97 protein-coding genes and 1 riboswitch (2 of these 98 running past the window's edge) are annotated in these 115,343 nt (G+C 61.4%); of the genes, 53 read left to right on the plus strand and 44 right to left on the minus strand.

What is annotated here, in order from left to right; genetic code table 11:
• Positions 1–1,423, plus strand: the 3' portion of a protein-coding gene (locus JV201_RS07225) for an FAD-dependent oxidoreductase (RefSeq protein ID WP_219406688.1). The gene continues 677 nt to the left of window position 1, outside the view; the window shows 1,423 of its 2,100 coding nt (coding positions 678–2,100); its start codon lies off the left edge, out of view; it ends in the stop codon at positions 1,421–1,423.
• 60 nt (positions 1,424–1,483) lie between these two features.
• Here JV201_RS07225 and JV201_RS07230 read toward each other — a convergent pair whose 3' ends face one another.
• From JV201_RS07230 to speB, 4 genes are all read right to left on the minus strand, one after another.
• Positions 1,484–2,866: a sodium:solute symporter gene (locus tag JV201_RS07230; RefSeq protein ID WP_219406689.1), complete on the minus strand. Its 1,383-nt coding sequence runs from the start codon at positions 2,864–2,866 to the stop codon at positions 1,484–1,486.
• A 111-nt stretch (positions 2,867–2,977) separates the two neighbouring features.
• A complete protein-coding gene (locus JV201_RS07235) occupies positions 2,978–4,483 on the minus strand; it encodes a cytosine permease (protein WP_003210731.1) in 1,506 nt (501 codons plus the stop codon).
• A gap of 21 nt (positions 4,484–4,504) precedes the next feature.
• Positions 4,505–4,930 carry a nuclear transport factor 2 family protein gene (locus JV201_RS07240; protein WP_008438173.1) on the minus strand — a complete coding sequence of 142 codons (426 nt, stop codon included), beginning with the start codon at positions 4,928–4,930 and terminating at the stop codon, positions 4,505–4,507.
• Complete coding sequence (gene speB, locus JV201_RS07245; RefSeq protein ID WP_003210733.1) at positions 4,930–5,880, minus strand: agmatinase; 951 nt, start codon at positions 5,878–5,880, stop codon at positions 4,930–4,932. The genes JV201_RS07240 and speB overlap by 1 nt, the downstream gene beginning before the upstream one ends.
• A gap of 244 nt (positions 5,881–6,124) precedes the next feature.
• Between speB and JV201_RS07250 the strand changes: the two genes are divergently transcribed.
• The 7 genes from JV201_RS07250 to JV201_RS07280 all read left to right on the plus strand — a co-directional run bounded on the left by JV201_RS07250 (position 6,125) and on the right by JV201_RS07280 (position 13,914).
• Entirely contained in the window at positions 6,125–7,018 is an 894-nt protein-coding gene (locus JV201_RS07250) for a LysR family transcriptional regulator (protein WP_003210734.1), read from the plus strand.
• Positions 7,019–7,024: 6 nt separating this feature from the next.
• Positions 7,025–7,621 carry a tRNA-uridine aminocarboxypropyltransferase gene (locus tag JV201_RS07255; protein WP_003210735.1) on the plus strand — a complete coding sequence of 199 codons (597 nt, stop codon included), beginning with the start codon at positions 7,025–7,027 and terminating at the stop codon, positions 7,619–7,621.
• 100 nt (positions 7,622–7,721) lie between these two features.
• Positions 7,722–8,624, plus strand: a complete 903-nt coding sequence (gene cysM / locus JV201_RS07260; RefSeq protein ID WP_219406690.1) for a cysteine synthase CysM — start codon at positions 7,722–7,724, stop codon at positions 8,622–8,624.
• Positions 8,624–9,976 carry a 23S rRNA (uracil(1939)-C(5))-methyltransferase RlmD gene (gene rlmD / locus JV201_RS07265; protein WP_219406691.1) on the plus strand — a complete coding sequence of 451 codons (1,353 nt, stop codon included), beginning with the start codon at positions 8,624–8,626 and terminating at the stop codon, positions 9,974–9,976. Before cysM ends, rlmD begins: the two co-directional genes overlap by 1 nt.
• Positions 9,977–10,112: 136 nt before the next feature.
• Positions 10,113–12,356, plus strand: a complete 2,244-nt coding sequence (gene relA, locus JV201_RS07270) for a GTP diphosphokinase (RefSeq protein ID WP_008438176.1) — start codon at positions 10,113–10,115, stop codon at positions 12,354–12,356.
• A gap of 153 nt (positions 12,357–12,509) precedes the next feature.
• The gene (gene mazG / locus JV201_RS07275; RefSeq protein WP_008438185.1) at positions 12,510–13,343 is read left to right on the plus strand and encodes a nucleoside triphosphate pyrophosphohydrolase; all 834 of its coding nucleotides are present in this window, start codon (positions 12,510–12,512) and stop codon (positions 13,341–13,343) included.
• A 25-nt stretch (positions 13,344–13,368) separates the two neighbouring features.
• Positions 13,369–13,914: a DUF2058 domain-containing protein gene (locus JV201_RS07280; protein WP_003210740.1), complete on the plus strand. Its 546-nt coding sequence runs from the start codon at positions 13,369–13,371 to the stop codon at positions 13,912–13,914.
• Between the two features lie 237 nt (positions 13,915–14,151).
• Here the strand turns inward: JV201_RS07280 and JV201_RS07285 are convergent, their stop codons facing one another.
• From JV201_RS07285 to purM, 4 genes are all read right to left on the minus strand, one after another.
• The gene (locus JV201_RS07285; protein ID WP_008438187.1) at positions 14,152–14,340 is read right to left on the minus strand and encodes a hypothetical protein; all 189 of its coding nucleotides are present in this window, start codon (positions 14,338–14,340) and stop codon (positions 14,152–14,154) included.
• Positions 14,341–14,593: 253 nt separating this feature from the next.
• Positions 14,594–15,307: a DUF3108 domain-containing protein gene (locus JV201_RS07290; protein WP_003210742.1), complete on the minus strand. Its 714-nt coding sequence runs from the start codon at positions 15,305–15,307 to the stop codon at positions 14,594–14,596.
• Positions 15,308–15,315: 8 nt separating this feature from the next.
• Positions 15,316–15,966 carry a phosphoribosylglycinamide formyltransferase gene (gene purN, locus JV201_RS07295; RefSeq protein WP_087694819.1) on the minus strand — a complete coding sequence of 217 codons (651 nt, stop codon included), beginning with the start codon at positions 15,964–15,966 and terminating at the stop codon, positions 15,316–15,318.
• The gene (gene purM, locus JV201_RS07300; RefSeq protein ID WP_003210744.1) at positions 15,966–17,024 is read right to left on the minus strand and encodes a phosphoribosylformylglycinamidine cyclo-ligase; all 1,059 of its coding nucleotides are present in this window, start codon (positions 17,022–17,024) and stop codon (positions 15,966–15,968) included. The genes purN and purM overlap by 1 nt, the downstream gene beginning before the upstream one ends.
• A 359-nt stretch (positions 17,025–17,383) precedes the next feature.
• Here purM and JV201_RS07305 point away from each other — a divergent pair, with 359 nt between their 5' ends.
• The 5 genes from JV201_RS07305 to JV201_RS07325 all read left to right on the plus strand — a co-directional run bounded on the left by JV201_RS07305 (position 17,384) and on the right by JV201_RS07325 (position 22,003).
• Positions 17,384–18,424 carry a DUF2066 domain-containing protein gene (locus JV201_RS07305; RefSeq protein ID WP_003210745.1) on the plus strand — a complete coding sequence of 347 codons (1,041 nt, stop codon included), beginning with the start codon at positions 17,384–17,386 and terminating at the stop codon, positions 18,422–18,424.
• A gap of 53 nt (positions 18,425–18,477) precedes the next feature.
• Positions 18,478–19,551 carry an AI-2E family transporter gene (locus JV201_RS07310; RefSeq protein ID WP_003210746.1) on the plus strand — a complete coding sequence of 358 codons (1,074 nt, stop codon included), beginning with the start codon at positions 18,478–18,480 and terminating at the stop codon, positions 19,549–19,551.
• 217 nt (positions 19,552–19,768) lie between these two features.
• On the plus strand, positions 19,769–20,473 hold the full coding sequence (gene hda / locus JV201_RS07315; protein ID WP_003210747.1) for a DnaA regulatory inactivator Hda: 705 nt from the start codon (positions 19,769–19,771) through the stop codon (positions 20,471–20,473).
• 213 nt (positions 20,474–20,686) lie between these two features.
• Positions 20,687–21,316 (plus strand): C40 family peptidase, encoded by a 630-nt coding sequence (locus tag JV201_RS07320; RefSeq protein ID WP_003210748.1) that lies wholly within the window; start codon positions 20,687–20,689, stop codon positions 21,314–21,316.
• Between the two features lie 144 nt (positions 21,317–21,460).
• Entirely contained in the window at positions 21,461–22,003 is a 543-nt protein-coding gene (locus JV201_RS07325) for a C40 family peptidase (RefSeq protein WP_003210749.1), read from the plus strand.
• 133 nt (positions 22,004–22,136) lie between these two features.
• Here JV201_RS07325 and JV201_RS07330 read toward each other — a convergent pair whose 3' ends face one another.
• On the minus strand, positions 22,137–23,450 hold the full coding sequence (locus tag JV201_RS07330; RefSeq protein WP_177066788.1) for a sorbosone dehydrogenase family protein: 1,314 nt from the start codon (positions 23,448–23,450) through the stop codon (positions 22,137–22,139).
• A gap of 99 nt (positions 23,451–23,549) precedes the next feature.
• Positions 23,550–23,787: riboswitch (cobalamin riboswitch) on the plus strand.
• A gap of 79 nt (positions 23,788–23,866) precedes the next feature.
• On the opposite strand from JV201_RS07330, the gene cobO reads away from it, so the two are divergent.
• The 13 genes from cobO to JV201_RS07395 all read left to right on the plus strand — a co-directional run bounded on the left by cobO (position 23,867) and on the right by JV201_RS07395 (position 35,987).
• A complete protein-coding gene (cobO, locus tag JV201_RS07335) occupies positions 23,867–24,478 on the plus strand; it encodes a cob(I)yrinic acid a,c-diamide adenosyltransferase (protein ID WP_003210751.1) in 612 nt (203 codons plus the stop codon).
• A complete protein-coding gene (locus tag JV201_RS07340) occupies positions 24,475–25,866 on the plus strand; it encodes a cobyrinate a,c-diamide synthase (RefSeq protein ID WP_087694821.1) in 1,392 nt (463 codons plus the stop codon). Before cobO ends, JV201_RS07340 begins: the two co-directional genes overlap by 4 nt.
• Positions 25,863–26,513, plus strand: coding sequence for a 5,6-dimethylbenzimidazole synthase (bluB, locus tag JV201_RS07345; RefSeq protein WP_003210753.1), 651 nt, complete (start codon positions 25,863–25,865; stop codon positions 26,511–26,513). The genes JV201_RS07340 and bluB overlap by 4 nt, the downstream gene beginning before the upstream one ends.
• Positions 26,510–27,418 (plus strand): adenosylcobinamide-phosphate synthase CbiB, encoded by a 909-nt coding sequence (cbiB, locus tag JV201_RS07350; protein ID WP_087694822.1) that lies wholly within the window; start codon positions 26,510–26,512, stop codon positions 27,416–27,418. The genes bluB and cbiB overlap by 4 nt, the downstream gene beginning before the upstream one ends.
• Entirely contained in the window at positions 27,411–28,400 is a 990-nt protein-coding gene (cobD, locus tag JV201_RS07355; RefSeq protein ID WP_219406692.1) for a threonine-phosphate decarboxylase CobD, read from the plus strand. The genes cbiB and cobD overlap by 8 nt, the downstream gene beginning before the upstream one ends.
• A complete protein-coding gene (locus JV201_RS07360) occupies positions 28,397–29,848 on the plus strand; it encodes a cobyric acid synthase (protein ID WP_219406693.1) in 1,452 nt (483 codons plus the stop codon). Before cobD ends, JV201_RS07360 begins: the two co-directional genes overlap by 4 nt.
• 851 nt (positions 29,849–30,699) lie before the next feature.
• Positions 30,700–31,221, plus strand: coding sequence for a bifunctional adenosylcobinamide kinase/adenosylcobinamide-phosphate guanylyltransferase (cobU, locus tag JV201_RS07365; protein ID WP_102368348.1), 522 nt, complete (start codon positions 30,700–30,702; stop codon positions 31,219–31,221).
• On the plus strand, positions 31,218–32,273 hold the full coding sequence (cobT, locus tag JV201_RS07370; RefSeq protein ID WP_177027959.1) for a nicotinate-nucleotide--dimethylbenzimidazole phosphoribosyltransferase: 1,056 nt from the start codon (positions 31,218–31,220) through the stop codon (positions 32,271–32,273). The genes cobU and cobT overlap by 4 nt, the downstream gene beginning before the upstream one ends.
• Positions 32,270–32,845 carry an alpha-ribazole phosphatase family protein gene (gene cobC, locus JV201_RS07375; protein ID WP_102368349.1) on the plus strand — a complete coding sequence of 192 codons (576 nt, stop codon included), beginning with the start codon at positions 32,270–32,272 and terminating at the stop codon, positions 32,843–32,845. The genes cobT and cobC overlap by 4 nt, the downstream gene beginning before the upstream one ends.
• Before the next feature lie 2 nt (positions 32,846–32,847).
• Positions 32,848–33,576, plus strand: a complete 729-nt coding sequence (locus JV201_RS07380; protein ID WP_003214923.1) for an adenosylcobinamide-GDP ribazoletransferase — start codon at positions 32,848–32,850, stop codon at positions 33,574–33,576.
• A 42-nt stretch (positions 33,577–33,618) separates the two neighbouring features.
• Positions 33,619–34,023: a MarR family winged helix-turn-helix transcriptional regulator gene (locus JV201_RS07385; protein WP_003214925.1), complete on the plus strand. Its 405-nt coding sequence runs from the start codon at positions 33,619–33,621 to the stop codon at positions 34,021–34,023.
• A gap of 62 nt (positions 34,024–34,085) precedes the next feature.
• On the plus strand, positions 34,086–35,285 hold the full coding sequence (locus JV201_RS07390; protein WP_177008978.1) for an MFS transporter: 1,200 nt from the start codon (positions 34,086–34,088) through the stop codon (positions 35,283–35,285).
• Positions 35,286–35,435: 150 nt separating this feature from the next.
• Positions 35,436–35,987 carry a glutathione peroxidase gene (locus JV201_RS07395; protein ID WP_177015439.1) on the plus strand — a complete coding sequence of 184 codons (552 nt, stop codon included), beginning with the start codon at positions 35,436–35,438 and terminating at the stop codon, positions 35,985–35,987.
• Between the two features lie 65 nt (positions 35,988–36,052).
• On the opposite strand, the gene JV201_RS07400 is transcribed toward JV201_RS07395, so the two are convergent.
• From JV201_RS07400 to JV201_RS07410, 3 genes are all read right to left on the minus strand, one after another.
• Entirely contained in the window at positions 36,053–37,327 is a 1,275-nt protein-coding gene (locus JV201_RS07400; protein ID WP_026078188.1) for an OmpP1/FadL family transporter, read from the minus strand.
• Positions 37,328–37,473: 146 nt separating this feature from the next.
• The gene (locus JV201_RS07405; protein ID WP_087695206.1) at positions 37,474–37,956 is read right to left on the minus strand and encodes a hypothetical protein; all 483 of its coding nucleotides are present in this window, start codon (positions 37,954–37,956) and stop codon (positions 37,474–37,476) included.
• Between the two features lie 265 nt (positions 37,957–38,221).
• Entirely contained in the window at positions 38,222–38,446 is a 225-nt protein-coding gene (locus JV201_RS07410; RefSeq protein ID WP_003214941.1) for a hypothetical protein, read from the minus strand.
• 846 nt (positions 38,447–39,292) lie between these two features.
• Here JV201_RS07410 and JV201_RS07415 point away from each other — a divergent pair.
• Both JV201_RS07415 and rmuC read left to right on the plus strand, forming a co-directional pair.
• Positions 39,293–39,616 (plus strand): sel1 repeat family protein, encoded by a 324-nt coding sequence (locus JV201_RS07415; RefSeq protein WP_023659092.1) that lies wholly within the window; start codon positions 39,293–39,295, stop codon positions 39,614–39,616.
• Between the two features lie 175 nt (positions 39,617–39,791).
• A complete protein-coding gene (gene rmuC / locus JV201_RS07420) occupies positions 39,792–41,156 on the plus strand; it encodes a DNA recombination protein RmuC (RefSeq protein ID WP_173883039.1) in 1,365 nt (454 codons plus the stop codon).
• A 102-nt stretch (positions 41,157–41,258) separates the two neighbouring features.
• Here the strand turns inward: rmuC and JV201_RS07425 are convergent, their stop codons facing one another.
• Together JV201_RS07425 and JV201_RS07430 are read right to left on the minus strand one after the other, a co-directional pair.
• Entirely contained in the window at positions 41,259–44,729 is a 3,471-nt protein-coding gene (locus tag JV201_RS07425) for a PAS domain-containing hybrid sensor histidine kinase/response regulator (RefSeq protein ID WP_219406694.1), read from the minus strand.
• Between the two features lie 120 nt (positions 44,730–44,849).
• On the minus strand, positions 44,850–45,596 hold the full coding sequence (locus JV201_RS07430) for a 3-oxoacyl-ACP reductase family protein (protein WP_003214950.1): 747 nt from the start codon (positions 45,594–45,596) through the stop codon (positions 44,850–44,852).
• Between the two features lie 114 nt (positions 45,597–45,710).
• Here JV201_RS07430 and JV201_RS07435 point away from each other — a divergent pair, with 114 nt between their 5' ends.
• Complete coding sequence (locus tag JV201_RS07435) at positions 45,711–46,634, plus strand: LysR family transcriptional regulator (protein ID WP_008432691.1); 924 nt, start codon at positions 45,711–45,713, stop codon at positions 46,632–46,634.
• 118 nt (positions 46,635–46,752) lie between these two features.
• On the opposite strand, the gene JV201_RS07440 is transcribed toward JV201_RS07435, so the two are convergent.
• The 3 genes from JV201_RS07440 to JV201_RS07450 all read right to left on the minus strand — a co-directional run bounded on the left by JV201_RS07440 (position 46,753) and on the right by JV201_RS07450 (position 50,111).
• Positions 46,753–47,481, minus strand: a complete 729-nt coding sequence (locus JV201_RS07440; RefSeq protein WP_003214954.1) for an aspartate/glutamate racemase family protein — start codon at positions 47,479–47,481, stop codon at positions 46,753–46,755.
• A gap of 13 nt (positions 47,482–47,494) precedes the next feature.
• The gene (locus JV201_RS07445; protein WP_219406695.1) at positions 47,495–49,024 is read right to left on the minus strand and encodes an NCS1 family nucleobase:cation symporter-1; all 1,530 of its coding nucleotides are present in this window, start codon (positions 49,022–49,024) and stop codon (positions 47,495–47,497) included.
• A 352-nt stretch (positions 49,025–49,376) separates the two neighbouring features.
• On the minus strand, positions 49,377–50,111 hold the full coding sequence (locus tag JV201_RS07450) for a phosphoadenylyl-sulfate reductase (protein WP_003214958.1): 735 nt from the start codon (positions 50,109–50,111) through the stop codon (positions 49,377–49,379).
• A gap of 152 nt (positions 50,112–50,263) precedes the next feature.
• Here JV201_RS07450 and thrH point away from each other — a divergent pair, with 152 nt between their 5' ends.
• A complete protein-coding gene (thrH, locus tag JV201_RS07455; protein WP_008432686.1) occupies positions 50,264–50,881 on the plus strand; it encodes a bifunctional phosphoserine phosphatase/homoserine phosphotransferase ThrH in 618 nt (205 codons plus the stop codon).
• Between the two features lie 330 nt (positions 50,882–51,211).
• Here thrH and pabB read toward each other — a convergent pair whose 3' ends face one another.
• The 4 genes from pabB to JV201_RS07475 are packed head-to-tail and all read right to left on the minus strand — an operon-like array spanning position 51,212 to position 55,615.
• Positions 51,212–52,552 carry an aminodeoxychorismate synthase component I gene (pabB, locus tag JV201_RS07460; RefSeq protein WP_087695202.1) on the minus strand — a complete coding sequence of 447 codons (1,341 nt, stop codon included), beginning with the start codon at positions 52,550–52,552 and terminating at the stop codon, positions 51,212–51,214.
• Between the two features lie 5 nt (positions 52,553–52,557).
• Positions 52,558–53,544, minus strand: coding sequence for an alpha-L-glutamate ligase-like protein (locus JV201_RS07465; RefSeq protein WP_003214969.1), 987 nt, complete (start codon positions 53,542–53,544; stop codon positions 52,558–52,560).
• On the minus strand, positions 53,544–55,076 hold the full coding sequence (locus tag JV201_RS07470) for an inactive transglutaminase family protein (protein ID WP_003214971.1): 1,533 nt from the start codon (positions 55,074–55,076) through the stop codon (positions 53,544–53,546). Before JV201_RS07470 ends, JV201_RS07465 begins: the two co-directional genes overlap by 1 nt.
• A gap of 5 nt (positions 55,077–55,081) precedes the next feature.
• Positions 55,082–55,615 (minus strand): ATP-dependent zinc protease, encoded by a 534-nt coding sequence (locus tag JV201_RS07475; RefSeq protein ID WP_023659091.1) that lies wholly within the window; start codon positions 55,613–55,615, stop codon positions 55,082–55,084.
• 272 nt (positions 55,616–55,887) lie between these two features.
• On the opposite strand from JV201_RS07475, the gene JV201_RS07480 reads away from it, so the two are divergent.
• From JV201_RS07480 to prpD, 6 genes are all read left to right on the plus strand, one after another.
• Positions 55,888–56,601 (plus strand): GntR family transcriptional regulator, encoded by a 714-nt coding sequence (locus tag JV201_RS07480; RefSeq protein ID WP_008432676.1) that lies wholly within the window; start codon positions 55,888–55,890, stop codon positions 56,599–56,601.
• Complete coding sequence (gene prpB, locus JV201_RS07485) at positions 56,598–57,491, plus strand: methylisocitrate lyase (protein ID WP_003214976.1); 894 nt, start codon at positions 56,598–56,600, stop codon at positions 57,489–57,491. The genes JV201_RS07480 and prpB overlap by 4 nt, the downstream gene beginning before the upstream one ends.
• 40 nt (positions 57,492–57,531) lie before the next feature.
• Positions 57,532–58,659 (plus strand): 2-methylcitrate synthase, encoded by a 1,128-nt coding sequence (gene prpC / locus JV201_RS07490; protein ID WP_177008963.1) that lies wholly within the window; start codon positions 57,532–57,534, stop codon positions 58,657–58,659.
• Positions 58,660–58,860: 201 nt separating this feature from the next.
• Complete coding sequence (gene acnD, locus JV201_RS07495) at positions 58,861–61,455, plus strand: Fe/S-dependent 2-methylisocitrate dehydratase AcnD (RefSeq protein WP_219406696.1); 2,595 nt, start codon at positions 58,861–58,863, stop codon at positions 61,453–61,455.
• A 42-nt stretch (positions 61,456–61,497) separates the two neighbouring features.
• Positions 61,498–62,688 (plus strand): 2-methylaconitate cis-trans isomerase PrpF, encoded by a 1,191-nt coding sequence (gene prpF / locus JV201_RS07500; protein WP_219406697.1) that lies wholly within the window; start codon positions 61,498–61,500, stop codon positions 62,686–62,688.
• A gap of 166 nt (positions 62,689–62,854) precedes the next feature.
• Positions 62,855–64,339, plus strand: a complete 1,485-nt coding sequence (prpD, locus tag JV201_RS07505) for a 2-methylcitrate dehydratase (protein WP_219406698.1) — start codon at positions 62,855–62,857, stop codon at positions 64,337–64,339.
• Between the two features lie 113 nt (positions 64,340–64,452).
• Here prpD and JV201_RS07510 read toward each other — a convergent pair whose 3' ends face one another.
• The 7 genes from JV201_RS07510 to JV201_RS07540 all read right to left on the minus strand — a co-directional run bounded on the left by JV201_RS07510 (position 64,453) and on the right by JV201_RS07540 (position 73,202).
• Positions 64,453–65,775: an AAA-associated domain-containing protein gene (locus JV201_RS07510; RefSeq protein ID WP_177023062.1), complete on the minus strand. Its 1,323-nt coding sequence runs from the start codon at positions 65,773–65,775 to the stop codon at positions 64,453–64,455.
• A 14-nt stretch (positions 65,776–65,789) separates the two neighbouring features.
• Positions 65,790–67,535 carry an ABC transporter permease subunit gene (locus JV201_RS07515; protein WP_134325938.1) on the minus strand — a complete coding sequence of 582 codons (1,746 nt, stop codon included), beginning with the start codon at positions 67,533–67,535 and terminating at the stop codon, positions 65,790–65,792.
• Positions 67,536–67,762: 227 nt separating this feature from the next.
• Positions 67,763–68,491 carry an alanyl-tRNA editing protein gene (locus tag JV201_RS07520; RefSeq protein WP_003214990.1) on the minus strand — a complete coding sequence of 243 codons (729 nt, stop codon included), beginning with the start codon at positions 68,489–68,491 and terminating at the stop codon, positions 67,763–67,765.
• A 2-nt stretch (positions 68,492–68,493) separates the two neighbouring features.
• The gene (locus tag JV201_RS07525) at positions 68,494–69,486 is read right to left on the minus strand and encodes a serine O-acetyltransferase (protein WP_003214992.1); all 993 of its coding nucleotides are present in this window, start codon (positions 69,484–69,486) and stop codon (positions 68,494–68,496) included.
• A gap of 22 nt (positions 69,487–69,508) precedes the next feature.
• Positions 69,509–70,423, minus strand: coding sequence for a PLP-dependent cysteine synthase family protein (locus JV201_RS07530; protein WP_043225528.1), 915 nt, complete (start codon positions 70,421–70,423; stop codon positions 69,509–69,511).
• A 24-nt stretch (positions 70,424–70,447) separates the two neighbouring features.
• On the minus strand, positions 70,448–72,307 hold the full coding sequence (moeB, locus tag JV201_RS07535; RefSeq protein WP_134325939.1) for a molybdopterin-synthase adenylyltransferase MoeB: 1,860 nt from the start codon (positions 72,305–72,307) through the stop codon (positions 70,448–70,450).
• 1 nt (position 72,308) lies between these two features.
• Positions 72,309–73,202: a DMT family transporter gene (locus JV201_RS07540; protein WP_166742189.1), complete on the minus strand. Its 894-nt coding sequence runs from the start codon at positions 73,200–73,202 to the stop codon at positions 72,309–72,311.
• A gap of 150 nt (positions 73,203–73,352) precedes the next feature.
• Between JV201_RS07540 and JV201_RS07545 the strand changes: the two genes are divergently transcribed.
• Positions 73,353–74,777 carry a PLP-dependent aminotransferase family protein gene (locus tag JV201_RS07545; RefSeq protein ID WP_032899027.1) on the plus strand — a complete coding sequence of 475 codons (1,425 nt, stop codon included), beginning with the start codon at positions 73,353–73,355 and terminating at the stop codon, positions 74,775–74,777.
• Positions 74,778–74,949: 172 nt separating this feature from the next.
• Here JV201_RS07545 and JV201_RS07550 read toward each other — a convergent pair whose 3' ends face one another.
• Positions 74,950–75,768: a pyruvate, water dikinase regulatory protein gene (locus tag JV201_RS07550; protein ID WP_003215001.1), complete on the minus strand. Its 819-nt coding sequence runs from the start codon at positions 75,766–75,768 to the stop codon at positions 74,950–74,952.
• A 178-nt stretch (positions 75,769–75,946) separates the two neighbouring features.
• On the opposite strand from JV201_RS07550, the gene ppsA reads away from it, so the two are divergent.
• The 8 genes from ppsA to JV201_RS07590 all read left to right on the plus strand — a co-directional run bounded on the left by ppsA (position 75,947) and on the right by JV201_RS07590 (position 84,082).
• Positions 75,947–78,322, plus strand: coding sequence for a phosphoenolpyruvate synthase (ppsA, locus tag JV201_RS07555; RefSeq protein ID WP_003215003.1), 2,376 nt, complete (start codon positions 75,947–75,949; stop codon positions 78,320–78,322).
• Positions 78,323–78,429: 107 nt separating this feature from the next.
• Positions 78,430–79,419 (plus strand): alpha/beta fold hydrolase, encoded by a 990-nt coding sequence (locus tag JV201_RS07560; RefSeq protein ID WP_102368362.1) that lies wholly within the window; start codon positions 78,430–78,432, stop codon positions 79,417–79,419.
• A gap of 222 nt (positions 79,420–79,641) precedes the next feature.
• Positions 79,642–80,133, plus strand: coding sequence for a ribonuclease E activity regulator RraA (rraA, locus tag JV201_RS07565; protein WP_003215007.1), 492 nt, complete (start codon positions 79,642–79,644; stop codon positions 80,131–80,133).
• A gap of 25 nt (positions 80,134–80,158) precedes the next feature.
• Positions 80,159–81,154: a zinc transporter ZntB gene (locus JV201_RS07570; RefSeq protein ID WP_003215009.1), complete on the plus strand. Its 996-nt coding sequence runs from the start codon at positions 80,159–80,161 to the stop codon at positions 81,152–81,154.
• A gap of 86 nt (positions 81,155–81,240) precedes the next feature.
• Positions 81,241–81,486, plus strand: coding sequence for a hypothetical protein (locus JV201_RS07575; RefSeq protein WP_003215011.1), 246 nt, complete (start codon positions 81,241–81,243; stop codon positions 81,484–81,486).
• Positions 81,487–81,488: 2 nt separating this feature from the next.
• Positions 81,489–82,313 (plus strand): mechanosensitive ion channel domain-containing protein, encoded by an 825-nt coding sequence (locus tag JV201_RS07580; protein WP_008432650.1) that lies wholly within the window; start codon positions 81,489–81,491, stop codon positions 82,311–82,313.
• Positions 82,314–82,400: 87 nt separating this feature from the next.
• Positions 82,401–82,991: an RNA polymerase sigma factor SigX gene (gene sigX, locus JV201_RS07585; RefSeq protein WP_008432648.1), complete on the plus strand. Its 591-nt coding sequence runs from the start codon at positions 82,401–82,403 to the stop codon at positions 82,989–82,991.
• A 107-nt stretch (positions 82,992–83,098) separates the two neighbouring features.
• The gene (locus JV201_RS07590; protein ID WP_003215016.1) at positions 83,099–84,082 is read left to right on the plus strand and encodes an OmpA family protein; all 984 of its coding nucleotides are present in this window, start codon (positions 83,099–83,101) and stop codon (positions 84,080–84,082) included.
• Between the two features lie 60 nt (positions 84,083–84,142).
• Here JV201_RS07590 and cobA read toward each other — a convergent pair whose 3' ends face one another.
• From cobA to JV201_RS07630, 8 genes are all read right to left on the minus strand, one after another.
• Entirely contained in the window at positions 84,143–84,886 is a 744-nt protein-coding gene (cobA, locus tag JV201_RS07595; protein ID WP_003215019.1) for a uroporphyrinogen-III C-methyltransferase, read from the minus strand.
• Between the two features lie 9 nt (positions 84,887–84,895).
• Positions 84,896–87,604, minus strand: a complete 2,709-nt coding sequence (locus JV201_RS07600) for a nitrate reductase (RefSeq protein ID WP_219406699.1) — start codon at positions 87,602–87,604, stop codon at positions 84,896–84,898.
• Complete coding sequence (nirD, locus tag JV201_RS07605; protein WP_003215022.1) at positions 87,604–87,921, minus strand: nitrite reductase small subunit NirD; 318 nt, start codon at positions 87,919–87,921, stop codon at positions 87,604–87,606. The genes JV201_RS07600 and nirD overlap by 1 nt, the downstream gene beginning before the upstream one ends.
• The gene (gene nirB / locus JV201_RS07610; protein WP_177008970.1) at positions 87,918–90,371 is read right to left on the minus strand and encodes a nitrite reductase large subunit NirB; all 2,454 of its coding nucleotides are present in this window, start codon (positions 90,369–90,371) and stop codon (positions 87,918–87,920) included. Before nirB ends, nirD begins: the two co-directional genes overlap by 4 nt.
• A gap of 232 nt (positions 90,372–90,603) precedes the next feature.
• The gene (locus JV201_RS07615) at positions 90,604–92,274 is read right to left on the minus strand and encodes a bifunctional protein-serine/threonine kinase/phosphatase (RefSeq protein WP_219406700.1); all 1,671 of its coding nucleotides are present in this window, start codon (positions 92,272–92,274) and stop codon (positions 90,604–90,606) included.
• Positions 92,274–93,485, minus strand: coding sequence for a NarK/NasA family nitrate transporter (locus JV201_RS07620; protein WP_003215029.1), 1,212 nt, complete (start codon positions 93,483–93,485; stop codon positions 92,274–92,276). Before JV201_RS07620 ends, JV201_RS07615 begins: the two co-directional genes overlap by 1 nt.
• Positions 93,486–94,564: 1,079 nt before the next feature.
• Entirely contained in the window at positions 94,565–95,140 is a 576-nt protein-coding gene (locus JV201_RS07625; protein WP_003219125.1) for an ANTAR domain-containing response regulator, read from the minus strand.
• Between the two features lie 12 nt (positions 95,141–95,152).
• The gene (locus JV201_RS07630) at positions 95,153–96,352 is read right to left on the minus strand and encodes a CmpA/NrtA family ABC transporter substrate-binding protein (RefSeq protein ID WP_003219123.1); all 1,200 of its coding nucleotides are present in this window, start codon (positions 96,350–96,352) and stop codon (positions 95,153–95,155) included.
• Positions 96,353–96,588: 236 nt separating this feature from the next.
• Here JV201_RS07630 and sctC point away from each other — a divergent pair, with 236 nt between their 5' ends.
• From sctC to JV201_RS07650, 4 genes are all read left to right on the plus strand, one after another.
• Positions 96,589–98,052 (plus strand): type III secretion system outer membrane ring subunit SctC, encoded by a 1,464-nt coding sequence (gene sctC / locus JV201_RS07635; protein WP_219406701.1) that lies wholly within the window; start codon positions 96,589–96,591, stop codon positions 98,050–98,052.
• 169 nt (positions 98,053–98,221) lie between these two features.
• Positions 98,222–98,599, plus strand: coding sequence for a winged helix-turn-helix domain-containing protein (locus tag JV201_RS07640; RefSeq protein WP_023659087.1), 378 nt, complete (start codon positions 98,222–98,224; stop codon positions 98,597–98,599).
• Positions 98,596–99,063, plus strand: coding sequence for a transglycosylase SLT domain-containing protein (locus tag JV201_RS07645; protein ID WP_003219119.1), 468 nt, complete (start codon positions 98,596–98,598; stop codon positions 99,061–99,063). The genes JV201_RS07640 and JV201_RS07645 overlap by 4 nt, the downstream gene beginning before the upstream one ends.
• An 86-nt stretch (positions 99,064–99,149) precedes the next feature.
• Positions 99,150–100,175, plus strand: a complete 1,026-nt coding sequence (locus tag JV201_RS07650; RefSeq protein WP_003219118.1) for a quinone-dependent dihydroorotate dehydrogenase — start codon at positions 99,150–99,152, stop codon at positions 100,173–100,175.
• Positions 100,176–100,295: 120 nt separating this feature from the next.
• Here the strand turns inward: JV201_RS07650 and rmf are convergent, their stop codons facing one another.
• Positions 100,296–100,511: a ribosome modulation factor gene (gene rmf, locus JV201_RS07655; protein WP_002553055.1), complete on the minus strand. Its 216-nt coding sequence runs from the start codon at positions 100,509–100,511 to the stop codon at positions 100,296–100,298.
• A 531-nt stretch (positions 100,512–101,042) separates the two neighbouring features.
• Here rmf and rlmKL point away from each other — a divergent pair.
• Together rlmKL and JV201_RS07665 are read left to right on the plus strand one after the other, a co-directional pair.
• Positions 101,043–103,307 carry a bifunctional 23S rRNA (guanine(2069)-N(7))-methyltransferase RlmK/23S rRNA (guanine(2445)-N(2))-methyltransferase RlmL gene (gene rlmKL / locus JV201_RS07660; protein WP_003219107.1) on the plus strand — a complete coding sequence of 755 codons (2,265 nt, stop codon included), beginning with the start codon at positions 101,043–101,045 and terminating at the stop codon, positions 103,305–103,307.
• Positions 103,308–103,448: 141 nt separating this feature from the next.
• Positions 103,449–105,848, plus strand: coding sequence for a diguanylate cyclase (locus JV201_RS07665; RefSeq protein WP_219406702.1), 2,400 nt, complete (start codon positions 103,449–103,451; stop codon positions 105,846–105,848).
• A 136-nt stretch (positions 105,849–105,984) separates the two neighbouring features.
• Here JV201_RS07665 and dacB read toward each other — a convergent pair whose 3' ends face one another.
• Positions 105,985–107,445 carry a D-alanyl-D-alanine carboxypeptidase/D-alanyl-D-alanine-endopeptidase gene (gene dacB / locus JV201_RS07670; RefSeq protein WP_003219103.1) on the minus strand — a complete coding sequence of 487 codons (1,461 nt, stop codon included), beginning with the start codon at positions 107,443–107,445 and terminating at the stop codon, positions 105,985–105,987.
• 236 nt (positions 107,446–107,681) lie between these two features.
• Here dacB and JV201_RS07675 point away from each other — a divergent pair, with 236 nt between their 5' ends.
• Positions 107,682–108,026 (plus strand): YggL family protein, encoded by a 345-nt coding sequence (locus tag JV201_RS07675; protein ID WP_003219101.1) that lies wholly within the window; start codon positions 107,682–107,684, stop codon positions 108,024–108,026.
• A gap of 54 nt (positions 108,027–108,080) precedes the next feature.
• Here the strand turns inward: JV201_RS07675 and JV201_RS07680 are convergent, their stop codons facing one another.
• On the minus strand, positions 108,081–109,271 hold the full coding sequence (locus tag JV201_RS07680) for a benzoate/H(+) symporter BenE family transporter (protein ID WP_219406703.1): 1,191 nt from the start codon (positions 109,269–109,271) through the stop codon (positions 108,081–108,083).
• A gap of 329 nt (positions 109,272–109,600) precedes the next feature.
• On the opposite strand from JV201_RS07680, the gene JV201_RS07685 reads away from it, so the two are divergent.
• Positions 109,601–110,365, plus strand: coding sequence for a GntR family transcriptional regulator (locus JV201_RS07685; RefSeq protein ID WP_003219095.1), 765 nt, complete (start codon positions 109,601–109,603; stop codon positions 110,363–110,365).
• Positions 110,366–110,503: 138 nt separating this feature from the next.
• Here the strand turns inward: JV201_RS07685 and guaD are convergent, their stop codons facing one another.
• The 4 genes from guaD to xdhA all read right to left on the minus strand — a co-directional run.
• A complete protein-coding gene (gene guaD, locus JV201_RS07690) occupies positions 110,504–111,808 on the minus strand; it encodes a guanine deaminase (RefSeq protein WP_003219093.1) in 1,305 nt (434 codons plus the stop codon).
• Between the two features lie 7 nt (positions 111,809–111,815).
• Positions 111,816–112,658, minus strand: coding sequence for a xanthine dehydrogenase accessory protein XdhC (xdhC, locus tag JV201_RS07695; RefSeq protein WP_102368368.1), 843 nt, complete (start codon positions 112,656–112,658; stop codon positions 111,816–111,818).
• A gap of 123 nt (positions 112,659–112,781) precedes the next feature.
• Entirely contained in the window at positions 112,782–115,181 is a 2,400-nt protein-coding gene (xdhB, locus tag JV201_RS07700) for a xanthine dehydrogenase molybdopterin binding subunit (RefSeq protein ID WP_003219089.1), read from the minus strand.
• A protein-coding gene (gene xdhA / locus JV201_RS07705) for a xanthine dehydrogenase small subunit (RefSeq protein ID WP_219406704.1) crosses the window boundary here: on the minus strand, positions 115,174–115,343 show its 3' end. The gene runs 1,279 nt beyond the window's last position; the window shows 170 of its 1,449 coding nt (coding positions 1,280–1,449); its start codon lies off the right edge, out of view; the stop codon is at positions 115,174–115,176. The genes xdhB and xdhA overlap by 8 nt, the downstream gene beginning before the upstream one ends.

A 115,343-nucleotide genomic window follows, 5' to 3' on the forward strand; every position in this document is an offset into this window, starting at 1 on the left:
CAGAAAGGCTCGCCTTGTCTGTGTCGCCAAGCCGGATGTCTTTAGCGACGATGCGTTGCAGACCCTGGCAATCTCCGAAGACATCCAGCTCATATTGGACTACGGCCCCAGGACACTGGATGCGTTTCGGGTGCGCACACAAGCGCTCGGCTGCAGTGTCTCCACGTGGTACAAGCCGGCGACACTGACGACACAGGCGGCCACCACCGAAGCCTGCCATTGCGACCTCGACTATGCGGTCTCGGTGCAACTGAGCTTGATGGCCTTGCGCGGCCTTGTCCGGCGCAAGCTTGCACACTCATTGGCGATCCCCTCTCGGCAAGCCGATGCCGGTGCGCCGCGTGTGTCGATCATCGGCAGAGGTATCAACGGGCTGCTCCAAGCCGTGATGTTCCGCCTGGCAAATTATCAGGTCACGGTTTACGGAGGAAATCAGCAGCGCGATGGTGCCAGTCACAAGCAGGTGAACATGCGTCATCTGTCAGCAACGGAGACGACTGCAAAACCGCTGCCTAACGATTACCTGACTCCCGCAAATCAGTACCTGGCCATTGAGTGCAATCGCGCAGGCATCGAGCTGTTTGAAAAATTCCTGGCCGACAACCCATCGCTGGCACGATTTGCACGATCGCGAATTGTACGAGCCTATGTGGACGACTCCAGTGGCACGGAGGCCGCGATCCGCGAGCAATGGGATATTGAAAACAGGCCTTGGCCGAGTGGCAAGCCGGGGCGAGAGCTTGCAGAGATCAGTCAGCTGCAATTCCAGGCAATGTATGGAGTTCCCGAGGTCGGGCGGGCGATTGAGGTGTCGGGCTACGATCTGGAATTTATCCATTTAATGGATGAGATGGTGACGCTTTTGCAGCGCTCAGGGGTTGAGTTCCTGCCACGGCACCTGAGTCCGGTCCAAATTGCCGATCTGAGTAGAGAGCACTTTGTCGTCACGGCCATGGGGGTGGACGAGCCAGAGGTCATCCCGATCATTGGCTGGTTTTTCAAGCTGCGCGCCGTTGATGATGAAGGTGTCGACATGCGCGGACTCAAGCTGCAGTACGACCTGCCAATCGGCGTCATGAATTGCCGCCTGGACGGGAACTGCATCCTTGTCTCCGCCGGGCAGGTGCCGCCCGATTCGACGCCGCAGTACAAGGAACAGATACGGGCGGCGTGCCTGGCTGCCGTTTCTCGACACTTTCCAAAGTCCTGCAGCCGCGCAATCGAACGTGGCGACTTGCAACAAATCGAATGTGCCAGGCCCGGCACCGCAGATGGACTTTCAATCGTGCATTGGTCCGCCTACAACCGCATTGTCGCGGGGGCAACTTATGCCGGGGGCACCACGCAGGGATTGGTATGGGCGTCTTTGGTCCAGGAAGTCATCCAGGCCAGAGCGCCGGGGGTTTCGGCAGTGTGGGAATAAAAAAACGGGTGCGACATCCGACGTCGCACCCGCTGAAGAAAGCTACTTTCAACTATTCGTTCAGATCGCCCGAGCCGCAACAGCCTCCGGACGACGGGACAGCAAACTCACCAGCACAAAACTCACCAGGCCCACACCCAGGCTGTAGTAGATCGGCGTATTGGCGTCCAAACCATCCTTGATCATGAACACCAGCGCGGTCACAAAACCCAGAGTCATGGAGGTGATCGCCCCGGAAGTTGTCGCACGCTTCCAGAAAATCGCCCCGATCAGCGGGATCAACATGCCGCCCACCAACAGGTTGTATGCCAGGGTCAGTGCGCTGATCACATCACTCACCACCAGCGCGATACCCAACACGGCGATACCGGTCAGCAAGGTAAACAGACGGTTGATCTTCAAGCTCGACTGCTTGCCACCACGCAGGCGCGGCAGCAGGTCTTCGGTCAATACGGTGGAAGCGGCGAGCAAGCCGGCGCTGGCGGTGGACATCATCGCGGCCAGTGCAGCGGCGATCACCAGGCCGCGGATACCGTCGGGCAGCGAGGCTTTGACGATGGCGGCGAACGCATTGTTGACGTTGTCCAGGTCCGGGATCAGTACGTGGGCGGCCATGCCGATCAGCGCACAGGCCAGGCCGTAGAGGATGCAGTAGAAACCGGCGAAGGTGCCTGCGTACTGGGCGACCTTTTCGTCGCGGGCGGTGAACACCCGTTGCCAGATGTCCTGGCCGATCAGGATGCCGAAGAAGTAGATCATGAAGTAGGTGATGATGGTGTCCCAGCCGATTTCAGTGAAGCTGAAATTCGACGCGGGCAGCTTGGCCACCAATTCATCCCAACCGCCGACGCGGTACAGACAGATTGGCAGCAGGATAAACATCAGGCCGACCGTCTTGATCACGAACTGCACGATGTCGGTCAGGGTCAGCGACCACATGCCGCCAATTGTCGAGTACACCACCACCACGCCACCGCCTACCAATACCGACATCCAGAAGGGCAGGTCGAACAACACTTGCAGCACGGTGCCGATGGCCAGGATCGAGGTCACGCCGATCATCAGCGCGTAGGCCAGCATGATCACCGCACTGGCCTGGCGGGCCATGGGGTTGTAGCGTTTCTCCAGGACCTGGGTCACGGTGAAGATTTTCAGCTTCAGCAGCGGCTTGGCCAGGAACAGGTTCAGCGCAATGATCCCCGCGCCCAGCGCGGCGCACAGCCAGAAACCGGAAATACCATGTACATAGCCCAGGCGCACGGTGCCGACGGTGGACGCACCGCCCAGCACCGTGGCAGCCATGGTGCCCATGTACAGCGTCGGGCCGAGGTTGCGGCCGGCCACCAGGTAGTCTTCATGGGTCTTGGCGCGGCGCATGCCATAGTAGCCGAGCACCAGCATGCCGGCGGCGTAGATGAGGACGACGAATAGATCTAAGGCCATGACGGCGAGTCTCCGATTATCTTTTTTATGTGGGGCTAAAGGGGGCTGTGTGGCGAGGGAGCGTGCTCCCGCTGGGCTGCATTGCAGCCCCAATCCATTCCACGCAATTCATCAGGCAGCCTCGCGACTGCTGCGCAGTCGAACGGGAGCAGGCTCCCTCGCCACAGTCGGTCCGTAGACGGCAGCCGGTTCAGGGAACACGCGAAGCAGTGTCAGGTACACCAGCGAGGCCAGGCCCAGGGTCACCGGCAAGCTGATGTCGATGCCGTCGGCGAGGTTGCCCAGCGGCCCGACAAACTGCCCCGGCAGGTTGACGAAGCACAGGCCCACCAGCGCACTCGGGATCCAGGCCCCCAGGCCGCGCCAGTTCCAGCCATGGCTGAACCAGTAGCGCCCGCCGGTTTCGCCGCGAGTGAACACCTGCAGGTCATCCGGGCAGTAGTAACCCCGGCGCACGATCAGGCCGATGATCATCATCACCATCCACGGCGTGGTGCAGGTGATGATCAGCACGGCGAAGGTCGACACGCTCTGCACCAGGTTGGCGGCGAAACGTCCGATAAAGATGAAGGCAATCGACATCACCCCGATCAGCAGCGTCGCCTTGACCCGGGACAGCAGGCGCGGGAACACGCTGGACATGTCCAGGCCGGTGCCATACAGCGAGGTGGTGCCGGTGGACATGCCGCCGATCACCGCGATCAGGCACACTGGCAGGAAGAACCAGCTCGGTGCCACCGCCAGCAGGCCGCCGACATAGTTGTTGGCCGCGATATAGTCCGGTGCCTTGACTGCCACGATGGTCGCGGTGGCCAGGCCGAACAGGAACGGGATCAACGTGGCGATCTGCGCAAACACCACCGCCAGCATGATCCGCATCTTCGAGGTTTCCCGCGGGATGTAGCGCGACCAGTCACCGAGGAACGCGCCGAAGGAAATCGGGTTGCTCATGGCCACCAGTGCTGCACCGATAAACGCCGCCCAGAAGCCGGTCTGGCCGAGGGCAACGGTGCCGGCGAAGTGGCTGTCGAAGGCCGGCGCGAAGGCGAAGATCCCCAGCAGGAACAGCAGGCTCGCCGCCCACACTGCGATGCGGTTGACCCACAGCATGAAGCGAAAGCCGTAGATGCACACCGTCAGCACGAGAATGGCGAAGACGCCGTAGGCCAGGCCCAGGGTCAGGTCGGTTTCCGGCAAGCCCACCAGACGTTTCGCACCGCCCACCAGCGCATCGCCTGAACTCCACACCGACAGTGAGAAGAACGCAATAGCGGTCAGCAGCGACAGGAACGAGCCGACAATCCGCCCGTGCACACCAAAGTGCGCACCGGAAGACACGGCGTTGTTGGTGCCATTGATCGGACCGAACAGACCCATGGGGGCGAGGATCACCGCACCCACCAGCACGCCCAGCACAATCGCCCAGACGCCGGCCTGGAACGACAAGCCAAACAGCACCGGAAAGCTCCCCAGCACGGCGGTGGCGAAGGTGTTGGCACCGCCGAAAATCAGGCGAAACAAATCCTTCGGCCCGGCGGTACGTTCGTGGTCCGGGATCTGTTCGACGCCGTTGGTTTCTATGTTGCGAATACTGTTTTCGTTGTTTTTATTATTCATGATCTGCTCCGATCACATTGGCTAATGGGGCGGCAGCCCTTCCGGCATAGCGGACAAATGTTCGTGACAGGCCAGCCACAGGCCTTCTTTTTGTTGTGTGCGAACCCCTTGCCGCTTGAAGACAATGGTCTCGCGTTCCTGGCTAAAGAATTGCTCCCCGTTCATGCGCAGCTCGGTGGCCACGTCATGCACAAATACCGCGACGTCACCGTGCAGGCTGACGAAAGCGTTGCTTGAGGTGCAGGAAAGCACCTCAAATCCCTCGTCCCGGCGCCAGCTGTCCCACAACACCTGGTAGGCATCGCGACTCAGCAGCGGCTGGGGGAGGGTGTAGAACACGAAGCTGGCATCGGCACTGAACGCACCGAAGTAGGCGTCGCGATCATTGCGGGCGAAGGCCGACACCAGGTCGGCCGCGGCTTTTAATACCTCGGCCTGGGCGCTCATCAGCGGTGCGCCACGCCCGGCAATACGCAGAGCATTTCGTACAGCAGGTTGGCGCCCAGCAGCGAGGTGTTGCCGGTGGTGTCGTACGGCGGCGAAACTTCTACCAGGTCGCAACCAATCAGATCCAGGCCTTGGCAGCCGCGGATGATTTCAATCGCCTGGATCGTGGTCAAGCCACCGATTTCCGGGGTGCCGGTGCCGGGCGCCCAGGCTGGGTCGATGCCGTCGATATCGAAGCTCAGGTACACCGGGCCACCGCCGACTTTCTCGCGCACTTCAGCCATCAGGGGCGCCAGCGAGTGATGCCAGCATTCTTCGGCCTGGACCACACGGAAGCCCTGTTTGCGGCTCCAGTTGAAGTCTTCGGCGGTGTAGCCCTGGGCGCGCAGGCCGATTTGCACCACGCGGTCGCAATCCAGCAAGCCTTCTTCCACCGCGCGGCGGAAGGTGGTGCCGTGGGCGATTTTCTCGCCGAACATGTGGTCGTTGACGTCGGCGTGGGCATCGATGTGCACCAGCCCGACCTTGCCGTGTTTCTTGTGGATCGCCCGCAGGATCGGCAGGGTGATGGTGTGGTCACCGCCCAGGGTCATCGGGATCACATTGTGTTCGAGGATCTCGTCGTAGGCTTCTTCGATGATGCGCACGGCGTCCAGCAGGTTGAAGGTGTTGATCGCCACGTCGCCGATGTCGGCAACCGACAGCGAGTCAAACGGCGCGGCGCCGGTGGCCATGTTGTAAGGGCGGATCATCACCGATTCGGCGCGAATTTCCCGCGGCCCGAAACGGGTGCCGGCACGCAGGGAGGTGCCGATGTCCAGGGGCACGCCGACGAAGGCGGCATCCAGGCCCTTGGCCGATTGCAGATGGGGAAGACGCATCATGGTGGCGATGCCGGCGAAGCGCGGCATTTCGTTGCCGCCCAGTGGTTGGTGGAAAATCTTGTCCACGGGATTGCCTCATCGTTTTGTTTATTAGAAGCCGATTCTGCGAAATGCATGGGAAGGGAAGAATCGGCAGGGGCAAATACTTAGTTCAGATTTTTCTAAACTAATGCCTGAGGTAAACTCGGTTCAAATGTGGGAGCGGGCTTGCTCGCGAATACGGTGTGTCAGTCACGGAGGGTTCGATTGATCCACCGCATTCGCGAGCAAGCCCGCTCCCACAGGTTTTATGTTTGCCTCTGGAGAGCCCATGGCCAACGCCTTGCCCGACCTGAAACTCCTGCGCATCTTCGTCAGCGTCGTGCGGCACCAGGGTTTCGCCAATGCCCAGCACGAACTCAACCTGTCGACCTCGGCCATCAGCACTTACATGAGCCAGCTGGAAGCCGCGTTGGGCCTGGTGCTGTGCCATCGCGGGCGGGGCGGGTTCAGCCTCACCAGCAAGGGCGAGTTGTTCCATCAGGAAACCCTGCGCCTGCTGGGCGAGCTGGAAGGCTTCGAGCAATACGCCGCCGCGCTCAAAGGCGAACTGCGCGGCACCCTGAAACTCGGCGTACTCGACTCCACCGTCAGCGACAAGGCCTTGCCGTTTGCCGAAGTGATCGGCGCCTACAGTCAGGAACACCCGGCGGTGCATTTGCACCTGTCGGTGATGAGTCCTTACGAGTTGCAACTCGGCGTCCAGGACAATCGCCTGGACCTGGCCATCGGTGCGTTTTCCAACCGGATGAGCGGGCTGATCTATATGCCGCTGTACCGCGAACAGCACTGGCTGTATTGCAGCACCCGTCACCCATTGTTCAACGAGCGGCGCATTCCCGAACAAGTCATCACCCAGCAACGCATGGTCGGTCGTGGTTACTGGAGCCAGGCCGAACTGGCGCGTCACGGCTTCAAGCACAGCGCCGCCACGGTGGAAAGTATGGAGGCGCAATTGATCCTGGTGCTGTCCGGCGCCTACATCGGCTACCTCCCGGAGCACTACGCCCAGGCCTGGGCCGACAAAGGGGATTTGCGGGTACTGCTGCCGGCAACCTTTGGTTACCAGGCGCCGTTCTCGATGATCATGCGCCGGGGCCGCAGCCGCGAACCCCTGATCCAGACCTTCCGCGATTTACTCAAAGCCCAGCTCAACCAGGCCTGAAAACCCATGTCCAGACCCCAATGCTCCCGCTGCCTGCGGCCCACCACTCACTGCCTGTGCGCGCTGATTCCCCGGCTGGATAGCCGAACCCGGGTGTTGCTGTTGCAGCATCCGAGTGAGGTCAATCACGCCTTGAATACCGCGCGGTTGGCGGCGCTGGGCTTGGTGAATGCGCAGTTGGTGGTGGGGGAGGTGTTTGAGGATTTGCAGGCGTTGTTGAATCCGCCGGGTTATCAGGCGCGTCTGTTGTTTCCGGACGAAAATGCCCAACCCTTGCAGGCCTATACGCCATCCGACGAACCGTTGCTGTTGGTGGTGCCGGACGGTACCTGGCGCAAGGCGCGCAAGTTGCTGCACCTCAATCCTTTATTGGCGGCGCTGCCTCGGGTGACGCTGGCGGAAGGCGCCGTGTCCCGTTATCGGCTGCGCAAGGCACCGGGGCCCGGGGCGTTGTCGACGGTGGAGGCCATCGTGCAGGCGTTGCAGGTGCTTGAAGCGCCCACCTCATTTGAGCCGCTGCTGAAACCGTTCGAGGCATTGATCGAAGGACAGATTGCCGCGATGGGCGATGAAGTGTTCCAGAGAAACCACGGCCCCGCCTGACTTATTCCATTAAGCGATAAGCACCACACTTTGCGTGATATGGCCCGCCAGCCTTTCCCGGTATGATAGTCGCCCCCGCAGTCTGGATTGCGAATACGCCATGACCTTGCAGTACCCCACCATCGCCGATTGCGTCGGCAACACCCCGCTGGTCCGCTTGCAGCGCCTGCCGGGCAACACCAGCAATACCTTGTTGCTCAAGCTCGAAGGGAACAACCCGGCCGGCTCGGTCAAGGACCGCCCGGCGTTGTCGATGATCACCCGCGCCGAGTTGCGTGGGCAGATCAAGCCCGGCGACACCCTGATCGAAGCCACCTCCGGTAACACCGGGATTGCCCTGGCCATGGCCGCGGCGATCAAGGGCTACAAGATGGTCCTGATCATGCCCGACAACGGCAGCGCCGAGCGCAAGGCGGCGATGACCGCCTACGGCGCCGAGTTGATCCTGGTCACCCAGGAAGAAGGCATGGAAGGCGCCCGCGACCTCGCCGAGCGTATGGCTGCCGAAGGCCGTGGCCTGGTGCTGGACCAGTTCGCCAACGGCGACAACCCTGAGGCGCACTACACCACCACTGGCCCGGAAATCTGGCGCCAGACCCAGGGCACCATCACTCACTTCGTGAGTTCGATGGGCACCACCGGCACCATCATGGGCAACTCGCGCTACCTCAAGGAGCAGAATCCCGAGATCCAGATCGTCGGCCTGCAACCGATGGAAGGCGCAGCGATCCCGGGGATCCGTCGTTGGCCCGAAGAGTACTTGCCGAAGATCTACAACGCGGCTCGCGTCGATCGCATCATCGACATGGCTCAGCGTGAAGCCGAAGACACCACCCGCCGCCTGGCCCGTGAAGAAGGCATCTTCTGCGGCGTGTCGTCCGGTGGCGCGGTGGCCGGGATGTTGCGCTTGTCCCATGAGTTGGAAAACGCGGTGATCGTCGCGATCATCTGTGACCGTGGCGACCGTTACCTGTCGACCGGCATTTTCGACGCGCCCAACTGATGGCCAAGCACGAGAGAGGCCTGCGCTTCCAACCGACGGGCGGCAGCCGGGCCCCACAGATTCCTGTAGGCAAGAAGCAGCGCCTGACCATCGAGCGCCTGGCCAACGACGGCCGTGGCATTGTGTTCTTTGAAGGCCGCACCTGGTTTGTCGTGGGTGCGCTGGCCGGTGAAGAGGTGGAAGCGCGGGTGTTGGGCGCCCACGGCAAAGTGGTCGAGGCGCGCACCGAGCGCGTATTTACCGCCAGCGAACTGCGCCGTCCGGCACCCTGTGTGCACGCCGGCCGCTGTGGCGGTTGCAGCCTGCAACACTTGCCCCATGACGAACAACTCGCCCTGAAACAGCGCATGCTCGCCGAGCAATTATCCCGTGTGGCCGGTGTCGAACCCCAGGAGTGGGCCGCGTCTTTGAGCGGGCCGGAATTCGGCTATCGTCGCCGCGCCCGCGTGGCCGTGCGCTGGGATGCCAAGGCGAAGAAACTTGAAGTCGGCTTTCGTGCCGTGGCCAGCCAGGACATCGTCGCCATCGACGATTGCCCGGTGCTGGTACAGGCCTTGCAACCGATCATGCAGCGTTTGCCCAACATGCTGCGGCGCTTGAGCAAGCCTCAGGCATTGGGGCATGTGGAATTATTCAGTGGTTCGTCGATTGCCGTGTTGTTGCGACACATGGCGCCCTTGTCCGAAGCGGACCTGACGATCCTGCAGGAATTTTGCACGTTCCATGAAGCCCAACTGTGGCTGCATGGCGAGGGCCAGCCGCAACCGGTCGAACCAGACCAGGCCTTGGGCTATCGTCTGGAACCGTGGGATTTGCAGTTGGCGTACCGCCCGGGAGACTTTGTGCAGGTCAACGCCGGGGTCAACCAGGCGATGGTCGCCCAGGCGCTGGATTGGCTGGCGCCGAAGCCCGACGAGCGGGTGCTGGATTTGTTTTGTGGCTTGGGCAACTTCGCCTTGCCGCTGGCCCGCCAAGTGCGGGAAGTGGTGGCGGTGGAAGGGGTGCAGGCCATGGTGGACCGGGCGGCACAGAATGCCGTCAGCAATAATTTGCATAATGTTCAGTTTTTTCAGGCCGATTTGTCCCAGCCTTTGACCGACGCGGAATGGGCCAAACAGGGCTTTTCTGCGGTACTCTTGGACCCACCCCGCGATGGTGCCCTGGAGGTTGTGCGCAAGCTCGCTACCCTGGGGGCTGATCGCCTGGTGTATGTGTCCTGCAATCCGGCAACGCTGGCGCGGGACACGGTCGAGTTGGTCAAGCAAGGCTACCGGCTAAAACGTGCCGGGATCCTCGACATGTTTCCCCAGACGGCCCATGTCGAGGCCATGGCGTTATTTGAAGCGGGCTAGGATGCCCGTTTAATCCGACTGGCCTGCATCTCCTGGGCCTGTGACCTGCCAGGGAGCGTGCACAAGCTTTTTTTGTAAAGCAGGTCAGCGATGATTTTGACGCACTAAAAGGTGCGTCGTAGGGAAGGTAAGCAAGATGGTACAGGTGAGAGCACACCAGCCGATCAACACCGACGGCAGTATCAATCTCGAGGCATGGCTGGATCATGCCATCAGTGTCGACCCGGCACTGGACCGTGAAGCCTTGAAAGCAGCCTGCGAGTTCGCTCGTGAGTCTGAACAGCAAGACAATGCGGCGAAGAACCTGTGGGCCGAAGGCACTTCAAGCTTTCGCACCGGGTTGGAAATCGCCGAGATCCTCGCCGATCTCAAGCTCGATCAGGATTCGCTGATCGCGGCGGTGCTGTATCGCGGCGTGCGCGAAGGGCACATTCAGCTGCCCACCATCAGCCAGCGTTTCGGCACCGTGGTGGCCAAGCTGATCGACGGCGTGCTGCGCATGGCGGCGATCAGTGCCAGCCTCAGCCCGCGCCAGTCGATGGTGCTGGGCACCCAGGGCCAGGTGGAAAACCTGCGCAAGATGCTGGTGGCGATGGTCGACGACGTGCGCGTCGCCTTGATCAAGCTGGCCGAGCGTACCTGCGCGATTCGGGCGGTGAAAACCGCCGACGACGAAAAGCGCAACCGCGTCGCCCGCGAGGTGTTCGACATCTACGCGCCGCTCGCCCACCGCCTGGGCATCGGCCATATCAAGTGGGAACTGGAGGACTTGTCCTTCCGTTACCTCGAACCCGATCAATACAAACAGATTGCCACGCTGCTCCATGAGCGGCGGCTGGACCGTGAGCGCTTTATCGCCGACGTGATGAGCCAGTTACGCACGGAATTGCAGGCCACCGGCGTTGAAGCCGACATCAGCGGCCGGGCCAAACACATCTATTCCATCTGGCGCAAAATGCAGCGCAAGGGTCTGGCCTTCAGCCAGATCTACGACGTGCGCGCCGTGCGTGTGCTGGTGCCGGAAATGCGCGACTGCTACACCGCGCTGGGTATCGTGCACACGCTGTGGCGGCACATCCCCAAGGAATTCGACGACTACATCGCCAACCCCAAGGAAAACGGTTACCGCTCATTGCACACGGCAGTGATCGGCCCCGAGGGCAAGGTGCTGGAAGTACAGATCCGCACCCACGCGATGCACGAAGAGGCGGAGCTGGGCGTATGCGCTCACTGGCGCTACAAGGGCACCGACGTCAAGGCCGGGTCGAACCAGTACGAAGAGAAAATCTCCTGGTTGCGCCAGGTGCTGGAGTGGCACGAAGAGCTGGGCGACATCGGCGGTTTGGCCGACCAGCTGCGGGTAGATATCGAACCTGACCGGGTCTACATCTTCACCCCCGACGGTCACGCGATCGACCTGCCCAAGGGCGCCACACCGCTGGATTTTGCGTACCGGGTGCACACCGAGATCGGCCACAACTGCCGTGGCGCCAAGATCAACGGGCGCATCGTGCCGCTCAACTACAGCCTGCAGACCGGTGAACAGGTCGAGATCATTACCAGCAAGCACGGTACGCCGAGCCGCGACTGGCTGAACCCGAACCTGGGCTACATCACCACGTCCAGGGCGCGGGCGAAGATCGTCCACTGGTTCAAATTGCAGGCGCGCGACCAGAACGTCGCCGCCGGCAAGACCTTGCTCGAGCGCGAATTGGCACGCCTGGGCCTGCCGCAGGTGGACTTCGACAAGCTGGCCGAAAAGGCCAACATGAAGATCGCCGAAGACATGTTCGCCGCCCTCGGTGCCGGCGATCTGCGCCTGGCGCAGTTGGTCAACCTGGCCCAGCAACTGGTTGAGCCGGAGCGGGGCAGCGAGCAGCTGGAACTGATTCCACGCAAGGCCACCGGCTACAAGCCGGGCAAGCGCGGCGATATCCAGATCCAGGGCGTCGGCAACCTGATGACGCAAATGGCCGGCTGCTGCCAGCCATTGCCGGGCGACGCCATCGTCGGTTACATCACTCAGGGCCGCGGGGTGAGCATTCACCGCCAGGACTGTGCCTCGGTGTTGCAACTGGGCGGGCGCGAGCCGGAGCGGATCATCCAGGTCAGTTGGGGCCCGGTGCCGGTGTTGACCTATCCGGTGGACATCATCATTCGTGCCTACGACCGTTCCGGGCTGCTGCGTGATGTGTCGCAGGTGCTGCTCAATGAGCGGATCAACGTGCTGGCGGTCAACACCCGCTCGAACAAAGAGGACAACACGGCGCTGATGTCCCTGACCATCGAGATTCCGGGGCTGGACGCGTTGGGTCGGTTGCTGGGGCGTATTTCCCAGTTGCCGAACATCATTGAGACCCGGCGTAATCGCACGCCATGAGTAGCTGGATGAGCGCGGACTGAAATGTGGGAGCGGGCTTGCTCGCGAAGGCGATGTGTCTGTCAAATATCAGGCAACTGACACGACGCCTTCGCGAGCAAGCCCGCTCCCACATTTGATCCTCAGCGTTCCCACTTCTGCGGAAAGAGACTGATGTATTCACTTGAAGACCTGCTGCACCTGATGAACCGCCTGCGCGACCCGCAATACGGTTGCCCGTGGGACATCAAGCAAACCTACGCCACCATCGTCCCCCACACCCTGGAAGAAGCCTACGAAGTCGCCGATGCGATCGAGCGCGGGGATTTTGATCACCTGCAAGGTGAGTTGGGCGACCTGTTGTTCCAGGTGGTGTATTACAGCCAGCTGGCGCGGGAAGAAGGGCGCTTCGAATTCGCCGGAGTGATCGACAGCATTACCCGCAAGTTGATTCGCCGTCACCCGCATGTGTTTCCCACGGGAGACTTGTACGCGCCGCTGGATATTCCGCAGCTGAGCGAAGAGCAGGTCAAGCAGCGTTGGGAAGAAATAAAGGCCGAGGAGCGTGCGGAAAAATCCGACGTCCCACAGCAGTTATCCCTGCTGGATGATGTGCCCACGGCCTTGCCGGCGCTTTCCCGCGCCGCCAAATTGCAAAAGCGTGCCGGGCAGGTGGGTTTCGACTGGCCGGCCGCGTTGCCCGTGGTGGATAACGTGCGCGAAGAGCTGGATGAAGTGCTCGAAGCCATGGCCGATAACGACCCGGCAGCCATCGCCGATGAAGTAGGTGACCTGCTGTTTGCGGCGGTCAACCTGGCCCGTCACCTCCAGGTCGACCCGGAAGCAGCCTTGCGTTTAGCCAACGCTAAATTCGAACGACGTTTCCGATTTATCGAACAGGCATTGCGCGAGACCCACCGTCCCATAGAAGATTGCACCCTCGAAGAGTTGGACGCCCTGTGGGGCGAAGCCAAACGCCAGGAAAAAAATCTGTCCAGCTGCGGCTGAGCCGTTGCCCAAGTGAGTAAGCACCATGAGCATTTCCCTTCGCGACCAGTTGCTCAAAGCAGGTCTGGTCAACCAAAAGCAGGCCAAGCAGGTCGGCAAAGAGAAACAGAAACAGCAGCGCCTGGTGCATAAAGGCCAGGCCGAAGCGGACGACAGCCAGGCGCGCCTGGCCATCCAGGCGCATGCCGAAAAGGTCAAGCGCGACCAGGAGCTGAACCGTCAGCAGCAGGAAAAAGCCGAGGCTAAGGCCCGCGTTGCGCAGGTCAAGCAATTGATCGAAACCTCGCGCCTGCCCAAGCTGACCACCGAGGACTACTACAACTTCGTGGATGACAAGAAGGTCAAGCGCCTGTCGGTCAACACGCTGATGCGTAACAAGCTGAGCAACGGCTCCCTGGCGATCGTGCATCACGGTGGCGGTTACGAGGTGATCCCGCGCGAAGCCGCGCTGAAGATCCAGGAGCGGGCGCCAGAGCGCATCGTCCAGATGAACGTGCTGACCGAAAGCCAGGTGCCGGATGAGGATGATCCGTACGCCGCCTACCAGATCCCTGACGACCTGATGTGGTAATGCGTTAGAAACACACATTGTGGCGAGACGGCTTGTTGTGGCGAGGGAGCTTGYTGTGGCGAGGGAGCTTGCTCCCGCTGGGGCGCGAAGCGCCCCCAAAATCCCAATCCCAATCCCAATCCCAATCCCAATCCCAATCCTAAACCCAAAAAAACACAAACCCCGCTCAAAAGGCGGGGTTTGTGTTTATAGACACTCCAGCTGCGTGGGGCTGGTTATCTACAGGATTTCAGAGTTTCAGGAGCTTTGCGCCTGGCGTTTCATCTCAAGGGTCTCGAGCTCGTTTTTATAATTATGAGCTTCGGTCTCGTCGTGAAACATGCCGACCAGCAGGTCTTGCTGGTGTACATCCCAGATGTGAATCCCGTGGGCTACTGCTTCATGGGACATATGTTCATCGTCGCGTTCAGTTACTTTTACAGTCATCTGCTTGCTCCAATCTCTGGTTGATCTGCGGCAAGGCGTCGCAGGCCTTTGTTATATGATTTGTTAGCTTGCTAAGTAAATAACCAGGAATTGCAACACACCTTTACAGAAACTGGAGTAATCCCGCGAGCCCACGGAAACCGCGACATTGCGTCGCAGGGCGCTGAGTTTTATGACAAAAGTTTCATGTTGGCGTCAGGCGACAGGCGAAAAAAAGCCCCGCGTACGCGAGGCTCTTTCATTGCGCAGAGGATCAGCTGCCTTTGACAGCCTTGCCGTCAACGGTACCGTCTTGCAGCATGATGTTGTATTCCTTGCCGTCAGTCTCGACCTGGCGCAGGGCAACCAGGATGCCGCCCCAGTCCTTGGCAAACCACATTTGGGTAATGCGCTTGCTTTGAGTCGGGTCACGCACGCGCTCGACCTTGATCGCATCGATGGAGCCGGCTTTGGTCTGGACCTTTTCCGGGCCGATCACGCGGAAGTCGTAGGTATCGACATCAGTGCCTTCGACGACGTTGTAGCTCATGCTTTTCTTGCCGGCTGCCACATCGCGCTGCAATGCCAACTGGTAGGTCGACTTGTCGAGCATGCCGCTTTGAAGGGCCACGTTGACCGGGTCCTTGTTTTCAAAGCCGGTGACTTTCTTGGCCGTCTGATCGAAGTCGAGGTTGATCTTCTTCGTCTTGCCCAGGCCACCGCGTTCGAAGGTGTAGCTCACCGGTTGCAGGGCGTCTTTGTCGAAGCGGATCACGCTGGTTTCAGTCAGGCTGGCGATCATCATGGAAGCCTTGAAATTCAAGGTCCAGCTGCCGTTGTCATTCTTGGTCAGGCTGCGTTCTGCCGAACCACTCATGGGCAACTGTTTCCAGTCGGCGGTGTAGCTGGCGGAGAAAGGGTGAAGGTCTGCCGCTTGCACGGCAGGCAAGGCGAACAGCGCAAAAGCGAAGAGCAGGGCGCGACGCATAAAGTCTCCTAGGTTCGAATCAAGTGGCCGCTGGCCGCAAGTAACTGACCGTCCAATAATGCACCGTGGTCGCCAAGAATCAACCGTCCCTCAGCGAACCAGCGAACAGCCAGCGGGTAAATCCTGTGTTCCTGGGCGTGAACCCGTTGCGCAAGCGTCTGCGCAGAGTCGGCAGACTCTACCGGAACTACTGCCTGTACGACCAGAGGCCCGCCATCGAGTTCCTCGGTGACAAAGTGCACGCTGCAGCCGTGCTCGGTGTCGCCGGCCTCCAGGGCACGCTGGTGGGTGTGTAACCCTTTGTATTTTGGCAGCAGGGACGGGTGGATATTCAGCAGACGCCCGTTGTAGTGACGCACGAAGTCAGCGCTGAGAATGCGCATGAAGCCGGCCAGTACCACGAGTTTGGGGTTGAAGGCGTCGATCAGTTCGATCAAGGCGCTGTCGAAGGCCTCGCGGCCTTCGAAAGCCTTGTGATCCAGGGAGCGGGTGTCGATACCTGCGTCCCTGGCGCGTTGCAGGCCGTAGGCGTCGCTGCGGTTGGAAATCACCGCAGCGATGCGCACCGGGCTGTCGCCGGCGCGCGTGCTGTCGATCAGGGCCTGCAAGTTACTGCCGGTGCCGGAGAGCAGCACCACGACATCACAGGTTGCAGGCATCAGTGCGCCTTAAGGTTCTTCAGTTCAACCTGAGCCGCGCCTTCAGGGGCGGTAGCGATCTGGCCGATGACCCAAGGCTGTTCGCCGGCTTCACGCAATACGTTCAGCGCGCTTTCAACGTGCTCTTGAGCCACGCAGATGACCATGCCCACGCCGCAGTTCAGCACGCGGTGCATTTCGGTTTCGTTGACGTTGCCTTTCTCTTGCAGCCAGTCGAAGACTGCCGGGCGCTGCCAGCTGGCCACGTCGACAATCGCCTGGGCGCCTTCAGGCAGTACGCGCGGGATGTTGTCCAGCAGGCCGCCACCGGTGATGTGAGCCATGGCCTTGACCGCGCCGGTGTCCTTGATCAGCTTGAGCAACGGCTTCACGTAGATGCGGGTCGGGGCCATCAGCAGGTCGGTCAAGGGCTTGCCGTCGAGCTGGATGGTTTCGATGTCGGCGCCGGACACTTCGATGATCTTGCGGATCAGCGAGTAGCCGTTGGAGTGCGGGCCGGACGATGGCAGGGCCAGAAGGGCGTCACCGGCAGCCACCTTGGAACCGTCGATGATTTCGGATTTTTCGACAACGCCGACGCAGAAACCGGCCAGGTCGTAGTCTTCGCCTTCGTACATGCCTGGCATTTCAGCGGTTTCGCCGCCGACCAGGGAGCAGCCGGACAGTTCGCAGCCAGCGCCAATGCCGGTGACCACCTGGGTAGCGGTCTCGACGTTGAGCTTGCCGGTGGCGTAGTAGTCAAGGAAGAACAGCGGCTCGGCGCCGCACACCACCAGGTCGTTCACGCACATGGCAACCAGGTCGATGCCGATGCTGTCGTGCTTGTTCAGGTTCAGTGCCAGGCGCAGCTTGGTGCCCACACCGTCGGTGCCGGAGACCAATACAGGCTGCTTGTAGCCGGCCGGGATCTCGCAGAGGGCGCCAAAACCGCCCAGGCCGCCCATGACTTCGGGGCGCGCAGTGCGCTTGGCGACGCTCTTGATGCGTTCGACCAATGCTTCACCGGCGTCGATGTCTACACCGGCGTCCTTGTAGCTCAGGGAGGGTTGCTTGCTCATGATCCAGGCCTTTAGGGGGGATTCAGGGGTAACGACCGAATGCGGCGGGTGTACCGAAACCTGAAGTTTCAGCACGGCCTGCCATTGACGGTCTGCGAAGGCGCGCAATTTTATCAGGCTTGAGGGGCAGCGGCCATCCTCGGGCCGACGGGCAGGGGCAATAGCTGTTAAAAAAATCGCTAATCGAGTCGGTCACAGGCCCTATTAAGGTATAGCCTTTAACTCGCTATCGTTATGACAGTACAAAAACTTGCCGAGACCCTGTGAATGTTTTGCCGGTCGCTGTGGTCACAGCCTTGCTCAACAGTGTTCACGCGGTCTGTTCCAACCGCTTATTTGCCGTTCGGGAATCTTCTTTCATGGGTCTGAGTAAATATTTTTTTGTGGGCTGCTTGTCGTTGGTCAGCCTGGCGAGTCATGCCGAAACCCTCAATGGTCTCTATCAAGTGCTGGAGCCGGTCAGCAGTCAGTCTCCCCAGGAGCGCGACCAGGCGACCCAGCGTGCCCTGCAAACCCTGGTGATCCGCCTGACCGGCGACGCCAAGGCCGCCGATGGCCCGGGCCTGGCGGCGATCCGCAAAGACCCGCAACAAATCATCAGTCAGTATGGCTACGACGCCGGCCCGCCGGAAAGCCTGCAGGTGGATTTCGACCCGGTCAGCACCGACCGCGCGTTGCGTGGCGCGGGCCTGGCGCTGTGGGGCAGCAATCGGCCATCGATCCTCGGTTGGTGGCTGAACGACTCCGTGGAAGGCAGCAGCCTGGTCGGTGATGGCCAGGCTGTCGCCCAGCCGCTGCGCCGCGCGGCCCAGCACCGTGGTTTGCCGCTGCGTCTGCCATTGGGTGACCTGGACGAACAGATCGTCGCCACCGCCCCGAATCTTGAAAGCCCTGACGCCACACCGCTGCGCGCCGCGTCCGAGCGTTATGGTGCCGATGCCTTGCTGGCGGTGCATGCTCGCGAAGACGGCGGCCAATGGTCGGCCAAATGGCGCCTGTGGCTGGGGGATAAAAGCGAGCAGGGCACCGCCACCGGCACTGATACTGCCGCATTGGCCGACGCCGTGCTGCTGGCCGTCAGCGAACGCCTGGCACCACGCTTTGCGGTCAAGGCCGGCGCTGCCACCAGTGATCAGTTGCTGGAAGTGCAGGGCATGAATCTCGAGCATTACGCCGCCCTCGGCCATCTGCTGGAACCGTTCGGTGCCCAGCCGGTGCGCGTGGACGGCACTCGCATCGTTTATCGGGTGAATGGCAGCGCCGAGCAATTGCGCACCCAGTTGAGCCTGGCCAAGTTGCAGGAAATCCCGGCAGGTGAAGCTCCGGCTCCGCAGCCGGTGGTAGAAGGCGCGCAACCGGCACCGGTCGAGCCGACGCCGCAGCTACGTTTTCATTGGTAAGTGTTCTTCCTTCTTATATAGAAGCAGGAAGCAAATAACAGAGGGAGTGGTTTATGGCGGATACGCGTCGTTGGGTGTGGCTTGGCGGGATTGTCCTGCTGTGCGTTTTTGTGTTCCTGCTGCATTCGATCCTGACGCCGTTCCTGGTCGCGTTACTGCTGGCCTACCTGTTCGATCCGGTGGTGGATCGCCTGGAAAAGATCGGCTTGTCACGTACCTGGGGCGTGGTGGCGGTGTTTGCGTTGTTCACCTTGATCATCACGGCGCTGGTCCTGGTGCTGGTGCCGATGTTGGCCAAGCAGCTGTTCAAGCTCTATGAGCTGGCGCCGCAGATGCTCGACTGGCTGCAACACACGGCCATGCCGTGGGCGCAGGCCAAGCTGGGGCTGGCAGACGGCTTCTGGAAGTTCGACAAGGTCAAGGCGGCCATCAGCGAGCACATGGGCCAGACCACCGACATTGTCGGCGTGGTGCTGAGCCAGGCGACGGCGTCGAGCCTGGCGCTGATTGGCTGGCTGACCAACCTGGTGCTGATCCCGGTCGTGGCGTTCTACCTGCTGCGGGACTGGGACATCATGATGGCCAAGATCCGCGGCCTGCTGCCGCGCGACCGTGAGGAGCGCATTGTCTCCCTGGCCGAGGAGTGTCATGAGGTGCTCGGCGCCTTCGTCCGTGGCCAGTTGCTGGTGATGCTGGCGCTGGGGATCATCTACGCGGCGGGGTTGATGGCGATCGGCCTGGAACTGGGGCTGTTGATCGGCCTGATCGCCGGCCTGGCAGCCATCGTGCCTTATATGGGCTTCGTGATTGGTATCGGTGCGGCGCTGGTGGCCGGGTTGTTCCAGTTCCACGGCGACCTGTACCCGATGCTCGGGATCGTCGCGGTGTTCATGGTCGGCCAGGCCCTGGAAGGCATGGTGCTGACGCCGTTGCTGGTGGGCGACCGGATCGGCCTGCATCCGGTGGCGGTGATCTTTGCGATCCTGGCGGGCGGCGAGCTGTTCGGCTTTACCGGCATCCTGCTGGCGCTGCCGGTGGCGGCGGTGATCATGGTGCTGGTGCGCCATGTGCACGACTTGTACAAGGACTCGGACATGTACGCCGGAACCGACGAACCGGAGTTATAACCGCAGCATCACAAACCCGGCTCAAGGCCGGGTTTGTCATTTATCGGCTCTGGCGTTTCGCCATTGCGTCAAACATTCCTCACCAAATCCAACAAGTTAACGCAAACCTTTGATTTTGCTTGTGGTCTGCTGCATTGTGCGCCCGGCGTCACGGGTATAAACTTTGCAAACTTTACACAGAGGTCACTAACGGTTCGATTGGAACCGTTCAGTCAGCATGAAACCGATTCAGCTGCCCCTAGGTGTGCGTCTGCGTGACGACGCCACCTTTATCAATTACTACCCAGGCGCCAATGCCGCTGCACTCGGCTATGTCGAGCGGCTCTGCGAAGCCGACGCCGGGTGGACCGAAAGCTTGATCTACCTCTGGGGCAAGCACGGCGTGGGGCGTACCCACTTGTTACAGGCCGCTTGCCTGCGCTTCGAACAGATGGGTGAACCGGCGGTGTACCTGCCGCTGGCGGAGCTGCTGGACCGCGGTATCGAGATCCTCGACAACCTTGAACAATACGAACTGGTCTGCCTGGACGATTTGCAGGCAGTGGCGGGGCGGGCAGATTGGGAAGAGGCACTGTTCCATCTGTTCAACCGCTTGCGTGACAGCGGCCGGCGCTTGTTGATTGCCGCCTCCACCTCGCCACGTGAGCTGCCGGTGAAGCTGGCGGACTTGAAGTCGCGGCTGACCCTGGCGCTGATTTTCCAGATGCGCCCGTTGTCCGACGAAGACAAACTGCGGGCCCTGCAACTGCGTGCTTCGCGCCGCGGGTTGCACCTGACCGATGAAGTCGGGCATTTTATTCTCACTCGCGGTACACGCAGCATGAGCGCACTGTTCGACTTGCTCGAACAGCTCGACCAGGCTTCCTTGCAAGCCCAGCGCAAGCTGACTATTCCCTTCCTCAAAGAAACCCTGGGCTGGTAGGCAGCCCTTTAAAACCGGGGCTTTCGGCAAATTACAGGCGCCAGAAAACCTGCGTTTGGGCCGTTTTGGCCACGCAAATGGCTGGCATAGGGTGTTAAGGGCTTAGATGTCATAGTCCAAACAAGAAGTCACATAGATCACGATTGAATTTGCAAATCGATGTGATAGAAGGCATAGTCTCGGCTTCTTTACACATCAGCCACGGTCGTGCCCATGCTAAATCGCTTCGCACCCCTCGTGCCTCTCGCACTCGTTACCCTGTTGTTTGGTTGCGCCACCCACACTCAAAACGTGGCTGAGCAGCAAAAACCAGTACAGCAGTCCCAGGCAAAATTCGTTGCGTCGCAGTCTTCCACTGTTTATCAGGAAGAGATCGCAACTGAAAAAGAACTCGCCGACTTCGCCGGCGCCAAGCCTTACCAGCTTCCCGTTCTGGCCGACAGCATTCTCGAACGCGGCATGTCCCTGATCGGTACCCGTTACCGTTTCGGCGGTACCTCTGAAGCCGGTTTCGACTGCAGCGGTTTCATCGGCTACCTGTTCCGCGAAGAAGCCGGCATGAACCTGCCGCGTTCCACCCGCGAAATGATCAACGTGGATGCACCGTTGGTCGCGCGGAACAACCTCAAGCCCGGTGATCTGCTTTTCTTTAGTACGGCTGGCCGTGGTCGTGTCAGCCACGCCGGTATCTACCTGGGCGACAACCAGTTTATCCACTCCAGCAGCCGCCGCAGCGGTGGTGTGCGAGTCGACAACCTGGGTGACAGCTACTGGAGCAAAACCTTCATCGAAGCCAAGCGCGCCCTGGCGATGGCCCCGACTACCGTTACCGCTAGCAAGTAAAGTTAAAGTGATACTTGAAGTTTGACGTGTAAGCGCTAGAATCCCTGGACATTGTTGTAAATTGATCGCGCGAGCTTTGCTTGCGCGTTCTGTTTTTCAACGTTCGGCAGCGAAAGCCGCATCCAGATCAGGATTGTTCTGCCCATGTCGACCTCGGCCCGCCTAATTCTTCTCGTTTGCGCCGCGCTGCTCAGCGCCTGCGCAAGTCGTCCTCCGCCTGCTCCCGTGGCCGTCAAGCCCAAGCCGGTGTTCAACACCTATGCCACCCAAAGTTTCTCGCCTGCGGCCGAAGACGTGCTTTTTCGTGCGCTGGGCCTGGTTGGCACGCCTTATCGCTGGGGCGGCAACACGCCGGACTCGGGGTTTGATTGCAGTGGCTTGATCGGTTTCGTCTACCGTGACGCGGCGGGCATCTCCTTGCCACGTACCACTCGCGAGCTGATCGTGATGCGCGCCCAGGACGTGAGCGAAAACAACCTGCAGACCGGTGACCTGATCTTCTTCGCCACGGGTGGCGGCTCGCAGGTCAGCCACGCCGGGATCTACGTGGGAGAAGGGCGCTTTGTGCATGCGCCGCAAACCGGCGGTACGGTGAAGCTGGACACGCTGTCCAAAGCCTATTGGCAAAACGCCTACCTGAGCGCCAAGCGTGTGTTGCCAGCCGAGCACCTGGCACGAAACCCCTAGGAAAACACGAAACCAAATGTGGGAGCGGGCTTGCTCGCGAATGCGGTGGATCAGTCGACAACAAGCTGACTGACACACTGCATTCGCGAGCAAGCCCGCTCCCACATTTGTTTTGCGGTGTTTGCGAAGCTGGCTATTTAGCCGCCGACACTCGCCACACCTTGTTCCCCACGTCATCCGCCACCAGCAAATCCCCCTGCTTGTCGATCACCACGCCGACCGGGCGGCCCATGGCTTTCTCGTCGCTGTCGAGGAACCCGGTCAGCACATCCACCGGCTGGCCTTTGGGTTTGCCGCCTTCAAACGGCACGAAGATCACCTTGTAGCCACTGTGTGGCTTGCGGTTCCACGAACCATGCTGGCCGATAAACGCGCCATTGCTGAATTGCGCCGGTAGCTTGCTGCCGTCGGCAAAGGTCAGTCCCAAGGAGGCTGTGTGCGGGCCCACCGCGTAGTCCGGGGCAATCGCCTTGGCTACCAGTTCCGGGTTCTGCGGACTCACCCGCACATCCACGTGCTGCCCGTAGTAACTGAAGGGCCAGCCATAGAACGCGCCATCCTTGACCGAGGTGATGTAGTCCGGCACCAGGTCGCTGCCGATTTCATCGCGCTCATTCACCGCCGTCCACAGCCTGCCGCTTTGCGGTTCCCAAGCCATGCCGTTGGGGTTGCGCAGGCCGGAGGCGAAGATACGGTGCTGGCCGGTAGCACGGTCCACTTCCCAGATCGCGGCGCGGCCTTGTTCGGCTTCCAGGCCGTTTTCCGCGACGTTGCTGTTGGAGCCCACGCTGACGTACAACTTGCTGCCGTCCTGGCTCGCGACCACGTTCTTGGTCCAGTGATGGTTGATGCTGCCGCCCGGCAAGTCGGTCACCGTGGTGCCGGCTTCCTTGATCGAGGTTTCGCCTGGCTGATAGGGGAAGCGCAGCAGCTTGTCCGAATCGGCCACATACAGGTCGCTGCCCACCAGTGTCATGCCGAACGGCGAGTTCAGGTTCTCCAGGAACACCGTGCGGGTTTCGGCTATGCCGTCGTGGTCGGCGTCCCGCAGCAGGGTGATGCGGTTGGGGCTCGGCACGGCGGCCCCGGCGCGGCCCATGACTTTCTCCATCACCCAGCCACGAATACCCTTGGAATCGTCCGGCTTGGGTGGCGCATTGGTTTCTGCCACCAGCACATCGCCATTGGGCAGCACATACAGCCAGCGCGGATGGTCCAGGCCTTCGGCAAACGCCGCTACTTGAGTGCCTGCCGCCGCCGTTGGCTTGGTGCCTTCGGGCCAGCCGATGGCCGGGGCGATATTCACCGTGGGGATCAGGGTTTTATTCGGTTCCGGCAGTTTGGGCGAGGGCCCGGTGCCGTCGGACACTTGCAGGGTAGAGCTTTCGCCGCAGGCGGCGAGGGTGCCGGCGAGCATGATCAGTAGGGCAAGTCGGGTCTTGTGCATGGTTTTCTCCTTAATACCTGTAGCGGTAGAGGCACGCAGCGGCCCGATGGTTCACGCGCATGTCCGGCTTTAATTGACGCTCCACCCCCAACCCACTAACCTTCGCGGCTTGTTTCAGGTGCTCTGTGGCGTACGCGCCGACTGAGTGAAACAGGGAAGCCGGTGAGTGAGCGCATTTTTCTACAGTGCTGCCACGATCCCGGCGCTGCCCCCGCAACGGTAAATGAGTCAAGACGGTGCCTTAAGCCACTGTATCGCCCGCGATATGGGAAGGCGCACCTTCGGCATCCAATGCCACTCATGAGCCCGGAGACCGGCCTGATCCATCCAACAGCATCACGGTGGGCGATGCTTGGCTGTCTGTATGTGTCTTTTTCCTGCCCGCCGTTTTTGTCCAGCCCCAACGGAGAGCTGCCATGACTGAATCCCCCGATCGTGACGAACGCCACCTGGCGCGCATGCTGCGCAAAAAAGCCGTGATTGACGAGCGCATTGCCAATTCACCGAACGAGTGCGGGTTGCTGCTGGTGCTTACCGGCAATGGCAAAGGCAAGAGCAGCTCGGCCTTTGGCATGCTCGCCCGGGCCATGGGCCACGGCATGCAGTGTGGCGTGGTGCAGTTCATCAAGGGCCGCAACAGCACTGGCGAAGAACTGTTCTTCCGCCGTTTCCCCGAGCAGGTGCGCTTCCACGTGATGGGCGAAGGTTTTACCTGGGAAACCCAGGACCGCGCCCGCGACATCGTGGCCGCCGAAGCCGCCTGGGCGGTCTCCCGGGAAATGCTGCAGAACCCGGCCATCGGCCTGGTGGTGCTGGATGAACTGAACATCGCCCTCAAGCACGGCTACCTCGACCTGGACCAGGTACTCAGCGACCTGCAGGCGCGCCCGCCGATGCAACACGTGCTGGTCACCGGCCGTGGCGCGAAACCCGAATTGATCGAAATGGCCGACACCGTAACTGAAATGGGCATGCTCAAGCATGCGTTCCAGGCCGGTATCAAGGCGCAGAAAGGCATCGAACTTTGAATCAGCCCCGTCACTGTCCTGCTGTGCTGATCGCCGCACCGGCGTCCGGCCAGGGCAAAACCACCGTCACCGCCGCGCTCGCCCGTTTGCACCGCAACCTGGGGCGCAAGGTGCGAGTGTTCAAATGCGGCCCGGACTTTCTCGACCCGATGATCCACGAGCGCGCCAGTGGTGCGCCGGTCTATCAATTGGACATGTGGATGGTCGGCGAGCAGGAAAGTCGCCGATTGCTGTGGGAAGCGGCGGGGGAAGCCGACCTGATCCTGATCGAAGGCGTGATGGGCCTGTTCGACGGCACGCCGTCCAGCGCCGACCTGGCGCGGCATTTTGGCGTGCCGGTACTGGCGGTCATCGATGGCACGGCCATGGCCCAGACGTTCGGTGCCCTGGCATTGGGCTTGGCGCGTTACCAGGCGGACCTGCCGTTTGCCGGCGTGCTGGCCAACCGCGTCGGCACGCTGCGCCATGCGCAACTGCTTGAAGGCAGCCTGACCGAAGGCCTGCGTTGGTACGGCGCACTGTCCCGGGAAACCGGGATCGAATTGCCCAGCCGCCACCTTGGCCTGGTGCAGGCCAGCGAATTGAACGACCTCGACCTGCGCCTCGACGCCGCCGCCCAGGCCCTGGGCAGCAGCTGTGAGGTAGCGCTGCCACCGCCGGTGGAATTCGCTGCGCCCGAGGTGATCGAGGCCCAACCGTTGCTGGCCGGCGTGCGCATCGCCGTGGCCCGCGACGAAGCCTTCGCGTTTACCTACGGCGCCAGCCTCGACCTGTTGCGAGCGATGGGCGCCGAGCTGCGCTTCTTTTCGCCGATTCGTGACCGCGCATTGCCCGAAGCTGACAGCCTCTACCTGCCCGGCGGTTATCCGGAATTGCATCACCAGGCGCTGTCGGAAAATACCGCGATGCTCGACGCTATCCGCGCCCACCACGCTGCTGGCAAGCCACTGCTGGCCGAATGCGGCGGCATGCTCTATCTGCTGGACTCGCTCACCGATGTCGACGGCACCCGTGCCGAACTGGTCGGCCTGCTCCAGGGCGACGCCGTGATGCAAAAGCGTCTGGCGGCACTGGCCCTGCAAAACGTCGAACTGCCCGAAGGCCTCTTGCGCGGTCACACCTACCATCACTCGCTGACCAGCACCGAGTGGCAGCCGATTGCCCGGGGCCTGAGCCCGAATGGCGGGCGCGGTGCCGAGGCGGTTTATCGTCAGGGCCGGATGACGGCTTCCTACGTGCACTTTTATTTCCCGTCCAACCCGATGGCGGTGGCTGCCTTGTTTGCGCCAAGCCTTGAGACCGCCATCGCAGGCAAGCCCGCTCCCACAGTTGACCGAGTTGAAACGCAATCTACTGTGGGAGCGGGCTTGCCCGCGATGAGGCCATGACTGACAACGCCTTTCCGGAAGCCGACCGCGAAGCCGTCTACCGCGCTATCGCCGAACGCCGCGACATGCGGCACTTCAGCGGTGGCAGCGTGGCGCCGCAATTGCTCCATCGCCTGCTGCAAGCCGCGCACCAGGCGCCGAGCGTCGGCTTGATGCAGCCCTGGCGTTTTATCCGCATCAGCGACCGCAACCTGCGCGGCCAGATCCAGCAGCTAGTGGAAGAAGAACGCGTACGCACCGCCGAGGCTCTCGGCGAGCGCTCCGACCAGTTCATGAAGCTCAAGGTCGAAGGCATCAACGACTGCGCCGAAGTGCTGGTGGCTGCCTTGATGGACGACCGCGAGCGGCATATCTTCGGGCGCCGCACCTTGCCGGAAATGGACATGGCATCGTTGTCCTGTGCGATTCAGAATCTATGGCTGGCGGCTCGTGTCGAAGGGCTGGGCATGGGCTGGGTCTCGCTGTTCGAGCCCCAGGCCCTGGCCGATCTGCTGGGCCTGCCGCCCGGTGCCAAGCCGTTGGCCGTGTTGTGCCTGGGCCCGGTGGCCGAGTTCTACCCGGCACCGATGTTGCAGCTCGAAGGCTGGACCGAACCACGGCCGCTGAGTGACATGTTGTACGAGAATGTTTGGGGAGTGAGTCAATGAGTGTGGCCTTGCTGAGTGTCGCTGCCGTGGCGCTGGATGCGCTGCTGGGCGAGCCCAGGCGCTGGCATCCGCTGGTGGCGTTCGGCAATTTTGCCGGGCGCATCGAGCAACGATTCAACTCCGGCGGCCGTGGCTGGCGCAGCCATGGCGTTACCGCCTGGGTGATTGCGGTGGTGCCGCTGACCCTGCTGGCCACGGCCCTCTCGTGGGCGCCTTACATCGGTTGGGTCCTGGAAATCCTCGCGCTGTATTGCGCCCTCGGCATGCGCAGCCTCGGCGAACACGTGCTGCCGGTGGCGCAAGCGTTACGCAGTGATGATCTGGACGAGGCCCGCAAGCGTGTCAGCTATCTGGTGAGCCGCCAGACCAGCGAGCTGGATCGCACCGAAGTCGCCCGTGCAGCCACCGAATCGGTGCTGGAAAACGGCAGCGACGCGGTATTTGCCGCCTTGTTCTGGTTTGTGGTCGCTGGCGTGCCCGGCGTGGTGCTCTATCGCCTGAGCAACACCCTGGATGCCATGTGGGGCTATCGCAATGAACGCTTTGAGCGTTTCGGCTGGGCCGCAGCAAAGATCGATGACGTGCTCAACTACATTCCGGCGCGCCTGGTGGCGTTGACCTATGCGCTGCTGGGCAAAACCCGCCTGGCTCTCAAATGCTGGCGCACCCAGGGCCCGACCTGGGACAGCCCCAACGCCGGCCCGGTGATGGCTGCGGGTGCCGGTGCCCTTGGCGTGGAGTTGGGCGGTGCAGCGATTTATCACGGTGAGCTGCACCAGCGCCCGCCACTGGGCGAAGGCCCGCCGGCGGATGCGGATTCCATCGAGCGTGGCTGGCAACTGGTGCAACGCGGCGTGTGGCTGTGGTTGCTGATCCTGTGTGTGGGGGCTGAGTTTTATGCTTGAGCACGGTGGCCGCTTGCGCAAGGCGGCGATGCAGTACGGCATTCCAGAAGCAGACTGGCTGGACCTGTCCAGCGGCCTGGCGCCGTGGCCGTTCCCGATTCCGGAAATCCCGCTGCGGGCCTGGGCACGCCTGCCTGAAAACGACGACGGCCTGGAGCAGGCTGCCTGTGAATATTACGGCACGCCCCATGTATTGCCGGTGGCCGGCTCCCAGGCCGCGATCCAGTTATTGCCGCGCCTGCGCCGGGCCGGCAAGGTCGGTGTGCTGTCGCCGTGTTACGCCGAACACGCTGAAGCCTGGCGTCGCGCCGGCTACATCGTGCGCGAAGTGCTGGAGCAGGAAGTCGACTTCTTCCTCGACAGCCTCGACGTGCTGGTGGTGGTCAACCCCAACAACCCCACCGGCCTGAGCCTGACGCCGCAACGCCTGCTGGACTGGCATGCTCGCCTGGCCCAACGCGGCGGCTGGCTGGTGGTGGATGAAGCCTTCATGGACATCACCCCGCAACTGAGCCTGGCGGGCCAGGCCCATCAAGTCGGCCTGATCGTGCTGCGCTCGTTCGGCAAATTCTTCGGCCTGGCCGGAGTGCGGCTGGGGTTCGTGCTGGCCGAGCGCAAGCTGCTCAAGCTGCTCGCCGAACAGGTGGGGCCGTGGGCCGTCAGCGGGCCGACGCGGGTGCTTGGGCAAGTATGCCTGCGCGATACGACCGGCCATGCGCAACAGCGGCTGCGTTGCGAATCGGCCAGCCAGCGCCTGTTTGATGTGCTTGAACGCCACGACTTGCGGCCTCAGGGCGGCTGCGCGTTGTTCCAGTGGATGATCACGGACCGGGCTGAGCAGCTGCATGAATTCATGGCCCAGCGCGGCATTCTGCTGCGCTTGTTTGTCGACAACAGCAGCCTGCGTTTCGGCCTGCCGGATACCGAGGCCGACTGGTTGCGGCTGGAACAGGCACTGAAGGCCTACAAGGAAGCCTCATGAGTACCTTGATGGTGCAGGGCACCACCTCTGACGCCGGCAAAAGCACGCTGGTGACCGCACTCTGCCGCTGGCTGGTGCGCCAGGGCATCCCGGTGGTGCCCTTCAAACCGCAGAACATGGCACTCAACAGCGCCGTGACTCCCGAAGGCGGCGAAATCGGCCGAGCGCAGGCGGTGCAGGCCCAGGCGGCGAACCTGGCGCCCCACACCGACATGAACCCGGTGCTGCTCAAACCCAACAGCGACACGGGCTCCCAAGTGATCATCCACGGGCGCGCCGTGACCACCATGAATGCCGTGGCTTATCACGATTACAAAGCCATCGCGATGCAAGCGGTGCTGGCCTCTCATGCGCGGTTGAGTGCGGCTTACCCGGTGGTGATGGTCGAGGGTGCGGGTTCGCCGGCCGAGATCAATCTGCGGGCGAACGACATTGCCAACATGGGCTTTGCCGAAGCGGTGGACTGCCCGGTGCTGCTGATTGCCGACATCAATCGCGGCGGGGTGTTTGCGCACCTTGTGGGCACTCTGGAATTGTTGTCACCCACCGAACAGGCGCGGGTCAAAGGCTTCATCATCAATCGCTTTCGCGGCGATATCGCGCTATTGCAGCCGGGGCTGGATTGGCTGGAAGCGCGCACGGGCAAGCCGGTGGTGGGGGTGTTGCCGTATGTGATGGATCTGCATCTGGAGGCTGAGGACGGTATCGACCAGCGCCAGATCGACAAGGCGGCGCAAGTGCTCAAGGTGGTGGTGCCGGTATTGCCGCGGATCAGTAATCACACGGATTTTGATCCGTTGCGGTTGCATCCGCAGGTGGATTTGCAGTTTGTGGGGCCGGGGCAGGCGATTCCTGCGGCGGACCTGATTATTTTGCCGGGCTCGAAGAGTGTGCGCAGTGATTTGGCGTATTTGCGGGCCAACGGGTGGGATACGGCGGTGGCGCGGCACCTGCGTTATGGCGGGAAGGTGCTGGGGATTTGTGGTGGGTTGCAGATGCTCGGCGAGCAGGTGCACGACCCGCTGGGGTTGGAAGGGCCTTGTGGTTCTAGCGCTGGGCTGGGGTTGTTGGCGTTCAGTACGACCCTGGAGGAGGAGAAGCAGCTGCGTAACGTGCGGGGGCGGTTGTTGCTGGAGGAGGCCGAGGTGAGTGGGTATGAGATCCACGCGGGTGTAACCAGTGGCGCTGGCTTGGTGCGGGCTGCGGTGCAGTTGGACGATGGGCGCCTGGATGGGGCTCAGAGTGAGGATGGGCAGGTTCTCGGGACCTATCTGCATGGGGTGTTTGAGACGCCGGCTGCGTGTAGTGCGTTGTTGCGGTGGGCGGGGTTGGAGGATGTGCAGGAGGTGGATTATCACGGGTTGCGGGAGCGGGATATTGAGCGGTTGGCGGATCTGGTAGAGCGGCATTTGGATACTGGGTTACTGCGTTCGTTGTGTGGGGTTTGAGTTGTTTGTAATGGACCGTGTACATATCCGTTGCTGCGGTAACGGCCGCTTATGGTTCCGCTCTTACAGCGGGTCACTTTTGGCAAACGCCCCAAAAGTAACCAAAAGGTCTTTGCCCCACCACTCGGTGCCTCGCTTAGGCTCGGCATGCCCGCACTCCGGCCCGGTTCCGCGGGCCGCCGCGACGGGCCATCCATGGCCCGGCGCGGCTAAACCGGCATCCTTGCCGGTTTACCCGCTCCACCGTGCCTGCTTGCGGCCATCGTGGTTGACGGGGCCCGCAGATCAAAATCAAAAGCAGATCAAGATCAAAAGCACGCAGCCTCGCTGGCGCTCGACARCTGCTACGGGCGGTGTGGCTCTGCTTTTCTGTAGGAGCTGGCTTGCCGGCGATGCAGACAACTCGGTRCATCAGGTACWYCCAGTTGATGCYATCGCAGGCAAGCCAGCTCCCACATTTGACCGTGCCCGATTCTGATCTTGCTGTTGCTGTTGCTTCACCACACTCAAGCCGGCCGGTAGGCCGCTGTGCTSTTGCTTTTGATCTTGATYTTGATCTTGATCTTAGGCGCCCCGTTAAACCACGCTGGCCGAACGCAGGCTTTGGAGCGTGGGTAACCCGGCAGGACGCCGGGTTAGCCGCGCTGGGCCAAGGATGGCCCATCGCGGCGGCCCACGGTCCAAAGCCGGAGTGAGGGCACACCGAGCCTAAGCGAGGTGCCGAGTGGTGGGGCAAGAGCGTTTTGCTTACTTTTGCGCTCTTCAAAAGTGAGCCGCTGTAAGAGCGGAACCAATAGTCGCCGTTACCTAAATAACGGATATACACACAGTCAAAAACAGAGGCACAACCCATGCTCCAGTTGATCCTCGGCGGCGCCCGCTCCGGCAAAAGCCGCCTGGCTGAAAAACTCGCCACCGACAGCGGCCTAAGCGTCACCTACATAGCGACCAGCCAACCCCTGGACGGCGAAATGACCGCACGCGTCGCCCACCACCGCGAGCGGCGCCCGACCGAATGGGGCCTGATCGAAGAGCCCATCGAACTGGCCCGTGTCCTCAAGGAAAACGCCACCCCGAACCATTGCCTGCTGGTTGACTGCCTGACCCTATGGCTCACCAACCTGCTGATGCTCGAAGACCCCGACCGTCTCAAAGAAGAGCGTGAGGCCTTGCTCCAAACCCTGGCCACCCTCCCAGGAGAAATCATTTTTGTCAGCAACGAGACCGGAATGGGTGTCGTCCCGCTGGGCGAATTGACTCGCCGCTATGTCGATGAAGCCGGTTGGCTGCATCAAGCCTTGGCCGAACGTTGTCAGCGCGTTGTCCTGACCGTCGCCGGCCTGCCCCTGACTTTGAAAGGTACTGCGTTATGACCGACACCTGGTGGCTCAACCCCTGCAAAACGATCGACACCCAAGCCCACGAACAAGCCCTGGCCCGCCAGCAGCAACTGACCAAGCCCGCCGGCTCCCTCGGCCGGCTGGAAGCCGTGGCCGTCCAACTGGCCGGCCTCCAGGGCCAGGTCAAACCCAGCGTCGACCACCTGTGGATCGCGATCTTTGCCGGCGACCACGGCGTCGTCGCCGAAGGTGTCTCCGCCTTCCCCCAGGAAGTCACTGGCCAGATGCTTCACAACTTCGTCACCGGTGGCGCCGCCATCAGCGTGCTTGCGCGCCAACTCGACGCCAAGCTGGAAGTGGTCGACCTCGGCACCATCACCCCGACGTTGAACCTGCCGGGCGTCCGCCACCTGAATATCGGTCTCGGCACCGCCAACTTCGTCAACGGCCCGGCAATGACCGAAGCCCAGGGCCAACTTGCCCTGCAAGCCGGCCGCGACAGCGTGCACCGCGCTATCACCAGCGGTGCGCAACTGTTTATCGGTGGCGAAATGGGCATCGGCAACACCACCGCCGCCAGTGCCCTGGCCTGCGCGCTGCTGGATTGCCAGGTCAGCGACCTGACCGGCCCCGGCACCGGCCTGAACGCCCAGGGTGTCAGCCACAAGGTCGCCGTCATCGAGCGAGCCCTTGCACTGCACGCGGGCGATCGCGACGACGCACTGAAAACCCTGTTCAACCTCGGCGGCTTTGAGATTGCCGCACTGGTCGGTGCCTATCTGGCCTGTGCCCAAGAAGGTGTCGTGGTGCTGGTGGACGGTTTTATATGCACCGTCGCCGCCTTGGTCGCGACGCGCCTGAACCCCGGCTGTCGTGAATGGCTGCTGTTCGGCCACCGCGGTGCCGAGCCCGGCCATCGTCACGTGCTGCAAAGCCTCAACGCCGAGCCTTTGCTGGAACTCGGGCTGCGCCTGGGTGAAGGCAGTGGCGCCGCGCTCGCTGTGCCGTTGCTGCGCCTGGCCTGCGCGCTGCACGGGCAGATGGCGACCTTCGCCGAAGCAGCCGTAGCGGATCGCCCGGCATGACTTTGCGCCTGGACCTGCTGCGCCACGGCGAAACCGAACTGGGCGGCGGCTTGCGCGGCAGCCTGGACGATGCGCTCACGGCCAAGGGCTGGGAGCAGATGCGTGAGGCGGTGGTGGCGCAGGGCCCATGGGAGCGTCTGGTCAGTTCGCCGCTGCAACGTTGTGCGCGGTTTGCCGAGGAGTTGGGCACGCGCCTGAACCTGCCGGTCACCCTCGAAAAGGATCTGCAGGAACTGCACTTCGGCGCCTGGGAAGGGCAGAGCGCTGCAGCCTTGATGGAAACCGACGCCGACGCGCTGGGCCTGTTCTGGGCTGATCCCTACAGTTTCACGCCGCCGCAGGGCGAGCCGGTTTCACAGTTTTCCGCGCGTGTTTTGGGGGCTGTCGGCCGCTTGTATCAAGCTTATGCCGGCCAGCGAGTGCTGCTGATCAGCCATGGTGGAGTCATGCGTTTGCTGCTGGCCCAGGCACGTGGTCTGCCGCGTGAGCAACTGTTGAATGTCGAAGTCGGCCATGGTGGCCTGTTCAGCCTGCAGGTCGAGGCGGATGGCGTATTAAGGGAAGGACGCTGAGCATGTTGCCGTTCTGGATCGCCTTGCAGTTTCTCAGCAGCCTGCCGATTCGCTTGCCGGGCATGCCGCAGCCCCAGGAACTGGGGCGTTCGTTGCTGTTTTATCCGGTGGTGGGGCTGCTGTTCGGGCTACTGCTGTGGGGCTTGAACGCCGTGTTGATGGGCGCGCCATTGCTGCTGCACGCCGCGCTGCTGTTGACCGCATGGGTGCTGCTCAGTGGCGGCCTGCACCTGGACGGCCTGGCCGACAGCGCCGACGCCTGGCTCGGTGGCTTCGGTGACCGCGAGCGCACCCTGACCATCATGAAAGACCCGCGCAGCGGCCCGATCGCGGTGGTCACCCTGGGCCTGGTGTTGCTGCTCAAATTCACCGCGCTGGTGGCATTGATCGAGCAGCACAACGGCGCCGCGCTGATTCTCGCACCGTTGATTGGCCGCGCTTCAATGCTGGCGCTGTTTCTCACCACGCGCTATGTGCGCGCCGGTGGTCTGGGGCAGGCCCTGGCGGATCATTTGCCACGGATCGTCGGCCAACAGGTGCTGATCCTCAGCGGCCTGGCGTGTATCTTGATCGGCGGTTTCAGTGGCGGGATTGCCGTGCTGGTGGCTGCCCTTTGTTTTATCGGCTTGCGCCAATTGATGGTCAATCGCCTCGGCGGCACCACCGGCGACACCGCCGGCGCGCTGTTGGAGCTGCTGGAAGTGGCGGTGTTGATCAGTCTGGTGCTGTAACACTTTCTTGCATTTCATTAATCCCGGGTATATACACGCTCCATGCTTGCCTCCCAATGTTTATGCACAAACCTGCGTCGCGCCGCTCGTGGCGTCAGCAGGCATTACGACGGCGCTCTCGACGGCTTCGGGATCAACGTTGCCCAGTATTCTTTGCTGTGTAATCTGCAGCGCCTCGATCAACCGAGCATTTCCAGCCTGGCCGACGCCATGGGCCTGGATCGCAGCACGCTGGGGCGCAACCTGCGGGTGCTGGAAGGCGAGGGCCTGGTGCAGTTGGTGGAGGGCGATGACTTGCGCAACCGCCTGGTCTTGCTGACCGAGGCGGGTATCGAACGGCTCGCCGCCGCATTGCCGGCCTGGGAAGCGGCGCAGCAGAAATTGATTGATAAGTTGGGCGCCGAAAAGCGCGAAACCCTGTTGGCCTTGCTGGATGAACTCGCTTGACGCGAGTTTGTTCGATGATAAGCGGGTATATACCCGCGAACGGAGAATAAGAAATGACCTCGATGTGGCGCACCAGCGGCTGGATTCTTGTGGGGAGTGCGCTGATCCTCGCGTTGTCCCTCGGCGTGCGACATGGCTTCGGCCTGTTCCTGGCGCCCATGAGTGCCGAATTCGGCTGGGGCCGTGAGACCTTTGCCTTTGCCATCGCCCTGCAAAACCTGATCTGGGGCCTGGCACAGCCGTTTACCGGCGCCCTGGCCGACCGCTTCGGCGCCGCCAAGGTGGTGATGATCGGTGGTGTGCTTTACGCGCTGGGCCTGGTGTTCATGGGCCTTTCGGATTCGGCGTGGTCGCTGTCCCTGAGTGCCGGGTTGCTGATCGGCATTGGCCTGTCGGGTACTTCGTTCTCGGTGATCCTCGGGGTGGTGGGGCGTGCCGTGGCGCCGGAAAAACGCAGCATGGCCATGGGTATCGCCAGCGCCGCCGGCTCGTTCGGCCAGTTCGCCATGTTGCCGGGCACCCTCGGTTTGATCGGCTGGCTTGGCTGGTCCGCCGCGTTGCTGGTGCTGGGCCTGATGGTGGCGCTGATCGTGCCGTTGGTGACCATGCTCAAGGATCGACCGTTGCCTGCGGTGGCTGGCCAGCAGACCTTGCGCGAAGCCTTGGGTGAGGCCTGCTCCCATTCAGGGTTCTGGCTGCTGGCGTTCGGCTTTTTTGTCTGCGGTTTCCAGGTGGTGTTTATCGGCGTGCACTTGCCGTCGTACCTGGTGGACCAGCACTTGCCGGCCTCGGTGGGGACGACCGTGCTGGCATTGATCGGCCTGTTCAATATCTTTGGCACCTATACCGCCGGATGGCTCGGCGGGCGCATGTCCAAACCCCGTTTGTTGACCGGTTTGTACCTGCTGCGGGCGGTGGTGATTGTGATCTTCCTGTGGGCGCCGGTGACGCAGACCAGCGCCTACCTGTTCGGCATGGCGATGGGCTTCCTGTGGCTGTCCACGGTGCCACTGACCAACGGCACGGTCGCGACCTTGTTTGGTGTCAGAAACCTTTCCATGCTAGGTGGGATCGTGTTCCTGTTCCATCAACTGGGCTCGTTCCTCGGCGGCTGGTTGGGCGGGGTGGTCTATGATCGAACCGGCAGCTACGATTTGATCTGGCAGGTGGCAATCGTCCTGAGCCTGGTGGCAGCGGCGCTGAACTGGCCGGTGCGCGAGCGCCCGGTGGCACGTTTGCAGGCGAAAATGGGGGTGGCATGAATTCGACCTGGCATTGGCTCGGCGCAGCAGGAGCAGGACTCTTGCTGCTGCTGGCGTGGTGGGGCTGGCAACAGGGCGGCCTGGCATTGATGCAGTTGGGCATGGCGATCTGTTAAGTTCTGTGTCTGAGACTTTTCAAGGACACCTCACATGCAGATGCGCTGGTTCGCAGTACCCGCTCTGATGGTGGCTTTTGGCGGTGTCGCCATGGCTGCCGATTGCCCGCCGTTGCTTGAAGGCCAGTTGCCCAAGCTGCGCGCCAAGGAATCCATCGACCTGTGCCAGCGCTTTGCCGGCAAGCCGCTGCTGATCGTCAACACCGCCAGCTTCTGCGGGTTTGCGCCGCAGTTCAAAGGGCTTGAAGCGTTGTACCAGCGCTACAAGGGCCAGGGGCTGGAAGTGATTGGCGTGCCGTCCGATGACTTCAAGCAGGAAGCCAAGACCGGGGAGGAAACTGCCAAGGTTTGTTACGTTAATTACGGCGTGACCTTCACCATGACCGAACCACAGAAGGTCAAGGGCCCGGACGCGGTGCATCTGTTCAAGATCCTGGCGCAGCAGAGCAGTGCGCCGAAGTGGAATTTCTACAAGTACGTGGTGGACCGCCAGGGCAAGGTGATCGCCAACTTCTCCAGCCTGACCAAGCCGGATAGTCCGGACCTGATCAAGGCAGTGGAAGAGGCGCTGGCTTCGAAACCCTGATGGGCACCCACTAAAAAGCCCCGCCTCTTTTGCAAGAGTGCGGGGCTTTTTTGTGCCGCTTTACATCAGAACTTGTACGTCACGCCCAGGCCGAAACCGTTGGCGCTGTTTTCGTACTTGGCGCTGTAGGAACCCAGTGCGTTGGACTTGTTAACTTTTACCGGCTCTTCCTTCAGGTAGGAATAAGCCAGGTCAACAGTCATGTTATCCATCACGGCATAACCCAGGCCCACACTGAAGATGGTCCGGTCGCCAGTAGGAATACGTGGGGAACGGTCAGTGTTGTTGGTTGGCGACTGGTCGAAAGTCAGGCCGGTACGCAGTACCACTTGCTTGGTGACCTGGTACGAAGTACCAAGGGCGTAGGCCCAGGTGTCGTGCCAGTTCTGAGGTTCAGTGATAGTGCCGATGACCGACGGTGCGAGGAAGCCGTTGGCGCCCGTTACACCCTGGTTCTTGACAGTGATGTCTTTCAGGCGGCTCCAGCGAGTCCAGGTAGCACCGCCATAGAGTTTCCAGGCGTCAGTCAGGTCCTGGGTTACCGACAGGTCGTAAGACTCTGGCGTGTCGATGCTCAGCGAGGCGTCGTAGCGGCCACTGCCAATGGCACCGGCAGTCGGGGCAGGCGCTGTCACCTCGGTGTGGCCGTCAAGCTTGTAGCTGACCTTGGAGTGGTAGGTCAGGCCGACGCGCGTGGTATCGGTGGCCTGTACCAGTACGCCGACGTTGAAACCAATGGCGGTATCGTCGCCCTTGATCGTGACGTTGGTCGAAGGCACGGCAGGGTTCAGGGTCAGTTCGGACTCCAGCTTGCCGGAGATCCGGTTGATGGTAGGACCGAAACCGATGGAAACCCGGTCGTTGAATGCGTAGCTGACCGTTGGCTGCAGAGTGATTACAGATACTTTGCTGTAGCTGCCGAACCCGCTGCCCTGGAAGCCGCGTTCGTAATCAGTCACCAGGCCGAACGGTGCGTAAACACCAAAGCCGACAGCCCACTGATCGTTGAGTTTGTTGGTGTAGAAGCCGAACGGTACGCCGGTGAAGGGCACCATGTCGCCTTTGTTGGTGCCCCTGGAACGGCCGCCGGCATCTTTGATGTCGGTCGAGGCATCGATGGCTGCAACACCACCCGTGATTTGCTGGCCTTCAAGGCGAGCCATACCGGCAGGGTTGCCATAAACAGTGCTTGCGTTATCGGCAGATGAAGAACGTCCCGCAAAACCGGTACCCATCCCGGCAACGTCTTGTTCGTTGAGGGCGAAGCCGCTCGCGAACACGTGGGAGGATGCCATTGCAACGGCGAGGCTAAGTGTCGTCTTGAGCATTACTTTTTTCATTATTAGAACTCCGTGGTGATCACCGCTGCGGAAAGTAACAATAAATTTATGTTTGCGCTATAGGCTCAAACACAGGAGATAGAGCGGTTTTGTAGGACAATCCGACCAAAATCAACGTTTTTAGCCGAATCTTGCAAATCGCCCGGTCAACAGGCGACGTGATTCATGGGTGAAACACAGGTTTGCCAGGCCTGGGTGAAATCCCGGAGCCGGCCTTGAGGGTGAAATATTTCTTTCCAGATACGTGCCATCGCCAATACGTCGTCGGCCGGTGGCAGGTTTGGGCGGTGTTGTTCCACCAGCAGCCAGGCGATGGCGGTGGCGTAACGCAGGTTGACCGTCAGCTCAAGCTGCGGCCCGCTGAGGAAGGCATGCTGGCTGGCGAGTCCGCGTACCAGGCTGGCGCGCTCGGGGTCCAGCGCCAGATAGTTATCCCACAGCGCGCGATGGCGCGGCTCGGTGATGCTGTAGAGGCCATGGCCGCGGCGGTCGTGCAGGGCTGAGCCGAGCGCCGACTGGCTGGCGGCGATGCCCAGCAGCAGGGATTCAGCCGTCTGGTTATGGCGACCCAGGTAAAGCAGGGTGGGCCGGATCACATAACGACACAATTCGCTGGCGGCGATGCCCATAAATGCCTCAATCCATGAAATTAGTCGGCGATACCTGAGCGAGGGCTTGGCAGCGGTGAATCGGATCTCAGGTCCGCCGGAAGCGGATCATGCCGCTTGAGTTGAAGTGTAGTGTCATATTTACGATGTAAAGGACTGTTTTTAAAATATTTTCATCATTTAGTTATATCGTTTATATCAATTTAAACTTAGCGCGCCTGAATTTCAGGCAATAAAAAACCCCGGGTTTTAACCGGGGTTTTTGTGTTTCAGCGATTCGGGTCGATCAGGCAACCAGTGCCTGGCGAGTACGATCGATCACGGCCTGCAGCGGTTCTGCGCTGGAGTATTGATCGGGGTACAGGCGTTCGCTGTGACGAGCGATGCCGTGTTCGTTGACCAGGGTAAAGCTGAAGCAGCCTTTGCGAGCGGCCATGATCAGGCAGTTCATTGGTGCAAAAGCGTTGGTGAGGGTGCGAATGGCATCCTGAGTGTGGATTTGAGTGGACATATTATTGGTGTTCCTACAAATGACACGGTTAAGAACCGTGCAACGTTAAAACGTTCCAGTGACGTTGATCACCATTGATCGAACGAAGAACCCGACTGGAACAAAGCAGCCAGTTTGAAGCGCTATTAAGTTGGCGCGCTTGGGCTGGCAGGTAGGTACTTAGGAGGGCAGGCAACACAACAGGGGCAAAGGTTCTGGGCCCGGGGTGAAGATCCTGATCAATTTGCAGGTTGGTTCTTTCAGAGTATGGAAACTTCGCGACACCCTTTGCATTGTTCAAAGGCCGTGTCGTCGCAAGTGATACCTGGAAACCATCGAGGTGGTCGATCCCTTTTTGTCGGCGGTGCCGTGAGGGAGTTGTTCGACCAGAATTGACTTTCAGCTTGGTACTAACGCCGCGGATAGTAACGGATTGAAACGATGAAAGGAAGTGTGATAGGCAAAAAACTTTTCGGGTCCTGGGCCTGCGGTAACATTCCTTAGCCGCTGCCTGAGCAAAAAACGCGGTTGATATAACCGGCGAGTGGGTAGTTGTGCACATTGGTGGCGCCCTGTGTAACTGAACTGACATACGCCCCGCAAAGCGCCCGGGTGCCTGCAACTAAAATTTAAGTCAATGAAAAATCGAGCTTTTTTTTATTGGTGAAAAAATCGTCAGTTTGACTGCGGCCCCCGTTCCATGGGCCTTTGCGGGACTTACAGAACGGTTGTCCACTGAGTTATCCACAGCTTCTGTGGATTGTCCCAAGCGCTTGCTCTAGAACGGGCGTGCAGGCTTTTTTCAGCTTTACCTGTACGAAAAAAAGAGTAGAGTGGCGCGCCTTCCGTTCTGTCCCACAGTGCTTTATGAAGTTTCGCTCAGTATCACCTTCTGTTACCGACAGCCCTCAGGTTGTTACCGCACCCAAGCGTTTTTCCCTGAAAGTTGCCTTGTGGTTGCTCGACAGCCCGCGCCTGGGCCACAGCCCCAACGTCAAACATTTTGCAGGGCATTTGCTCAAGCAACCGGCTCGTGCTGGCGTGGTGGTGGCGCAAAGCCGTCTGGGCCAGTTGATGTGCCGCGAGTGCGGCAATGCCCGCGACCGCCGTATCGGCCACGAACTGCTGCGCCAGGCCGCCCGCGCCGGTGACCGCATCGCCCAGCGTGAACTGGGCCAGATCGAAGACTGAGCTGTCCTCAATGCGCTGGCTTGGTTAACCTTCTTCTTTTCGGGTGACGGCAGGAATCGCTATGGCTTTTGACTGGACCAGTGTTGTGCTGGGTCTCGCCGCTGCTGGGTTGCCGCTGTTGGGGCTGTGCTGGCAGATTCAGCGCCGACTGAGCGCGCGAATGGCCGGCTGGGAATTGCTCGAAGAGCGCTTGGCCACCGCACAACTGGCCCAGGAAGGGCTCGCCGCGCAGTTGGACGCCAGCCGTGACGAAATCAGCGACCTGAGCCAGGCCAACGCTGCCAAACAGGCTGATTTGGCCGCCGTGCGCCGGGAAGTCGAACTGCTGCAGATCGACCGTGACAACGCCCGCGACGCCGCCCACGCCTGGAACCTCGACCGTTCCGCCAAGGAAGCCGAACTGCGCCGCCTGGATGCCTTGTCCGCGTCCCTGCGCGCCGAACTTCGCGAGCAACAGGAAAGCCATCAGCAACGCCTCAGCGACCTGCAAGGTTCCCGTGATGAGCTGCGGGCGCAGTTCGCTGAACTCGCCGGGAAGATCTTCGACGAGCGCGAGCAACGCTTCGCCGAAACCAGCCAACAGCGCCTCGGCCAATTGCTCGACCCGCTCAAGGAGCGCATCCAGTCGTTCGAAAAGCGCGTCGAAGAAAGCTACCAGAGCGAAGCCCGCGAGCGGTTTTCCCTGGCCAAGGAGCTGGAGCGCCTGCAACAGCTGAACCTGCGCCTGTCTGATGAAGCCACCAACCTGACCCGCGCCCTCAAGGGCCAGAAAACCCAGGGCAACTGGGGCGAGCTGATCCTGGAGCGGGTGCTGGAACATGCCGGTCTGGAAAAGGGCCGCGAGTACCAGACCCAGGTCAACCTCAAAGGCCCGGACGGCGAACGCTTCCAGCCCGACGTGTTGATCATGCTGCCGGGGGACAAGCAGGTAGTGGTGGACTCCAAGGTCAGCCTGACCGCCTATCAACAGTACGTCGCCGAGGACGACCAGGCGATCGGCCAGGCAGCCCTCAAGCAGCACGTACTGTCCTTGCGCAACCACGTCAAAGGCCTGGCCGGCAAGGACTACAAACGTCTGGAAGGCCTGCACAGCCTGGATTTCGTGCTGCTGTTCGTGCCCATTGAAGCCGCATTTTCGGCGGCGCTTCAAGCCGAGCCGAACCTGTTCCAGGAAGCCTTCGACCGCAACATCGTGATTGTCAGCCCGACCACGTTGTTGGCCACCTTGCGGGTGATCGACAGCCTGTGGAAACAGGAACGGCAAAGCCAGAACGCCCGGGAAATTGCCGAGCGCGCCGGTTGGCTGTACGACAAGTTCGTGCTGTTTATCCAGGACCTGGACGAGGTAGGCAACCGCCTGCAGCAGCTGGATAAAGCCTACAGTGCAGCGCGCAACAAGCTGACCGACGGACGCGGAAACCTGGTGAGCCGTACCGAGCAACTGAAGCTGCTCGGCGCCCGCGCCAGCAAAAGCCTGCCGGCCGACCTGCTGGAACGGGCGATGACCGATGAAGACGGCGTGGCGCAGTTGCCAGAATAGTCACCGGTCTCTGTGGGAGCTGGCTTGCCTGCGATGCAGACACCTCGTTCCTCCAGATACACCGAGGCGATGCCATCGCAGGCAAGCCAGCTCCCACATGGGCTAAAGCGGCAGGTGCCGGCTCAACAAGGCCCGCAACGCCGCGGGCTTTACCGGCTTGGCCAGGTAATCCAACCCTGCCGCATGCACCTGGGCCACCATCTCCGGCCGCCCGTCGGCACTGATCACCACACCCGGAATCGGCTCTGCCAGTTGTGCCCGTAGCCAGCCCATCAACTCGGTGCCCGTTTCCCCGTGGTCGAGGTGGTAATCCACCAGGGCCAGTTGCGGCCGCACACCCTCGGCCAGCAACGCGGCACATTGCGCCTGGTCGCGGGCGGTCCAGACTTCACAGCCCCAGCGCGTGAGCAAGCTGCGCATGCCGATCAGGATGCTTTCTTCGTTATCCACACACAGCACCTGCGCACCGCTCAACGGCTGGCCGCTTTCCTGCGCCGGCTTGGCAGGCGCGCTGACCTGAGTGCGCGCCAACGGCACACGCACGCTGAACACGCTGCCCTTGCCCGGCCATGAACGCACGCTCAAGCGGTGCCCGAGCACGCGGCACAGGCCATCGGCAATCGCCAGGCCCAGTCCCAGGCCTTTCTCGGCACGGGTCTGGTGACTGTCCAGGCGTTTGAATTCCTCGAAGATGACTTTTTGCTTGTCCTGGGGAATCCCGGGACCACGGTCCCATACTTCCAGGCACAACTCGCCGCGACGGCGCCGCGCACCCAATAGCACCGGCCCGTCGGCGTACCGGAATGCGTTGGTGAGGAAATTCTGCAACACCCGCCGCAGCAACTTGATGTCGCTGTCGACCCGCAAACGGCTGCCCCGCAGGCGGAAGCGCAAACCCTGCTCCTGAGCCAGAGCCTTGAACTCGGCGCCCAGCGTATCGAACAGTTCATTGAGCACGAAGGGCTGGCGCTGCGGATTGATCTTGCCGTTTTCCAGGCGCGAAATATCCAGCAGGTCGCTGATCAGGTCTTCCGCCGAACGCAACGAGCTGTCCAGATGCTGCACCAACTGCCGGGCATCCGGCGACATGCCGTCGTTCTGGTGGGAGAGGGCGGCAGAGAACAGCCTTGCGGCGTTCAACGGTTGCATCAAGTCGTGACTGACCGCTGCGAGGAACCGGGTTTTCGACTGGCTGGCGGTCTCGGCCACGCCCTTGGCATCGGTCAGCGCGACGTTGAGTTGCGATAGTTCGTGGGTTCGCTCGGTCACCCGCTGTTCCAGGCCTTCATTGGCCTCGGTCAACGCCTGCTCGGCTTCGCGGAACGCGGTGATGTCGGTGAAGCTCATCACAAACCCGCCACCCGGCATCGGGTTGCCGATCAGTTCGATCACCCGGCCATTGGGAAACAGCCGCTCGGAGGTATGCGCACGGCCCTGGCGCATCCAGTGCAGGCGGCGCGCCACGTGCACTTCGGCCTCGCCCGGGCCGCACAGCCCGCGCTCGGCGTTGTAGCGAATGATGTCGGCTATCGGCCGGCCCACACTGATCAGGCCTTCGGGGTAATTGAACAGCTCCAGGTACCGCCGGTTCCACGCCACCAGCCGCAGGGACTGGTCGACCACGCTGATGCCCTGGGTGATGTTTTCGATGGCGCCTTGCAGCAGTGCCCGGTTGAACTGCAGTACTTCCGACGCTTCGTCGGCGATGCGAACTACGTCCTCCAACTGCATTTCCCGGCCTTCAATGGCGGCTTTCACCACCGCCCGGGTCGACGACGCACCGAGCACGCCGGCCAACAGGCGTTCGGTGTGGGCAATCCAGTCATTGTCGGCGTTCTGGTTGGGGTTAAACCCTTTGCCTTGGCGATAGGCGAAGCGCACAAAACTCTGGTGAGCCCGTTCTTCACCGACAAACCGCGCTGCGAGGCTGAGCAAATCATTGATCTGCACCGAAAGCATTGAGCGGGCGTTGGCCCGCTGGCTGATTTCCTGGCCAATAAAACGCCCGGCCTGCCAATGCTCCGACACCCGCGTGCGGGACAGCATCGAGACCCACACGAACAACGTGAAGTTACCCGCCAGGGAAAATACGGTGCCCAGCGTCAGAGAAGTTACAGACAAGCCCAGCGGGTGCGAATGCAGCCACGTCATGCCCGGGAAAAGGCTGAACGACCAGCCCAGACTTTTCGCGGTGACCGGCAGGACCAAGGTGTAGAACCACAGGAACGTACCCGCCGCCAATCCGGCAAACACGCCGCGCCGGTTGGCCTGTTTCCAGTACAGCGCACCCAGCATCGCCGGTGCCAGCTGGGTCACGGCGGCGAACGCAATCTGGCCAATGGTTGCAAGGCTGGCGGAGGACCCCAGCAGCCGGTAACTGACGTAAGCCAGCAGCAGGATGATGACAATGCTCACCCGGCGTACCGACAGCATCCAGTGACGGAACACTTCGAACGGCCGCTCGGCACTGGAACGGCGCAGCAGCCAGGGCAGCAGCATGTCGTTGGAGACCATGGTCGACAGGGCGATGCTCGCGACGATCACCATGCCCGTAGCCGCCGAGGCGCCGCCGATAAACGCCAGCACGGCGAGCGCCGGATGGGCTTCGGCCAACGGTAGGCTGATCACGTAGGAGTCCGGTAATACCGAGCCCGGCAGCAGCATCTTCCCGCCGAGGGCAATCGGGATCACAAACAGGGCGGCCAGGATCAGATAGGCCGGGAACACCCACTTGGCCAGGCGCAGGTCCTGGGGATCGATATTTTCCACCACGGTGACATGGAACTGCCGGGGCAGGCAGATGATCGCCATCATCGCGACGCCGGTCTGCACCACCATCGAGGGCCAGTTGACGGTCTCTTTCCAGTATTCCTCCAGCCGTGGCGCGAGCATCGCCTGGCTGAACAAATCGTCGAAACCGTCGTACAGGCCGTAGGTCACAAACGCACCGACGGCGAGAAACGCGAACAGCTTGACCAACGATTCAAAGGCAATCGCCAGCACCATGCCGCGGTGGTGTTCCGTGGCGTCGAGGTTGCGGGTACCGAACACAATGGTGAACAACGCCAATACCAGCGACACGATCAGCGCCGTGTCCTGGGAGCGGGTGCCGGTGGTGTCGGCGCTGGCGCCGATCAGCAGGTTCACCCCCAGCACGATGCCTTTGAGTTGCAAGGCTATATAAGGCAGGACGCCCACCAGGCAGATCAGCGCCACCACCACCGCGAGGGATTGGGATTTGCCGTAACGGGCGGCGATAAAGTCGGCGATGGAGGTGATGTTTTCCTGCTTGCTGATCAGCACCATCTTCTGCAGGACCCACGGCGCGAGCACCAACAGCAGCACCGGTCCCAGGTAAATCGGTAAAAACGCCCACAACTGTTCGGCTGCCTGGCCTACAGCACCAAAGAATGTCCAACTGGTGCAATACACCGCCAGCGACAGGCTATACACCCAGGCACGCATCCGCGGCGGCAGTGGCGCATGGCGACGGTCACCGTAAAAGGCGATGGCAAACATAATGGCCATATAGGCCAGGGCAACGGCGGCGATCAGCCCGCTGGACAGCGTCATGAGAACTCCAGACATAAGAACGCCCGGGCATTCCCGGCCCGGGCGAACAGTCTCGCATGATGCTTGGCGTTAGTCAGTGTCGACCAAGGTCGGAGCGTGGTGTGATGTCGCAGCGTTGGTTCAGGCGCCGAAACCGCCGTCGATGGTCAGGCTGGCGCCGGTGATGTAGCCGGCCTCAGGGCCTGCCAGATAAGCGACGAAACTGGCGATCTCTTCTACATGGCCATAACGGCCCACGGCCATGAAGCCGATCAGGCTTTCGGCGAAATCACCGCTTGCCGGGTTCATGTCGGTGTCCACCGGGCCTGGCTGCACGTTATTGATGGTGATGCCCCGTGGGCCCAGGTCGCGGGCCAGGCCTTTGGTCAGGCCGACCAGCGCCGATTTGCTCATGGCGTACGGGCCGCCACCGGCAAACGGCATGCGATCGGCATTGGTGCTGCCGATGTTGATGATGCGGCCACCTTCGCCCATGTGCCGCGCGGCTTCCTGGGTGGCGACAAATACGCTGCGTACGTTGATGGCGAGGGTGCGGTCGAAGTCTTCCAGCTTGAAATCTTCCAGCGGGCCGACGGCCAGCACGCCTGCGTTGTTGACCAGGATATCCAGGCGCCCGAACGCTTCGACGGTGGCGTTGACGGCGCTGCGGATGGCGGCTGCGTCGGCGCTGTCAGCGTGGATCGCCAGGGCTTTGCCGCCTTCGCTGATCACGCTGTTCTGCAATGCTTCGGCCTTGGCGGCCGAGCTGACATAGGTGAACGCGACGGCTGCGCCTTGGGCGGCCAGGCGCTTGACGATGGCGGCGCCGATACCGCGAGAACCGCCCTGGATCAAGGCGACTTTGCCGCTGAGGTTCTGTGTGGTCATGTCGATCTCCAAAAGGTGTGTTGAGGTTGGAGTCGAGTATCGACCTCACCCGGCGCGCCCGGTAGACCGTGATTGCTATAGTCTGTGTAAACCAAAAGTTTAGAGTGGGGCGATATGGAAAGCTTTGGCAGTATCGAATGCTTCGTGCGCAGCGCCGAAGGCGGCAGTTTTGCCGAAGCTGCCCGGCACCTGAGCCTGACCCCGGCGGCCGTGGGCAAAAGTGTGGCCAAGCTGGAGGCGCGCCTGGGTGTAAGGCTGTTCCAGCGCAGTACCCGGCGCCTGACGCTGACTGAGGCCGGCAAGCTCTTCCTCGAAGAAGTCAGCGGCAGCCTCACCACCATTCAAAACGCCGTGGCTAACCTGGCCAGTGCCGAAGGGCGGCCAGTGGGCACGCTGAAAGTGAGCATGGGCACGGTGTTCGGCAACCGTTATGTGGTGCCGTTGCTGGGGGAGTTTCTAAAGCGCTTTCCTGATATCAACCCCGACTGGCATTTTGATAACCGCCAGGTGGACCTGATCGGGCAGGGCTTCGATGCCGCGATCGGCGGTGGTTTTGAGCTGCCCCAGGGCGTGGTCGCGCGCAAGCTGGCGCCGGCGCACCGGATCCTGCTGGCCTCACCGGAATACCTCGCCAAACGCAAGCCGGTGGTCGTGCCCGAGGACTTGTCTGTGTGCAACGGCATCCTGATCCGCTCACCGCAAACCGGGCGCGTGCGTTCGTGGCAACTCACCCACCGCACGCGCGAACAACGCCCGCTGGTGCTCAAGCCGCGCATGACCATGAGCGACTCGGGCGCTGCCTGCTGCGCCAGTGCCCAGGGCCTGGGGATTGCGCTGGTCAGCATGCCGATGGCGGTGCCGTATCTGGACAGCGGCCAACTGGTGCGAGTGCTGCCCGACTGGTATGTCGACGACGGCAACATCTCGCTGTACTACGCCGAACACAAGCTGCTGCCCGGCAAGACCCGGGCGTTTGTGGATTTCATCCTGGAGCAGTTTGTCGAACGCGAGTTGGGGCGGCGGTTCAGCGCCATTTGATCCTTGTGGGGATCAAAGTGTGGGAGCGGGCTTGCTCGTGAAGGCGGTGTGACAGTCACCACATGCATCGACTGATCCACCGCTTTCGCGAGCAAGCCCGCTCCCACATTTTGGATCTTCAATGTCCGAACTTTCCGGGCCAGCCGATCACTTTCTTCGGCCTCGGCGTCGCATACGTGCGGATCTTCGAGGTCGACAGTCCCAACCGCACCAAGCCTTCGGCAATCGTGACAGCCGAGGTCACACCGTCCACCACCGGCACACCCGTGCGGTAGCGAATCTGCTCATCCAGCCCGGCCATGCCGCCGCAGCCCAGGCAGATCACTTCGGCCTTGTCTTCGCTGATCGCCAATTCAGCCTGGCGCACGATGGCCTCCATGGCCCGCAGCGGGTCTTCCTCCAGTTCCAATACCGCCATGCCGCTGGCCCGTACCGACGCGCACCGCTGATATAAGCCGGCCAGTTTCAGCCGGTCCTCGATCAGCGGCACGGTGCGGTCCAGAGTCGTCACCACGGAGTAGGCATGTCCGAGGAACATCGCGGTGCTGGCGGCCGCTTCGGTGATGTCCACCACCGGCACGTTGAGCAACTCCTGCAAGCCTTCGCGGCCATGTTCGCCGTAGCCGGCCTGGATTACCGCATCGAACGGCTGGTCGTAAGCCATCACCCGGTCCATCACCGCGATGGCCGCCAGGTAGCTTTCGAAATTGCCTTCCACCGATTCGGCACCGAAAAACGGAGTCAGGCCGACGATCTCGGTGCCGGGGGACGCCACCGCCCGTGCCTGTTTGGCGATGGCCTCGGTGATGGACTCGGTGGTGTTGACGTTGACCACAAGGATGCGCATGGAATGTCCTTACTTAATGACTGATGTTATCGACTGCAATGCTTTCGCCGCTCACATCGGCGTAGTACGGCTGGCGCTTGGCGAACAGCAGGTACAGCAGCCCTGCAATACCGGCGCCAATCAGCCAGGAGAAGGGCGAGACGAGGGCGAACCCGGGCAGCAGGGCCAGGAGAATGGCGATCACCGCCGCAGGAATAAACGCCGCCACCGCCCGCAAATTGATCCCGCAGCTGTAGTAATAAGCGCCATTCGGGTCTTCGCTATACAGCTGCGGCACGTCCACCTGGCTTTTGCGGATCAACCAGTAGTCGACCATGATCACCCCGTACAACGGCCCCAGCAGTGCGCCCAGCCCCGAGAGGAAATACACGATCACCAGCGGGCTGTTGTAGAGGTTCCACGGCAGGATCAACACCGCCACGGTGGCGCTGATCAGCCCGGCGCGGCGGAAGTTCAGGTACTTGGGCGCCAGGTTGCTCAGCACAAAGGCCGGCGCGACGAAGTTGGCCATGATGTTCACCGCCACGGTCACAATCAGGAACGCCAGGCAGCCCAGCACCAGGAAGAATGTGTTGGGTATCGCCGCAATGATTTCCGTAGGGCTCTCAATCACCCGGCCATTGAGGTGGAACTGCCCGCCGCACAGCAGCACGGTGATGGCCGCGAACACCAGGATATTCACCGGCAGGCCCCAGAAGTTGCCGACCTTGATGGTCTTGCGGCACGGCGAGGAGCGGGCGAAGTCGCAGAAATTCAGGATCAGCGTGCCGTAGATCGCCAGCCACAGCGCGCCGCCGGCAAAGATATTGCGCCACATCTCACCACCGGTCAGCGGCTCGCGAATGGCCCAGGCAATGTGGCCGTCCGCCTGGAAATACATCCAGCCGGCCAGGGACGCTACTGTCAGCAGAATCACCGGCCCGGCGAAGGCTTCATAGCGGCGCACCATCTCCATCCCATAGGCGAGGATGGCGAGCTGCACAAACCAGATCGCCACAAAACACGCCCAGCCCAGGGTGGACAGGCCGAGGATCGAGTTGTGGTCGTAGTCGGCAAAACCTGGATGAACAGCCGTCAGCAGCACGCGGAAAACCACCGAGGCCAGGTAGGTCTGTATCCCGAACCAGGCAATCGCGATCACCGCACGAATCAGTGCCGGGATCTGCGCACCATGGATGCCAAAACTGATGCGGCTGATCACTGGAAACGGTACGCCGGTTTTCTGCCCCATATAGCCCGACAGGTTCATGAAGAAGTACACCAGCGCCGCGCCGATCCCCAGGGACAGCAGAATCTGCCAGCCACCCAGGCCCAGCGCATACAGGCCGATGGCGAAGGAGTAGTTGGCGATGTTGTGCACATCGTTGGTCCACAAGGCAAAGATGCTGTAGCGGCCCCAGCGCCGGCCTTCGGCCTTGGTAGGCGCCAGGTCCTTGTTGTGCAGGCGCGGGCTGAGGACCAACGGGCCGGGGCTCGTGGCCTCGGGGTTCAGGGTGGAGGAGGGCAGATCCAGTGCGATGTTATTGGAGAGACTTGTACGCATTCCGGCAGGCTCCTGGACATCAGCAGGAGAGCGGCTGATGTCAAAGTGTATGTATCTTTTTTATTAATTGTATACAAAGTGTGTTTTGCGTTAAGCCACATGCGTGCCAGATTTTCGCCGGGTGAAATACACGGCGATTTGGTTTTTAGCGTGATTGGAAATAACCGGCTGAATTTGAAGCGATATAAATTGACCGTTTGAACAGCTATTTATTTTGTAGCGCAGAGAGGGGCGGGGATTTTAGAAGAGGTGTGACGAGGGAGGATGTAACTTTTCGGTGCAGGATCTTATAAGTGCACACAAAAATGGCACCGATGGTGACATTTCTGTGTACAGGATTCTGGCTCAGGCGTTATGCCTTGCTGATGATGTTCCCGGCGTGCAACCCGCATTCTTTTTGGGTTGCTTCTTCCCACCACCAACGGCCTTCGCGTTCGTGCTGGTTCGGCAGTACCGGACGGGTGCACGGCTCACAGCCGATGCTGATAAAACCGCGCTCGTGCAGGCTGTTGTACGGCAACTCCAGCATGCGGATGTAACCCCATACTTCCTCACTGGTCATCTGCGCCAGCGGGTTGAACTTGTACAGGGTGCGTTCCGGGGTGGAAAAAGCCGTATCGATTTCCAGCGCGGCCACCTGGCTGCGGGTGCCGGGGCTCTGGTCGCGGCGCTGGCCGGTGGCCCAGGCGCTTACACCGGACAGCTTGCGGCGCAGCGGTTCGATCTTGCGCACGCCACAGCACTCGCCATGGCCGTCCTTGTAGAAACTGAACAGGCCCTTTTCCTTGACGAAGGGTTCCAGCTTGCTCTGGTCCGGCGAGATCAGTTCGATGTCGATCTTGTAGAACTCACGCACCTGCTCGATAAACCGGTAGGTCTCCGGGTGCAGGCGACCGGTGTCGAGGCTGAACACCTTGACGTTCTTGTTCAGCTTCCAGGCCATGTCTACCAGCACCACGTCCTCGGCACCGCTGAAAGAGATCCACAGGTCGTCGCCAAACTGGCTGAAGGCCAGCTTGAGAATGTCCTGGGCGGATTTGTTGGCGTAAGTCGCGGCGAGTTCAGCGACGTCGAAGGCTTGGTTCATCAGGACGGTTCCTACAGGTCAGTGGCGCTGAGCGCTCTATAGGGGGGCGATGGTAACAAAATCCCGCCTGCGTTGCGGCGGCCAGCGTGAATCGCTAGAGTTCGGCAGTCCTTTTGCTCGCTCAACTCAATAACTTTAAATGGGAGTGTCTTGTGGAAATTGCCTGTCTCGACCTGGAAGGGGTGCTGGTTCCGGAAATCTGGATCGCCTTCGCCGAAAAAACCGGTATTGAATCCTTGCGGGCCACCACCCGGGACATCCCCGACTACGACGTGCTGATGAAACAGCGCCTGCGCATTCTTGATGAGCATGGGCTGAAGCTCTCGGACATCCAGGAAGTGATCGCCACCCTCAAGCCGCTGGACGGCGCCATCGAGTTCGTCAATTGGCTGCGCGAGCGCTTCCAGGTGGTGATCCTGTCTGACACCTTCTATGAGTTCTCCCAGCCGCTGATGCGCCAACTGGGTTTCCCGACCTTGCTGTGCCACCGGTTGATCACCGACGAGAGTGACCGGGTGGTGAGCTACCAACTGCGTCAGAAAGATCCCAAGCGTCAGTCGGTGCTGGCCTTCAAGACCTTGTACTACCGAGTGATTGCCGCCGGTGATTCCTACAACGACACCACCATGCTCGGTGAAGCGGATCGCGGGATTCTGTTCCACGCGCCGGAGAACGTGATTCGCGAGTTCCCGCAGTTCCCGGCGGTGCATACGTTTGAGGATTTGAAGAAGGAGTTCATCAAGGCGTCGAATCGTTCGTTGAGCCTGTAAGTTCTTTGGCGTGGCTGACGCCTTCATCGCAGGCAAGCCAGCTCCCACATGTTGACCGCGCTCCCCTGTGGGAGCCGGGCTTGCCCGCGATGGGGCCGGTATGGCCACTGCACAGCCTAGACCCCTGCCAGCAAACTCTCATAAGGAATGCGCAATCTCGGAAATCTTTCCTGACAAGTAGGCAGTCGTTTCATGTGATCCTTCACAGACGGCTGGTGGACGGTTGAAACCGGACGCTATCCTCCGGCTTCGACCCCGTCTACTTCGGTACTGATTCAGGTCTTTTCTGCTGCGTGGCTCTACGTCAGCGAGCCAGGAAGGGGCTGGGTGCTACAGGCTTTCCAAGGTTTGTAACAACACCCGCACCTTGGTCATCGACTCCTGATACTCCGCCTGCCACTCCGAGTCCGCGACAATCCCGCCGCCGCCCCAGCAGCACACCTGACCATCCTTGACCAACAGGCTGCGAATGGCGATGGAGCTGTCCATCTCGCCGCGCACGTCCAGATACACCAGCGAACCGCAATACAACCCGCGCCGGGTCGGCTCCAGCTCGTCGATGATCTGCATCGCGCGAATCTTCGGTGCGCCGGTGATGGAGCCGCCGGGGAAGCTGCCGGCGATCAGGTCGAGGGCGTCTTTATCGTCCGCCAGCTCACCGGTGACGCTGCTCACCAGATGATGCACGTTGGGATAGCTTTCCAGGCTGAACAACTCCGGCACTTTCACCGAGCCGGTACGGCAGGTGCGGCCCAGGTCGTTGCGCAGCAGGTCGACGATCATCAGGTTTTCGGCACGATCCTTGGGGCTGGCCAGCAATTCAGCGGCGTTGGCTGCATCTTCCTCAGGCGTCGCACCCCTTGGCCGGGTGCCCTTGATCGGGCGGGTTTCCACCTGGCGCTGGCTGATTTTGACGAAGCGTTCCGGCGACAAGCTCAACACTGCGCCGTCGTCCGGCAGGCTCTGGAACCCGGAAAACGGCGTCGGGCAGGCTTCGCGCAAGGCGCAGTAGGCCACCCACGGATCGCCACTGCACGGAGCACGGAAACGTTGGGCAAAGTTGACCTGGTAGCAGTCACCGGCCTGGATGTAGTCCTGGATACGGGCGAGGGCGTGCTGGTAGGTGTCGGCTGTCACGTCCGGGGCCATTGGGCCTTGCAGCTTGAAGGTGGCCGATGCGCTGATGGTCGGCTGACCGAACAAGGTAATCAGGCGTTGCCGTTCGCTTTCCGCCAGTTTGGGGTGGAACACCAGTTGGCTGGTCTGCGCCTGGTGATCGCTGATCAAGGCCCAGGCGTACAGGCCAAAGCGTGCATCCGGCAGGTGCAGGTCGTCCACCGCCAGGTGCGGCAGGTGCTCAAGATGACGACCGAAGTCGTAGCTCAGGTAGCCGATGAGGCCGCCGGCAAACGGCAGTTCGTAGGGCGCGGGGATCGTGGCTTCACCCAGCAACGTCAGGTTTTCCCGCAGGCGCTGCAGGAAATCACTGCCGCTTTCGTCGGGCAGTACCGCCAGGGTCGTCTCGGGCCAGGCGCTCAGCAGGTCATAACGGCCGCGCTCGGCCGCCGGTCGGCCACTGTCCAGCAGCACCGCGCCGGGCGCATGGCGGATTGCTGCAAAGTATTCGGCAGGGTTGGCCCGGTAGGGCAGCGGGTGTACGGAGCAGGTCACTGGGTTTATCCCTCGACCGCCGGAATATGCCCAAACATTTCCTGCACAAACTTAACCCGTTCCTCCGGTGTTTCCGTTACGCCCGCCGCCTTCAGCTCTTCCAGTCGAGCCTCCACGGCATGGGTGCGCAAGGTCAGGCCGCAGTCGTTGGCAATCTGGATGTTCAGCCCCGGGCGAGCGTTAAGTTCCAGGATCAACGGACCCTTTTCCTGGTCCAGCACCATATCCACGCCGATATAGCCCAGGCCGCACAGCTCGTAGCAGCCGGCGGCGAGCTTCATGAAACCGTCCCAGTTGGGCAGTTGCACGCCGTCCACCGCATTGGTGGTGTCGGGGTGCTTGGTGATGATGTTGTTCAGCCAGGTGCCGCGCAGGGTCAGGCCGGTGGCGAGGTCGACACCCACGCCAATCGCGCCCTGGTGCAGGTTGGCCTTGCCGCCGGACTGGCGGGTGGGCAAGCGCAGCATGGCCATCACCGGGTAGCCCATCAGCACAATGATGCGGATGTCCGGTACGCCTTCGTAGCTGATGCTCTTGAAGATCTGGTCGGGCACCACCCGGTATTCGATCAGTGCCCGGTCCCGGTGGCCGCCGAGGGAATACAGGCCGGTGAGGATGCTGGAAATCTGATGCTCGATTTCTTCATGGCTGATGATCTTGCCGGAGACGGTCCGGTAGCGCCCTTCAAAACGGTCGGCGATCACCAGGATACCGTCACCACCGGCGCCCTGGGCCGGCTTGATCACGAAGTCGCTGCGCCCGCCGATGATCTCGTCGAGCTTGTCGATTTCCTTCTCGGTGGAAATGACCCCGTACATTTCCGGCACGTGGATGCCGGCGGCCATGGCCCGTTCCTTGGTGATGATCTTGTCATCGACGATCGGATACAGGCTGCGCTTGTTGTACTTGAGCACGTAGTCGGCATTTCGCCGGTTGATGCCCATGATCCCCCGCGCTTCCAGGGCCTTCCAGGTCTTCCAGAAGCCGAACATTACGAGTCAGCCTTGAGGAAGGCCTTGAAACGCACCAGTTCGGTCAGGCGGTAGCCGCGATAACGACCCATGGCCAGCATGAAGCCCACCAGGATCAACAGGATCGCCGGGAAGGTGAACACGAAGTAGATCAGTTCCGGCACGCTCATGATGATGTGCGCCAGGGAAGCGGCGAACAGCGTGCCGATCGCGACTTTCATCGCATGGCCGCCACCGCGTTCTTCCCAGGTAATCGACAGGCGTTCGATGGTCATGGTCAGGATCACCATCGGGAACAATGCCACCGACAGCCCGCGTTCCAGGCCGAGCTTGTGGCTGAACAGACTGATGGCGGCGATCAGCACCACCACGAAGGTCAGCACCACCGAGAGCCTCGGCAGCATCTGCAGCTTCAAGTGTTCCAGGTAAGACCGAAGCGACAGCCCCAGCGCCGTAATAATGGTGAACAGCACAATCCCGAAGCCCAGCTGCGTCTCGCGGAACGCCAGGGCAATCAGCACCGGCGTAAACGTGCCGAGGGTCTGCAGGCCGATCAGGTTGCGCAGGATCAGGATCACCAGCACGCCAATCGGGATCATCACCATGATCATGAAGGTCTGCTGGGTTTGCAGCGGCAGGCCGTACAGCGAGTATTCGAGGAAGTTGGCGTCGGTGTTTTCGTCCGTCAGCTTGGCCAGGCGAATCGCGTTCATTTCGCTGTTGTTGAGGCTGAAGGTCACCATGGCCTTCTTGCCGCCGTCGACGGTGATCAGGTTTTCATCACCGGTCCACCACAGCAGGCGGTCGGCCGGCAGGCCTTGCTCGCCGGTGTCGGGGTTGAAGTACAGCCAGTCGTTGCCATTGAAACTGCGCAGCCAGAGTTCCGGGGTTTGCGGCTGGTCGGCCACCAGGCGGATGGTGTGGACCTTTTCCACCGGCACGTGGGCGATGGACAGCAGCAACTCGACGATCTTGGCCTTGTGCGGCGTCGACGGATCGCCCGCCAGCAGCAGCTTCACGTTGTCGTCGTTGAGGTTGTTGGTGCGCTTGATGGCTTCGCTGATAAAGGTCTCGACGTCGGCCGAGTGCTGGCGGATCGGCGCCAGCAGGGCTTCGGCGGCGATTTTTTCCGGGCCTTCGACGGCGATGCTGTCGCGGAAGGTCGGGCCCTTGACCTTGACCTTTTCACCGCTGTAACGCTTGGTCAGCACCAGGCGGTAGTAGAGGGTCTGGTTGCCCTTGGCCCGGCGTGCCGACCAGGTGACCTTGCGGTTGCCGTCGAGGCGATTGACGCTGACGCCGTAGTTATTCGAGATAAAGCTTTCATTCAGGCTGACGAAGTCGCGGCTCAGTGGCGGCACGAACATCTGGATTTTCACCGGGTCCTTGGCGCTGGCGACGAACTCGACCTTGGCGTCGATGTTCCACAGGTCGTCGGTGGCGTCCTCGGTGACGGGAATCCCCAGCACGAAAATCTGATAGGCGGTGACCGAAATGCCCAAGACCACCAAAACGGCAATCAGGATTTTCAGGTGCAGATTAAGAGAGCGCATTCAAATTACTCAGCGGTATGAGCGTCGGAGGCGCAGGCAGGTTTGCCCGCCGCGTATTTAAGACTGGGGTCGACCAGCGCATCAAAGCGTTTCAGCGCTTCGGAGCCGATCAGCAGCGGGTATTGGAAGGCGCTGCGGTCAGTCAAGTTCACTTCGATACTGCGTAAAGCGGTGCCCATGCAGATGTCCAGGGCGATGACTGGACGGGCGGTGTAGTTCTTGTCTTCATCGGGGTCGTAGTCACCGGCGCGGCGCTTGATCTTGCTCACGCGGGCCAGGGGACGCTCGATGGGGTGGGAGTGTGCGGTGTCGATGGCCAGGTAGAAGCGCACCCAGGACTCGCCGTTGCGCTTGAAACGCTTGATGTCACGGGCGCTCAAGGACGCGGTCTTGGCGCCGGTGTCGAGCTTGGCGGCCACTTCCAGGTCAATGCCGGCCAACTTGGCGTATTCATTGAGTCCATACACGGTCTTCTCGGCAGCAACGCCAAGGCCCGGGATAAACAGTAGAAGCAAAAGGGGGAAGGGCTTGAGTCTCATAAATCCTGACGCGGTGCAGTGCGATGTTCAATTCAAGGCGACTGGCATTGCTGCGCAAGCTCCCTCGTGCGCCTTTTCATCCAGGGATGTGAGGCAAAAGTGGCCGGCATTCTAACATGAAGGTTTTCTGGCGCCAGCGCTGGCAGCCGGCCATGCCCCGATAGAGTGCAAGGCGGGTTATTAGACGATTGTCGACAATGTGTATTTATTCTTTGACTATCCGGGGCTGATTGGCTAGTTTTTGCGGCACTGCTTTTAAAGGTGTCGACAATATGCTGGATCAACTGGAAACCCCAGTGATGGCCCAAGACGATTCCCAGACCATGTCCGAGAACGTCTTCCGGCGTATCCAGGCCGCCATCGTCAAGGGCGAAATCGCCCCCGGCAGCAAGATCTCCGAGCCGGAACTGGCGCGCACCTATGGCATCAGCCGTGGCCCGCTGCGCGAGGCGATTCATCGCCTGGAAGGCCAGCGCCTGCTGGTGCGCATCCCCCATGTGGGCGCGCGAGTGGTCTCGTTGAGCCATGAAGAACTGATCGAACTCTACGAAATCCGCGAATCCCTGGAAGGCATGGCCTGCCGCCTGGCCGCCGAGCGCATGACCGACGCCGAGATCGAAGAGCTGCGCCAGGTGTTGCACACCCACGAGCGCGATGCGGCCTTCCAGGCCGGTGTCGGCTACTACCAGCAGGAAGGCGACTTCGATTTTCATTACCGGATAATTCAAGGCGCCGGTAATCGCACCCTGACCCAAATGTTGTGCGGCGAGCTGTATCAGTTGGTGCGCATGTACCGCATCCAGTTCTCCGCCACCCCCAATCGTCCACGCCAGGCCTTTGCCGAGCATCACCGCATTCTTGACGCGATTGCCGATCGCGACGGTGAACTGGCCGAGTTGTTGATGCGCCGGCATATCGGTGCCTCCAAACGCAACATTGCCCGTCACTTCCCGGACGGCGCTCCCCAATCACGAGGTGAGTCATGAGTTCCAATAACAACACCACTCCAGGCCAGCGTTTCCGTGACGCGGTTGCCAGCGAGCACCCGTTGCAGGTAGTCGGCGCGATCAACGCCAACCATGCGCTGCTGGCCAAGCGCGCCGGCTTCAAGGCGATCTACCTGTCGGGTGGCGGGGTGGCTGCCGGCTCCCTCGGTGTGCCGGACCTGGGCATCACCGGCCTGGATGACGTGCTGACGGACGTGCGCCGCATCACCGACGTGTGCGACCTGCCGCTGCTGGTGGACGTGGACACCGGTTTCGGCTCCTCCGCGTTCAACGTGGCGCGCACCGTCAAGTCGATGATCAAGTTCGGCGCGGCGGCGATCCATATCGAAGACCAGGTGGGCGCCAAGCGTTGCGGCCATCGCCCGAACAAAGAAATCGTGTCCCAGCAGGAAATGGTCGACCGCATCAAGGCTGCGGTGGATGCGCGTACCGATGACAGCTTCGTGATCATGGCCCGCACCGACGCACTGGCCGTGGAAGGTTTGGAATCCGCCCTGGAACGTGCGGCCGCCTGCATTGAGGCCGGCGCCGACATGGTGTTCCCGGAAGCCATCACTGAGCTTGAGATGTACAAGCTGTTCGCCTCTCGCGTGAAAGCGCCGATCCTGGCCAACATCACCGAATTCGGTGCGACACCTCTCTATACCGTCGATCAACTGAAATCTGCGGATGTTTCCATCGTCCTGTACCCGCTCTCGGCCTTCCGCGCCATGAACAAGGCCGCCGAGAACGTCTACACCGCGATCCGTCGCGACGGCACCCAGCAGAACGTGATCGACACCATGCAAACCCGTATGGAGCTTTACGATCGCATCGACTACCACACCTTCGAGCAGAAGCTCGACGCGCTGTTCGCCGCCAAGAAGTAACGCGAGCGCCTCACTAATAACTAAAAGATTGGAGATAACCATGGCCGAAGCAAAAGTACTCAGTGGAGCTGGCCTGCGTGGCCAGGTTGCCGGGCAGACCGCACTGTCCACCGTGGGCCAGGCCGGTGCCGGCTTGACCTATCGCGGCTACGACGTGCGCGAACTCGCCGCCGATGCCCAGTTTGAAGAAGTCGCCTACCTGCTGCTCTACGGCGAACTGCCGACCAAAGCCGAACTGGCTGCCTACACCGCCAAGCTCGGCAAACTGCGCGACCTGCCCCAGGCGCTGAAAGAAGTGCTGGAACGCATCCCCGCCGACGCGCACCCGATGGACGTGATGCGCACCGGTTGCTCGTTCCTGGGCAACATCGAGCCGGAGAGAGACTTCAGCGTGCAGCGCGACGTGACCGACCGCCTGCTGGCCGCGTTCCCGGCGATCATGTGCTACTGGTACCGCTTCAGCCACGACGGCCAGCGCATCAACTGCGTGACCGACGAGCCGAGCATCGGCGGGCACTTCCTGCACCTGCTGCACGACAAGAAGCCCAGCGACTTGCACGTCAAGGTGATGAACGTGTCGCTGATTCTCTACGCCGAGCACGAATTCAACGCCTCGACCTTCACCGCCCGCGTGTGTGCGTCGACCCTGTCGGACCTGTATTCCTGCGTGACTGCCGCCATCGGCTCCCTGCGTGGCCCGCTGCACGGCGGCGCCAATGAAGCGGCGATGGAGATGATCGAGCGTTTCTCTTCCGCCCAGGAAGCGGTGGAAGGCACCCTCGGCATGCTGGCGCGCAAGGACAAGATCATGGGCTTTGGCCACGCGATCTATAAAGACAGCGACCCGCGTAATGAAGTGATCAAGGCCTGGTCGAAAAAACTCGCCGACGAAGTGGGCGACACCGTGCTGTTCCCGGTTTCTGAAGCCATCGACAAGACCATGTGGGAGCAGAAGAAACTGTTCCCCAACGCCGACTTCTACCATGCCTCGGCGTACCACTTCATGGGCATCCCGACCAAGCTGTTCACCCCGATTTTCGTCTGCTCGCGGCTGACAGGATGGGCAGCTCACGTGTTCGAGCAGCGAGCCAACAACCGCATCATCCGTCCGAGCGCCGAGTACATCGGCGTTGAGCAGCGCAAGTTCGTGCCAATCGAACGTCGCTGAGTGGAGAAACCGCTGATCTTGGGGTGAAACCGGATCAAAAAGGTGGGAGCGGGCTTGCTCGCGAAGGCGGTGTGACAGTCGCCATGTGTGTTGAATGACACACCGCCTTCGCGAGCAAGCCCGCTCCCACATTTTGATCGCATTCCACCTTGGATCAGCACCGGTTCTTCCTTTTGCAACTACTGTGACCGAGTCCTGACGATGAACACTGAACACCGCAAACCGCTCCCCGGCAGCCGCCTCGATTTCTTTGACGCCCGCGCGGCAGTCGATGCAATCACCCCCGGCGCCTACGCCACACTGCCGTACACCTCCCGCGTACTCGCGGAGAACCTGGTGCGTCGCTGCGACCCCGCAACCCTCAATGCCTCCTTGAGCCAACTGATCGAACGCAAGCGCGACCTCGATTTCCCATGGTTCCCGGCCCGCGTGGTGTGCCACGACATCCTCGGCCAGACCGCCCTGGTGGACCTTGCCGGCCTGCGCGACGCCATCGCCCTGCAAGGCGGTGACCCGGCCCAGGTCAACCCGGTGGTGCCGACCCAACTGATCGTCGACCACTCCCTGGCCGTCGAAGCCGGTGGTTTTGACCCGCAGGCGTTCGAGAAAAACCGCGCCATCGAAGACCGTCGCAACGAAGACCGTTTCCACTTTATCGAATGGACCAAAAAGGCCTTCAAGAACGTCGACGTGATCCCGCCGGGCAACGGCATCATGCACCAGATCAACCTGGAGAAAATGTCTCCGGTGATCCAGGTACGTGACGGCGTGGCCTTCCCGGATACCTGCGTCGGCACCGACAGCCACACGCCTCACGTTGATGCCTTGGGCGTGATCGCCATCGGCGTTGGCGGCCTTGAAGCAGAGAGCGTGATGCTCGGCCGCGCCTCGTGGATGCGCCTGCCGGAAAGTGTTGGCGTGGAGCTGACGGGCAAGCTGCAACCGGGCATCACCGCCACCGACATGGTGCTGGCGCTGACCGAGTTCCTGCGCAAGCAGAAGGTCGTCGGTGCGTGGCTGGAGTTCTTCGGTGAAGGTGCTTCGGCGCTGACTCTGGGCGACCGCGCCACCATCKCCAACATGGCCCCGGAATAYGGCGCCACCGCCGCGATGTTTTACATCGACCAACAGACCATCGCCTACCTGAAACTCACCGGTCGTGAAGACGAGCAAGTCACCCTGGTGGAGCAGTACGCTCGCCACACCGGCCTGTGGGCGGACGACCTCAAGGGCGCGCAATACGAGCGTGGCCTGAGCTTCGATTTGTCCTCGGTGGTGCGCAACATGGCCGGCCCGAGCAACCCCCACGCCCGCGTCGCCACCAGCGACCTGGCGGCCAAGGGCATCTCCGGCCAGTGGGATGACGTGCCGGGGCAAATGCCCGACGGCGCGGTGATCATCGCGGCCATCACCAGTTGCACCAACACCAGCAACCCGCGCAACGTGATTGCCGCCGGCCTGCTGGCACGCAATGCCAACAAGCTCGGCCTGGCCCGCAAGCCGTGGGTCAAGTCGTCCCTGGCACCGGGTTCGAAAACCGTCGCGATGTACCTCGACGAAGCCGGGCTGACCACCGAACTGGAGCAACTCGGTTTTGGTGTCGTGGCGTTCGCCTGCACCACCTGCAACGGCATGTCCGGCGCACTCGACCCGGTGATCCAGCAAGAGATCATCGACCGCGACCTGTACGCCACCGCCGTGCTTTCGGGTAACCGCAACTTCGACGGCCGTATCCACCCGTACGCCAAGCAAGCGTTCCTCGCGTCGCCGCCGCTGGTGGTGGCCTATGCGATTGCCGGCACCATCCGTTTCGACATCGAAAAAGACGTGCTGGGCCTGGACGCCAACGGCAAGGAAATCCGCCTCAAGGACATCTGGCCAAGCGACGAAGAAATCGACGCGGTGGTCAAGGCGTCGGTCAAGCCGGAGCAGTTTCGCCAGGTGTACATCCCGATGTTCGCGATCCACGAAGACACCGGCCCGAAGGTCACGCCGCTGTACGACTGGCGCCCGCAGAGCACCTACATCCGTCGCCCGCCGTACTGGGAAGGTGCCCTGGCCGGTGCACGTCCGCTCAAGGGCATGCGCCCGCTGGCGGTGCTGCCGGACAACATCACCACCGATCACCTGTCGCCGTCCAACGCGATCATGCCGGGCAGCGCCGCGGGCGAATACCTGGCGAAAATGGGCCTGCCGGAAGTCGACTTCAACTCTTACGCGACCCATCGTGGCGACCACTTGACCGCGCAGCGCGCCACCTTCGCCAACCCGAAACTGTTCAATGAAATGGTGGTTGAAGACGGCAAGGTCAAACAGGGTTCGCTGGCGCGCCTGGAGCCGGAAGGCAAGGTCACGCGCATGTGGGAAGCCATCGAAACCTACATGGAGCGCAAGCAGCCGCTGATCATCATTGCCGGCGCCGACTACGGCCAGGGTTCGTCCCGGGACTGGGCGGCCAAGGGCGTACGCCTGGCCGGTGTTGAAGCGATTGCCGCCGAAGGTTTCGAGCGCATCCACCGCACCAACCTGGTGGGCATGGGCGTGCTGCCGCTGGAGTTCCTGCCGGGCACCGACCGCAAGACCCTGAAGATCGACGGCACTGAAACCTACGACGTGATCGGCGAACGCACCCCGCGCGCGCAACTGACGTTGCTGATCAACCGCAAGAACGGCGAGCGTGTCGAGGTGCCGGTGACCTGCCGGCTGGACACGGCTGAAGAAGTGTCGATCTACGAGGCGGGCGGCGTGTTGCAACGTTTTGCCCAGGACTTCCTGGAATCGGCTGTAACTGCCTGACAACTGCGGCCGGGGCCAACGCCCCGGCCCATGAGGACCACCATGGCACACGTACCGCAGATCAAGATTCCCGCCACCTACATGCGTGGCGGCACCAGTAAAGGCGTGTTTTTCAGCCTCAAGGATTTGCCCGAGTCGGCCCAGGTGCCGGGCGCGGCGCGGGATGCGTTGTTGTTGCGGGTGATCGGCAGCCCCGACCCGTATGACAAGCAAATCGACGGCATGGGCGGCGCGACGTCCAGCACCAGCAAAACCGTGATCCTGGCCAAAAGTACCCGCGCCGATCACGACGTGGATTACCTGTTCGGCCAGGTGTCCATCGACAAACCGTTCGTGGACTGGAGCGGCAACTGCGGCAACCTGTCGGCGGCGGTGGGTTCGTTCGCCATCAGCGCCGGCCTGGTAGATGCCGCGCGCATTCCGCACAACGGCGTGGCCGTGGTGCGGGTGTGGCAGGCGAATATCGCCAAGACCATCATCGCTCACGTACCGATCACCGACGGCGCGGTGCAGGAAACCGGCGACTTCGAACTCGACGGCGTGACCTTCCCGGCCGCCGAGGTGCAGCTGGAATTCATGGACCCGGCGGCGGAAGAAGAGGGCGGCGGTGGCTCGATGTTCCCTACCGGCAACCTGGTGGATGACCTGGAAGTGCCGGGTGTCGGCACGTTCAAGGCGACCCTGATCAATGCCGGGATCCCCACCATCTTCATCAACGCCCAGGACCTGGGCTACACCGGCACCGAGTTGCAGGGCGCGATCAATGGCGACCCCAAGGCCCTGGCGATGTTTGAAACCATCCGCGCCCATGGTGCGCTGCGCATGGGCTTGATCAAACACCTGGACGAAGCGGCCCAGCGTCAGCACACGCCGAAGGTGGCGTTTGTGGCGCGGCCTGCGGACTACGTGGCGTCCAGCGGCAAGGCGATCAGGGCGGGTGATGTCGACCTGCTGGTGCGGGCGCTGTCCATGGGCAAGTTGCACCACGCGATGATGGGCACGGCGGCGGTGGCGATTGGCACGGCGGCGGCGATTTCCGGCACGCTGGTGAATTTGGCGGCGGGCGGCGTGGAGCGCAATGCGGTGCGGTTCGGGCATCCCTCCGGGACGTTGCGCGTAGGCGCCGAGGCCAGCCAGGTCGACGGTGAATGGGTCGTAAAAAAAGCCATCATGAGCCGCAGTGCGCGAGTGTTGATGGAAGGGTTCGTACGCGTCCCCGGCGACTCTTTCTAACCGATCGTTCCCACGCTCTGCGTGGGAATGCATCCCGTGACGCTCTGCGTCACCCTTGCGCCGTACGGGACGCGAAGCGTCCAAGGCGGCATTCCCACGCAGAGCGTGGGAACGAACACCCTGACCCTGAGGATGGACCACACCTAACCCACTTTGGAGTACTGCCATGAGCGCCAACGTCGACCAGAACAACCGCCCCGACTACGACCAGGTCCTGCAGGACATCGCCGACTACGTACTGAGTTTCAGGATCGAATCCCGCGATGCCCTCGACACCGCCCGCAACTGCCTGATGGACACCCTCGGTTGCGGCCTGCTGGCCCTGCGTTTCCCGGAGTGCACCAAGCACCTGGGGCCGATCGTCGAAGGCACGGTGGTGCCGTTCGGCGCACGGGTGCCGGGCACCTCGTTCCGCCTGGACCCGGTCAAGGCCGCATGGGACATCGGCTGCATCGTGCGCTGGCTCGACTACAACGACACCTGGCTTGCCGCCGAATGGGGTCACCCTTCCGATAACCTCGGTGGCATCCTCGCGGTCGCCGACCATCTCTCGCAAAAACGCCTGGCCAACGGCGAAGCACCGCTGACCGTGCGGGCAGTGCTTGAGGCGATGATCATGGCCCACGAAATCCAGGGTGTGATTGCCCTGGAAAACTCCTTCAACCGTGTCGGCCTTGACCACGTGCTGCTGGTGAAAGTCGCCTCCACCGCCGTCACCGCCAAGCTGATGGGCGCCAACCGTGAGCAACTGCTGTCGGCCCTGTCTCAGGCGTTTGTCGATGGCCAGGCATTGCGTACTTATCGTCATGCGCCGAACGCCGGCTCGCGCAAGTCGTGGGCGGCGGGGGATGCGTCGAGTCGCGGGGTGCGCCTGGCGGATATCGCCATGCGCGGCGAGATGGGCATTCCCGGTGTGTTGAGCGCGCCGCAGTGGGGCTTCTATGACGTGCTGTTCAGCCACACCAACAAGGACCTGGCGCTCAAGCCCGAAGACAAGCGCGCCTTCAGCCTGTCGCAGCCCTACGGCACGTATGTGATGGAGAACGTGCTGTTCAAGATCAGCTTCCCCGCCGAGTTCCACGCACAAACCGCCTGCGAGGCAGCAGTCACCCTGCACCCACAGGTGAAGCACCGCCTGCATGAGATCGACAGGATTGTGATCACCACCCACGAATCGGCGATCCGGATCATCTCCAAGGTCGGGCAGTTGGCCAACGCGGCGGACCGCGACCATTGCCTGCAGTACATGACCGCCGTACCGCTGGCGTTTGGCAATCTGGTGGCCGAGCAATACGAAGATGAATTCCACGCGGCCCATCCGATCATCGATGAGCTGCGCGAAAAGATGGTCATCGTCGAGGAGCCGCGCTACAGCCGCGAATACCTGGAGGCCGACAAGCGCTCCATCGCCAATGCGGTGCAGGTGTTCTTCAAGGATGGTTCCAGCACCGAACAGGTGGCAGTGGAATACCCGATTGGCCACCGTCGCCGTCGGGTGGATGGCATTCCGTTGCTGGAAGACAAGTTCAAGGCCAACCTGGCGACCCGGTTTACCGCGCAGCGCAGTGCCGAGATTTTTGCGCTGTGCAAGGATCAGGCACGGCTTGAGGCCACTGCGGTAAACCGGTTTGTGGACCTGTTCGTCATCTGAAGAACACCACTGGTCAAATGTGGGAGCGGGCTTGCTCGCGAATGCGGTGGATCAGCCATATATGCATTGGCTGACACTCCGCATTCGCGAGCAAGCCCGCTCCCACATTAAACCTACATGCTGCCTTCCACATCATCCAGGCTGAACGTCTCGGTATGGTCGTCATAGGAAAAGATCTCCGCATACCGCCCCCAGGCCACCACGCTTTCCAGGGTTTTCTCCACAAAGGCTTCCGTCATCGAGTCTTCCAGTTCCTGCTCGAAGCGCACCCGTGGCGCCCGGTGGCCGCTGCGCTCAAGCAACACCTGGTGAATGCGCGCGGCCAATGGCACGTGGCGGATCAAGTGTTCGGCGAACAGGGTTTTACGCTCCTGGGTGCCGTAGTCGGCGAACAGTTTGCCGGCATCGGTCAGGGTGATATCGGCACCCTTGAGTTCGGCGAAGCCCAGATGCTCAAGCATCTCCGCCACCGGGAACAGATCGTCGACTTCCAGCAAACGCCGTTCAGCCACGGTCGGCAGGCCGGCGTGGCCATTGTAGGGCTCGGCGGCCAGGGTTTCGATCAGGCCAGCCATCAGGTTGGTGGAGACTTCCGGCAACAGGCTGCCCATTTTCAGCTCAGGCAAACCTCTGCTCGCGTCGGCGCTGCGGCGGTCGGTCATCAGGGCGTAGATGTCGTCGACCATTTGCCGGAAGGTCGGGTCCAGGCGGTTGCGCGGGTGGGCAAACGGCACCTTGATCTCGGCCACCACCCGGCCAGGGTTGGACGACAGCACCAGGATGCGGTCGCACATCAGCACGGCTTCTTCGATGTTGTGGGTCACGATCAGGATCGACTTGATCGGCAGTTGCTTGCCGCTCCACAGATCCAGCAGGTCGGTGCGCAGGGTTTCGGCGGTGAGTACGTCCAGCGCCGAGAACGGTTCGTCCATCAGCAGCAGGGTCGGGTTCACCACCAGCCCGCGGGCGAAACCTACGCGTTGGCGCATGCCGCCGGACAGTTCGCGCGGGTAGGCGTTTTCAAAACCGTCCAGGCCGATCAGGTCGATGGCCGCCAGGGCGCGCCTGCGGGATTCCTTGCGCTCGACCTGCAAGGCTTGCAGGCCGGCCTCGACGTTTTCCAGCACGGTCAGCCACGGGAACAGCGCGAAGGTCTGGAACACCATGGCCACGCCTTCGGCCGGGCCGTTGAGCGGCGCGCCGTTGTAGCGCACTTCGCCCGACGACGGCTGAATCAGCCCGGCGATGATGCGCAGCAAGGTCGACTTGCCCGAGCCGGACCGGCCGAGCATGCCGACAATCTCGCCTTCGTGCAGGCTCAAGTTCACGCCGCTGAGGACTTGCAGCTCGTCTTTACCTTTGCCGAACACCCGGTTCACGTTTTTCAACGAGTAGATTTCCGGAGTGTCGGCGGCATGCTCGGTATAGGTAGTCATCACAGCGAGTCCCATCAATTCAGACGAAGTTTGTTTTCAGCCATGGCGTACATCGGCCGCCACACAGCGCGGTTGAACGCCACCACGAAGATCGACATCACCACCACGCCCAGGGCGATCTTCGGGAAGTCGCCGGCCGCGGTGGTCTGGGCGATGTAGGCGCCCAGCCCGTGTGCGACCACGTTGTCGTGGCCCCAGGACACGTACTCGGACACGATACTGGCGTTCCAGGCACCCCCCGAGGCGGTAATCGCGCCGGTGACGTAGTACGGGAAAATCCCCGGTAGCATCACCTTGCGCCACCACAACCAGCCGCGAATGCGGAAGTTGGCGGCGGCTTCCTTGAAGTCATTCGGGAACGCGCTGGCTCCGGCGATCACGTTGAACAGGATGTACCACTGGGTGCCCAGCACAATCAGCGGGCTCAGCCAGATATCCGGGTTGAGGTTGTAGTGCAGGATCACGATGACGAACACCGGGAACAGCAGGTTCGCCGGGAAGGCCGCAAGGAACTGCGCCAGCGGCTGGATTTTTTCCGCAAGCGCAGGGCGCAAGCCGATCATCACGCCCAGCGGCACCCAGATCAGCGAGGCGATCAGGATCAGGCCAGCCACACGCAGCAGCGTGATGAAGCCCAGCACAAATACGTGGCCGACTTCGGCCAGGGTCACTTCGGTGCCGACGTACTGCACGATGTGGTACAGCGCATAAGCGGCCAGCAGCGCGATGAGTGCGCCCCATACCCAGTCGATCACTTTTGACGCTTTCGGGGTTTCTGCCGGCAGCGCCTTGAGTGCACCGCCCGCCAGGCTGAAGCGCTTGTTGCCAATGCGGCTGATGGCGCGGGTGACAGGCCGCAGGATGCGCTGGACGATGCGCGTGCGCTGGATCAGGTTCAGCAGCCAGGATTGCGGCGCGGCACCCTGGGAGGCGGTGGTCTCCATGCGGAACTTGTCGGCCCAGGCCACCAGTGGGCGGAACAGGAACTGGTCGTACATCAGGATGACCACAATCATCGCCAGGATCACGTAGCCCACGGCGTGCAGGTCTTTCTGGGCAATCGCCAGGGCCAGGTATGAGCCCACGCCCGGCAAGGTGATGGTCTTGTCGCCGACGGTAATGGCCTCGGAGGCGACCACGAAAAACCAGCCGCCGGACATGCTCATCATCATGTTCCACACCAGCCCGGGCATGGCGAAGGGCACGTCGAGCTTCCAGAACCGCTGCCAACCGGAAAGTCGCAGGTTGGTCGACACTTCCACCAGGTCATGGGGCAGCATGCGCAGCGACTGGTAGAAGCTGAACGTCATGTTCCAGGCCTGGCTGGTGAAAATCGCAAAGATGGCCGCGAACTCCGCGCCGAGCACACGCCCGGGGAACAGCAGCAGGAAGAACGTCACTGTGAACGAGATGTAACCCAGTACCGGTACCGATTGCAGGATGTCGAGCACGGGCACCAGCAGTTTCTCGGCGCGCCGGCTTTTGGCGGCCAGGGTGCCGTACAACAGGGTGAACACCAGCGCTGCAACCATCGCCGCCAGCATGCGCATCGTGGTGCGCATCGCGTATTCCGGCAGGTTGGCCGGGTCCAGCGAGATCACTTCACTCTGCAGGGTGGCGATAGGCGCCCAGGTTTCCCGCGCAGTGATGGAGAAAAACAGTAAAAAGCCGATCACCAGGGGCAGGGCGACCAAATCCCAGCGGTTGGGTAGCAAGCGCAATGTGGATGCAGGGATGTAGTGACGGAACACTCTTTTCATAGGCAGTCATTCCTGCAGCGTTCAGGTTCAGGGGCGTGATGGGAGTGAGCTTAGCTGCTGCACGAATGACCCACCGAGAAGGGCGGGCGCTGTTTTCGCGAGTCAGGGGCAACGAGGCGTTGCTGGCGGGATTGTACGTTTCTGAATGTTACAAGCGCATAAATTTGCTGTCAGTTTCCTGTACGAACGGCGACTAGGGCGTCGGCGCCCCGGTCGTCGCTCGGCGGTTATTCAAACCGCAGGATCACCCTGCGATTGTGTTTGCTCTTCTTCTCGATTTTTTCGCAGAACACCCGGCCGATTTCCTCGGTATTGGTCACATGGGTGCCGCCGCAGGGCTGGATATCGATCCCGGCGATTTCAATCACCCGTACTGCCCCCTGGATGACCGGTGGCGCCACCGCCTGGGTGCGAGTGATCTGCAGCAGGGTTGAATACTCCGAGGCGGGCATGGACAGGGTTTTCACCCCATGAGCCTGTTCGATCAAGGCATTGAGGTCACGGGTGATGGTCTCTTTGTCGAGGGTCATTTCCGGCAGGTCGAAATCCAGGCGGCCCTTGTCGGCGCCGATGCTGCAACCGGTCACCGGAGCGTCGATGATCGAGCACAGGAGGTGCAGGCAGGTGTGCATTTTCATGTGCTGGTAGCGACGTTCCCAGTCCAGGCTGGCGTCTACCTGCATCCCGGCGGCCAGTTGCTCGGGGCAGTGTTCTACCTGGTGCCAGATGATCGAGCGCAGCACCGGGTCACGCACGGTGCCGGTGATGTCGACGCGGCTGCCGTCGGGCAGGATGAAATGGCCGGTGTCCCCCGGTTGGCCGCCGCCGGTGGGGTAGAACAGCGTGTGCTCCAGGGCGATTCCCTGTTCGCTGACGGCAATCACCCGCGCACTGAAGGCATTCTGGTAAGGCGCGCTGTCGAACAGCGCGAGGGTTTCCATGGTGTGCACGGACATGTTCAACCTCCGACGATCAGTGGGCTGGCTTGCAGCAGGCGACGAACCATCGCGCTCAAGCCAGGAGGAGATAGCAGGGTGATTTCAAATTCGGGCCCGGTCACTTTCAGGTTCAGCGGCAGGCGCGGCGGGTAGGCGTTGGTTTCGATGTGCCGCAGGCGGAATTGCAGGTGATGACGTTCCTTGACTGTCGGCTCCAGCAGCAGGCCGGGCAGGGGATGAAAGTCAGCGTCCAATACCGTCACCTTGTGGCTGGCGTTGACTTCGCCCACCACGTGCAGGCGTTCGTCGAGGGCAAACGCGCCGAGGTAATTGCTGTGGTCCGACTCATCGTTTTTCTGCAACTGGATCTGGTTGACCACCTTGACCTTGGTGCCGGCCGGCACGTCCTGGGTGATCACGCAGGACGGGCTGATGAACACGTTGTCACCGATCAGCACGTAACCGAGCACCCGCGCGCCGGAGCCGACTTCCACGTTGTTGCCCAGCCGCGGGTGGCGCTTGCCGTCCGGGTTGTTGGCGATGCCCCGGGCGCCGAGGGTCACGCCGCAGAGGATGTAGCAGTCGTTGCCGATCTCGCAGGTTTCACCGATGACCGTGCCGTAACCGTGGTCCAGCACAAAGCGCCGGCCGATCCGCGCCGCGGGGTGAATTTCGGCGCCGGACAGGATCTTGCCCTGGTTGCTCAGCTTCAGGGCGATGGCGGAAAACACGCCGTTGTTCTTGTCCGGGAAATTCCACACCAGGTGGGCCAGGCGGTAATACAGCACGGCCTTGAACGAGGCGTAGGACTCCAGGATCAGCTCTCCGCGCCCACGGGACGCCGGGTCGCGCCAGGCATAGGCGATCAGGTCTTCGGCCACCGCCTGGGCCGCCGCCTGGATCAGCGGCGCGAGATGCGCCTCCAGCTGCTTCAACTGCGCAGGCGTAAGCGTGGTGATGAGGTGGGTGAGCAACTCATCGTGCAGTTGTTGCATGTCGATAAAGCCCCCCATGGAGGCACCCCCGCAATAGTTGTTATTCAAAACAGGGCAGATAGCTGTCGGCACTGTCGTAGACCATGGTCAGCACGACGGTGTCGGTGGGCAGCTCCGGCGCCAGCTTGGCGATGGCTACCATGTTGGCGGCCGACGACAGCCCGAGGCTGATGGCGTCGGTGCGCATGATGCGTTTGATCATGTCGAGGCATTCCTGGCGCGACACCTTGAGCATTCCGTCAATGATCGCGACGTTGAGAATGCTCGGGATCAAGCCGATCGACAGGCCCTGGATATGGTGCGGCGCATGGCGGTCGCTGAGCAGGTCGCACTCTTCCGGCTCCACCCCCATCACGCGGATCGCCGGCCAGGTGCTCTTGAGGGTTTCGCCGATGCCGGTGATATGGCCCCCGGTGCCGATGCCGCTGACGAAGTAGTCCACACGCAGCTCGCCGAAGGCGCGGATGATTTCCCGGGCGGTGGTGTCACGGTGGGTCTGCGGGTTGGCGCCGTTGCGCTGCTGGTTGAGCATCACGTAGCTGGGGTTTTCCAGCTGCAGCTCCATGCACTTTTCGCCGTGGGAATTGTTGCCCAGGCGGCTGTCCGACAGCACCACCCTGGCGCCGTACAGGCGCAGCAGTTTCTGCTTCTCGGGGCTGTAGTTGTCGGGGATCACCAGCACCACTTTGTAGCCCAGCACGTTACCGGCCATCACCAGGCCGATGCCGGTGTTGCCACCGCTGGGCTCGATGATGGTCTGGCCTGAGCCACGAATCAGAATGCCCCGGCGCTCGGCGTCGAGGATCATGCCCAGGGCGATGCGTGCCTTGTGGCTACCGCCGGGGTTGAGGGATTCCAGCTTGGCGTAGACCTCGATGCCGAGGTCTTCGGAAAACTGTTCCAGGCGCACGATGGGCGTTTGGCCAATGGCGTCGAGTATCGAGTTATGCAACATCAAGTAAGAGCCCATGGCCGCTGATCAGTACAAAGGCATGTCGGGTTCGACGTCGCGAACCCAGTGTTTCATGCCACCTTGCAGTACTTTGGTGTTGGCGAATCCGGCGGCCAGCAAGGTACTGGCGGCTTGCTCCGCGCGGGTCCCGGCGTAGCAGATGAGGTAGTGGGTGTTGTCGCGGCTGAGGTTGGCGAGTTGCCCGTCGAGCTCGGCCAGCGGGATGTGCACCACCCCCGGCAACTTGCACACTTCCAGCTCGCTGGCGTCCCGCACATCCAGCAGTACGTCGGCCTTGCTGTGTTGCTCGAGCAGTTGCTTGAGCACCCGCGGCTTGATGTAGCGTTCTTCGGCCAGGGAAGGTTGGCTTGGCAGGGCGTCGGCGCAGACGGCGGGGGCGATGGTTTGGCTGTGGCGCAGTTCCGAGCAGCAAGGGCAGTCGGCGCGGCGCTTGAAGCGGATCTCGCTGAACTTCATCGCCAGCGCATCAAAGCGCATCAGCCGGCCCGAGAGTGGTTCGCCAATGCCGATCAGCAGCTTGATCGCCTCGGTGGCCTGGATCATCCCGACCACCCCGGGTAATACGCCGATGACCCCGCCGGCGCTGCAGTTGGGCGCCAGTTCCGCCGGTGGTGCCTGGGGAAACAGGCAGCGATAGCACGGCCCGCCTTTATAGTTGAGCACGCTGATCTGCCCGTCGAAGCGGTAGATGGCGCCGTACACCAACGGCTTGCCCAACTGCACGCAAGCGTCGTTGACCAGGTAGCGGGTTTCGAAATTGTCGGTGCCGTCGATCACCAGGTCATAGGCGCCCACCAGTTCCAGGGCGTTGTCGGTGTTGAAGGCGGTGTCGTAGGTGTTGATCTGGATGTGGCTGTTGAGGTCCTGCAAGCGCTGCTTGGCGGACTCGACCTTGGGCAGGCCCAAGGTGCTGTTGCCGTGGACGATCTGGCGTTGCAGGTTGCTGCTTTCCACCACGTCGAAATCCACCAGCCCCAGGGTGCCGATGCCGGCTGCCGCCAGGTACAGGCTAATGGGCGAACCGAGGCCGCCGGTGCCGATGATCAGCACGCGGGCTTTCTTCAGGTTCAACTGGCCTTCGCGGCCGACGCCGGGCAGGGTGATGTGGCGCACATAGCGCTGCACTTCTTCGTTGCTCAGTTGGTCGACGTCCATGCCGCCGGAAGTGGCCAGCAACACTTCGATTTTGGCTTTTTCGGGCAACCGGTCGTTGGCGTCGATCAGTTCCTCTTCGGCGGTGAACAGGAAGTGTTCCTTGAGCTGGTTGTTCTCGTAGAGCAGGTGCGCCCGCAATTGCGGGTGCTCGATGCAGAGGTTTTCAATGACTTCGCGCAATGTCGATCCGGCACCCTCGAGGGTCGATGCTGGCAGCTTGGCCACGCGGACCAGGATGTCGGGGAAAGAGACAGCGTTCATGCACAACTCCGTTTGCAGGTCGTTGAAGGGTTTTTGGGCGAAGTGTTTGCCATCCCAGGCAAACAGCTTGGAACCTTGGGTCTTGCCCTGGCGAACATCCACCACCAGGTAGCTTACGGGGTAGATCGGCTCGCCCATGAAAAGGGCCTTGTCCTGGTCTTCGTCGCTGAAATACGCGCCGACGTCAGGGTGGGAGTGGTAGATCACCACCACCGGGTTATCACTGCGAAACGCCTTGTTCATCATCAGCGTGTCGGCCACCGAAAAGGTGTAGCCGTTGGCGGCGCTGCGTGAATACATATCCGGGTTCTTGCTGTGCAGCTCGTTCTGGATGTTGCTGCCCAGGTACACGCTGCCATCGGCGAAAACGAAACCGCAGCATTCCTCGGGGTAGCTGCGGTCGGCGTGGGCGTAGATCTGCTCCAGTGCGCTTGGGCTCAGGACCTTCATCTCAGTTTTTCTTCGCCAGGAGCTTTTCGATGGGCAGCTTGGTGATGGCAAAGCCGGCCAGCAGGATCGCCGAATACATCATCAGGTCCCTGGAAATCTGCACGCCCTCGTACCAGGCCCCGATGATCACCGCGAACACCGGGAAGATGATGAACACGAAGGACAAAATGATCGGGCTCAGGCGCTTTAGCAGCATGAAATACACGATAAAACCGCCCACCGAGGCCACCAGCCCGAGGTAGAACAGCGCACTCCAGGACCGCAGGGTGATGTCTTCAAAGGTCGGGGTTTCAAACCACAGCCCGGCGACAAACAGCATCAACCCGGCGATGCCGATGGGCAGGGTGTTGTAGGTGATCACGCTGATGGCACTGCCTTGTTTCTTGGTAATCACGTAGCACAAGGCATGCATGATCGCCGCAGCCAGGATCGCCAGCACGCCGAAGAACTCGGCGTGGTCCAGGTGCAGGCCCTGGCTCTTGATGATCATGTACAGGCTGCCGAACCCGATGGCGATACCGATCACCTGGGAAAAGTAGATGCGCTCGCGCAGGAACAGCGCGGAGAAAATCAGGATAAACACCGGCATGCAGCTGAACAGCAGCGCGGTGAGGCCGGACGAGACATGCATTTCGCCGTAGTTGAGCAGGTAATACGGAACGCTGAAGTAGGACAGCGTCACAAACACGAAGAACCAGCGGCTTTCCCGGGGAAACAGGATCGGCTCGCGGCGCACCCAGGCGAAACACAGGAACAGCGGAAACGCGATCAGGAACCGCAGCCCGGCGGAGGTCAGCGGTGGCACGCTTTCCACGGCGATCTTGATGCCCAGCCAGGTAGTGCCCCAGCTGAGACACACGATCAGGAACATCACACTGGTAATCAGCCCGGCCAACCACTGCTTGTGAGTTTTTGTTTTTCCAGCATTTTCGAGAACGGCGGACATTGGCATCGTGACATTGCTTCCATGAGACCGAATTGACCTCTATATTGAGTGCCATGATTCGGTGATTGAACCCGTAAAAGCACACTATTAGGGCGAATGATGGCTGTCAAAACAAATATTGACATGGTGTCAATTATGCGAGAAGGACTCTCCAACGGGCAGGGCGTGAAGTACAAGCGCCTGTCCGATGTCATGGAGCGAGGCATCCTTGAAGGCTTGATTGAACCGGGAAGAAAACTGCCGCCTCATCGGGTGCTTTCCGACAATCTGGGGGTCACCATTGGCACCATCAGCCGCGCCTACGGTGAGCTGGAACGCCTGGGGCTGGTAGTTGCGCGGGTGGGCGACGGCACTTTCGTACGCAAGCGTGGGATGGAGCGCCAGCGGGATGAAGGCTTTCGCAACTTCAGCGACGAGCCGCGACAATACTTTGATATGAGCCGCAACATGCACATCCCCGGGCAGGAGACCACGTTTCTGGCCCAGAGCTTCCAGACGCTGGCGAACAACGCCAAGTTCTTGCAGGACATCAGTGCCTACACCCCGGATGCCGGGCTGCCGCGTTACCGGGCGGCGGGTGCGCAGTGGCTGGTGCAGCGGGATTTCCACCCGATTCCCGAGCAGGTGATTTGCGTGAACGGCGGCCAACATGGGTTGCTCTGCGCAATGATGGCGCTGTTGCGAGCCGGCGATACGGTGGTGACCGAACAGTTGACCTATCCGGGGTTGATCACCGCCGCGCGCATGCTGGGCATTCGCCTGATCGGCCTGGAAATGGATGAAGAAGGGCTGCTGCCGGGGGCGCTGGATGAAGTCTGCCGCAATCACCGGGTGTCGGCGTTGTACTGCACGCCGACCATCCAGAATCCTACGACGGCGGTGCTGTCGGTCGCGCGCCGTGAGGCATTGGTGAAGGTCTGTCGGGAACACAACCTGCTGATTCTTGAGGACGAGGCCCACGGTGTGCTGGTGGAAGACCGTCCGCCGCCCCTGAGTCATTTTGCTCCGGAGCGTACGATTCTGATCAGCAGCCTGAGCAAGGCGGTATCGGCAGGCTTGCGCGTTGGGTACGTGCATGCACCGCCGGCGCTGGTCAGCCGGATTTCTGCGGCCCTGCGTTCCACCTGCTGGATGGCCACGCCGGTCACCCTGGAACTGGCGACCCAGTGGATCGAAAACGGCACGGCGGAACACCTGTTGCACCAGCAGATCCAGGAAATCAGCCGCCGCAAGGCACTGGTGGAAGGTTTGTTGATCGGGCTGGAGTACCGCACTCACCTGAACAGCCCGCACTTCTGGATCGAAGTCCCGGAGCCATGGCGCGCGTCGGAAATCGAAGCGGAGTTAAAGCAGAACAATTACCTGATTGCGACAGCCGAAGCGTTCGCGGTGGGGCAGACGGCGGTGCCGCAATTCATTCGGGCGAGCATCTGCAATACGTCGGGGGATGATCAGTTGCTGCTGGATGGGTTCGATGCGCTGGCGACGGCGCTGGGGCAGGGTGGGGGGCGGTTTCATCTGTGAACCAACAGCTTGTTGTGAACATGGCCCCTGTGGCGAGGGAGCTTGCTCCCGCTGGGCTGCGAAGCAGCCCCAAAGCCATTCACTAAATACCAGTCGTCTGGTTTGCGACTGCTGCGCAGTCGAGCGGGAGCAAGCTGCCTCGCCACACAAGCACGTTGGCCAGAGCGCGGAGTTACTTGAACCGCCGCTCCACCCCTTTCTCCACCAGAATCTTCGCCGAAATCTCTTCCACCGAAAAATGCGTGGAATTGATGTGCGCAATATTTTCCCGGCGGAACAGATTTTCCACCTCCCGCACTTCAAATTCGCACTGCGCATAGCTGGAGTAACGGCTATTGGGCTTGCGCTCGTTGCGAATCGCCGTCAGGCGGTCCGGGTCGATGGTCAGCCCGAACAGCTTGTGCTGGTGCGCGCGCAGGGCGCTCGGCAGCGTCAGGTGCTCCATGTCGTCTTCGGTCAGCGGGTAGTTGGCCGCGCGAATCCCGAACTGCATGGCCATATAAAGGCAGGTCGGCGTCTTGCCGCAGCGGGACACGCCCACCAGGATCAAATCAGCCTTGTCGTAGTAGTGGGTGCGGGCGCCGTCGTCGTTGTCGAGGGCGAAGTTCACCGCCTCGATCCGCTCCATATAGTTGGAGTTATGGCCAATGGAGTGAGATTTTCCGACAGAGTATGACGAATGTTCACTTAACTCTTGTTCCAGCGGCGCCAGGAAGGTAGAGAAGATGTCGATCATGAAACCATTGGAGGTGGCGAGGATCTCACGAATGTCCTGATTGACGATGGTGTCGAAAATGATCGGACGAAATCCGTCTTTTTCGGCCGCCAGATTGATTTGTTGTACCATGGCTCGCGCTTTATCCACGCTATCGATATAGGGTCGCGTGAATTTGCTGAAGGTAATGTTTTCGAACTGCGCCAGCAGGCTTTGACCCAGGGTTTCGGCTGTAATGCCGGTGCCGTCGGAGATAAAGAAAGCAGATCGTTTCATTTGAGCCTTGGGCCTTAAGCTGATGACGAATCTTGGATATGATAGGCGCGATTTTGCCGTCCCGCAGTGGGCCGCATTCTCACTTATTTTCCAGGTCCAGGCCACAAACGCCGGTAACCGCTCCTACTGAGCCGCCGGCGTCCTGAGCTTTTCCAACACAGAAAGTGGAGAGATCACCTTGGTAGAGTACGTAGTTTCCCTCGATAAGCTCGGCGTCCATGATGTAGAGCACGTAGGGGGCAAGAACGCATCCCTGGGCGAGATGATCAGTAATCTTGCGGGTGCCGGTGTATCGGTGCCAGGTGGTTTTGCCACCACTGCCCAGGCTTACCGTGATTTCCTCGAGTTGAGCGGCCTCAACGATCAGATCCATGCCGCCCTCGATGCGCTGGACGTCGATGACGTCAACGCCCTGGCCAAGACTGGCGCCCAGATCCGTCAATGGATCATGGAAGCCGAATTCCCCGAGAAGCTCAACGCCGAGATCCGCACCGCGTTTGCCACGCTGTCGGCCGGTAACCCCGACATGGCTGTCGCCGTGCGCTCCTCGGCCACCGCCGAAGACCTGCCGGACGCCTCCTTTGCCGGCCAGCAAGAAACCTTCCTGAACATCCGCGGCGTGGAAAACGTGATCCGCGCAGCCAAGGAAGTGTTTGCCTCCCTCTTTAACGACCGTGCTATTTCCTACCGCGTACACCAGGGTTTCGACCACAAGCTGGTGGCCCTGTCTGCCGGTGTGCAGCGCATGGTGCGTTCGGAAACCGGCACCGCCGGCGTGATGTTCACCCTGGACACCGAATCGGGCTTCCGCGACGTGGTGTTCATCACCGGCGCCTACGGCCTCGGCGAAACCGTCGTACAAGGCGCGGTGAACCCGGACGAATTCTACGTCCACAAACACACCCTTGAAGCCGGCCGCCCGGCCATCCTGCGCCGCAACCTGGGCAGCAAGGCGATCAAGATGATCTACGGCGACGAGGCCAAGGCCGGTCGCTCGGTGAAAACCGTTGATGTCGACAAGGCCGAACGCGCGCGTTTCTGCCTGACCGACGCCGAAGTCAGCGAACTGGCCAAACAAGCGATGATCATCGAGAAGCACTACAAGTGCCCGATGGACATCGAATGGGCCAAGGACGGCGACGACGGCAAGCTTTACATCGTCCAGGCCCGCCCTGAGACCGTGAAGAGCCGCACCTCGGCCAACGTCATGGAACGCTACCTGTTGAAAGAAACCGGCACCGTGCTGGTGGAGGGCCGTGCCATCGGCCAGCGCATCGGCGCCGGCAAGGTGCGGATCATCAAGGACGTGTCCGAGATGGACAAGGTCCAGCCAGGCGACGTGCTGGTCTCCGACATGACCGACCCGGACTGGGAACCGGTGATGAAGCGCGCCAGCGCCATCGTCACCAACCGTGGCGGGCGTACCTGCCACGCGGCGATCATCGCCCGCGAGCTGGGGATTCCGGCAGTGGTCGGTTGCGGTAACGCCACCCAACTGTTGAAAGACGGCCAGGGCGTGACCGTGTCCTGCGCTGAAGGCGACACCGGCTTCATCTTCGAAGGTGAGCTGGGCTTCGATATCAAGCAAAACTCCATCGACGCCATGCCCGACCTGCCGTTCAAGATCATGATGAACGTCGGCAACCCGGACCGCGCCTTCGATTTCGCGCAATTGCCGAACGCCGGTGTGGGCCTGGCCCGCCTGGAGTTCATCATCAACCGCATGATCGGTGTGCACCCCAAGGCCCTGCTGAACTACGACGGCCTGCCGCCGGACATCAAGGAAAGCGTCGACAAGCGCATCGCCGGCTACAACGACCCGGTGGGCTTTTACGTCGAGAAGCTGGTGGAAGGCATCAGCACCCTGGCAGCGGCGTTCTACCCGAAAAAGGTCATCGTGCGCCTGTCGGACTTCAAGTCCAACGAGTACGCCAACCTGATCGGCGGCAAGCTTTACGAGCCGGAAGAAGAAAACCCGATGCTGGGCTTCCGTGGCGCCTCGCGCTACATCAGCGAAGCCTTCCGCGACTGCTTCGAGCTGGAATGCCGTGCCCTCAAGCGCGTGCGCAACGAGATGGGCCTGACCAACGTCGAAATCATGGTGCCGTTCGTGCGCACCCTGGGTGAAGCGAGCCAGGTGGTGGACCTGCTGGCTGAAAACGGCCTGTCCCGTGGCGAGAACGGCCTGCGCGTCATCATGATGTGCGAGCTGCCATCCAATGCCATCCTGGCTGAAGAATTCCTGGAGTTCTTCGACGGCTTCTCCATCGGTTCCAACGACCTGACTCAGCTGACCCTGGGCCTGGACCGCGACTCCGGGATCATCGCCCACCTGTTCGACGAGCGTAACCCTGCGGTCAAGAAGCTGCTGGCCAACGCCATCCAGGCGTGCAACAAGGCCGGCAAGTACATCGGGATCTGCGGCCAAGGCCCTTCCGATCACCCGGACCTGGCCAAGTGGCTGATGGAGCAGGGCATCGAAAGCGTCTCGCTGAACCCCGATTCCGTACTGGAAACCTGGTTCTTCCTGGCTGAAGGTCAAGCCCAGGCGTAACACGCAACACCCAAAAGTGCCGGTCAACCTTGCGGTTGGCCGGCATTTCTCATTCTGTACAGGGCGGAACTCCTTCCGGACGCCGCCCTTTTTTGTGCAAGAGCATTATGCAAAGCAGCAGCAACCTGTTTCCCGTCGCCTTGATCAGCGCTGAGCGTCGTGGCGACCTGAGTGAAGATGTGTATCGGCTGAAACCCGGCAACAGCCCTGACGGTACCGTCGAGCTGGCCGTGACCCGCCTGGGCCTGGCTGACGTCCCGGAAAACCGGGGCGTGCCGGTGGTTTTGTTGCATGGCAGTTTTTCCAACCGCCGCTTCTGGTACTCGCCCAAGGGGATCGGCCTGGGCGCCTACCTGGCGCGCGAAGGGTTTGACGTCTGGATCCCGGAAATGCGCGGTCACGGGCTGTCCCGGCGCAATCAGGACTACGCCAGGAATCGTGTCGCCGACTATGCTCGCTACGACTTGCCGGCCATTGCCGCCTTCGTGCGTGAGCAAAGCGGGCAGATTCCCCACTGGATCGGGCATTCCCTGGGTGGCACAACCCTGGCTGCGGCCCTGGGTGGGCAGCACCTTGGCGCGCCGGCAGTGGCCTCGGTGGCGCTGTTTGGCTGCCAGGTCAGTCGCACGCATTGGCCGTTGAAGTTGCCACCGGTGGAGTGGACCGGTCGCCTGCTCTTGAAACGTTTCGGCCAATTGTCCGGCGCTCGGTGGAAACGCGGCCCGGAGGACGAGCCGGCGGGCGTATTGATTGAAGCCATGCGCTGGAATGGGCTGTTCGGCCGCTTTGGCGAAGGTAAGCAGGATTGGTGGAAAGGCCTGGCCGAGGTTGACGTGCCGCTGTTGGCGGTGAGCGCCGCCGGCGATCACCAGGACCCGGACTGGGCCTGTCGCAAGCTCTTTGAGCAGGTCGGCTCCGAGCATCGCCAATACCTGTGCCTGGGGCGCCAGCAAGGGTTCAGCGGGAATTTCGGGCATGTCGAGATGCTCGTCAGCAAGGCCGCCCAGGCTGAAGTGTGGCCGCTGGTGACGCGCTGGTTGAAAAATCCGCTTACACCTTTGCTGGGGGCGCAGGCGCAGGAACTGGCAGCGGTTTGAGCGCAAGGCTCTATCAGGGGCGTTTCGCTTGTTTGCCGTAGAGGCTAAGATATGACGCGTTGGGTGGTTCTGGTCATATTCAGTCGCGCAGTGGGTCTTGCGTTGCTATCCGATGGGCCTGACTATTCGGCCCGGATTAAAGAACCTTCATGGCAAAGCGTTTCCAGATGTAAGTAAACAGTGGGATGTTTGACACCTTCTTTCACCTACAGGAGTTTCTCGATGAACCATTACCTTACCCCCGACCTGTGTGACGCCTATCCGGAGCTGGTGCAGGTGGTTGAGCCGATGTTCAGCAATTTCGGCGGCCGGGACTCCTTTGGTGGCGAGATCGTGACCATCAAGTGCTTTGAAGACAATTCCCTGGTCAAGGAACAAGCCGAGCTCAATGGGGCCGGCAAGGTGCTGGTGGTCGATGGTGGAGGTTCCCTGCGCCGCGCGTTGCTGGGCGACATGATCGCCGAGAAAGCCGCGAAAAACGGCTGGGAAGGGCTGGTGATCTACGGCTGCATCCGCGATGTCGACGTGATCGCCCAGACCGACCTGGGCGTGCAGGCCCTGGCCAGCCACCCGATGAAGACTGACAAGCGCGGTATTGGCGATTTGAACGTGGCGGTGACATTCGCCGGCGTGACCTTCCGCCCGGGTGAGTACGTGTACGCCGACAATAACGGCGTGATCGTCTCCCCCAGCCCGCTGAAGATGCCTGAATAAACAGCAGTAGCCGACAGGGGTGAGGATGTTCGAGGAAGAAAACGCGCAGTGGGGGCTGGTGCATGCCCTGGTGCTGGACGGTAAAGGTGGTGCGCGTTCGATTGCCCGGACAGAGCTTGATGAGCTGCAACTGCAGCCTCAGGAAAGCCTGTGGCTGCATTGGGACCGCAGCCATCCCCAGACCCAGACCTGGTTGCGCAAATCCAGCGGCCTCAGCGAATTCGCCTGTGACCTGCTGCTGGAGGAGAACACTCGCCCACGCCTGTTGCCGCTGCCGGATGCCGAACTGCTGCTGTTTTTGCGCGGGGTCAACCTCAATCCCGGCGCCGAACCGGAAGACATGGTCTCGGTGCGGATCTTTGCCTCGGCAGCGCGGGTGATTTCCCTGCGTTTGCGCCCATTGCGCGCCACCGACGAGTTGCTGGTGCAACTGGCAGACGGCAAAGGGCCGAAGACTTCCTCGGAGCTGGTCCTGTATATGGCGCAGTACCTGACCAACAAGGTTCAGGATCTGGTCAGCGACTTGTCCGAAATCGTCGATATCGAAGAAGAAAAACTGGATGCCGACGAACGGTATACTCCGGAGCACGGCAGCGTTTTGCAGATCCGTCGGCGCGCCGCCGGGCTTAAACGTTTCCTGTCGCCGCAGCGGGATATTTTCGCGCAGTTGACCCGGATCAAATTGCCCTGGTTCTGTGACGACGATGCTGACTACTGGAACGAATTGAACAACAGCCTGACCCGCTACCTGGAAGAGCTTGAGCTGGCCCGGGAGCGCGTGGGGCTTGTGCTGGAGACCGAAGACCGGCGTTTGAGCCTGCGCATGAACCGCACCATGTACCGCTTCGGGATCATCACCGGGATCTTCCTGCCGATGAGTTTCCTGACCGGTTTGCTGGGCATCAATGTAGGCGGAATTCCGTTCTCTTCCAGCCCTTACGGGTTCCTGATTGCCTGCCTGATGATGGTCACGGTGGCGGTCGGGCAATGGTGGTTGTTTCGACGGTTACGTTGGGTTTGAGCTGAATGTGACCTGAACGTGGAAAGAGGTCATGTGACCCGAAGAATTTTACCCTCGTCTTTTAAATCACTTGCGAGAGGTTTTTTATGCACGATCCGTTCGAACAGTCTTTGCGTGACATGCTCAATGCCTCGCCGTCCAACCGGGACGACGATGCTTGCCTGGGTCGCGTCTTGAAAACCGCCAACCGCCAGGTCGGGGCGGGGGATCTGTTCGGTCTGCTTGGCCGCTGGTTGCCGGCGTTGATGATGGCCTTGAACAATGGTTCGGCCCATGTCTCACCGGTTTCCCGTCGTAAACCTCTTGCTCGCACTGCTGATAAGGCTGAATGAATATGGAACTCGATCTCTGGACCCAGAGTCTGGTAACTGCAATGACTGCGTTGTGGACCAAGGTGGCGAATTTCATTCCCAACCTGTTTGGTGCACTGGTGGTGGTACTGCTGGGTTTTGTCGTGGCCAAGCTGCTTGACACCCTGCTTTCCAAGTTGCTGGCTAAGCTGGGTCTTGATCGATTGATGGGTGGCACCGGCCTGACCAAGATTTTGGGGCGTGCCGGGTTGCAAGTGCCGATCTCGACCCTGATCGGCAAGATCGTTTATTGGTTTGTTTTGCTGATTTTTCTGGTTTCTGCGGCTGAATCCCTTGGACTTGAGCGAGTTTCAGCTACGCTCGACATGCTGGCGCTGTATTTGCCGAAAGTATTCGGTGGCGCGCTGGTGTTGCTGGTAGGGGTTTTGCTGGCGCAACTGGCCAATGGCCTGGTGCGTGGCGCGGCTGAAGGCGTGGGTCTGGATTACGCCAGCGGCCTGGGGCGAATTGCCCAGGGTCTGGTGATTATCATCAGTATTTCGGTCGCGATCAGCCAGCTGGAGGTCAAGACTGACCTGCTGAACCATGTGATTGTGATTGTTTTGATTACCGTTGGTCTGGCCGTTGCGCTGGCCATGGGACTGGGAAGCCGGGAAATTGCCGGGCAGATTCTTGCGGGAATCTATGTGCGTGAGCTATATCAGGTTGGGCAACAAGTGCGTGTGGGCGAGGTCGAAGGGCAGATCGAGGAGATCGGCACGGTCAAGACGACAGTGCTGACGGACGATGGCGAACTGGTTTCGCTTTCGAACCGGATCCTGCTGGAACAGCATGTGACTAGCCGCTAACCCGGCGAATCCTGCTAATGTACGCCGCCGCAAACCTGGGTATCCAGGCCATGGCGGACATTGACCTGACTGTCGGCACGACTTGTTTTGAATAAAGCCCAAACGCTGTCCACGCGCTATGACCCCCGTGAGCTCTCTGATGAGGAGTTGGTCGCGCGCGCGCACACGGAGCTGTTTCACGTAACACGCGCGTACGAAGAATTGATGCGCAGGTATCAACGCACTCTGTTCAACGTTTGTTCAAGGTATTTAGGGAACGATAGAGATGCGGATGATGTCTGTCAGGAAGTGATGCTCAAGGTGCTATACGGCCTGAAGAACTTCGAGGGAAAATCGAAGTTCAAGACATGGCTCTATAGCATCACGTACAACGAGTGCATCACGCAGTATCGGAAGGAACGGCGAAAGCGTCGCTTGATGGATGCTTTGAGTCTGGACCCCCTTGAGGAAGCGTCTGAGGAAAAGGCGCCTACCCCGGAAGAAAAGGGCGGACTCGATCGCTGGTTGGTGCATGTGAATCCGATTGATCGGGAAATTCTGGTGCTACGATTTGTCGCAGAGCTGGAGTTTCAGGAGATCGCTGACATCATGCATATGGGTTTGAGTGCTACAAAAATGCGTTACAAACGCGCTCTTGATAAATTACGTGAGAAATTTGCGGGCAGCACTGAAACTTAGTGCGTGGCAAATATCTCTTACGTGTAGGCAAGTTCTGTTAGACTTGTCGCCGAGTTGTCCCCCGGTATGTGGGACTGCTTTACAATCACCAGATGGGGATTTAACGGATGAAACTGAAAAACACCTTGGGCTTGGCCATTGGTACTCTTATTGCTGCCACTTCTGTCGGCGCTCTGGCACAAGGCCAAGGCGCAGTTGAAGGCCAGCTGTTTTACAAAAAGCAGTTCAACGATAGCGTCAAACATATCGAAGACGGCTTCAATCCTGGCGCCAGCATCGGTTACTTCCTGACCGACGACGTGTCGATCAACCTGAACTACGACACTACCAACCACACCCGTTCGAACGACGGTACTGGCAACCAGAAGATCAAAGGTGATACCGGCAGCGTTACTGCCCAGTACCACTTCGGTCAAGCTGGCGTCGACTCCCTGCGTCCATACGTAGAGGGCGGTTTCGGCCACCAGAGCCGTACCAACGTTGAAGCTGATGGTCACAAAGGTCGCGATCAATCGACCCTGGCTATCGCTGGCGCTGGTGTGAAGTACTACTTCACCGACAACCTGTTCGCACGTGCTGGTGTTGAAGCTGACTACGCTATCGACAACGGCAAGTGGGACTATTCCGCACTGGTTGGCCTGGGCGTAAACTTCGGCGGCAACGCTGGCAAAACTGCTCCAGCTCCTACCCCAGCACCAGCTCCAGAGCCAACCCCAGAGCCAGAAGCTCCGGTTGCTCAGGTTGTTCGTGTTGAGCTGGACGTGAAGTTCGACTTCGACAAGTCGGTTGTTAAGCCTAACAGCTACGGCGACGTGAAAAACCTCGCTGACTTCATGAAACAGTACCCACAAACCACCACCGTTGTTGAAGGTCACACTGACTCCGTCGGTCCTGACGCTTACAACCAGAAGCTGTCCCAGCGTCGTGCTGACGCTGTTAAGCAAGTCCTGGTCAAAGACGGTATCGCTCCTAACCGTGTAAGCTCGGTTGGTTATGGCAAATCCCGCCCAGTTGCTGACAACGCAACTGAAGCTGGCCGTGCTATCAACCGTCGCGTAGAAGCCTCGGTAGAAGCACAAGCAGCTCAGTAATTACTGAGTTGTAGAAAAAAGCCCGGCTTAGGCCGGGCTTTTTTTCGCCTGTAATTTGCCTCAGGCCGTGGCGCTGGCCAGGGCCGCAAGCGCCTGCGTCGCTTGCGCAACCCGGCCAATCACCAGGATAGCCGGGCTCTTGAGCGCGAATTCGTGCGCATCATCCTGCATCCGGGCGAGGCTGCTGCGGCATTCGCGCTGTTGTGGCAGTGAAGCGTTTTCAATCATCGCCACCGGCATGTCATCGCTCATGCCACCTTCCAGCAATTGCCGGCGGATTTCCCCCAGTTTCGCCACCCCCATATAGATCACCAGCGTCGTGCCGCCCTCGGCCAGGGCCCGCCAATTGAGGCTGCTGTCGTCCTGGGTATGGGCCGTGACCAACGTGACGCCACGGCTGACACCGCGCAACGTTAGCGAGATATCGCAGTTCGTTGCCCCGGCCAGCCCTGCCGTAATGCCGTTGACCAACTCCACTTCCACCCCTTGCTGCCTGAGCCACGCCGCCTCTTCGCCGCCGCGACCAAAAATGCACGGGTCTCCGCCCTTGAGCCGCACCACGCATTTACCCTGCCGGGCATAACGCAACATCAGGCGATGGATAAACGCCTGTGGGGTGGAACGGCAGCCACCGCGTTTGCCCACGGTGATCAGCCGTGCAGCGGGGCAATGCTCCAGCAGCGCCGGGTTGACCAGATCATCGATCAGCACCACATCGGCTTCCCGCAGGGCTCTCACCGCCTTGAGTGTCAGCAGTTCCGGATCGCCGGGGCCTGCGCCCACCAGCCAGACTTTTGCGCTCATATGCTTGCCTCACACTCTGATCGCGATTGGCTGCTTGCCACTCGCCAATAACCGTTTGATTTCCGGCACACAGGAGCCGCATTGCGTGCCGCAACCCAGTTCCTGCTTCAGCCCGTTCAGGTCCAGGCCCCGGGCAATGCCGGCGCAGACCGCGCTTTCGCTGACGTTCTTGCAGTTGCACAGCGTCTTGTTGCTGCTTGAGCCGCCCCCCGGTGGCGCACTCAATGGCGCCAACAACCAGCGGCGTAACTGCTCATCGGTGCGACCTTCCAGCCACAGGCTTTGCAGCCAGTGGCGAGCCAGGGTTTCGCCAGCCAGGCGGATCGCGGTGATACGGCCTTTTTCAATCTTTACCCGCTTGCCAATGGAGCGCCGCGGGTCGTCGTACGCCATCACGGGGCCGTCGTTGAGGCCCAGCAGTTGGTCGATCTGCTTGAGCAGTTCAAGGGCGGGCGCCTCGTGATGCGCCGCACGAATCAGCAGGGCAGGCCGCTCGCGTCCGGTCAGGCTCAGGCTGACGTAGGCAAAGCCGTCACACAGCGGTCGCAACGCTTCGAAGTGTTGCTGCACATCGCCTTCAATCAGCGCAAACAAGTGCCAGGGCAGCCGCACCGCCTCCAGGCGCACGCCGCTGTGCTTGAGTTCCGGCTGTTTGGACAGCGGGTCGAATGCCGGCTGGGTCAGCGCATTTACGCCGCCTTTAAGAAAACGGTCGCCCCAGTGCATCGGCAGGAAAGCCTGGCCGGGACGCACGCTGTCATCGCTGCCGACGGCCACAATCACGCTGCCGCGCCGGCTTTTCAGGCTGACCAGATCCCCTTCCTTCAAGCGATGGCGACGCAGTTCGTCCGGGTGCAGGCTGAGCACTGCTTCACTGACATGGCCGAACAGATGCGCAGCGGTGCCGGTGCGGCTCATGCCATGCCATTGGTCCCGCAGGCGGCCGGTGATCAGGGTGAGTGGGAAGCGCGCGTCACGCTGCTCCTTGGCGGCGCGATAAGGGTCGGCGACAAAGTGCGCGCGGCCAGTCTCCGTAGGGAAAAATCCGTCGGTGTACAGCCTTGGTGTTCCGCCCACCGCATCGGCCGGGAATGGCCATTGCTGCGGGCCTATCCGGTCCAGCAGCGCGTGGCTGATACCCGACAGGTCCAGGTCCCGGCCACGGGTCAGCAGCTTGTATTCATCAAAGATCTGTGCCGGTTGCTCAAAGGCAAAAAGCCCCGGTTTTCCGGGACAAAGACGCTGCTCCAGGCGTTGGGCAAAATCCACGGTGATTGCCCAGTCCGGCCGCGCTTCCCCGGGTGGGGCGATGGCTCGGCGAACGTGGGAAATGCGCCGCTCAGAGTTGGTCACTGTGCCTTCCTTCTCGCCCCAGCTCGCGGCTGGCAGCAACAGGTCGGCGTAACGCGCCGTTTCGGTTGTACGAAAGGCTTCCTGTAGCACCACGAACGGACACGCTTCCAGGGCCTGGCGCACGGTGTTCTGATCGGGCAGGGATTGGGCGGGGTTGGTGCACGCGATCCACAAGGCCTTGATCTTGCCGGCCTGCATCTGTTCAAACAATTCGATGGCGGTCAGCCCGGTGCTGGCCGGCAGTTGGTCGACCCCCCAATACGCGGCTACTTCTGCCCGATGTTCGGGGTTGGCAGCCTCACGATGGCCAGGCAGTAAATTCGACAAACTGCCGGTTTCCCGCCCACCCATGGCATTCGGCTGACCCGTCAGGGAGAAAGGTCCGCAGCCAGGGCGGCCGATGGTGCCGGTCGCCAAATGCAGGTTAATCAAGGCGCTGTTCTTCGCGCTGCCGGCGGTGGACTGATTGAGCCCCATGCACCACAACGACAGAAAACTCGCCGAGGTGCCGACCCATTCCGCACACAGGCGCAGTTGCTCGACACTGATCCCGCACAACTGCGTGACCATTTGCGGTGTGTAGTCGTGAACCAGGCGTTTGAGTTCGACCAGGCCGTCGGTATGGGCCTGGATAAAGTCGCGGTCGATCCAGTCTTCCCACAACAGCAAGTGCAGGATCCCATGGAACAATGCGACATCCGTACCCGGCAAAATCGCCAGATGCAGGTCCGCCAAGTCGCAGGTGTCGGTGCGCCGGGGATCAATTACCAGCATTTTCATCTGTGGCCGGCGGGCCTTGGCTTCCTCCAGGCGTCGGAACAACACCGGATGCGCGTAGGCCATGTTACTGCCGACGATCATCACGCAGTCGCTCGACTCCAGGTCCTCGTAGCTGCACGGTGGCGCGTCGGCCCCCAGGCTGCGCTTGTAGCCGACCACCGCCGAAGACATGCACAGCCGCGAGTTGCTGTCGATGTTGTTGGTGCCCACCAGCGCCCGCGCCAGTTTGTTGAAGCTGTAGTAATCCTCGGTCAGCAACTGCCCGGAAATATAGAACGCGACGCTGTCCGGCCCGTGTTCAGCGATGGTTTCGACAAACACGTTCGCCGCGTGCTCCAGGGCGGTATCCCAGTCGGTGCGGCTGCGGGCCAGGCCTTTGCCCAGCCGCAGTTCCGGGTACAACGCGCGGGCCGCGAGGTCTCCGGTGAGGTGCAGGCTGGAGCCCTTGCTGCACAATTTTCCGAAGTTGGCCGGATGACTCGGATCGCCACTGACGCCGAGGATCTGCGAGCCATCATGCTCGATCAGTACGCCGCAACCGACCCCGCAGTAGCAGCAGGTGGACGCGGTGGTCTGGCGGTTCATCAACCGGCGTCCCGCAGCGCCAACATCACCCGGCCGTTTTCCACACGGGCCGGGTGGTGATGGGCGCAGCCGACGTCCGGTGCCTGGGCCTCCCCGGACTCCAGGTCGATCTGCCAGTTGTGCAGCGGGCAGGCCACGCGCTTGCCGTAGATCAAGCCTTGGGACAGCGGGCCACCCTTGTGCGGGCAGCGGTCGTCGAGGGCGAAAACCTCGTCGTCACTGGTACGAAAAATCGCGATGTCGCCTTTTGGCCCGCTGATGATGCGCGAGCCCAGGGCGTTGATTTCTTCGAGGGCGCAGATATCCAGCCAGTTCATGCCGGCACCTCCAGCAGTTTGACGGGGATGGTGTCGAATTCCTTTTTCAGCAGCGGCTGTTCCAGGCGTTCTTTCCACGGGTCCTGCTCGAACGACAGGGAAAATTGCAGGCGTTCATTCAGCGCCTGGCGCCGCGCGGGGTCTTCCAGTACAGCCTTCTTGATGTGCTCCATGCCGACCCGTTGCAGGTAGTGCACGGTGCGCTCCAGGTAGAAGGCTTCTTCCCGGTAGAGCTGTAGGAAAGCGCCGTTGTATTCGCGCACTTCTTCGGCGGTTTTCAGCTTGACGAAGAACTCGGCGACCTCGGTCTTGATCCCGCCGTTACCGCCGATGTACATCTCCCAGCCGGAATCGACGCCGATGATTCCCACGTCCTTGATCCCCGCTTCCGAGCAGTTGCGCGGGCAGCCGGACACTGCCAGCTTGACCTTGTGGGGCGACCACATATTGAACAGGTCATGTTCCAGCTCAATCCCCAGTTGCGTCGAGTTCTGCGTACCAAAGCGGCAGAACTCGCTGCCGACGCAGGTCTTCACGGTGCGGATGGATTTGCCGTAGGCGTGGCCGGATGGCATATCGAGGTCTTTCCATACGCCGGGCAAGTCCTGCTTCTTGATGCCGAGCAAATCGATGCGCTGCCCGCCGGTGACCTTGACCATCGGCACGTTGTACTTGTCGGCCACATCAGCGATGCGCCGCAGTTCCGACGGATTGGTCACACCACCCCACATCCTTGGGACTACCGAGTAGGTGCCGTCTTTCTGAATATTGGCGTGGGCGCGTTCGTTGATCAGGCGCGATTGCGGATCGTCTTTTGCCTCGCCGGGCCAAGTGGAGATCAGGTAGTAGTTGAGTGCCGGGCGGCAGGTGGCACAGCCGTTCGGGGTGCGCCAGTTCAAGTAGCTCATGGTGCCGGCGATGGTCAGCAGGTGCTGGTCGCGGATGGCCTGGCGGATTTGCCCGTGGTTGAGGTCGCTGCAGCCGCAGATGGCTTTTTCGCTTTTCGGTTTGACGTCCGCCGCGCCGCCCACGGTGTTGATCAGGATCTGTTCCACCAGCCCGGCGCAGGAACCGCAGGAACTGGCAGCCTTGGTGTGCTTCTTCACGTCGTCGACGCTGAACAGACCGTGTTCCTGAATCGCCTTGACGATGGTGCCCTTGCACACGCCGTTGCAGCCGCAGACTTCGGCGGTGTCGGCCATGCTCATGGCTTTGTCCTGGCCTTGGTGGCCTACATCGCCCAAAGCATTTTCACCGAACATCAGGTGATCGCGGATCTCGCCAATGGCATGGTTCTCACGGATCTGCCGGAAATACCAGCCGCCGTCAGCCGTATCGCCGTACAGGCAGGCGCCGACGAGGATGTCGTCCTTGATCACCAGCTTCTTGTACACACCGCCAATCGGGTCGGAAAGCGTGATGGTCTCCGTGCCTTCGCCGCCCATGAAGTCCCCGGCGGAGAACAGGTCGATGCCGGTAACTTTCAATTTGGTCGAAGTCACCGAGCCTTGATAGCGCGCGAAACCCAGTTGGGCGAGGTGGTTGGCGCAGACCTTGGCCTGCTCGAACAGCGGTGCCACCAGGCCGTAGGCAATCCCGCGATGGCTGGCGCATTCGCCGATGGCATAGATGCGCGGGTCGTAGGTTTGCAGGGTGTCGTTGACCAGAATCCCACGGTTGCACGGGATGCCGGATTTTTCCGCGAGTTCGGTGTTGGGGCGGATGCCCGCAGCCATCACCACCAGGTCGGCGGGGATCACATCGCCATTCTTGAATTGCACCGAGCCGACGCGGCCGTTGCCAGCGTCATGCAGCGCCTCGGTCTGCTCCTTCAAGCGAAACACCAGGCCACGGCTTTCCAGTTCGGTTTGCAGCAACTGGCCGCTGGTCTTGTCCAATTGCCGTTCCAGCAGCCACTCGCCGATATGCACCACGGTCACGTGCATGCCACGCAGCATCAGGCCGTTGGCGGCCTCCAGGCCCAGCAGGCCGCCGCCGATGACGACCGCGTGCTTGTGGGTCTTGGCGGTGTCGATCATGGCCTGGGTGTCGGCGATGTCGCGGTAGCCGATCACACCCTGCAACGTATTGCCCGGGATCGGCAGGATAAACGGCGTGGAGCCGGTGGCGATCAGCAGGCGATCGTACTCGGCCTCGCTGCCGTCTTCGGCGATGACTTTGCGTTTGACCCGGTCGATCTGCACCACTTTGCGGTTAAGCAACAGCTTGATGTTGTTATCGAGGTACCAACTCAGGTCATTGAGCACGATCTCTTCGAAGGTCTGCTCACCGGCCAGCACCGGCGACAGCAAAATGCGGTTGTAATTGGTGTGGGGCTCGGCGCCGAAAACGGTGATGTCGTACAGGTCGGTGCTCAGCTTGAGCAATTCTTCAAGGGTGCGAACCCCGGCCATGCCGTTGCCGATCATCACCAGTTTGAGTTTCTTCATGTCGTTCTCCGCAGTGGCTCGACAAATCGTGCGCAACAAAAAAAGGCGTCCCCGCTACGTAAGTAGCGAGGACGCCTTTGTCCTGGTCCCGTTCTCTCGGGAAGCCCGACCTTCGACGTTGAAGGTGCGGCTATATGTGTGTTGATGGGAAAGCTAATGCAGCGGTTGTGCCAAGTAGGATTTTGGCTGGTTTTGCTAAGTGAGGCGGTGATGTATCAAGAAATTTCGCCTCTTAGTGGTGCAACAGCCAGTACAACAGCACCAGATTGATCAGCAGCGACAGCACGGCCAACGTTTGCCAGACCTTCAGCGGTTCGCGCTCCAGCAGCGGTTTTGGTCGCGTGCTCAACTCGCGGCGATCCGCCTGCTCCAGTACCAGCAACCATTCCTCGGCAGTTTCATAACGTTGCTCGGGTTGCGCGGCGACTGCGCGCTCCAGGCTCTGTTGCAGCCAGTCGGGCAGGTCGGGGCGGTAGCGGCTGGCGCCGACAAGCGTAGTGAACCTAGGACGCTGGAAAGCTTCGATTTCGCCGTAGGGGTAATGCCCGGTGAGCAGGTAATACAAGGTCACACCGACGCTATACAAGTCCTGTTGCGGGGTAGGGCGTTCGCCGTTGAAGGCTTCCGGGGCGATAAAGCTTGGCGTGCCAGGCAACAGGTGCGCGCGATCCTCCGAAAGCCCGGGGCAGTAGGCCAGGCCGAAGTCCAGCACACGCAAGTCGCCATCCTCTCCCAGCAGCAGGTTTTCCGGCTTGATGTCGCGGTGCAGGATCTGCCGGCGGTGCAGCAGCCCGACGGCACGCAACAGGCGCTCGGCCAGGGTTTGCCACTGCGCCAGGGGCAATGGGCCCTGGTGCTTGAACAGTTCGGCCAGGGTTTGGCCGGAGTATTCACGCATCACGTAGTACAAATGCTGACGGCCACTGGCTGGATGGACTTCAGGAAACGCGCGGCCGGCGACCCGGCGCAGGAACCATTCCTCTGACAGCAATGCCTGGGCGGCGAACACGTCATCGTCGTGGCTGAGCGGCAAGGTCTTCAGCAGCCACGCCTGTTGATGGGCATCGCGCACCCGATAGAGCAAGGATTGGCGGCTTTGCCCCAACAGCGACTCTACGTGCCAGCCTTCGAAGCGCTGGCCGGGTTTCAGGGGGGGCGGCAGGGGCCATTGCTGCAACTGCACCAGCGCATCGCCGAGGGTGGCGGCGCCAAGCTGGTCGACGCGGACCAGCAGGGCGCTGGCGTTGTCCTGGCTACCGGCCAGGTGCGCGGCGCTGACCAGGGTGTTTACCGCGAGGTCCAGGTCCGACTGTTCCCGCAGGATTGCGCTGATGTTGTTGTCATCCAGGGTCGCCCACACGCCGTCGCTGAGCAGCAGGAAACACTCGCCTGCCCGCAACTCGCCGTCGAGGAAATCCAGCACCAGATGCTGATCCAGGCCCATGGCGCGCTTGAGCACATGCTGCATGCCCGGTTGCTCCCACACATGCTCCTGGCTCAGGCGCTGCAACTGGCCATCGAGCCAGCGGTACACCCGGCAATCACCCACATGGGCCAGGGTGAAACGCTGGCCGCGAAACACCAGGGCGCTGAGGGTGGTCAGCAACGGCTGGCCGCCGCCATTGGCTTGCAGCCAGCGATTCTGGGCCACCAGCAAGCGTTCCAGGGCCTGGGCCACGCCCCAGGTTTGCGGCGTGGCGTAATAGTCCAGGGCCAGGGCTTGCAAGGTCGAGCGTGCAGCCAGTCCGCCATCGGCGCATTGGCTGACGCCATCGGCGATGGCACACAAGTAGCCTTTGCTGGCGGCCAGCTCCGGGGCGGGAGTGACCAGGCGCAAGGCGTCCTGGTTTTCCTGCCGTGGGCCGGTGGCGCTGGCTTGGGCGAAGCTCAGTTGCAGGCTCATCAGACCCGTGCAGCCGTCACCGCAGCCGAGCCCCAGGTGGTTCTCCAGCGACGCTTGACGCCGTACAGGCCGAACCAGGCCAGCACGCCCAGGCTGGCGAACAGCCACAGCGCCAACTGATAGCTGCCGGTGCTTTGCTTGATCGCGCCCATGCCCGCCGCCAGGGCGAAACCGCCGATGCCGCCGGCCATGCCGATCAGGCCGGTCATCACACCAATCTCGCGGTGAAAGCGTTGGGGCACCAGTTGGAAGACTGCACCGTTACCGGCACCCAAACCGAGCATGGTGCACACAAAAAGCGCCAGTGCTGCGTAGGAGCTTGGCAGGTTGAACCCCACCGCCGCGATGCAGATCGCTGCCACGCCGTACATGCCGAGCAGGGTGCGAATCCCGCCGAAACGGTCGGCCAGGGCGCCGCCCAAAGGCCGCATCAGGCTGCCGCCGAATACGCAGGCGGCGGTGTAGTAGCCGGCGGTGACCGGGCTCAGGCCGTATTGGTCGTTGAAATAGCCGGGCAGGGCGCTGGCCAGGCCGATGAAACCACCGAAGGTCACACTGTAGAAGAACATGAACCACCAACTGTCGCGGTCGCCCAGGGCTTTGAAGTAGTCGGCCATGGACTTGGCCTTGGGTCGTTGCGGGGCGTTGCGGGCGAGCCAGGCGAAGACGATCAGCGTCAGGATCAGCGGGATCAGTGCGAAGCCGAACACATTGCTCCAGCCAAACGCGGCGGCGAGTACCGGTGCCAGCAGGGCCGCGAACACCGTCCCGGAGTTGCCGGCGCCGGCGATGCCCATGGCCTTGCCCTGGTGCTCGGCGGGGTACCACTGGGAGGCCAGGGGCAGGGCGACGGCGAACGAGGCTCCCGCCATGCCGAGGAACATGCCCAGCAGCAGGGCTTGCTCGTAGCTGTGGATTCCGAGTTTCCAGGCGACGAACAAGGCGCCGATGACAATCACCTGGCCGATCAGGCCGGCGGTCTTGGGGGAGAGTTTGTCGGCGAGCATGCCCATCAGGAACCGCAGCACTGCGCCGGCCAGGATGGGGGTGGCGACCACCAGGCCGCGTTGTTGGGTGGTGAGGTGCAGGTCGGCGGCGATTTGTACCGCCAATGGGCCCAACAGGTACCAGACCATGAAGCTCAGGTCGAAATACAGGAACGCGGCGAACAGGGTCGGGGTGTGACCGGATTTCCAGAAGCTTGATTTCATCACGCACCTCAGCGGTAAGGGGTCTTATGAGAAGGCCTGGTGATGGAACGGCTGTGGCCGCCCCATCGGCCCCGGGCTATGGGGCCAAAACGAAAAAACGCCGCCACCGGGTTCGCTGGGGCAAACCGGGTGTGCGACGTCTTTGTCGTGGAGGGGGCAACCGCCGTTGGCTACCTGTGGGGATTCTTTAGCAAGAGGTGGGCCAACAGGGGGTGGGGGCGTTGTGGTGTGGTGTGGTGTGGTGTGGTGTACATATCCGTTGCTGCGGTAACGGCGGCTTAGGGTTCCGCTCTTACAGCGGGTCACTTTTGGCAAACGCCCCAAAAGTAACCAAAAGGTCTTTGCCCCACCACTCGGTGCCTCGCTTAGGCTCGGCATGCCCGCACTCCGGCACGGTTCCGCGGGCCGCCGCGACGGGCCATCCATGGCCCGGCGCGGCTAAATCGGCATCCCTGCCGATTTACCCGCTCCACCGTGCCTACTTGCGGCCATCGTGGTTAACGGGGCCCGCAGATCAAAATCAAAAGCAAGAGCACAGCGGCCTACCGGCCGGCTTGAGTGTTAAAAGCAAAGACCAGAGCGAAAACAGATCTGCTTTTCTGTGGGAGCGGGCTTGCTCGCGAAAAACCTGAGAGCGCCGCGTTTATCCAGAATGCCCGCGTCATCGTTAACGACCTTCGCGAGCAAGCCCGCTCCCACATTTTTGACCGTGCCCGCTTTAGATTTTGATTTGGCTTTTGCTCTTCAACACTCAAGCCGGCCGGGAGGCCGCTGTGCTCTTGCTTTTGATCTTGATCTTGATCTCAGGCGCCCCGTTAAACCACGCTGGCCGAACGCAGGCTTTGGAGCGTGGGTAACCTGGCAGGACGCCAGGTTAGCCGTCCTGGGCCAGGGATGGCCCATGACGGCGGCCCACGGTCCAAAGCCGGAGTGAGGGCACACCGAGCCTAGGCGAGGTGCCGAGTGGTGGGGCAAGAGCGTTTTGCTTACTTTTGCGCTGTTCAAAAGTGAGCCGCCGTAAGGGCGGTACCAATAGCGGCCGTTACCTAAATAACGGATATACACCCCGCCCCCCCCTCTCACCCCAACAACTCACTCATCGCAATAATCTGCTCCGCCACCTGAATCAGCTTCTGCTGCCGACTCATCGCCTGACGCCGCATCAGCGTGTAGGCCTCTTCCTCATTACACCCCTTCATTTTCATCAACAACCCCTTGGCCGTTTCGATCCGCTTGCGTTCGGCCAACTGCTGATCCCGCGCCTGCAACTGCGCGCGTAGCGCCTGGTCACTCTCGAACCGCGCCATCGCCACATCCAGAATCGGCTGCAACCGCTGCGCCTGAATCCCCTCGACAATGTAGGCACTCACCCCGGACTTGATCGCCTGACGCATCACCCCCGGATCATGCTCATCGGTAAACATCACAATCGGCCGTGGCTGGTCGCGACTCACCAGCACCACCTGCTCCATCACATCGCGTCCCGGCGACTCGGTATCGATCAAAATCACGTCCGGGCGCACCGCTTCGACCCGCGCCGGCAAGTCGATCGTCAACCCCGATTCATCGATCACCTCAAACCCGGCCTCGGTCAACGCAGCCTTGAGCCGACCGACCTTGCGCGGTGTGTCATTGATCAACAGGATTCGTAGCATGGGTTCCTCCTGTCAGCGCAAGGCCTGGCGGCTGGCAACATCTGCCATGGCATGCAGGCGAAAGCTGCGGGCATACCCGGCCGGGTCCGAACCGTCCCAGATTTTTCCGTCGATCAACTGGCTGCTGCGCATGGCCTCGCCACCGGCAGGCACGCCCACGGCGCTGGCCGCCTGGCGATAGATGTCCAGTTGTTGCACACGCCGGGCAACGCCGAGGTAGTCCGGGTCCTCCCGCAGCAGGCCCCAGCGGCGGAACTGGGTCATGAACCACATGCCATCAGACAGGTAGGGCAGGTTCACCTCGCCGTCGCCATAAAAACGCAGCGCGTGGGGATCCTGCCAGTGGTTGCCGAGGCCGTCATCGTAGTCGCCGAGCAGGCGCGGTTCGATGCAATCGAGCGGGGCGTCGAGGTACTGCGGGGCGCTCAGCAACTGTGCAGTGGAGCGGCGGTTTTCCGTGCTCTGTTCGATAAAACGGCTGGCCTGCAGGATCGCCATCACCAGTACCCGGGCGGTATTGGGGTATTGCTCGACAAATGCCTGGGTGCAGCCGAGGACTTTTTCCGGATGGTCCGGCCACAGTGCCTGGGTGGTGGCCAGGGTAAAGCCCTGGTTCTGCTTCACCGCACTGGCGCACCAGGGCTCGCCCACACAAAAGCCGTCGATGCGCCCGGCTTGCAGGTGCGCAACCATCTGCGGCGGCGGCACCACCACACTGTCCACATCCTGCAGGGGATGAATGCCCTGGCTGGCCAGCCAGTAATACAACCACATGGCGTGGGTACCTGTGGGAAAGGTCTGGGCGAAGGTGAGTTTTGTTCGGCTTTGGTGCACGTGGCGGTCCAGTGCCTCAGGACTGGTCACCCCCAGCTGTTGCAAGCCACGGGACAGGTTGATGCTCTGGCCGTTCTGGTTCAGGCCCATCAGCACCGCCATATCGGTGGGTGCCACGCCGCCGATGCCCAGGTGCACGGCGTAGATCAGGCCGTACAGGCTGTGGGCGGCGTCCAGTTCGCCGCTGACCAGGTTGTCCCGCAGGCTGGCCCATGATGACTGGCGCCTGAGATTCAAGGTCAGGCCATAGGGCTGGGCGAAGCCCTGGGTGGCGGCGACCACCACCGAGGCGCAATCGCTCAGGGCCATGAAACCCAGGTTGAGGCTGCTCTTTTCCGGGGCATCGCTGCCGTTGACCCAAGCCAGGGGATCACTCATCAATACGTACCTTTCATAAAAAAACGCCGTTCCGTCGGGTACTCAGAAGAAGAGCCCGGGGTAACGACGTCTGTGTCCTTGAGCCCGTTCCGCCGTTGGCGCGAGCTGCGATAGACAAGGCAAAGCAAGGCACATGCCACGATGCGCACAGGATGGGTTGGGCGTCAGCTTTCCATCAGGATTGAAATCGGCCTGCCTCGCAGTATGGCCGCTCTTTCAGCCCGGGCCATGCAGGCATGTTCAGCCACCTTCACCGTTTCTCGACGCTGCTTTTCGGCCTGCTGCTGCTGGGCAGCCCCGGCGCGTTCGGGGGCTCCTACCAGGCCCGTGATGAAAGCCTGCACACTTTTTTTACCGCGTTGTCCCTGCCGCTGGGGCAGCCGATCGTTGTCAGTCAGGCGGCAGCTCGCAAGCGCATCAGCGGGGCGTTCGATTTCGACTCGCCCCAACCGCTGCTGGAGTCGGTCGCCCAGCAGCAAGGCCTGATCTGGTACACCGATGGCCAGGTGCTTTACCTCTATGACGCCGACGAGGCGAAAAGCTCGGTAGTGACCCTGCGGCATATCTCGGTCGACCTCCTGCGTGGGTTCATGCGCCGTTCGGGGCTCGAAGAGGCGCGCTACCCGCTGCGTGCGAGTGGGGCGCGGGTTTTCTACGTGTCCGGGCCGCCGAACTATGTCGACCATGTGCTGCGCCTGGCCCAACTGATGGACCGCCAGCGTGCGGAACTGCGCCTGGGGCCGCAGCGGATCGGGGTGGTGCAGGTGCTCAACACCCACGTTGCAGACCGCGAGTACAACATGGGCGACAGAACCGTCACGGTGCCGGGCATGGCATCCATGATCGAAAAACTGCTGGCCGTCGAGCAGGAGAGTGCGTCCCCGCGGCAACCCGGATTACTGGCCGACAAGAATATCTCGGTGCTGGCGTACCCGGACACCAACAGCCTGCTGATCAAGGGCAAGCCCGCGCAGGTGAGCTTTATCGAAGGTCTGGTGGCAGAACTGGACGTACCGAAGCGCGCGGTGGAGGTTTCGATGTGGCTGGTGGATGTGGACCGCGATGAGCTCAAGAAGATCGGCGCGACCATGCACAAGGGGGCGGACAAGCCTTCAGCTACCCGGGTCATGGCACCCATCGAGGACGAAGCATTCATGCAGCGGATCACCGCCTTGGAGTTGCGCAGGCGAGCGAGGGTCACGACGTTGCCGGTGATTCTCACCCAGGAGAATGTGCCCGCGGTTTTCAACGACAACCAGACGTTCTATCTGCCCCGGCCGGGTGAAGACCACGACGAATGGCAACCGGTGGTCTTTGGTACGCAGGTCAGTGTTCTGCCGCGCTTTGCCGAGGCGAATGAAATCGAGATGCTGCTCACCGTCGAGGATGGCCGCCAGATGGGCAAGGCTGCCAGTCGCGACAAACCCTCGGCGGGGGTGGAGCGGATGGGGATCAACACGGTGGTGCGTGTGGCTCCGGGCAGGCGATTGCTGGTGGGGAATTTTCAGCGCGATACCGGCACAGCCTTGCTCGGACGCTACAACGGGCCCATGGCCAACAGTGTGCGATTGTTTGTGATTCAGGCGACGGCGGTCGCAAGTGTGCTGCATACCGCTGCCGAGCCGGGGCAGGCGCCGCCGTTGACGCGCTCCCAGCATGAGCAGGTGAAGCGGGCATTTACCCGGGTGACCGAAGGATAAGAACGTTGGTGGCGCCCCTGGGCGGGCATCGTCGAAAGGTCCTACGTGCCCAGTCTGAAAAAATCAGTGCCTATGGGGTTTTTTCCTCTCCTATACAGCGAGTGGGCTTTTTATAGTCGCGACCTTCAGGAAACCAGTGTTGGAAGGTGAGTTGGGTGCGGAGGTACGAATGGCCGTGGTGAACGATGGGGTACTGGCTACCCCCATGGTCTTTGAGCGCTGGACGTTGCACGGTGACGGTAGATTGACCAGTGAAGACTCGGATATTCAACTGCCGCCCAAGGAGTGGCAGGTGTTGCGCCTGTTGCTGTCCTCGGCCGGAGTGCTGGTGACCAAGGACCACTTGCTGGAACAGGCATGGCCCCATAACGAGGCCACGGAAGAGTCCCTGACCCGTTGCATCTGTTCGCTGCGCAAATATTTGAAGGGCGGCAAGGGTCTGATCAAGACGGTATACGGCAAAGGGTACCGGGTGACCTGTGCGGTCAGGATGACCAGCCTGACGGTGGGCGCTGTCTGTTCCACCTGCGGTCGGGGGCAGGCATGAGCAGCGCCCGGTGCAAGGGGGCGCTGCTGCTGATGCTCACGCTCGGCTTCGGCAATGAAGCCCGGGCGTATTGCTGGGCCGAGGCTGCCAGCCGATACGGCATGGAGCCGGAATTGTTGCAGGCCATCGCCGCGGTGGAGTCGGGCTACCGCGCCAAGGCCATGAATTACGCCAACAACAACGGCACCCGTGATATCGGGCTGATGCAGATCAACAGCATTCACCTGCCGCGCCTGCTCAAGGAGGGCATTACCGAGCAGCGCTTGCTGGATGAGCCTTGCCTGTCGGTGGAGGTGGGGGCGTCGATCCTTGCCGACTTCGTCAAACAGTTCGGCTACAACTGGACAGCGATCGGTTCCTACAATGTGGGCGGCGGGCCCGGGCCTCAGCGTGAGGCCCTGCGTCTTCGCTATGCGCAAAAAATCTGGGCCCGCTATGAGGAACTGATGACGCACCGTAACTGACGATTGGACGGCACGCCTCGCATGCAGCCCGTCACCCCGGCTATAATCGCCGCCACCTTTCGCCGCCATCCGAGTCAAGCCCGCCCATGTATACCCTGGCCCGCCAGCTGTTGTTCAAACTCTCTCCGGAAACTTCCCACGATCTGTCCCTGGACTTGATCGGTGCCGGTGGCCGCCTGGGGCTCAATGGCCTGGTGTGCAAGGCCCCGGCGAAAATGCCGGTGTCGGTGATGGGGCTCGATTTCCCCAACCCGGTAGGCCTGGCTGCGGGTTTGGACAAAAACGGCGCGGCCATCGACGGTTTTGCGCAGCTGGGTTTTGGCTTTGTCGAAATCGGCACCGTGACCCCACGGCCGCAGCCGGGCAACCCGAAGCCGCGGATCTTCCGCCTGCCGGAAGCCGAGGCGATCATCAATCGCATGGGCTTCAACAACCTGGGTGTGGATAACCTGCTGTCACGGGTTCAGGCGGCGAAGTACACCGGTATCCTCGGGATCAATATCGGCAAAAACTTCGACACGCCGGTGGAGCGTGCGGTGGATGACTATCTGATTTGCCTGGACAAGGTCTACGCCCACGCCAGCTACGTCACGGTCAACGTCAGCTCGCCTAACACCCCGGGCCTGCGCAGCCTGCAGTTTGGCGACTCCCTCAAGCAACTGCTCGAAGCCTTGCGTCAGCGCCAGGAAGATTTGGCTGTGCGCCACGGCAAGCGTGTGCCCCTGGCAATCAAGATTGCCCCGGACATGAACGACGAAGAGACCGTACTGGTGGCCCAGGCCCTGGTGGATTCGGGCATGGATGCGGTGATCGCCACCAACACCACCCTGAGCCGCGTCGGTGTCGAAGGCCTGGCGTATGGTGACGAAGCGGGCGGCTTGTCCGGTGCGCCGGTACGCGACCAGAGCACCCACATCGTCAAGGTGCTGGCGGCCGAGTTGGCAGGGCGCTTGCCGATCATTGCCGTGGGTGGCATCACCGAGGGCAAGCACGCGGCCGAGAAAATCGCCGCCGGCGCGAGCCTGGTGCAGTTGTACTCCGGCTTTATCTACAAGGGCCCGGCGTTGATTCGCCAGGCGGTGGATGCGATTGCGGCATTGCCGCGCGGCTGACAACAGGCAATAAAAAGGGCTCCTTGAAGGAGCCCCTGGGCCGAAGCCCGCCGCCCGGATGGGGCGTGCGTGGTTAAGTGGTTGCGTATTCGTGCTGGTGTCGGAATTAAATGCCCTTGATTAGCCGACGGCGTGAAGTTCGTTGAGTCTGTGGATTCCCGCAGTGCCAGTCATACCGTCCCAGTTGTCGCCGCGTCCTTCTCGCCAGCCGTTGATCCAGGCTTGGCGTACCGACGGTAGAGTAAATGGGCAAAGCTCACGGGATTTGCCATGAACGCCATATTGATATCCGCGTAAAAATGCTCTTTCCAACGGATCACGCTTAAGTCTTCTCATAGGGTGTTTCCCTCACTTGTTGACTGTCTTGATATCCTTCGGCCTCGTCCGAGGCCGGGCAGAGTTTTTCTGCCGTTGGTGCGCTCGCTGCCGGCGTGGCGAGCTATGTGTCGGCGTCGTTACGGCGCCAACCTGTGTTGAGTTCTAACCAATAGGTCACATGGATTCAATGATCGTTTTGTCATAAGCACGTAACGATAATGATGCTATAGCCATAAGCTGGGATGGCTTTTCGCCCCTTTTGTTGGGCAAACCCAGCTATGATGTGCCCTTCAAAGAGGACGGGTTTAATCCTTTAGTGAGAATGTCCGCCTGTTGCAGGCGGTTATTATTCGACGAAGGGTCGGAATGTTTCTTCTTGTTGCTTCAAATACTTGAACTGCCCCGTCGATAAAGGCCCGAAAGGCCGGTAGCCGGGGTGGAACGGCACATTCGTGCCACACGAGCGTTCTTCAAGAAAAGCGCTTGATTGAAAACCGAACGCGCGATGCGTCGCCCGTTCACTTATTGCTGAAAAGCCTGGAATGCCCCATGTCGGACCGTTTTGAACTCTTCCTCACTTGCCCCAAGGGCCTCGAAGGCCTGCTGATCGAGGAAGCCGTGGGGCTTGGCCTTGAGGAAGCCCGCGAGCACACCTCGGCCGTGCGCGGCATGGCCGACATGGAGACCGCCTACCGCCTGTGCCTCTGGTCGCGCCTGGCCAACCGCGTGTTGCTGGTGCTCAAGCGCTTCCCGATGAAGGACGCCGAAGACCTGTACCACGGGGTGCTGGACATCGAGTGGGAAGACCACATGCTCGCCGACGGCACCCTGGCCGTTGAATTCAGCGGCCATGGCTCTGGCATCGACAACACCCACTTCGGCGCGCTGAAGGTCAAGGATGCGATTGTCGACAAGCTGCGCACCCCGACCGGCGAACGTCCATCCATCGACAAGATCAACCCGGACCTGCGCATCCACCTGCGCCTGGACCGTGGCGAAGCGATCCTTTCCCTTGATTTGTCCGGCCACAGCCTGCACCAGCGCGGCTACCGCCTGCAGCAGGGCGCGGCACCGTTGAAAGAGAACCTGGCGGCGGCGATCCTGATTCGCTCCGGCTGGCCGCGCATCGCTGCCGAAGGCGGCGCGCTGACGGACCCGATGTGCGGCGTCGGTACCTTCCTGGTGGAAGGCGCGATGATCGCCGCCGACATGGCGCCCAACCTGAACCGTGAGCTGTGGGGTTTCACCGCCTGGCTTGGCCACGTTCCGGCGCTGTGGAAAAAACTTCACACAGAGGCCAGCGAACGTGCCGCCATCGGCATGGCCAAGCCACCGCTGTGGATTCGTGGTTACGAGGCGGATCCTCGCCTGATCCAGCCCGCCCGTAACAACATCGAACGCGCAGGCCTTAGCCACTGGATCAAGATCTACCAGGGCGAAGTCGGTACCTTCGAGCCGCGTCCGGACCAGAACCAGAAAGGCCTGGTGATCTGCAACCCGCCGTATGGCGAGCGTCTGGGTGATGAAGCCAGCCTGTTGTACCTCTATCAGAACCTCGGCGAGCGTCTGCGCCAGGCGTGCCTGGGCTGGGAAGCGGCGGTGTTCACCGGTGCTCCGGACCTGGGCAAGCGCATGGGCATCCGCAGCCACAAACAGTATTCGTTCTGGAACGGCGCCTTGCCGTGCAAATTGCTGCTGATCAAGGTCACCCCGGACCAGTTCGTCACCGGCGAGCGTCGCACCCCGGAACAACGCCAGGCCGAGCGCGAGCAAGCGGCCTACGACCAGGCGCCGACCGAGCCGCAAGAGCGCCAGTACAACAAGAACGGGAATCCGATCAAACCCGCCCCGGCCCCAGTGGTCGAGCAGGCGCGCTTGAGCGAAGGCGGGCAGATGTTTGCCAACCGCCTGCAAAAGAACCTGAAACTGCTGGGCAAGTGGGCCAAGCGCGAAGGCGTCGATTGCTACCGTGTGTACGATGCCGACATGCCGGAATACTCCATGGCCATCGACCTGTACCACGACTGGGTCCACGTCCAGGAATACGTGGCGCCGAAGTCGATTGACCCGGAAAAAGCTTCGGCACGCATGTTCGATGCCCTGGCGGCCATTCCCCAGGCGCTGGGCATCGACAAGAACCGTGTGGTGGTCAAGCGTCGCGAACGCCAGAGCGGCACCAAGCAGTACGAGCGCCAGAGCGCCCAGGGCAAGTTCACCGAGGTCAGCGAAGGCGGCGTCAAGTTGCTGGTCAACCTGACCGATTACCTGGACACCGGCCTGTTCCTCGACCACCGTCCAATGCGCATGCGCATCCAGAAAGAGGCGGCCGGCAAACGCTTCCTCAACCTGTATTGCTACACCGCCACCGCCAGTGTGCACGCCGCCAAGGGTGGCGCGCGCAGCACCACCAGCGTCGACCTGTCGAAGACCTACCTGGACTGGGCGCGCCGCAACTTCTCCCTCAACGGTTTCTCCGACAAGAACCGCCTGGAGCAGGGCGACGTGATGGCCTGGCTGGAAGCCAGCCGCGATGAGTTCGACATGATCTTCATCGACCCGCCGACCTTCTCCAACTCCAAGCGCATGGAAGGCATCTTCGACGTGCAACGCGACCACGTGCAGTTGCTGGACCTGGCCATGGCGCGCCTGGCACCGGGCGGCGTGTTGTACTTCTCGAACAACTTCCGCAAGTTCCAACTGGAAGACAACCTCGTCGAGCGGTATGCCGTCGAAGAGATCAGCGACAAGACCATCGACCCGGATTTTGCGCGTAACGCCAAGATCCATCGGGCGTGGAAAATCACCGCGCGCTGATCACTGCGTTCTGAAGCCGCAGGCCCGGATCATTCCGGCCTTGCGGCTTTTTTTTGCGCTGGTCAAACGCAAGTCCTGTGGCTATAACTTAGGACCTGGCCAAAGTGACGCACCCGCACGCTGGCGTTCCGAGTCTTGTCTATGCCGCTGCATGCCGTCCGCCCGAAAATCCTAGGCTTTATCAGTGAGCAGGTGTCGGCGTGGCTGGTGGCGGTGGTGGTGTTGCTGGCCGGTATCGCGCTGACGATTGTCGTCGCCTGGGCCGCGTCCGAGCTTTACCAGCAGCAGATGCGCCAGCGCTTTCAACTGCTGGTCAACGAGCGCTACAGCCGTCTCCAGGAGCGTTTCGAGGACCAGGAACAACGCCTGGGCAGCCTGCGGCGGTTCTTCGTCAATTCAAATACAGTCTCGCGCAAAGAGTTCGAAGGGTTCGCGCAGCCCTTGCTGTTGCGTACCCGCGCCTATGCCTGGGCACCCCGGGTTTTGCGTGACCAGCGCGGTGCGTTCGAGCAGGCAATCACGGCGGAGCGCGGTGCGAATTTCTCCATTCGTGAATTGAATGCGGCGGGCGGACTGACCCCGGCGACTGATCGCGATGAGTATGTGCCGGTGCTGTACAGCCAGACCCAGAGCATTCTCGGCTCGCCGCTGGGTTTTGACCTGTTGGCCCAACCACTGCGGCGCTCGACGGTGGAGCGTGCGCAACAGTCAGGGAAGATGGCGGTGTCCCAGCCCATGCAACTGGTGGGTGTGGAGCCGGCCTATGCCATGGGTGTATTGCTGGTGGCACCGGTCAGCCGGGCACCGACGACACAAGTGCCCAACAGTGAACCTTACGGCTACGTCATGGCGGTGATCAGCATGCGCCAGCTGGTGGCCGATGGCTTGCCCAAGGCCGCACGGGACAACCTGGTGATGCAGATTGTCGACACCTCCGATGCAGAGCAACGGGTGTTGTACGAATCCAGCAACCCCGTGGCAGACAGTGACCTGGTGGCAGCACGCCGGCTGACGCTCGGCGACCACGTCTACGCCTTGAGCCTGCGCCCCAGCCAGGTGTTCCAGCAGGGCAATCACTCGTCGCTGGTCAGTATCCTGGTCATGGGCAGCCTGCTGAGTGTGCTGCTCAGTGCGTTGCTCTACGTGGTGGTCAGCCAGCGCCAGCGCGCATTGAAGCTGGTGGAGCAGCGCACCGCCCAATTGCGTCAGCGGGAACAGGAGCTGCGAGGCACCCACGGCCAACTGCGCAGCGTGCTCAATGCGGCCACCCAGGTGGCGATCATCGCGACGGACTTGCGCGGTGTGATCACCACCTTCAACGCCGGCGCCGAGCAGATGCTGGGCTTTGAAGCACAAGAGGTACTGGGCCACCTGACCCTCGAAAGCCTGCACCTGGCCCCCGAGCTGGAAGCCCGTGCCGCGCAATTGAGCGCAATCCTCGGCAAGCGCATCGCGCCAGCCCAGGCGATGCTGGTGGACAGCGCCGATGCAGTGCATGAGGCCCGCGAGTGGACGCTGGTGCGCAAGGACGGCAGCCAACTGACGGTGAACATGCTCGCCACTGTTCTGCTGGACGAGCATGGCCTGTGGGTCGGGCACCTGGCGATCTGCCTGGATGTCACCGAGCAGAAGCGCGCCTATGAGGCACTGGCCGCGCGGGACCGCCTGCTGAAGAAACTCAGCGCCCATGTGCCCGGCGGTATTTTCCAGTTCATCCTGGAACCGAACAATGTCTCGCGTTTCATTTATGCCAGCGATGGCATCCGCGACATCTACGAAATCGAGCCTGGGGTGTTGCAGCAGGATGCGCGAAAGGTCTTCGAGCGGATTCATCCGCTGGATGTCGAGCGGGTACGGGAGTCCATTCGCCTGTCCACCCTGCAACTGAGCCATTGGCGTGAAGAATACCGGGTGCAGTTGCCCCATCGGGGGCTGCGCTGGGTTCGCGGTGAGGCGACGCCGGAAGAGCTGGCCGGTGGCGGTACGTTATGGCATGGCTATGTGTCGGATATTTCCGATCTCAAGCGGGTCGAGGAAGAGCTGCGGGCGCTGTCGATTACCGATTCCCTGACCGGCATTCATAACCGACGCTACTTCCAGGACCGGCTGAAGGCCGAGATGATCCGGGTCAAGCGTGCCTCGGGGGCGTTGTCGGTGATCATGTTCGACATCGATCACTTCAAGCGCATCAACGACCAGCATGGTCACGCGGTGGGTGATGAAGTGCTCAAGGAGTTATGCCGGCGCATCAGCCAGCGGTTACGACGCACGGATGTGTTTTGCCGGCTGGGCGGCGAGGAGTTTGTGGTGCTGTGCGCCAATACCGACGGCAGCCAGGCGTTCAGTGTTGCCCTGGAGTTGTGGCAGGCGTTGCGCGGTGAGCCGATGGAAGGTGTCGGCACGGTGACGGCGAGCTTCGGGGTCGCCAGTTGGCGGGTCGAGGAGGGCGTCGACAGCTTGTTGCTGCGGGCGGATTCGGGTGTCTATGCCGCCAAGCAGGCGGGCAGGGACAGAGTTGAGGCAGAGCGGGTGCTTGCCTGAAGTGCACGGCCATTCAAGCTATTAGAGATCAATGTGGGAGCTGGCTTGCCTGCGATAGCATCACCTCGGTATTCCTGATAGACCGAGGCGTATACATCGCAGGCAAGCCAGCTCCCACATTTGATATTTGCTGCTGTTAGAGGACCGGGGCCGCCGCCGCCAGTTTCGGCTGGCGATACAGGTCCAGCAGCACCTGGTCCAGTACCGAGGACGCGCCCCACGGTTTCGGATCGTTGAGAATCGCCACTACAGCCCAGGTATTGCCATTGTTGTCGCGGCTGAACCCGGCAATCGCCCGCACGGTGTTCAGGGTGCCGGTCTTGACGTGGGCTTCGCCGCGCATGGCCGTGGTCTTCAGGCGTTTACGCATGGTGCCGTCGGTGCCGGCAATCGGCAGCGAACTGATGTACTCCGCCGCGTACGGGCTTCTCCACGCCGCTTGCAGCATGGTCGCCATCTCGCGGGCGCTGACCCGTTCAGCACGGGACAGGCCGGAGCCGTTCTCCATCACAAGGTGCGGCGCGGTGATGCCTTTTTTCGCCAGCCACTGGCGCACCACGCGCTGGGCGGCCTTGGCGTCGTCGCCGTCGGCATCGGTGCGGTACTGCGCACCCAGGCTCAGGAACAACTGCTGGGCCATGGTGTTGTTACTGTATTTGTTGATGTCGCGGATGATCTCCGCCAGGTCCGGCGAGAACGCACGAGCCAGCACTTTGGCGTTCTTCGGTACCGGCGCCTGGATGTCGCGGCCCTGGATGCTGCCGCCCAGTTCCTTCCAGATCGCCCGAACGGCGCCGGCGGTGTAGGTGGCGTGGTCCAGCAACGACAGATACGTCTGCGAGCTGCAGCCGTCCGCCAACTGGCCGCTGACGGTCACGGTGACGCTGCCGTCGGCGGCGGTCATCGGGCTGTAGCGCACATCGCCGGTGCATTGCTTGGCGTTGGAGACCTTGACCTGGTTGTCGATGCGGATGCTCGCAATCGGCGGCTCGACCGAGACCAGCACCTTGCCCGAATCATTGCGGGTGACGAAGCGCAGCGCCTTGAGGTTGACCATCAAGGCATCGGGCTTGACCAGGAACGGCTTGTTCTCGTCGTTGCCGTCGTCATTGAACTCCGGCAGTTGCGGCGGGATGAAGAAGCCACGGTCCAGCACCAGGTCGCCGGTCACTTGCTGCACGCCATTGGCCCGCAGGTCGCGCATCAGCAGCCAGAGTTTTTCCATGTTCAGCTTGGGGTCGCCGCCGCCCTTGAGGTACAGGTTGCCGTTCAGGATCCCGCCGCTCAGGGTGCCGTCGGTGTAGAACTCGGTTTTCCACTGATGGTTGGGACCGAGCATTTCCAGGGCCGCGTAGGTGGTGACCAGCTTCATGGTCGAGGCCGGGTTGACCGACACGTCGGCGTTGAACACGGTAGGTGTGCCCGGGCCATTGAGGGGAATCATCACCAGGGACAGGGCATTGTTTTGCAGCTTGGCTTTCTGGAGGGCTTCCTGGACCTTGGGCGGCAGGGAAGTGTTGATCGGGGCGGCGGTAACGGAAAAGGCCAGGGGCAGAAGAAAACTGGCGAGTAACAGTGGACGCAAAGATTTGATCATAAGAATTAAAACCCTACTGCTGAGGGGGTAAAAAGGTGAGGGGTATGTACGAAAAATCCCTCAATGGTCATGAAAGTGTCGGCATTATGCCCCAAGGCTGTCGCACTTGTGGCTGAACGATAGCTGCAATTGGCGGTTTTTTTTACTGGCACTCTGCCGCCTGTCCCAGAGAATCGGGCAAAGGCCTGCTTAAACTGCTAAAGTGCCGCCCGTTATTACTTAAGAGGATTGTTCCAATGGCGACTAACCGTTCCCGGCGTCTGCGCAAAAAACTGTGCGTTGATGAATTTCAAGAGCTGGGTTTCGAACTGAACCTGGACTTCAAAGAAGGTTTGGACGATGAAGCGGTTGACGCTTTCCTCGAAGCATTCCTGACTGAAGCGATGGACGGCAACGGCCTGGACTACGTCGGCGGTGATGACTTCGGTCTGGTTTGCAAAGCCACCCGTGGTTCGGTCAACGAAGAACAGCGTGCCGCTGTTGAAGCGTGGCTGAAGGCTCGTCCAGAGCTGACCCGCGTTGAAGTCAGCGCCCTGCTGGACGCTTGGCACCCAGAAAAGCCGATTAACCCGGCAGTCTGATGTCATGAAAAAGCGACCCGCCCGGGTCGCTTTTTCGTTACTGGGTCTAAAGAATCAGGCCTTGCGCCAGTTCAGAATCACCAGCGTCAACACCCCCGCGACAATCCCCCAGAACGCCGAACCGATGGAAAACAACGTCAACCCCGACGCTGTGACCATGAAGGTGATCAACGCAGCTTCCCGTTCCCTGGGTTCATTCATGGCGATGCTCAGGCCATTGATGATCGAGCCAAACAACGCCAGTGCCGCAATCGACAGCACCAGTTCCTTGGGCAGGGCGGCGAACAACGCGGCCAATGTCGCGCCAAACACCCCGGCGATCCCGTAGAAAATCCCGCACCAGACCGCGGCGGTGTAGCGCTTGTTGCGATCCTCATGGGCATGAGGGCCGGTGCAGATCGCCGCGCTGATGGCTGCCAGGTTGATGCCATGGGAGCCAAACGGCGCCAGCACCAGCGAGGCCAGGCCGGTGGTAGTAATCAATGGCGACGCCGGTACGTTATAGCCGTCGGCCCGCAGCACCGCGACACCCGGCATGTTCTGCGAGGTCATGGCCACCACGAACAGCGGGATGCCGATGCTGATGGTCGCGGCCAGGGAGAAGTGCGGCGTGGTCCACACCGGCGTTGCCACTTCCAGGTGAAAGCCACTGAAATCCAGCAGCCCCATCAGCCCGGACAGCACCGTGCCGATCAGCAGTGCCGCGAGCACGGCATAACGCGGCGACAGGCGCTTGATGACCAGGTAAGTGAAGAACATCCCCAGTACCAGCCCGGTACGGTGCTGCGCGGCGACGAAAATCTCGCTGCCGATCTTGAACAGAATCCCCGCCAGCAAGGCGGCCGCCAGGGACGCGGGGATGCGCTTGACGAGTTTTTCGAAGCTGCCGGTCAGCCCACAGATGGTCACCAGCACCGCGCAGGTGATGTAGGCGCCGATGGCCTCGCCGTAGCTGACGCCGCCCAGGCTGGTGATCAACAGCGCCGCGCCCGGTGTGGACCAGGCAATGGTGATCGGCGTGCGATAGCGCAGGGACAGACCAATGCTGCACACCGCCATGCCGATGGAAATCGCCCAGATCCACGAGGAAATTTGCGCGGTGGTCAGGCCCGCAGCCTGGCCAGCCTGAAACATCAGCACCAGGGAGCTGGTGTAGCCGGTCATCATGGCAATGAAACCGGCGACGATGGCCGAAGGCGAAGTGTCGGCCAGTGGGCGTAATCGCGCTTGGGGGACGTCGGACATGGGGCGGTGTTCCTTTTACCGGGTTGTCTGTAGGCGCGAGCTTGCTCGCGAAGGTCGCTAACGATGACGCTGGCACCCTGAAGGAATGCGCTGCCTGGACGTTTTTCACGAGCAAGCTCGCTCCTGCAAAGGAGAAAACGTGGAATCAAGCCTAAACTCAAACGTAACGATTCATTGCAATACAGCCGGCGCCCCAAACAGCCGTACAGTGTGTTGGCGCACTGGGTTGTGTACAATGTGCGCTGATTTTACGCGATACTTGCCAGCGACCCTCTGTGCCGTATTACAGTCAACGTCAATTCGCCGCCGTTCTCCCGACCCGAGTGCCCATGAACGAACAGTTGCAGCCCCTCAAGAAACAACCGCGAGCCGGTAAGGCCGGTCGCAGTGGAACCCAGGACGATATCGTCTACGCGCATATCTTCGAGGCGATCCTCGAACAACGCCTGGCGCCCGGTACCAAATTGAGTGAAGAAGCGCTGGGCGAAATCTTCGGCGTCAGCCGCACCATCATTCGCCGCGCGCTGTCGCGCCTGGCCCATGAAGGCGTGGTACTGCTGCGGCCTAATCGTGGTGCGGTAGTGGCCAGCCCGAGCGTCGAGGAAGCCCGCCAGGTATTCCTCGCCCGGCGCCTGGTGGAGCGTGCGATCACTGAGTTGGCGGTGCAGCATGCCACGGCCGAGCAACTGGCCGAGCTGCGGCAGATGGTCAACGACGAGCGCGACAGCTTCTCCCGGGGCGATCGCGGCGCGGGCATCCGGCTTTCCGGCGAGTTCCACCTGAAGCTGGCCGAGGCGGCGAAGAATGCCCCGCTGATCAGTTTCCAGCGCAGTCTGGTGTCCCAGACCTCGTTGATCATCGCCCAGTACGAAAGCGGCAACCGCTCGCACTGTTCCTACGATGAGCACACGCAGTTGATCGACGCGATCGAAGCGCGGGATGCGGATTTGGCGGTGAACCTGATGATGCATCACATGGATCACATCGACAGCAAGCTCAACCTCGATGAGGAAAGCGCTTCTGACGATCTGCATGCAGTGTTCTCGCATCTGTTGCAGACAAAGAAGCCGGGGCGCTCGTCTGTAAAACTGTAATTTTCCAGGCTCGCCACTAACTAAATGTGGGAGCGGGCTTGCTCGCGAAGGCGGTGGATCAGTCAGCACATCCAGCGACTGACACACCGCCTTCGCGAGCAAGCCCGCTCCCACATTTGTTTTGTTGTACCTGTTAAATCAGCGTTGGTGCACCAATTGCCCCGCCGCATACGTCTGCAACACCGCCCGGTCATCCCCCAGTGTCATCAACACAAACAACGTCTCGGCGATGTTATTGGCCTGCTTCAGGCGATAGCTGAGCAGCGGGGTGGCGTTGTAATCCAGTACCAGGAAGTCCGCGTCAGTGCCGGGTTGCAGCGTGCCGATCTTGTCTTCCAGACGCAGCGCCCGAGCACCACCCAGGGTCGCCAGGTACAACGACTTGAACGGACTCAAGCGCGCCCCTTGCAGTTGCATCACCTTGTACGCTTCGTTCAGGGTTTGCAGCAGCGAGAAGCTGGTGCCACCGCCGACGTCCGTACCCAGGCCGACATTCAGCTTGTGCTTCTCGGCCATCGGCAGGTTGAACAAACCGCTGCCCAGGAAGAAGTTCGACGTCGGGCAGAACGCGACTGCCGAACCGGCTTCTGCCAACCGCGCGCATTCGTCGTCGCACAGGTGCACACCGTGGGCGAACACCGAGCGTTCACCCAGCAGTTTGTAATGGTCGTACACGTCCAGGTAACCCTTGCGTTCCGGGAACAGTTCTTTCACCCATTCCACTTCCTGCAGGTTTTCACTGATGTGAGTCTGCATGTAGAGGTCCGGGTATTCCCCCAGCAGCTGCCCGGCGAGGGTCAGTTGTTCAGGTGTACTGGTCGGTGCGAAACGTGGCGTCACCGCGTAGTGCAAACGGCCCTTGCCGTGCCAGCGCTCGATCAGCGCCTTGCTCTCCGCGTAGCCGGATTCGGCGGTGTCGGTCAAATAGTCCGGCGCGTTGCGGTCCATCATTACCTTGCCGGCGATCATCCGCAGGTCGAGCTTCTCGGCCGCTTCAAAAAACGAGTTCACTGACTGCGGGTGCACGCTGCCAAATACCAGCGCGGTGGTGGTGCCGTTGCGCAGCAGTTCCTTGATGAAAATATCCGCGACTTCTTCGGCGTGGGCCTTGTCGGCGAACTGGCTTTCACACGGGAAGGTGTAGGTGTTGAGCCAGTCCAGCAACTGCTCGCCATAGGCACCGACCATGCCGGTCTGTGGCAGGTGGATGTGGGTGTCGATCAGGCCGGGGGTGATCAGCGCGTCCTGGTAATGGGTGACTTCGATGTCGGCGGGCAGGCTGGCGAGCAAGTCGCTGGCGTGGCCAAGGGCACTGATCTGGCCGTTGTCGATCACCAGCAGGCCGTCCTCGAAATATTCATAGGAGGCTTCGATCCCCACTTCGGCAGGGTCGGCGATGCTGTGCAAAATGGCGGCACGGTAGGCTTTGCGTGTCAAAGGCATGGTCGTCTCAGTTAGTCGCTTGGCTGCGGCGGGATACCGGCAGCAGTTTGGCAATGGGTTCGGCGCTCGCAGTGTGCTGGCCGAAGTTGGCGTTATAGGTGGCGATGATTTCGCCGGCGATGGAGATGGCGATTTCCACAGGCAGTTTGCCTTTGACCTCGGTCAGCCCCATCGGGCAATGCATGCGTTGCAGTTGCGCGGTGTCGAAACCGCGATCCCGCAGGCGGTGTTCAAACTTGACGCGTTTGGTCTTCGAGCCGATCAGGCCGAAGTAGGTGAAGTCATTGCGCTTGAGCAGGGCGGCGGTCAGCTCCAGGTCCAGCGCGTGGTTGTGGGTCATGACGATGCAGTAACTGCCCACAGGCAAGTGGTCGATTTCATCCACCGGCTCTTCGCTGACGATTTTACGCACGCCTTGGGGGATGTGTTCCGGGAATTCCTGTTCCCGGGAATCGATCCAGCGCACCCGGCACGGCAGGCTGGCCAGCAACGGCACCAGCGCGCGGCCCACGTGGCCGGCGCCGAACACCGCGATCTGCGCCTGCACCTGGCCCATGGGTTCGAACAACAGCACCGTCACGCCGCCGCAGCACTGGCCCAGGCTGGCGCCGAGGCTGAAGCGCTCCAGGTGGGTGTTTTGCTGGCCGCGCACAAGCATGTCCCGGGCGATCTGCATCGCCTTGTATTCCAGGTGCCCGCCACCGATGGTGTCGAAGGTGTGGGCGGCGCTGATCACCATCTTCGAACCGGCGTTGCGCGGCGTGGAGCCGAGCTCTTCGATGATGGTCACCAGCACGCAGGGTTCGCCCTGGTTCTGCAGGTCGGCGAGGGCGCTGATCCAGTTGTTCATGTTTACCTCAACATCTCTGTTGTCAGTTCGACCGCCTTCGCGAGCAAGCCCGCTCCCACATTTGATTGGGTTCACACATCAAAATGTGGGAGCCGGGCTTGCCCGCGAAGGCAGCGCCTCGGTCTAAAGCGAAGCCAACTCGGTTTCCGTTTCCACAGCTTTTGCAGCGGTCAGTTGGCGCATCTGCTCACAGCCCCACAACACCCGCTCCGGCGTCGCCGGTGCATCGATCTTCGGCTGATGGCGATAGTCACCCAGGCTCGCCACGGCGTCCTTGATCGCACACCACGAGGCAATACCGAGCATGAACGGCGGCTCACCCACGGCCTTGGAATGGAACACCGTGTCTTCCGGGTTCTTGCGGTTTTCCACCAGCTTCACCCGCAGGTCCAGCGGCATGTCGGCCACCGCCGGGATCTTGTAGCTGGCCGGGCCGTTGGTCATCAGCTTGCCCTTGTTATTCCACACAAGCTCTTCCATGGTCAGCCAACCCATGCCCTGGATGAAGCCGCCTTCGACCTGGCCGATGTCGATGGCCGGGTTCAGCGAGGCGCCCACGTCATGCAGGATGTCGGTGCGCAGCATCTTGTACTCGCCGGTCAGCGTGTCGACGATCACCTCGCAACAGGCCGCGCCGAACGCAAAGTAGTAGAACGGCCGCCCACGTGCCTGGCTGCGGTCGTAGAAGATTTTCGGGGTCTTGTAGAAGCCCGTGCTGGAGAGCGACACCTGGGCGAAATACGCCTGCTGGATCAGCGCTTCAAAGGTCAGGATGTGATCGCGGACCCGCACATGCCCGTTGTGGAATTCAACGTCGGCCTCGCTGACTTCATATTTGCGCGCGGCAAATTCCACCAGGCGCTGCTTGATGGTTTCGGCAGCATTCTGTGCGGCCTTGCCGTTCAGGTCGGCGCCGCTGGACGCCGCCGTCGGCGAGGTGTTGGGCACCTTGTCGGTGTTGGTGGCGGTGATCTGCACGCGGTCGATTTCCACCTGGAAAATCTCGGCCACCACCTGCGCGACCTTGATGTTCAACCCCTGGCCCATCTCGGTGCCACCGTGGTTCAGGTGGATGCTGCCGTCGGTGTAGATATGGATCAGCGCACCGGCCTGGTTGAGGAAACTGGCGGTGAAGGAAATGCCGAATTTTACCGGTGTGAGTGCCAGGCCTTTTTTCAGGATCGGGCTGTTGGCGTTATAGCGACGGATCGCTTCGCGGCGCTCGAAATACTGGCTGCTTTGTTCGAGTTCGGCGGTCATCTCTTCGAGCATGTTGTGCTCGACGGTCTGGTAGTAGTGGGTGACGTTGCGCTCGGTCTTGCCGTAGTAGTTGGCCTTGCGCACGGCCAGCGGGTCGAGGGCCAGGTGCCGGGCAATCGCGTCCATCACTTCCTCGATGGCGACCATGCCTTGGGGGCCGCCGAAGCCGCGGTAAGCGGTGTTGGACGCGGTGTTGGTCTTGCAGCGGTGGCCGTTGACGGTGGCGTCGCCCAGGTAATACGAGTTGTCGGAGTGGAACATTGCGCGGTCGACAATCGAGTTCGACAGGTCCGGTGAGCAACCGCAGTTGCCCGCCAGGTCCAGGTTGATGCCGTGCAGCCGGCCACTGTCGTCGAAGCCTACGTCGTACTCGATATAGAACGGGTGGCGCTTGCCGGTCATCAGCATGTCTTCGACACGCGGCAGGCGCATTTTGGTCGGCTGGCCGGTGAGGCGTGCGACCACCGCACACAGGCATGCCGGGCTGGCGGCCTGGGTTTCCTTGCCGCCAAAACCACCGCCCATGCGGCGCATGTCGACCACGATTTTGTTCATCGATACGTCGAGTACTTCGGCCACCAGCTTCTGTACTTCGGTGGGGTTTTGCGTGGAGCAGTAGACGATCATGCCGCCGTCTTCGGTGGGCATCACCGAGGAGATCTGGGTTTCCAGGTAGAAGTGTTCCTGGCCGCCGATGTGCAGGGTGCCCTGGATACGGTTCTTCGCGGTCGCCAGTGCGCCCGCCGAATCACCGCGCTGGTGGGTGTGGCTGTCGAGCACGAAATGTTTTTTGCGAAACGCCTCGACCACGTCCAGCACCGGCTCCAGGTCTTCGTATTCGATCACAGCGGCCATCGCCGCCTTGCGTGCGGTTTCCAGGTCGCGGGCGGCGACGGCCAGCACCACCTGGCCGACGAACTGCACGGTGTCGATGGCCAGCAACGGGTCGCCGGGCATCAACGGGCCGATGTCTTTCAGACCCGGCACGTCTTCGTGGGTGATGACGATGCGCACGCCTTCAAATGCATAGCAGGGCGCGGTGTCGATGCTGAGGATCTTCGCGTGGGCACGGTCCGACATGCGTGCGTAGAGGTGCAACTGGTTGGGGAATTCCAGGCGGTCATCAATGTACTGCGCTTCGCCCGAGACATGCTTGGCGGCGCTGTCGTGCTTGACGCTGCGACCGACGCCGCTGGTCAGGTCCTTGGCAAACAGTTCGGCGAGTTCGGCCTGGGATTTTTCCACGGCGTGATGGTTAGACATAAGCGGTCACCCGAGTCTCGATGTGCGGCGTTTGCAGTTCGATGAAGTATTTGCGCAGCAGGTTCTGTGCGCTGAGCAGGCGGTATTCCTTGCTGGCGCGGAAGTCCGACAGCGGGGTGAAATCCTCGGCCAGGGCCGCGCAGGCTTTTTCCACTGTGGCGG

Origin of the sequence: Pseudomonas sp. Colony2 (assembly GCF_019382755.1) — a bacterium.
In the GTDB taxonomy this organism is placed as follows: Bacteria; Pseudomonadota; Gammaproteobacteria; order Pseudomonadales; family Pseudomonadaceae; genus Aquipseudomonas.

Excerpts from the sequence above, each read along its gene's own strand:
- JV201_RS07230 (WP_219406689.1), bottom strand. The coding sequence starts at position 2,866 with ATGGCCTTAGATCTATTCGTCGTCCTCATCTACGCCGCCGGCATGCTG.
- JV201_RS07235 (WP_003210731.1), bottom strand. The coding sequence starts at position 4,483 with ATGAATAATAAAAACAACGAAAACAGTATTCGCAACATAGAAACCAAC.
- JV201_RS07240 (WP_008438173.1), bottom strand. The coding sequence starts at position 4,930 with ATGAGCGCCCAGGCCGAGGTATTAAAAGCCGCGGCCGACCTGGTGTCG.
- JV201_RS07250 (WP_003210734.1), top strand. The coding sequence starts at position 6,125 with ATGGCCAACGCCTTGCCCGACCTGAAACTCCTGCGCATCTTCGTCAGC.
- JV201_RS07255 (WP_003210735.1), top strand. The coding sequence starts at position 7,025 with ATGTCCAGACCCCAATGCTCCCGCTGCCTGCGGCCCACCACTCACTGC.
- cysM (WP_219406690.1), top strand. The coding sequence starts at position 7,722 with ATGACCTTGCAGTACCCCACCATCGCCGATTGCGTCGGCAACACCCCG.
- rlmD (WP_219406691.1), top strand. The coding sequence starts at position 8,624 with ATGGCCAAGCACGAGAGAGGCCTGCGCTTCCAACCGACGGGCGGCAGC.
- relA (WP_008438176.1), top strand. The coding sequence starts at position 10,113 with ATGGTACAGGTGAGAGCACACCAGCCGATCAACACCGACGGCAGTATC.
- mazG (WP_008438185.1), top strand. The coding sequence starts at position 12,510 with ATGTATTCACTTGAAGACCTGCTGCACCTGATGAACCGCCTGCGCGAC.
- JV201_RS07280 (WP_003210740.1), top strand. The coding sequence starts at position 13,369 with ATGAGCATTTCCCTTCGCGACCAGTTGCTCAAAGCAGGTCTGGTCAAC.
- JV201_RS07285 (WP_008438187.1), bottom strand. The coding sequence starts at position 14,340 with ATGACTGTAAAAGTAACTGAACGCGACGATGAACATATGTCCCATGAA.
- JV201_RS07290 (WP_003210742.1), bottom strand. The coding sequence starts at position 15,307 with ATGCGTCGCGCCCTGCTCTTCGCTTTTGCGCTGTTCGCCTTGCCTGCC.
- purN (WP_087694819.1), bottom strand. The coding sequence starts at position 15,966 with ATGCCTGCAACCTGTGATGTCGTGGTGCTGCTCTCCGGCACCGGCAGT.
- purM (WP_003210744.1), bottom strand. The coding sequence starts at position 17,024 with ATGAGCAAGCAACCCTCCCTGAGCTACAAGGACGCCGGTGTAGACATC.
- JV201_RS07305 (WP_003210745.1), top strand. The coding sequence starts at position 17,384 with ATGGGTCTGAGTAAATATTTTTTTGTGGGCTGCTTGTCGTTGGTCAGC.
- JV201_RS07310 (WP_003210746.1), top strand. The coding sequence starts at position 18,478 with ATGGCGGATACGCGTCGTTGGGTGTGGCTTGGCGGGATTGTCCTGCTG.
- hda (WP_003210747.1), top strand. The coding sequence starts at position 19,769 with ATGAAACCGATTCAGCTGCCCCTAGGTGTGCGTCTGCGTGACGACGCC.
- JV201_RS07320 (WP_003210748.1), top strand. The coding sequence starts at position 20,687 with ATGCTAAATCGCTTCGCACCCCTCGTGCCTCTCGCACTCGTTACCCTG.
- JV201_RS07325 (WP_003210749.1), top strand. The coding sequence starts at position 21,461 with ATGTCGACCTCGGCCCGCCTAATTCTTCTCGTTTGCGCCGCGCTGCTC.
- JV201_RS07330 (WP_177066788.1), bottom strand. The coding sequence starts at position 23,450 with ATGCACAAGACCCGACTTGCCCTACTGATCATGCTCGCCGGCACCCTC.
- cobO (WP_003210751.1), top strand. The coding sequence starts at position 23,867 with ATGACTGAATCCCCCGATCGTGACGAACGCCACCTGGCGCGCATGCTG.
- bluB (WP_003210753.1), top strand. The coding sequence starts at position 25,863 with ATGACTGACAACGCCTTTCCGGAAGCCGACCGCGAAGCCGTCTACCGC.
- cbiB (WP_087694822.1), top strand. The coding sequence starts at position 26,510 with ATGAGTGTGGCCTTGCTGAGTGTCGCTGCCGTGGCGCTGGATGCGCTG.
- cobD (WP_219406692.1), top strand. The coding sequence starts at position 27,411 with ATGCTTGAGCACGGTGGCCGCTTGCGCAAGGCGGCGATGCAGTACGGC.
- JV201_RS07360 (WP_219406693.1), top strand. The coding sequence starts at position 28,397 with ATGAGTACCTTGATGGTGCAGGGCACCACCTCTGACGCCGGCAAAAGC.
- cobU (WP_102368348.1), top strand. The coding sequence starts at position 30,700 with ATGCTCCAGTTGATCCTCGGCGGCGCCCGCTCCGGCAAAAGCCGCCTG.
- cobT (WP_177027959.1), top strand. The coding sequence starts at position 31,218 with ATGACCGACACCTGGTGGCTCAACCCCTGCAAAACGATCGACACCCAA.
- cobC (WP_102368349.1), top strand. The coding sequence starts at position 32,270 with ATGACTTTGCGCCTGGACCTGCTGCGCCACGGCGAAACCGAACTGGGC.
- JV201_RS07380 (WP_003214923.1), top strand. The coding sequence starts at position 32,848 with ATGTTGCCGTTCTGGATCGCCTTGCAGTTTCTCAGCAGCCTGCCGATT.
- JV201_RS07385 (WP_003214925.1), top strand. The coding sequence starts at position 33,619 with ATGCTTGCCTCCCAATGTTTATGCACAAACCTGCGTCGCGCCGCTCGT.
- JV201_RS07390 (WP_177008978.1), top strand. The coding sequence starts at position 34,086 with ATGTGGCGCACCAGCGGCTGGATTCTTGTGGGGAGTGCGCTGATCCTC.
- JV201_RS07395 (WP_177015439.1), top strand. The coding sequence starts at position 35,436 with ATGCAGATGCGCTGGTTCGCAGTACCCGCTCTGATGGTGGCTTTTGGC.
- JV201_RS07400 (WP_026078188.1), bottom strand. The coding sequence starts at position 37,327 with ATGAAAAAAGTAATGCTCAAGACGACACTTAGCCTCGCCGTTGCAATG.
- JV201_RS07405 (WP_087695206.1), bottom strand. The coding sequence starts at position 37,956 with ATGGGCATCGCCGCCAGCGAATTGTGTCGTTATGTGATCCGGCCCACC.
- JV201_RS07410 (WP_003214941.1), bottom strand. The coding sequence starts at position 38,446 with ATGTCCACTCAAATCCACACTCAGGATGCCATTCGCACCCTCACCAAC.
- JV201_RS07415 (WP_023659092.1), top strand. The coding sequence starts at position 39,293 with ATGAAGTTTCGCTCAGTATCACCTTCTGTTACCGACAGCCCTCAGGTT.
- JV201_RS07425 (WP_219406694.1), bottom strand. The coding sequence starts at position 44,729 with ATGACGCTGTCCAGCGGGCTGATCGCCGCCGTTGCCCTGGCCTATATG.
- JV201_RS07430 (WP_003214950.1), bottom strand. The coding sequence starts at position 45,596 with ATGACCACACAGAACCTCAGCGGCAAAGTCGCCTTGATCCAGGGCGGT.
- JV201_RS07435 (WP_008432691.1), top strand. The coding sequence starts at position 45,711 with ATGGAAAGCTTTGGCAGTATCGAATGCTTCGTGCGCAGCGCCGAAGGC.
- JV201_RS07440 (WP_003214954.1), bottom strand. The coding sequence starts at position 47,481 with ATGCGCATCCTTGTGGTCAACGTCAACACCACCGAGTCCATCACCGAG.
- JV201_RS07445 (WP_219406695.1), bottom strand. The coding sequence starts at position 49,024 with ATGCGTACAAGTCTCTCCAATAACATCGCACTGGATCTGCCCTCCTCC.
- JV201_RS07450 (WP_003214958.1), bottom strand. The coding sequence starts at position 50,111 with ATGAACCAAGCCTTCGACGTCGCTGAACTCGCCGCGACTTACGCCAAC.
- JV201_RS07465 (WP_003214969.1), bottom strand. The coding sequence starts at position 53,544 with ATGTTCGGCTTCTGGAAGACCTGGAAGGCCCTGGAAGCGCGGGGGATC.
- JV201_RS07470 (WP_003214971.1), bottom strand. The coding sequence starts at position 55,076 with ATGCGCTCTCTTAATCTGCACCTGAAAATCCTGATTGCCGTTTTGGTG.
- JV201_RS07475 (WP_023659091.1), bottom strand. The coding sequence starts at position 55,615 with ATGAGACTCAAGCCCTTCCCCCTTTTGCTTCTACTGTTTATCCCGGGC.
- JV201_RS07480 (WP_008432676.1), top strand. The coding sequence starts at position 55,888 with ATGCTGGATCAACTGGAAACCCCAGTGATGGCCCAAGACGATTCCCAG.
- prpB (WP_003214976.1), top strand. The coding sequence starts at position 56,598 with ATGAGTTCCAATAACAACACCACTCCAGGCCAGCGTTTCCGTGACGCG.
- prpC (WP_177008963.1), top strand. The coding sequence starts at position 57,532 with ATGGCCGAAGCAAAAGTACTCAGTGGAGCTGGCCTGCGTGGCCAGGTT.
- prpF (WP_219406697.1), top strand. The coding sequence starts at position 61,498 with ATGGCACACGTACCGCAGATCAAGATTCCCGCCACCTACATGCGTGGC.
- prpD (WP_219406698.1), top strand. The coding sequence starts at position 62,855 with ATGAGCGCCAACGTCGACCAGAACAACCGCCCCGACTACGACCAGGTC.
- JV201_RS07510 (WP_177023062.1), bottom strand. The coding sequence starts at position 65,775 with ATGACTACCTATACCGAGCATGCCGCCGACACTCCGGAAATCTACTCG.
- JV201_RS07515 (WP_134325938.1), bottom strand. The coding sequence starts at position 67,535 with ATGAAAAGAGTGTTCCGTCACTACATCCCTGCATCCACATTGCGCTTG.
- JV201_RS07520 (WP_003214990.1), bottom strand. The coding sequence starts at position 68,491 with ATGTCCGTGCACACCATGGAAACCCTCGCGCTGTTCGACAGCGCGCCT.
- JV201_RS07525 (WP_003214992.1), bottom strand. The coding sequence starts at position 69,486 with ATGGGGGGCTTTATCGACATGCAACAACTGCACGATGAGTTGCTCACC.
- JV201_RS07530 (WP_043225528.1), bottom strand. The coding sequence starts at position 70,423 with ATGTTGCATAACTCGATACTCGACGCCATTGGCCAAACGCCCATCGTG.
- moeB (WP_134325939.1), bottom strand. The coding sequence starts at position 72,307 with ATGAAGGTCCTGAGCCCAAGCGCACTGGAGCAGATCTACGCCCACGCC.
- JV201_RS07545 (WP_032899027.1), top strand. The coding sequence starts at position 73,353 with ATGGCTGTCAAAACAAATATTGACATGGTGTCAATTATGCGAGAAGGA.
- JV201_RS07550 (WP_003215001.1), bottom strand. The coding sequence starts at position 75,768 with ATGAAACGATCTGCTTTCTTTATCTCCGACGGCACCGGCATTACAGCC.
- JV201_RS07560 (WP_102368362.1), top strand. The coding sequence starts at position 78,430 with ATGCAAAGCAGCAGCAACCTGTTTCCCGTCGCCTTGATCAGCGCTGAG.
- rraA (WP_003215007.1), top strand. The coding sequence starts at position 79,642 with ATGAACCATTACCTTACCCCCGACCTGTGTGACGCCTATCCGGAGCTG.
- JV201_RS07570 (WP_003215009.1), top strand. The coding sequence starts at position 80,159 with ATGTTCGAGGAAGAAAACGCGCAGTGGGGGCTGGTGCATGCCCTGGTG.
- JV201_RS07575 (WP_003215011.1), top strand. The coding sequence starts at position 81,241 with ATGCACGATCCGTTCGAACAGTCTTTGCGTGACATGCTCAATGCCTCG.
- JV201_RS07580 (WP_008432650.1), top strand. The coding sequence starts at position 81,489 with ATGGAACTCGATCTCTGGACCCAGAGTCTGGTAACTGCAATGACTGCG.
- JV201_RS07590 (WP_003215016.1), top strand. The coding sequence starts at position 83,099 with ATGAAACTGAAAAACACCTTGGGCTTGGCCATTGGTACTCTTATTGCT.
- cobA (WP_003215019.1), bottom strand. The coding sequence starts at position 84,886 with ATGAGCGCAAAAGTCTGGCTGGTGGGCGCAGGCCCCGGCGATCCGGAA.
- JV201_RS07600 (WP_219406699.1), bottom strand. The coding sequence starts at position 87,604 with ATGAACCGCCAGACCACCGCGTCCACCTGCTGCTACTGCGGGGTCGGT.
- nirD (WP_003215022.1), bottom strand. The coding sequence starts at position 87,921 with ATGAACTGGCTGGATATCTGCGCCCTCGAAGAAATCAACGCCCTGGGC.
- nirB (WP_177008970.1), bottom strand. The coding sequence starts at position 90,371 with ATGAAGAAACTCAAACTGGTGATGATCGGCAACGGCATGGCCGGGGTT.
- JV201_RS07615 (WP_219406700.1), bottom strand. The coding sequence starts at position 92,274 with ATGAGCCTGCAACTGAGCTTCGCCCAAGCCAGCGCCACCGGCCCACGG.
- JV201_RS07620 (WP_003215029.1), bottom strand. The coding sequence starts at position 93,485 with ATGAAATCAAGCTTCTGGAAATCCGGTCACACCCCGACCCTGTTCGCC.
- JV201_RS07625 (WP_003219125.1), bottom strand. The coding sequence starts at position 95,140 with ATGCTACGAATCCTGTTGATCAATGACACACCGCGCAAGGTCGGTCGG.
- JV201_RS07630 (WP_003219123.1), bottom strand. The coding sequence starts at position 96,352 with ATGAGTGATCCCCTGGCTTGGGTCAACGGCAGCGATGCCCCGGAAAAG.
- sctC (WP_219406701.1), top strand. The coding sequence starts at position 96,589 with ATGTTCAGCCACCTTCACCGTTTCTCGACGCTGCTTTTCGGCCTGCTG.
- JV201_RS07640 (WP_023659087.1), top strand. The coding sequence starts at position 98,222 with ATGGCCGTGGTGAACGATGGGGTACTGGCTACCCCCATGGTCTTTGAG.
- JV201_RS07645 (WP_003219119.1), top strand. The coding sequence starts at position 98,596 with ATGAGCAGCGCCCGGTGCAAGGGGGCGCTGCTGCTGATGCTCACGCTC.
- JV201_RS07650 (WP_003219118.1), top strand. The coding sequence starts at position 99,150 with ATGTATACCCTGGCCCGCCAGCTGTTGTTCAAACTCTCTCCGGAAACT.
- rmf (WP_002553055.1), bottom strand. The coding sequence starts at position 100,511 with ATGAGAAGACTTAAGCGTGATCCGTTGGAAAGAGCATTTTTACGCGGA.
- rlmKL (WP_003219107.1), top strand. The coding sequence starts at position 101,043 with ATGTCGGACCGTTTTGAACTCTTCCTCACTTGCCCCAAGGGCCTCGAA.
- JV201_RS07665 (WP_219406702.1), top strand. The coding sequence starts at position 103,449 with ATGCCGCTGCATGCCGTCCGCCCGAAAATCCTAGGCTTTATCAGTGAG.
- dacB (WP_003219103.1), bottom strand. The coding sequence starts at position 107,445 with ATGATCAAATCTTTGCGTCCACTGTTACTCGCCAGTTTTCTTCTGCCC.
- JV201_RS07675 (WP_003219101.1), top strand. The coding sequence starts at position 107,682 with ATGGCGACTAACCGTTCCCGGCGTCTGCGCAAAAAACTGTGCGTTGAT.
- JV201_RS07680 (WP_219406703.1), bottom strand. The coding sequence starts at position 109,271 with ATGTCCGACGTCCCCCAAGCGCGATTACGCCCACTGGCCGACACTTCG.
- JV201_RS07685 (WP_003219095.1), top strand. The coding sequence starts at position 109,601 with ATGAACGAACAGTTGCAGCCCCTCAAGAAACAACCGCGAGCCGGTAAG.
- guaD (WP_003219093.1), bottom strand. The coding sequence starts at position 111,808 with ATGCCTTTGACACGCAAAGCCTACCGTGCCGCCATTTTGCACAGCATC.
- xdhC (WP_102368368.1), bottom strand. The coding sequence starts at position 112,658 with ATGAACAACTGGATCAGCGCCCTCGCCGACCTGCAGAACCAGGGCGAA.
- xdhB (WP_003219089.1), bottom strand. The coding sequence starts at position 115,181 with ATGTCTAACCATCACGCCGTGGAAAAATCCCAGGCCGAACTCGCCGAA.